General features: G+C 60.0%; 109 protein-coding genes, 3 pseudogenes and 1 riboswitch (2 of these 113 running past the window's edge). Of the genes and pseudogenes, 62 read left to right on the top strand and 50 right to left on the bottom strand.

Features of this window, described 5'->3' with window-relative positions:
• From FHT87_RS00845 to FHT87_RS00860, 4 genes are all read left to right on the top strand, one after another.
• Positions 1–219, top strand: partial view of a glycosyltransferase family 39 protein gene (locus tag FHT87_RS00845; protein ID WP_183798707.1) — the 3' end only. 2,607 nt of this gene lie to the left of the window's left edge; only the last 219 of its 2,826 coding nucleotides appear in the window; the start codon falls outside the window, past its left edge; its stop codon occupies positions 217–219.
• Between the two features lie 31 nt (positions 220–250).
• Positions 251–622 (top strand): hypothetical protein, encoded by a 372-nt coding sequence (locus tag FHT87_RS00850; RefSeq protein WP_183733822.1) that lies wholly within the window; start codon positions 251–253, stop codon positions 620–622.
• Positions 623–972: 350 nt separating this feature from the next.
• Complete coding sequence (locus tag FHT87_RS31480) at positions 973–2,253, top strand: ATP-binding protein (protein ID WP_183798711.1); 1,281 nt, start codon at positions 973–975, stop codon at positions 2,251–2,253.
• 139 nt (positions 2,254–2,392) lie between these two features.
• Positions 2,393–3,523, top strand: coding sequence for a glycosyltransferase (locus FHT87_RS00860; RefSeq protein WP_183798714.1), 1,131 nt, complete (start codon positions 2,393–2,395; stop codon positions 3,521–3,523).
• A gap of 220 nt (positions 3,524–3,743) precedes the next feature.
• Here the strand turns inward: FHT87_RS00860 and FHT87_RS00865 are convergent, their stop codons facing one another.
• Both FHT87_RS00865 and FHT87_RS00870 read right to left on the bottom strand, forming a co-directional pair.
• Entirely contained in the window at positions 3,744–4,325 is a 582-nt protein-coding gene (locus FHT87_RS00865; RefSeq protein WP_183733814.1) for a YigZ family protein, read from the bottom strand.
• 78 nt (positions 4,326–4,403) lie between these two features.
• Positions 4,404–4,895 carry a hypothetical protein gene (locus tag FHT87_RS00870; protein WP_183733811.1) on the bottom strand — a complete coding sequence of 164 codons (492 nt, stop codon included), beginning with the start codon at positions 4,893–4,895 and terminating at the stop codon, positions 4,404–4,406.
• Positions 4,896–5,248: 353 nt separating this feature from the next.
• Here FHT87_RS00870 and FHT87_RS00875 point away from each other — a divergent pair, with 353 nt between their 5' ends.
• Genes FHT87_RS00875 through FHT87_RS00900 form a run of 6 tightly spaced genes read left to right on the top strand, consistent with a single transcriptional unit; the run spans position 5,249 to position 10,934 of the window.
• Positions 5,249–6,310 (top strand): LacI family DNA-binding transcriptional regulator, encoded by a 1,062-nt coding sequence (locus FHT87_RS00875; RefSeq protein ID WP_183798717.1) that lies wholly within the window; start codon positions 5,249–5,251, stop codon positions 6,308–6,310.
• Positions 6,307–7,257, top strand: coding sequence for a substrate-binding domain-containing protein (locus tag FHT87_RS00880; protein ID WP_183733805.1), 951 nt, complete (start codon positions 6,307–6,309; stop codon positions 7,255–7,257). Before FHT87_RS00875 ends, FHT87_RS00880 begins: the two co-directional genes overlap by 4 nt.
• A complete protein-coding gene (locus FHT87_RS00885; protein ID WP_246699582.1) occupies positions 7,257–8,063 on the top strand; it encodes an ATP-binding cassette domain-containing protein in 807 nt (268 codons plus the stop codon). Before FHT87_RS00880 ends, FHT87_RS00885 begins: the two co-directional genes overlap by 1 nt.
• On the top strand, positions 8,060–9,064 hold the full coding sequence (locus tag FHT87_RS00890) for an ABC transporter permease (RefSeq protein ID WP_183733799.1): 1,005 nt from the start codon (positions 8,060–8,062) through the stop codon (positions 9,062–9,064). The genes FHT87_RS00885 and FHT87_RS00890 overlap by 4 nt, the downstream gene beginning before the upstream one ends.
• Positions 9,064–10,134 (top strand): phosphotriesterase, encoded by a 1,071-nt coding sequence (locus tag FHT87_RS00895; RefSeq protein WP_183798722.1) that lies wholly within the window; start codon positions 9,064–9,066, stop codon positions 10,132–10,134. The genes FHT87_RS00890 and FHT87_RS00895 overlap by 1 nt, the downstream gene beginning before the upstream one ends.
• Before the next feature lie 29 nt (positions 10,135–10,163).
• Entirely contained in the window at positions 10,164–10,934 is a 771-nt protein-coding gene (locus tag FHT87_RS00900) for a glutamine amidotransferase (RefSeq protein ID WP_183798725.1), read from the top strand.
• A gap of 3 nt (positions 10,935–10,937) precedes the next feature.
• Here the strand turns inward: FHT87_RS00900 and FHT87_RS00905 are convergent, their stop codons facing one another.
• Positions 10,938–11,840, bottom strand: a complete 903-nt coding sequence (locus FHT87_RS00905; protein WP_183798728.1) for a PfkB family carbohydrate kinase — start codon at positions 11,838–11,840, stop codon at positions 10,938–10,940.
• A gap of 26 nt (positions 11,841–11,866) precedes the next feature.
• Here FHT87_RS00905 and FHT87_RS00910 point away from each other — a divergent pair, with 26 nt between their 5' ends.
• The 3 genes from FHT87_RS00910 to FHT87_RS00920 are packed head-to-tail and all read left to right on the top strand — an operon-like array spanning position 11,867 to position 14,648.
• Positions 11,867–12,709, top strand: a complete 843-nt coding sequence (locus FHT87_RS00910; protein ID WP_183798731.1) for a BtpA/SgcQ family protein — start codon at positions 11,867–11,869, stop codon at positions 12,707–12,709.
• 2 nt (positions 12,710–12,711) lie between these two features.
• Positions 12,712–13,359 (top strand): TenA family protein, encoded by a 648-nt coding sequence (locus FHT87_RS00915; protein WP_183800964.1) that lies wholly within the window; start codon positions 12,712–12,714, stop codon positions 13,357–13,359.
• Between the two features lie 11 nt (positions 13,360–13,370).
• Positions 13,371–14,648: a Zn-dependent hydrolase gene (locus FHT87_RS00920; RefSeq protein WP_183798735.1), complete on the top strand. Its 1,278-nt coding sequence runs from the start codon at positions 13,371–13,373 to the stop codon at positions 14,646–14,648.
• Between the two features lie 81 nt (positions 14,649–14,729).
• Here the strand turns inward: FHT87_RS00920 and FHT87_RS00925 are convergent, their stop codons facing one another.
• From FHT87_RS00925 to FHT87_RS00945, 5 genes are all read right to left on the bottom strand, one after another.
• Complete coding sequence (locus FHT87_RS00925; protein ID WP_183798737.1) at positions 14,730–15,371, bottom strand: CDP-alcohol phosphatidyltransferase family protein; 642 nt, start codon at positions 15,369–15,371, stop codon at positions 14,730–14,732.
• Complete coding sequence (locus FHT87_RS00930; protein WP_183733781.1) at positions 15,368–15,763, bottom strand: hypothetical protein; 396 nt, start codon at positions 15,761–15,763, stop codon at positions 15,368–15,370. The genes FHT87_RS00925 and FHT87_RS00930 overlap by 4 nt, the downstream gene beginning before the upstream one ends.
• On the bottom strand, positions 15,763–16,710 hold the full coding sequence (locus tag FHT87_RS00935; protein ID WP_183733778.1) for a phosphatidate cytidylyltransferase: 948 nt from the start codon (positions 16,708–16,710) through the stop codon (positions 15,763–15,765). Before FHT87_RS00935 ends, FHT87_RS00930 begins: the two co-directional genes overlap by 1 nt.
• Positions 16,707–17,351 carry a lysophospholipid acyltransferase family protein gene (locus FHT87_RS00940; RefSeq protein WP_183798740.1) on the bottom strand — a complete coding sequence of 215 codons (645 nt, stop codon included), beginning with the start codon at positions 17,349–17,351 and terminating at the stop codon, positions 16,707–16,709. Before FHT87_RS00940 ends, FHT87_RS00935 begins: the two co-directional genes overlap by 4 nt.
• A gap of 199 nt (positions 17,352–17,550) precedes the next feature.
• Positions 17,551–17,946: a hypothetical protein gene (locus tag FHT87_RS00945; RefSeq protein WP_183798743.1), complete on the bottom strand. Its 396-nt coding sequence runs from the start codon at positions 17,944–17,946 to the stop codon at positions 17,551–17,553.
• Between the two features lie 146 nt (positions 17,947–18,092).
• On the opposite strand from FHT87_RS00945, the gene FHT87_RS00950 reads away from it, so the two are divergent.
• From FHT87_RS00950 to FHT87_RS00965, 4 genes are read left to right on the top strand one after another with little or no spacing between them, the layout of a single operon-like run.
• Positions 18,093–19,001 carry a metal ABC transporter substrate-binding protein gene (locus tag FHT87_RS00950; RefSeq protein ID WP_183733770.1) on the top strand — a complete coding sequence of 303 codons (909 nt, stop codon included), beginning with the start codon at positions 18,093–18,095 and terminating at the stop codon, positions 18,999–19,001.
• A complete protein-coding gene (locus FHT87_RS00955) occupies positions 18,998–19,903 on the top strand; it encodes a manganese/iron ABC transporter ATP-binding protein (protein ID WP_183798746.1) in 906 nt (301 codons plus the stop codon). The genes FHT87_RS00950 and FHT87_RS00955 overlap by 4 nt, the downstream gene beginning before the upstream one ends.
• Positions 19,900–20,760, top strand: coding sequence for a metal ABC transporter permease (locus tag FHT87_RS00960; protein ID WP_281411194.1), 861 nt, complete (start codon positions 19,900–19,902; stop codon positions 20,758–20,760). Before FHT87_RS00955 ends, FHT87_RS00960 begins: the two co-directional genes overlap by 4 nt.
• Complete coding sequence (locus FHT87_RS00965; protein ID WP_183733765.1) at positions 20,757–21,602, top strand: metal ABC transporter permease; 846 nt, start codon at positions 20,757–20,759, stop codon at positions 21,600–21,602. Before FHT87_RS00960 ends, FHT87_RS00965 begins: the two co-directional genes overlap by 4 nt.
• A 127-nt stretch (positions 21,603–21,729) precedes the next feature.
• Here the strand turns inward: FHT87_RS00965 and FHT87_RS00970 are convergent, their stop codons facing one another.
• The 3 genes from FHT87_RS00970 to FHT87_RS00980 all read right to left on the bottom strand — a co-directional run bounded on the left by FHT87_RS00970 (position 21,730) and on the right by FHT87_RS00980 (position 24,651).
• Complete coding sequence (locus FHT87_RS00970) at positions 21,730–22,194, bottom strand: Fur family transcriptional regulator (protein ID WP_183733762.1); 465 nt, start codon at positions 22,192–22,194, stop codon at positions 21,730–21,732.
• Between the two features lie 222 nt (positions 22,195–22,416).
• On the bottom strand, positions 22,417–23,445 hold the full coding sequence (locus tag FHT87_RS00975; RefSeq protein WP_183733760.1) for a zinc transporter ZntB: 1,029 nt from the start codon (positions 23,443–23,445) through the stop codon (positions 22,417–22,419).
• Between the two features lie 414 nt (positions 23,446–23,859).
• A complete protein-coding gene (locus tag FHT87_RS00980; protein ID WP_183798749.1) occupies positions 23,860–24,651 on the bottom strand; it encodes a phenylalanine 4-monooxygenase in 792 nt (263 codons plus the stop codon).
• A 122-nt stretch (positions 24,652–24,773) separates the two neighbouring features.
• Between FHT87_RS00980 and FHT87_RS00985 the strand changes: the two genes are divergently transcribed.
• Entirely contained in the window at positions 24,774–25,235 is a 462-nt protein-coding gene (locus FHT87_RS00985; RefSeq protein ID WP_183733754.1) for an Lrp/AsnC family transcriptional regulator, read from the top strand.
• 14 nt (positions 25,236–25,249) lie between these two features.
• Here the strand turns inward: FHT87_RS00985 and FHT87_RS00990 are convergent, their stop codons facing one another.
• Entirely contained in the window at positions 25,250–25,750 is a 501-nt protein-coding gene (locus tag FHT87_RS00990) for an Lrp/AsnC family transcriptional regulator (protein WP_183733751.1), read from the bottom strand.
• Between the two features lie 129 nt (positions 25,751–25,879).
• On the opposite strand from FHT87_RS00990, the gene hppD reads away from it, so the two are divergent.
• The 6 genes from hppD to FHT87_RS01020 all read left to right on the top strand — a co-directional run bounded on the left by hppD (position 25,880) and on the right by FHT87_RS01020 (position 33,321).
• Positions 25,880–26,989 carry a 4-hydroxyphenylpyruvate dioxygenase gene (gene hppD, locus FHT87_RS00995; RefSeq protein WP_183798752.1) on the top strand — a complete coding sequence of 370 codons (1,110 nt, stop codon included), beginning with the start codon at positions 25,880–25,882 and terminating at the stop codon, positions 26,987–26,989.
• Positions 26,990–27,060: 71 nt separating this feature from the next.
• Positions 27,061–28,422: a homogentisate 1,2-dioxygenase gene (hmgA, locus tag FHT87_RS01000; RefSeq protein ID WP_183798755.1), complete on the top strand. Its 1,362-nt coding sequence runs from the start codon at positions 27,061–27,063 to the stop codon at positions 28,420–28,422.
• Between the two features lie 49 nt (positions 28,423–28,471).
• Positions 28,472–29,497, top strand: coding sequence for a fumarylacetoacetate hydrolase family protein (locus FHT87_RS01005; RefSeq protein ID WP_183798758.1), 1,026 nt, complete (start codon positions 28,472–28,474; stop codon positions 29,495–29,497).
• Entirely contained in the window at positions 29,494–30,126 is a 633-nt protein-coding gene (gene maiA, locus FHT87_RS01010) for a maleylacetoacetate isomerase (protein ID WP_183798761.1), read from the top strand. The genes FHT87_RS01005 and maiA overlap by 4 nt, the downstream gene beginning before the upstream one ends.
• A gap of 116 nt (positions 30,127–30,242) precedes the next feature.
• Positions 30,243–30,989, top strand: a complete 747-nt coding sequence (locus FHT87_RS01015) for a phosphoglycerate mutase family protein (protein WP_183798764.1) — start codon at positions 30,243–30,245, stop codon at positions 30,987–30,989.
• Positions 30,990–31,203: 214 nt separating this feature from the next.
• Entirely contained in the window at positions 31,204–33,321 is a 2,118-nt protein-coding gene (locus tag FHT87_RS01020) for a carboxy terminal-processing peptidase (protein WP_183800967.1), read from the top strand.
• An 89-nt stretch (positions 33,322–33,410) separates the two neighbouring features.
• Here FHT87_RS01020 and FHT87_RS01025 read toward each other — a convergent pair whose 3' ends face one another.
• From FHT87_RS01025 to FHT87_RS01045, 5 genes are read right to left on the bottom strand one after another with little or no spacing between them, the layout of a single operon-like run.
• Positions 33,411–34,148 carry an ABC transporter ATP-binding protein gene (locus FHT87_RS01025; protein ID WP_183798767.1) on the bottom strand — a complete coding sequence of 246 codons (738 nt, stop codon included), beginning with the start codon at positions 34,146–34,148 and terminating at the stop codon, positions 33,411–33,413.
• Positions 34,148–34,990 (bottom strand): ABC transporter ATP-binding protein, encoded by an 843-nt coding sequence (locus FHT87_RS01030; RefSeq protein ID WP_183733730.1) that lies wholly within the window; start codon positions 34,988–34,990, stop codon positions 34,148–34,150. The genes FHT87_RS01025 and FHT87_RS01030 overlap by 1 nt, the downstream gene beginning before the upstream one ends.
• Positions 34,977–35,879: an ABC transporter permease gene (locus FHT87_RS01035; protein ID WP_183798770.1), complete on the bottom strand. Its 903-nt coding sequence runs from the start codon at positions 35,877–35,879 to the stop codon at positions 34,977–34,979. Before FHT87_RS01035 ends, FHT87_RS01030 begins: the two co-directional genes overlap by 14 nt.
• Entirely contained in the window at positions 35,876–36,904 is a 1,029-nt protein-coding gene (locus FHT87_RS01040) for an ABC transporter permease (RefSeq protein ID WP_183798773.1), read from the bottom strand. Before FHT87_RS01040 ends, FHT87_RS01035 begins: the two co-directional genes overlap by 4 nt.
• Before the next feature lie 15 nt (positions 36,905–36,919).
• Positions 36,920–38,515: an ABC transporter substrate-binding protein gene (locus FHT87_RS01045; protein WP_183798776.1), complete on the bottom strand. Its 1,596-nt coding sequence runs from the start codon at positions 38,513–38,515 to the stop codon at positions 36,920–36,922.
• Positions 38,516–38,637: 122 nt separating this feature from the next.
• On the opposite strand from FHT87_RS01045, the gene FHT87_RS01050 reads away from it, so the two are divergent.
• From FHT87_RS01050 to FHT87_RS01095, 11 genes and pseudogenes are all read left to right on the top strand, one after another.
• Positions 38,638–39,348, top strand: coding sequence for a FadR/GntR family transcriptional regulator (locus tag FHT87_RS01050; protein ID WP_183798779.1), 711 nt, complete (start codon positions 38,638–38,640; stop codon positions 39,346–39,348).
• A gap of 66 nt (positions 39,349–39,414) precedes the next feature.
• Positions 39,415–40,395 (top strand): mannonate dehydratase, encoded by a 981-nt coding sequence (locus FHT87_RS01055; RefSeq protein ID WP_183798782.1) that lies wholly within the window; start codon positions 39,415–39,417, stop codon positions 40,393–40,395.
• Positions 40,396–40,439: 44 nt separating this feature from the next.
• On the top strand, positions 40,440–41,363 hold the full coding sequence (kdgD, locus tag FHT87_RS01060; protein ID WP_183798785.1) for a 5-dehydro-4-deoxyglucarate dehydratase: 924 nt from the start codon (positions 40,440–40,442) through the stop codon (positions 41,361–41,363).
• A gap of 164 nt (positions 41,364–41,527) precedes the next feature.
• A pseudogene (locus FHT87_RS01065) lies at positions 41,528–41,663 on the top strand (cytochrome C oxidase subunit IV); the annotation flags it as partial.
• Between the two features lie 345 nt (positions 41,664–42,008).
• Positions 42,009–42,809, top strand: a complete 801-nt coding sequence (locus FHT87_RS01070) for a GNAT family N-acetyltransferase (RefSeq protein WP_183798788.1) — start codon at positions 42,009–42,011, stop codon at positions 42,807–42,809.
• A 100-nt stretch (positions 42,810–42,909) separates the two neighbouring features.
• A complete protein-coding gene (locus FHT87_RS01075) occupies positions 42,910–43,398 on the top strand; it encodes an MEKHLA domain-containing protein (protein ID WP_183798791.1) in 489 nt (162 codons plus the stop codon).
• A 259-nt stretch (positions 43,399–43,657) separates the two neighbouring features.
• Positions 43,658–44,005: a hypothetical protein gene (locus FHT87_RS01080; protein WP_183733703.1), complete on the top strand. Its 348-nt coding sequence runs from the start codon at positions 43,658–43,660 to the stop codon at positions 44,003–44,005.
• Between the two features lie 171 nt (positions 44,006–44,176).
• Complete coding sequence (locus tag FHT87_RS01085) at positions 44,177–46,051, top strand: adenylate/guanylate cyclase domain-containing protein (protein ID WP_183798793.1); 1,875 nt, start codon at positions 44,177–44,179, stop codon at positions 46,049–46,051.
• Between the two features lie 116 nt (positions 46,052–46,167).
• The gene (locus FHT87_RS01090) at positions 46,168–47,499 is read left to right on the top strand and encodes a hypothetical protein (RefSeq protein WP_183798796.1); all 1,332 of its coding nucleotides are present in this window, start codon (positions 46,168–46,170) and stop codon (positions 47,497–47,499) included.
• Positions 47,500–47,507: 8 nt separating this feature from the next.
• Positions 47,508–48,092 carry a hypothetical protein gene (locus FHT87_RS31070; protein ID WP_246699546.1) on the top strand — a complete coding sequence of 195 codons (585 nt, stop codon included), beginning with the start codon at positions 47,508–47,510 and terminating at the stop codon, positions 48,090–48,092.
• Between the two features lie 28 nt (positions 48,093–48,120).
• A complete protein-coding gene (locus FHT87_RS01095) occupies positions 48,121–48,453 on the top strand; it encodes a hypothetical protein (RefSeq protein WP_183798799.1) in 333 nt (110 codons plus the stop codon).
• Between the two features lie 48 nt (positions 48,454–48,501).
• Here the strand turns inward: FHT87_RS01095 and FHT87_RS01100 are convergent, their stop codons facing one another.
• Positions 48,502–49,377, bottom strand: a complete 876-nt coding sequence (locus FHT87_RS01100) for an AraC family transcriptional regulator (protein WP_183733690.1) — start codon at positions 49,375–49,377, stop codon at positions 48,502–48,504.
• Positions 49,378–49,591: 214 nt separating this feature from the next.
• Between FHT87_RS01100 and FHT87_RS01105 the strand changes: the two genes are divergently transcribed.
• From FHT87_RS01105 to FHT87_RS01130, 6 genes are all read left to right on the top strand, one after another.
• Complete coding sequence (locus FHT87_RS01105; RefSeq protein WP_183798802.1) at positions 49,592–51,058, top strand: alpha-glucosidase/alpha-galactosidase; 1,467 nt, start codon at positions 49,592–49,594, stop codon at positions 51,056–51,058.
• Positions 51,059–51,183: 125 nt separating this feature from the next.
• The gene (locus FHT87_RS01110; protein WP_183733684.1) at positions 51,184–53,271 is read left to right on the top strand and encodes an ABC transporter substrate-binding protein; all 2,088 of its coding nucleotides are present in this window, start codon (positions 51,184–51,186) and stop codon (positions 53,269–53,271) included.
• Positions 53,272–53,389: 118 nt separating this feature from the next.
• Positions 53,390–54,397: an ABC transporter permease gene (locus FHT87_RS01115; protein WP_183798805.1), complete on the top strand. Its 1,008-nt coding sequence runs from the start codon at positions 53,390–53,392 to the stop codon at positions 54,395–54,397.
• A gap of 1 nt (position 54,398) precedes the next feature.
• Entirely contained in the window at positions 54,399–55,532 is a 1,134-nt protein-coding gene (locus tag FHT87_RS01120; protein WP_183733678.1) for an ABC transporter permease, read from the top strand.
• 10 nt (positions 55,533–55,542) lie between these two features.
• Positions 55,543–57,210, top strand: coding sequence for an ABC transporter ATP-binding protein (locus FHT87_RS01125; protein ID WP_183798808.1), 1,668 nt, complete (start codon positions 55,543–55,545; stop codon positions 57,208–57,210).
• A 22-nt stretch (positions 57,211–57,232) separates the two neighbouring features.
• Entirely contained in the window at positions 57,233–58,597 is a 1,365-nt protein-coding gene (locus FHT87_RS01130) for an alpha-glucosidase/alpha-galactosidase (RefSeq protein WP_183798811.1), read from the top strand.
• A gap of 56 nt (positions 58,598–58,653) precedes the next feature.
• On the opposite strand, the gene FHT87_RS01135 is transcribed toward FHT87_RS01130, so the two are convergent.
• From FHT87_RS01135 to FHT87_RS01155, 5 genes and pseudogenes are all read right to left on the bottom strand, one after another.
• A complete protein-coding gene (locus FHT87_RS01135; RefSeq protein WP_183798814.1) occupies positions 58,654–59,148 on the bottom strand; it encodes an RES domain-containing protein in 495 nt (164 codons plus the stop codon).
• Positions 59,149–59,153: 5 nt separating this feature from the next.
• The gene (locus tag FHT87_RS01140; protein ID WP_183798817.1) at positions 59,154–59,504 is read right to left on the bottom strand and encodes an antitoxin Xre/MbcA/ParS toxin-binding domain-containing protein; all 351 of its coding nucleotides are present in this window, start codon (positions 59,502–59,504) and stop codon (positions 59,154–59,156) included.
• Between the two features lie 68 nt (positions 59,505–59,572).
• A pseudogene (locus FHT87_RS01145) lies at positions 59,573–59,743 on the bottom strand (GMC oxidoreductase); the annotation flags it as partial.
• A 76-nt stretch (positions 59,744–59,819) separates the two neighbouring features.
• The gene (locus FHT87_RS01150) at positions 59,820–60,692 is read right to left on the bottom strand and encodes an amidohydrolase family protein (protein ID WP_183798820.1); all 873 of its coding nucleotides are present in this window, start codon (positions 60,690–60,692) and stop codon (positions 59,820–59,822) included.
• A complete protein-coding gene (locus FHT87_RS01155) occupies positions 60,689–62,401 on the bottom strand; it encodes an IlvD/Edd family dehydratase (protein ID WP_183798823.1) in 1,713 nt (570 codons plus the stop codon). Before FHT87_RS01155 ends, FHT87_RS01150 begins: the two co-directional genes overlap by 4 nt.
• A 220-nt stretch (positions 62,402–62,621) precedes the next feature.
• Here FHT87_RS01155 and FHT87_RS01160 point away from each other — a divergent pair, with 220 nt between their 5' ends.
• Together FHT87_RS01160 and FHT87_RS01165 are read left to right on the top strand one after the other, a co-directional pair.
• Positions 62,622–63,647, top strand: a complete 1,026-nt coding sequence (locus FHT87_RS01160; protein ID WP_183798826.1) for a Gfo/Idh/MocA family oxidoreductase — start codon at positions 62,622–62,624, stop codon at positions 63,645–63,647.
• 27 nt (positions 63,648–63,674) lie between these two features.
• Positions 63,675–64,346 carry a GntR family transcriptional regulator gene (locus FHT87_RS01165; RefSeq protein WP_183733644.1) on the top strand — a complete coding sequence of 224 codons (672 nt, stop codon included), beginning with the start codon at positions 63,675–63,677 and terminating at the stop codon, positions 64,344–64,346.
• Positions 64,347–64,350: 4 nt separating this feature from the next.
• On the opposite strand, the gene FHT87_RS01170 is transcribed toward FHT87_RS01165, so the two are convergent.
• The 8 genes from FHT87_RS01170 to FHT87_RS01205 all read right to left on the bottom strand — a co-directional run bounded on the left by FHT87_RS01170 (position 64,351) and on the right by FHT87_RS01205 (position 73,116).
• Complete coding sequence (locus FHT87_RS01170; RefSeq protein WP_183798828.1) at positions 64,351–65,301, bottom strand: sugar kinase; 951 nt, start codon at positions 65,299–65,301, stop codon at positions 64,351–64,353.
• Positions 65,302–65,327: 26 nt separating this feature from the next.
• Positions 65,328–66,383 (bottom strand): sn-glycerol-3-phosphate ABC transporter ATP-binding protein UgpC, encoded by a 1,056-nt coding sequence (ugpC, locus tag FHT87_RS01175; protein WP_183798832.1) that lies wholly within the window; start codon positions 66,381–66,383, stop codon positions 65,328–65,330.
• Between the two features lie 25 nt (positions 66,384–66,408).
• Positions 66,409–67,230 (bottom strand): carbohydrate ABC transporter permease, encoded by an 822-nt coding sequence (locus tag FHT87_RS01180; protein WP_183733634.1) that lies wholly within the window; start codon positions 67,228–67,230, stop codon positions 66,409–66,411.
• Positions 67,230–68,168, bottom strand: a complete 939-nt coding sequence (locus FHT87_RS01185; RefSeq protein ID WP_183798835.1) for a sugar ABC transporter permease — start codon at positions 68,166–68,168, stop codon at positions 67,230–67,232. The genes FHT87_RS01180 and FHT87_RS01185 overlap by 1 nt, the downstream gene beginning before the upstream one ends.
• Positions 68,168–69,499 carry a sugar ABC transporter substrate-binding protein gene (locus FHT87_RS01190; RefSeq protein ID WP_183798838.1) on the bottom strand — a complete coding sequence of 444 codons (1,332 nt, stop codon included), beginning with the start codon at positions 69,497–69,499 and terminating at the stop codon, positions 68,168–68,170. Before FHT87_RS01190 ends, FHT87_RS01185 begins: the two co-directional genes overlap by 1 nt.
• A 52-nt stretch (positions 69,500–69,551) precedes the next feature.
• Positions 69,552–70,211, bottom strand: coding sequence for a GntR family transcriptional regulator (locus FHT87_RS01195; protein ID WP_183733625.1), 660 nt, complete (start codon positions 70,209–70,211; stop codon positions 69,552–69,554).
• A gap of 23 nt (positions 70,212–70,234) precedes the next feature.
• Entirely contained in the window at positions 70,235–71,119 is an 885-nt protein-coding gene (locus FHT87_RS01200) for a dihydrodipicolinate synthase family protein (protein WP_183798841.1), read from the bottom strand.
• A gap of 368 nt (positions 71,120–71,487) precedes the next feature.
• On the bottom strand, positions 71,488–73,116 hold the full coding sequence (locus FHT87_RS01205) for a beta-xylosidase (protein WP_183798844.1): 1,629 nt from the start codon (positions 73,114–73,116) through the stop codon (positions 71,488–71,490).
• A 355-nt stretch (positions 73,117–73,471) separates the two neighbouring features.
• Between FHT87_RS01205 and FHT87_RS01210 the strand changes: the two genes are divergently transcribed.
• The 5 genes from FHT87_RS01210 (at position 73,472) to FHT87_RS01230 (ending at position 79,220) form a co-directional block, all read left to right on the top strand.
• Positions 73,472–75,373, top strand: coding sequence for an ABC transporter substrate-binding protein (locus FHT87_RS01210; protein ID WP_183798848.1), 1,902 nt, complete (start codon positions 73,472–73,474; stop codon positions 75,371–75,373).
• A gap of 65 nt (positions 75,374–75,438) precedes the next feature.
• Positions 75,439–76,443 (top strand): ABC transporter permease, encoded by a 1,005-nt coding sequence (locus tag FHT87_RS01215; protein ID WP_183733613.1) that lies wholly within the window; start codon positions 75,439–75,441, stop codon positions 76,441–76,443.
• A 5-nt stretch (positions 76,444–76,448) separates the two neighbouring features.
• A complete protein-coding gene (locus tag FHT87_RS01220; protein ID WP_183733611.1) occupies positions 76,449–77,306 on the top strand; it encodes an ABC transporter permease in 858 nt (285 codons plus the stop codon).
• A gap of 4 nt (positions 77,307–77,310) precedes the next feature.
• Complete coding sequence (locus FHT87_RS01225) at positions 77,311–78,345, top strand: ABC transporter ATP-binding protein (RefSeq protein WP_183733608.1); 1,035 nt, start codon at positions 77,311–77,313, stop codon at positions 78,343–78,345.
• Positions 78,342–79,220: an ABC transporter ATP-binding protein gene (locus FHT87_RS01230; RefSeq protein ID WP_183733605.1), complete on the top strand. Its 879-nt coding sequence runs from the start codon at positions 78,342–78,344 to the stop codon at positions 79,218–79,220. Before FHT87_RS01225 ends, FHT87_RS01230 begins: the two co-directional genes overlap by 4 nt.
• A 57-nt stretch (positions 79,221–79,277) precedes the next feature.
• On the opposite strand, the gene FHT87_RS01235 is transcribed toward FHT87_RS01230, so the two are convergent.
• The 16 genes from FHT87_RS01235 to FHT87_RS01310 form a co-directional block, all read right to left on the bottom strand.
• Positions 79,278–80,429 carry an alpha-hydroxy acid oxidase gene (locus tag FHT87_RS01235; protein ID WP_183733602.1) on the bottom strand — a complete coding sequence of 384 codons (1,152 nt, stop codon included), beginning with the start codon at positions 80,427–80,429 and terminating at the stop codon, positions 79,278–79,280.
• A 189-nt stretch (positions 80,430–80,618) separates the two neighbouring features.
• The gene (locus FHT87_RS01240; RefSeq protein ID WP_183733599.1) at positions 80,619–81,299 is read right to left on the bottom strand and encodes a hypothetical protein; all 681 of its coding nucleotides are present in this window, start codon (positions 81,297–81,299) and stop codon (positions 80,619–80,621) included.
• Positions 81,300–81,442: 143 nt separating this feature from the next.
• On the bottom strand, positions 81,443–82,255 hold the full coding sequence (thiD, locus tag FHT87_RS01245) for a bifunctional hydroxymethylpyrimidine kinase/phosphomethylpyrimidine kinase (RefSeq protein ID WP_183733596.1): 813 nt from the start codon (positions 82,253–82,255) through the stop codon (positions 81,443–81,445).
• Positions 82,252–82,887, bottom strand: a complete 636-nt coding sequence (gene thiE, locus FHT87_RS01250; RefSeq protein ID WP_183733593.1) for a thiamine phosphate synthase — start codon at positions 82,885–82,887, stop codon at positions 82,252–82,254. The genes thiD and thiE overlap by 4 nt, the downstream gene beginning before the upstream one ends.
• Positions 82,884–83,684, bottom strand: a complete 801-nt coding sequence (gene thiM / locus FHT87_RS01255) for a hydroxyethylthiazole kinase (protein ID WP_183733590.1) — start codon at positions 83,682–83,684, stop codon at positions 82,884–82,886. Before thiM ends, thiE begins: the two co-directional genes overlap by 4 nt.
• Positions 83,685–83,735: 51 nt before the next feature.
• Positions 83,736–83,834, bottom strand: a riboswitch (TPP riboswitch).
• Positions 83,835–83,997: 163 nt separating this feature from the next.
• Positions 83,998–85,521 carry an aldehyde dehydrogenase (NADP(+)) gene (locus FHT87_RS01260; protein ID WP_183733587.1) on the bottom strand — a complete coding sequence of 508 codons (1,524 nt, stop codon included), beginning with the start codon at positions 85,519–85,521 and terminating at the stop codon, positions 83,998–84,000.
• A 266-nt stretch (positions 85,522–85,787) separates the two neighbouring features.
• The gene (locus FHT87_RS01265) at positions 85,788–86,825 is read right to left on the bottom strand and encodes an endonuclease/exonuclease/phosphatase family protein (RefSeq protein ID WP_183798851.1); all 1,038 of its coding nucleotides are present in this window, start codon (positions 86,823–86,825) and stop codon (positions 85,788–85,790) included.
• Positions 86,826–86,836: 11 nt separating this feature from the next.
• Positions 86,837–87,946: a sn-glycerol-3-phosphate ABC transporter ATP-binding protein UgpC gene (gene ugpC / locus FHT87_RS01270; protein ID WP_183733580.1), complete on the bottom strand. Its 1,110-nt coding sequence runs from the start codon at positions 87,944–87,946 to the stop codon at positions 86,837–86,839.
• A gap of 13 nt (positions 87,947–87,959) precedes the next feature.
• Entirely contained in the window at positions 87,960–88,874 is a 915-nt protein-coding gene (locus tag FHT87_RS01275; RefSeq protein ID WP_183733577.1) for an ABC transporter permease subunit, read from the bottom strand.
• Positions 88,875–88,884: 10 nt separating this feature from the next.
• Positions 88,885–89,769: a sugar ABC transporter permease gene (locus FHT87_RS01280; RefSeq protein ID WP_183733574.1), complete on the bottom strand. Its 885-nt coding sequence runs from the start codon at positions 89,767–89,769 to the stop codon at positions 88,885–88,887.
• A gap of 125 nt (positions 89,770–89,894) precedes the next feature.
• Positions 89,895–91,253: an extracellular solute-binding protein gene (locus FHT87_RS01285; RefSeq protein ID WP_183733572.1), complete on the bottom strand. Its 1,359-nt coding sequence runs from the start codon at positions 91,251–91,253 to the stop codon at positions 89,895–89,897.
• A 465-nt stretch (positions 91,254–91,718) separates the two neighbouring features.
• Positions 91,719–92,558: a CoA ester lyase gene (locus FHT87_RS01290; protein ID WP_183733569.1), complete on the bottom strand. Its 840-nt coding sequence runs from the start codon at positions 92,556–92,558 to the stop codon at positions 91,719–91,721.
• Positions 92,555–93,007, bottom strand: a complete 453-nt coding sequence (locus FHT87_RS01295; RefSeq protein WP_183733566.1) for a MaoC family dehydratase — start codon at positions 93,005–93,007, stop codon at positions 92,555–92,557. Before FHT87_RS01295 ends, FHT87_RS01290 begins: the two co-directional genes overlap by 4 nt.
• Complete coding sequence (locus FHT87_RS01300; protein ID WP_183733564.1) at positions 93,007–94,872, bottom strand: biotin carboxylase N-terminal domain-containing protein; 1,866 nt, start codon at positions 94,870–94,872, stop codon at positions 93,007–93,009. Before FHT87_RS01300 ends, FHT87_RS01295 begins: the two co-directional genes overlap by 1 nt.
• A 9-nt stretch (positions 94,873–94,881) precedes the next feature.
• Positions 94,882–96,492 carry a carboxyl transferase domain-containing protein gene (locus FHT87_RS01305; RefSeq protein WP_183733561.1) on the bottom strand — a complete coding sequence of 537 codons (1,611 nt, stop codon included), beginning with the start codon at positions 96,490–96,492 and terminating at the stop codon, positions 94,882–94,884.
• Entirely contained in the window at positions 96,489–97,634 is a 1,146-nt protein-coding gene (locus FHT87_RS01310) for an isovaleryl-CoA dehydrogenase (RefSeq protein WP_183733558.1), read from the bottom strand. The genes FHT87_RS01305 and FHT87_RS01310 overlap by 4 nt, the downstream gene beginning before the upstream one ends.
• A 158-nt stretch (positions 97,635–97,792) precedes the next feature.
• Here FHT87_RS01310 and FHT87_RS01315 point away from each other — a divergent pair, with 158 nt between their 5' ends.
• Positions 97,793–98,053 carry a type II toxin-antitoxin system Phd/YefM family antitoxin gene (locus FHT87_RS01315; RefSeq protein ID WP_183733555.1) on the top strand — a complete coding sequence of 87 codons (261 nt, stop codon included), beginning with the start codon at positions 97,793–97,795 and terminating at the stop codon, positions 98,051–98,053.
• Positions 98,043–98,461 (top strand): annotated as a pseudogene (locus FHT87_RS31075) (hypothetical protein). Before FHT87_RS01315 ends, FHT87_RS31075 begins: the two are co-directional and overlap by 11 nt.
• Here FHT87_RS31075 and FHT87_RS01320 read toward each other — a convergent pair.
• Complete coding sequence (locus FHT87_RS01320) at positions 98,453–99,469, bottom strand: AraC family transcriptional regulator (protein ID WP_183733552.1); 1,017 nt, start codon at positions 99,467–99,469, stop codon at positions 98,453–98,455. The pseudogene FHT87_RS31075 and the gene FHT87_RS01320 overlap by 9 nt on opposite strands.
• Before the next feature lie 146 nt (positions 99,470–99,615).
• Here FHT87_RS01320 and FHT87_RS01325 point away from each other — a divergent pair, with 146 nt between their 5' ends.
• Genes FHT87_RS01325 through lpdA form a run of 7 tightly spaced genes read left to right on the top strand, consistent with a single transcriptional unit; the run spans position 99,616 to position 107,691 of the window.
• On the top strand, positions 99,616–100,383 hold the full coding sequence (locus tag FHT87_RS01325; protein WP_183733549.1) for a 3-hydroxyacyl-CoA dehydrogenase: 768 nt from the start codon (positions 99,616–99,618) through the stop codon (positions 100,381–100,383).
• A 23-nt stretch (positions 100,384–100,406) separates the two neighbouring features.
• Positions 100,407–101,594: an acetyl-CoA C-acyltransferase gene (locus FHT87_RS01330; RefSeq protein WP_183733546.1), complete on the top strand. Its 1,188-nt coding sequence runs from the start codon at positions 100,407–100,409 to the stop codon at positions 101,592–101,594.
• 16 nt (positions 101,595–101,610) lie between these two features.
• Positions 101,611–102,738 carry an acyl-CoA dehydrogenase family protein gene (locus FHT87_RS01335; RefSeq protein WP_183733543.1) on the top strand — a complete coding sequence of 376 codons (1,128 nt, stop codon included), beginning with the start codon at positions 101,611–101,613 and terminating at the stop codon, positions 102,736–102,738.
• Between the two features lie 59 nt (positions 102,739–102,797).
• The gene (locus FHT87_RS01340; protein ID WP_183733541.1) at positions 102,798–104,030 is read left to right on the top strand and encodes a 3-methyl-2-oxobutanoate dehydrogenase (2-methylpropanoyl-transferring) subunit alpha; all 1,233 of its coding nucleotides are present in this window, start codon (positions 102,798–102,800) and stop codon (positions 104,028–104,030) included.
• Position 104,031: 1 nt separating this feature from the next.
• Positions 104,032–105,045: an alpha-ketoacid dehydrogenase subunit beta gene (locus tag FHT87_RS01345; protein ID WP_183733538.1), complete on the top strand. Its 1,014-nt coding sequence runs from the start codon at positions 104,032–104,034 to the stop codon at positions 105,043–105,045.
• 3 nt (positions 105,046–105,048) lie between these two features.
• A complete protein-coding gene (locus FHT87_RS01350) occupies positions 105,049–106,290 on the top strand; it encodes a dihydrolipoamide acetyltransferase family protein (RefSeq protein ID WP_183733535.1) in 1,242 nt (413 codons plus the stop codon).
• 3 nt (positions 106,291–106,293) lie between these two features.
• The gene (lpdA, locus tag FHT87_RS01355) at positions 106,294–107,691 is read left to right on the top strand and encodes a dihydrolipoyl dehydrogenase (protein ID WP_183733532.1); all 1,398 of its coding nucleotides are present in this window, start codon (positions 106,294–106,296) and stop codon (positions 107,689–107,691) included.
• A gap of 18 nt (positions 107,692–107,709) precedes the next feature.
• On the opposite strand, the gene FHT87_RS01360 is transcribed toward lpdA, so the two are convergent.
• Both FHT87_RS01360 and FHT87_RS01365 read right to left on the bottom strand, forming a co-directional pair.
• A complete protein-coding gene (locus FHT87_RS01360; protein WP_183798854.1) occupies positions 107,710–108,777 on the bottom strand; it encodes a LacI family DNA-binding transcriptional regulator in 1,068 nt (355 codons plus the stop codon).
• Positions 108,778–108,802: 25 nt separating this feature from the next.
• Positions 108,803–109,006, bottom strand: coding sequence for a hypothetical protein (locus FHT87_RS01365; RefSeq protein ID WP_183798857.1), 204 nt, complete (start codon positions 109,004–109,006; stop codon positions 108,803–108,805).
• Between the two features lie 116 nt (positions 109,007–109,122).
• On the opposite strand from FHT87_RS01365, the gene FHT87_RS01370 reads away from it, so the two are divergent.
• The 5 genes in view from FHT87_RS01370 to FHT87_RS01390 are tightly spaced (at most 32 nt apart) and all read left to right on the top strand, a layout consistent with a single transcriptional unit that may run on beyond the window.
• The gene (locus tag FHT87_RS01370; RefSeq protein ID WP_183733526.1) at positions 109,123–110,229 is read left to right on the top strand and encodes a mandelate racemase/muconate lactonizing enzyme family protein; all 1,107 of its coding nucleotides are present in this window, start codon (positions 109,123–109,125) and stop codon (positions 110,227–110,229) included.
• Positions 110,230–110,256: 27 nt separating this feature from the next.
• A complete protein-coding gene (locus FHT87_RS01375; RefSeq protein WP_183798860.1) occupies positions 110,257–111,855 on the top strand; it encodes an ABC transporter substrate-binding protein in 1,599 nt (532 codons plus the stop codon).
• 32 nt (positions 111,856–111,887) lie between these two features.
• Positions 111,888–112,823 (top strand): ABC transporter permease, encoded by a 936-nt coding sequence (locus FHT87_RS01380; RefSeq protein WP_183798863.1) that lies wholly within the window; start codon positions 111,888–111,890, stop codon positions 112,821–112,823.
• Entirely contained in the window at positions 112,823–113,731 is a 909-nt protein-coding gene (locus tag FHT87_RS01385) for an ABC transporter permease (protein ID WP_183798866.1), read from the top strand. The genes FHT87_RS01380 and FHT87_RS01385 overlap by 1 nt, the downstream gene beginning before the upstream one ends.
• Positions 113,728–113,855 carry the 5' portion of an ABC transporter ATP-binding protein gene (locus tag FHT87_RS01390; protein WP_183798869.1) on the top strand. The gene runs 865 nt beyond the window's last position, so 128 of the gene's 993 nt are visible here — the first part of the coding sequence; the start codon lies at positions 113,728–113,730; its stop codon lies off the right edge, out of view. The genes FHT87_RS01385 and FHT87_RS01390 overlap by 4 nt, the downstream gene beginning before the upstream one ends.

The raw sequence follows: 113,855 nt of genomic DNA on the forward strand, positions 1-113,855 counted from the left end.
TTTTACAGGGTAGGCTACGGCTTCCGCAGGTCGGGCGATGGCCCGCCTAATGCCTTCGCTAAAGCAAGAGTCGCTTCCTCATCGACACCGGCAATCGCGCGAAGAGATCCGGAAGAGAAAGCGCCCACTCCTCGTCGCGAGATATGGCAACAAAAAGCATTCCTGGACACAAAACTTAATATAACGAAACCCACTTTTGAAAAGAAACCCATAGCTTAAGAAGGGAGGTTCAACCGAAAGGAAACGATTCATGTCCAGCGAAAGCGCCTTCCATCCAGTTCTTGTCTATATTCCGGATCACCGGGGCTTGTACCTTGCCAGCGAAGTTTTGCGCAGCGGCGGCTTCGACGTCAGAAGCGTCGGGAATATAACTGAACTGGAGCTTGCACTGGAACTTCTGGCTTGCTGCGTCGTCGTCACGGTCACATCGAAGATCGGAGAAGTTCGAGGGCTCGCCAATATTCCCGTCGTCAACATCCAGGCCTTCGTTTTGCCGAACCACGACGCGTCGGCAGGTGAACAGTCGGCCCTGTTCGACAGACAGGCTTTTCTCGAACGGGTCCGAGACAACAACAAGTATCCGTCAGGCGCATCCCGCTATGGCGCGCCGTTCGTCAACTAAGTGCCGCCGTCCTGCTGCGCAATCTGATCGAACGCTGCGGACGAGGCAGGATGCAAAAGGCATAGGTACAACTCTCGCCGACGTGCTCGATCGGTGCTCGAACAGCCGCACGGAAAATGGCGTTAACAAATAAAAACATCTTTCCAACTGACATCTCGGCGCAATTGCTACAGATAATTGCATTGGCTCAGTTGCCTGCCCACGGAACGACTCATCCGCGCATGGCGAGATGAAAAAGCCGGTCAGCCGACCGGTGGTTTGCTAAGCGGGTATGAGGACGTGTGATGAGGCTGGCGCGATTTTTCGCAGATTCCATTCAGAGGCAGGTTGCTTTGCTTGCTGTCGGTCCGGTGGCGCTTTTTGCCATCCTGGGCATCATCAGCGAGCATCTAACGATCAAGGAACCAGAAAGCGTGTCGCAAGCGCGTGCCGTCGCCATGCGAATCGAGTTCGTGGTGGACATGACGCGGTCGGCACAGACGCCAGAACAGAAGGCGACAATCCTTGCTGCTGCAGCGAGGGCCGGGCTTCAGGCTGAAGAAGTATCGGCAACGGGATTACGCGGTGCTGAACCGCCGGACGACATAGGAAGCTTTCGCTCGGAGATCGAGAACAATCTCTCGCCGGCCATCGACGTCAAACTTCGCCCGCAATCAGCCACGAGCAACCTGGAGCAGGAGTTGATCGTGGGGATCGATCGCGACTATGCGCTTTCCTTCGCGCTCCCATCCGCGGTGCCCGACTCGCGCATCACCGATCGGGAGATCAGCGATCTGCTCGCAACGATGGCAATGTTCGTACCCGTCATTCTGTTGTCGCTTTACGGAGGCCGGATGATCGCATTGCCCCTCCAACGGTTTTCGCAGGCGGCCCGAGACCTTGATCCAGACAAAGGCCCGGAGCGTCCCTTCGACGAGATCGGCCCTCCGGAAGTCCGCACGCTCGCAAAGTCGTTAAACGACATGCGCAGCCGCGTCCGCGCAATGATCGAAGCGCGCACGCGCATGCTGCGGGCGATCAGTCACGACCTCAGGACGCCGCTCACGCGCCTGCGTCTCAGGGCGGAGCGCTCGGGTGAGCCCCCGCTGCGGGCAGCCTTGCTGGCCGATATCGACGCCCTGACGCTCATGGTCGAGGAGACCCTAGTCTATCTCAGGAAAGACATATCGAAGGAAAATCAGCTCCGAGCGGACCTGCCGAGCCTTATTGTCACGGCTTGCAACGATTTTGCGGACATGGGGCACTCGGTGACATATCGCGGACCCGATCGTTTTGCATATCCCTGCAAACCCCATGCCCTGAAGCGCGCCGTTGCAAATCTCATCGACAACGGAACGAAGTTTGCTCGACATGTGAATGTGGAGCTTCACGTTAAACCTGATCGAGCCGTCAGCATCAGCGTCACGGACGATGGGCCGGGAATTCCTCCTGAATTCCGAGCCGACGTATTGGAGCCCTTCTACAAGCTTGATAGTGCGCGCAACGATGGCGGGTTCGGTTTGGGATTGTCGATCGTTCAAGACATTGTTCAAAGCCATTTCGGGACACTTACGCTCGAGAATGCCGCGCCGCATGGCTTGATCGTCGAGATTAAGCTGCCTTCTCCGGATTTGATCAACGCTGCTTCTTAATTGAGGGGCGCGCCCAACGAGGTTCAAATTTAACGCTTGCTAACTTCTCACGCACGCGACCCGAAACAACTCTAAACAATACTTCACATACTTTCATTCTCATCGGCCGTACTTTTCCTGTGTCATTGGGAACATGGTCATGAGCGGCAAAAACTTGAACTTCGAGGACACCCGGCATCCGCTGCTTTTCAAAGGCGACGATGCTGCGGCTGATCGCACGGGTGTTTCGACGAAACTACGAATATTGCATGTGCTTTTCGCTTCGGAAATCGCAGGGTCGGAAAGATATTGCATCGATCTCGCCAATGGGCAGGCCGCTCTCGGGCACGAAGTTCACCTCGCGGCACGCGGCCCCGACATGGCTGCGCTCGTCTCCGATCGGGTCATTTTCCATCGCTTGAAAACGCCGTTCTTGCGCCGTCTGCGGCTGCGGCGTCTTATAGCGAGCTCGAAAATCGAAGTCGCTCATGCACATCTCAGTTCAGGGTGCAAAGCGCTTGCGACGGTTTCGGATACAGTAACCAGGGTTGCGACCCTGCATGTCGGGTTCAAGGCCAAACAGCATGCGCATCTCGACGGCGTAATCTGCGTCAACCGAGCCCAGACGTCGCGCCTCGGCGTCTATGCCGGGCGGTCGGCCGTCATTTCGAACTGGCTACCGGAGCGCGGCGCGGACCGCCCTCTCGACCTGCGGCGTCAGTTGAACCTGCCACCTGTGACCAGGCTCGTTGGAGCCGTCGGACGTCTTCATCCCAGCAAGGGAAATGACATTCTGATATCGGCCTTTCTGCAGACGGCACCCAAAGACGCGGCTCTTGTCATCGTCGGCAAGGGGCCGCAACATGCTGCCCTGCAGAAACTCGCAAGAGGCGATAAAAGGATTCACCTTCTCGGATATTCTGACAATGTCGCAGGTTTTTTGCGCAATCTGGATCTCTTCGTTTCCCCATCCCGTGAGGAATCGGCAGGGCTTGCCATCCTCGAAGCCATGAACGAGGGGCTGCCCATCATCACCACGGCGACGGAGGGGCCGGCAGAATATCTGCGCGAGCATCCGGTGAGATTCGTCGATCCGGGTTCCGTCCAGAGCCTGTCCGAGGCCTTGGCTGACTGGTTTCGGGCCGACGACGTGACCGCTTCGGTGCGCGTGACCTACGACATGCGTCCCTTCTCTCGATTGGCGGGCGTTGGCAACGTTCTGCATTTCTATTCCGAGGTCGCACAGGAAGCACTGCGCACGCCGCCAGCAATATCGATCCTCCGCGGTTGATCCATGCGTCTGAAGCCAAGAGTGATTTCTGGCAGGTCGGCATCGTGCCGGCGCCGGCCGAGGCGCTTTCTCGCCGATCCCTTCGCCGTGAGAAAGGGCGATGCCCTGCATGTCTTCCGTCGAGGCCTATGACTACCGCACCAAGCATGGCTTCATCGAGCGCCATGAATTCGGGTCGGCCCTCGATGCGATGCCGGCAGGTGAGAACTGCCAATGATCGCTAGGGCTCCAGCTTCGATCGCCCCCGTGTCAGATCGGCGATCAAACGAGAAATTGTCTCCAGGTCATCCTCTGGAATCTGCAGGTTCATTTCGGCACTGATCCCGTCGAAGTGCTGTGCGACGATACGCATACCTTCAAAGGAAGAGAGGCGAGCCTTCACCATCGACAGATCGGAGACCCGCAGATTGAGTTTTCGTTCGACCATCGTGACGATGGGCGCAAGGGTGGCTGTTTTCAGACAGGCTCCGGCAGTTCCGCCATAGGCCCGAACGAGCCCGCCTGTGCCAAGCAGAACGCCTCCGAACCAACGGGTAACGATGACGACAATATTGTCGAGCGATCGGCCGTCGATGGTAGCCAGTATCGGTTTGCCCGCTGTGCCGGTGGGCTCACCGTCATCGCTAAAGCGATAGCCCTGCCCGATACGCCATGCCCAGCAATTGTGGTTTGCCGTCGCCGAGGAATTCTCCGCGATGACCTTTGTCGCCTCGGCTTCATCGACGACAGGAAAAGCGGACGCGATAAATCTGCTTTTCTTGATCGTCGCCTCGAGCGTGACTGGCTCAACGAGACAAAACATGAATAACCGGAATTATCGTAGTTGATAGTCTCATCCCAGCGCTCCGACCGGCTGAACCGTGCGGTGGACGCAGGCTTCCTATTTCCATTCCCAGAGCCTCGTCGAATGGTGCGGCCGCGTCGTGACGACGGCAGCTGGTTCTTTCGTCATCGCAAGGTAACGGCTGGCGTCCTCCGTTCCATTGACCCCGATGAAGATCATCTTCATCGAGCTTTTGAATGGTGCGCCCTTGGCTCTGTGCTCGAAGCTGATGGCGGCGTGCGGATATTCCGCGTTGAGGCTGATCATGGGATCGCCTGTCAATGCAATATGGTCTTGCATCGTCAGGAAGGCCGAGACCCGCTGATAGGCAGTTGCCGGCGAAATCTGCGCGTTGCCTTTGGGCGTTCGGGCGTAGGCGATCGTATCCGTTTGCCCTCTTTGCCGTTTCGTCTGATAAACGAGAAGGGCCTCGCCCATCGCGAGTTCGACATGCAGGTCGAACGTTTGATATCGATCAGACCGCTCAAAGAGGTCGTCCAAGGTCGCCTTCAGATCTTGAACATAATCGGCATAGAGAGAGGCTGTCATAACGGATCCACAATGAGGGCATGAGCCCTAAAATTCTTGCCAACGGTGGGCAGTCTCGCGGCTTACACCCGACAAGACTACCTTCCAGCCGTCAACGATATCTCTGGTCTCTGCCACAACGGCCAAGGACAATGCAATCTTCGATATCGGAGCAAGAGGTTGGCGCACCGGCGTAATGGCCGTGGGCGGTCAGCCCGACTGCATTAGGATGACGACCTGCCTAAACGCGTCGGAATGGTCGCCAGCCTCATCGTGCAGATGGATTATGCGACCTTCTGCCTACGGCTCTTGACAGCTCATCTCTTCTCATGGAGTGTAAGTAAAGCGTTTTACTAAAGCGGTTTACAAGCTCGATGGCGCAGGAACGAACCTCAGGGTTGAAGGATGTTGCGAGAGCCGCCGGCGTCTCGGTGACGACGGTCTCTCGCATGCTGAACGGTTCGCTGGATCTTCCGGCCCTGACCAAGCAGCGCATCGAGAATGCAATCGCCTCCCTCAAATATCAGCCGAACCCGCACGCGCGGCGACTGAGCCGTGGTCGCTCCGACACGATCGGCCTCGTCGTCCCCGATATCGCCAACCCGTTCTTTGCGACCATGGTGGCGGCTGTGGAGGAGGAGGCGAACGACCGCGGGCTTGCCGTTTCGCTCTATGCGACGCTCAACCGCACCGGTCGCGAGGTCGCCTATCTTAGGCTGATTGAGCATAATCACGTCGACGGCCTGGTGTTCGTCACCAACCATCCCGATAACGGAGATCTGGCGGCGCTTATCAACCGGACCGGCAAAGTCATCGTCGTCGACGAAGACGTTCCGCTTGCAGCCGTTCCCAAGCTCTTCTGCGACAATTTTCAGGGTGGTCATCTGGCGGGCCGTCATCTGGCTGAGTTTGGCCATCGCCACGTGCTCTATGTCGGCGGCCCCGATGCGATGATCAGCACGCAGCGGCGTTTCAACGGCTTGCGTGAAGGGCTACGCGAGCGTTTTGGCGACGATATATCGATAAGACGTTACAGCGGCGAATATACCGTGGGCTGCGGGCGCGACATGGCGCGCCGGTTTCTCGACGAAGGCATGCCGGCGACAGCCATCTTTGCCAGTTCCGATGAAATCGCGATCGGCATGATCGAAGTTCTGCGGGAGAGAGGGATTGCAATCCCTGAGGACCTCTCGATCATCGGCTTTGACGACGTCAGCCCGCTGCACCTCTTTGCGCCCCCTTTGACCGCGATCCGGCAGCCGGTGCGCACCATCGGCCGTCGTGCCCTATCCCTTCTTCTCGAGACAAACTGGCAGGAGAGAAAATCGCTCGCCACCGAGGAACTCGTGCCAGTCGAAATCGTCGTGCGGAACTCCGTTGCGCCGCCGTCGACCCATAATAAGCAACGAGAACAGAACCAGAGGATGAGAACATGAAACAGATCAGACGTCGGGCGTTTACCGCCGCTCTTGCCTTTACCGCGCTCGCCGGTGCCACACTCGGAGCCTCGCTTGCCCAGGCGGCCGGCAAGACCTATGCGCTTGTGCAGATCAATCAGCAGGCGCTTTTCTTCAATCAGATCAACGAAGGTGCCCAGAAGGCGGCCGATGCATCCGGCGACAAGCTTGTCATCTTCAACGCCAATAATGACGCTTCCGCCCAGAACAGCGCCATCGAAAATTACATCCAGCAGAAGGTCGATGGCCTGATCGTCGTGGCGATCGACGTCAACGGCATCATGCCGGCCGTCAAGCAGGCCTCGGATGCCGGCATCCCGGTCGTTGCCATCGACGCGGTCCTGCCGGAAGGCCCTCAGAAGTCGCAGATCGGCGTCGACAACGGCAAGGCCGGCGCCGACATGGGCGCCTATTTCCTCGACTATGTGAAGAAGAACATGGGCGGCAAGGCCAAGGTCGGCATTGTCGGCGCGTTGAACTCCTACATTCAGAACCTTCGCCAGAAAGGCTTCGAGGATGCCATCAAGAGCGATGGCATCGAGACGTCAGGGGTCGTCGATGGCCAGAATATCCAGGACAATGCGCTTGCCGCTGCCGAGAACCTGATCACCGGCAATCCGGACATGACGGCGATCTACGCAACGGGCGAGCCGGCTCTCCTTGGCGCGATCGCCGCTGTCCAGAGCCAGGGCAAGCAGGACAGCATCAAGGTCTTTGGCTGGGATCTGACCGCGCAGGCGATCTCCGGCCTTGACGACGGCTATGTCGTTGCCGTCGTCCAGCAGGATCCTGCCGGCGAAGGCAAGGCTGCGGTCGAGGCTCTCGCCAAGCTGACTGCAGGTCAGAGTGTCGAAAAGAGCATCTCCGTTCCGATCACCATCGTGACGAAGGAAAATGTCGAGCCGTACCGGGCCGTCTTCAAATGATGAGTGACAACCGGCCTGTTTATGCCGGAGCCGGGGAGGCGCAAGCCTCCCCGCATTCCTCCGGCTCGTCCGCGCGAACGCCTGCCGTGTCGTTGCGCGGTATCCGCAAGACCTTCGGTTCGCACCAGGCGCTGCGCGGCGTCGACCTGGACCTCTTTCCCGGCGAATGCCTCGGCCTCGTCGGCGACAATGCTGCCGGCAAGTCGACACTGACCAAAATCATCTCCGGAACCTACCTGCCGGATGAGGGAACGATTTCGCTCAACGGCGAAGAGGTTCGCCTTTCCGGGCCTGCAGATGCTCGCGACCGCCATATCGAAATGGTCTTCCAGGATCTGAGCCTTTGCGACCACATCGATGTCGTCGGCAATCTGTTTCTCGGGCGTGAGCTGACCAAAGGTCCGTTTCTCGATCGTCAGAGAATGATGAGGGAGGCACGCCGGATGCTGGACGCGCTTGAAATCCGCATTCCGCGCCTCTCTGCCAAGGTGGAGAAGCTGTCGGGTGGGCAACGGCAGGCGATTGCGATCGCCCGAGCGGCATCATTCAACCCCAAGGTCCTGATCATGGACGAGCCGACCTCGGCCCTTGCGGTCGCCGAAGTCGAAGCCGTGCTCGCTCTGATCAACAGGGTCAAGGCAAAGGGTGTGTCCGTCGTCCTCATCACCCACCGCCTTCAGGACCTGTTCCGGGTCTGCGACCGGATCGCGGTGATGTACGAGGGCACGAAGGTCGCCGAGCGCGATATCGCCAAGACCAATCTCGAGGATCTCGTCAAGCTCATCGTCGGGGGAGAAAGACATTGACCGTCTACACCGAACGCGCCAAGGGCTCGCCGATGGCCGACTTCCTGAGCGAAAACGCCCAGGTCCTGTCGATCGCCTTCTTTTTCCTGGCATGCCTCGTCTTCTTTTCGCTGACGACCACCACCTTCATGACGATGGGCAACATCCTGAACATCGTGCGTCAGGCCGCGCCCATCCTCGCCGTTGCGGTCGCCATGACGCTCGTCATCGTCACCGGCGGCATCGATCTGTCGGTCGGCTCGATGCTGGCTTTGATCAATGCCGTCGCGGCAATTGCGCTCGCCACCGGCATTCCCTGGCCGGTCGTCTGCCTCGGCATGCTCGCTCTCGGCGGCATCGTCGGCCTTCTGCAGGGCTGGTTCATCGCCTACCAGAATATTCCCGCCTTCATCGTTACTCTTGCAGGGCTTTCCATCCTGCGCGGCGTGGCGCTTTACCTGACACAGGGTTATTCCATCCCGATCAACAACGAGCCCGGCTTCTTCTATCTGGGACGCGGCGAACTCGCCGGTTTTCCCGTCCCGGCGCTCATCGCAATCCTGGTCGCGATCGTCGGATATGTCGTCATGGCGGTTACAAAATACGGACGGCAGATCGTGGCGGTCGGATCCAACATGGAGGCCGCGCGCCGGGTCGGCATGCCTGCCAAATGGATCGTCGCCTCGGTCTATCTCGTCTCCGGGGTCGCCTCGGCATTGGCGGGCCTGTTGATCGCGGCCCGTCTCGGCTCCGGCTCCTCGAATGCGGCCGTCGGCTTCGAACTGCAGGTCATCGCGGCCGTCGTGCTCGGCGGCACCTCGCTGATGGGCGGGCGCGGCACCATGATCGGGACCGTCCTCGGCACGATGACCATTGCCGTCATCGGCAACGGCCTGATCCTAATGCATATCTCGCCTTTCTTCACCCAGATCGTCACCGGAGCGATCATCCTGGTTGCCATCTGGCTGAATACCCGCATCTTCACTGCCAACTTCCGCTTGGCAGGCAGGAGGAAGAGCTGATGGCGACAAACGAGCTTTCGCCGGGTCACGTGCGGTCCGGCAATGTGATGGCGGTCCAGGGGCCTGTACCGGTGTCGGACATCGGCGTCACGCTGATGCACGAGCATATCCTCAATGATTGCCGTTGCTGGTGGCATGCCCCGAAAGAACCCGAACGGCAATATCTTGCTGAAGGTTTCGTCTGCATGGAAATCCTCGGTGAGCTCCGGCAGGATCCTTTCGTCAACAAGCACAACATCACGCTCGACGACGAGACGCTTGCGATGACAGAGCTTCAGGATTTTGCCGGTCTCGGCGGCCAGACGGTCGTCGAGCCGACATGCCAGGGCATTGGCCGCGATCCGCTGGCCTTGCGGCGGATCTCCAAGGCGACGGGACTGAACATTATCATGGGGGCCGGCTTCTATCTCGGCTCCTCGCACCCGGAAAAGGTTGCAGGCATGTCGGTCGGGCAGATCGCCGACGAGATCGTGTCTGAGGCGATCATCGGCGCTGACGGCACCGATGTCAGGATCGGTCTGATCGGCGAGATCGGGGTGTCGTCGGATTTCACCGCCGAGGAAGAAAAATCGCTGCGGGGTGCCGCCCAGGCACAGGTGCGCACCGGTCTGCCCTTGATGGTTCACCTTCCCGGCTGGTTCCGCCTGGGGCACAGGGTTCTGGATGTCGTTGCCTCCGAAGGCGGCGATCTCAGGCACACGGTGCTCTGCCACATGAACCCGTCACATGACGATCTCAACTATCAGTCGGAACTCGCCGCCCGCGGCGCATTTCTCGAATATGACATGATCGGCATGGATTTCTTCTATGCGGACCAGCAGGTGCAATGCCCAAGCGACGAGGAGGCGGCGCGGGCACTCGTCAAGCTCGTCGAGATGGGGCACACCGACCGTCTTCTCCTGTCCCACGACGTCTTCTTGAAGATGATGCTCAAGCATTATGGGGGCAATGGCTACGCCTATATCCTGCGTCACTTCCTGCCGCGCCTGAAGCGCCACGGTCTCGATGACGCAACGCTTGACATTTTCATGCGCGCCAACCCGCGATCGGTCTTTCAGGCAACTGCCTGAGTGCAAACATAAAAAGAAATGGAAACATCATGACAAAGAAGGTTCTTCTCGTCGGCGAAAGCTGGGTCAGCTCGGCTACGCATTACAAGGGCTTCGATCAGTTCGGCAGCGTTACCTTCCATCTCGGCGCCGAACCACTCGTCAAGGCGCTCGAGGGCAGCGTATTCGAACTCACCTACATGCCGGCCCACGAGGCGGTCGAACAATTTCCTTTCGATATGGCAGGGCTCGATGCCTATGACGCGATCATCCTGTCTGATATCGGCGCCAATTCCCTGCTTCTTCCGCCTGCGGTCTGGCTGCATTCGAAGACCGTTCCGAACCGCCTGAAACTTATCAAGGCCTGGGTCGAGAAGGGTGGCGGCCTGTTGATGGTCGGCGGCTATTTTTCCTTCCAAGGCATTGATGGCAAGGCGCGCTGGCGCCGCACGCCAGTGGAGGATGTTCTGCCCGTCACCTGCCTGCCCTACGATGACCGGGTCGAAATTCCGGAGGGGACGACGCCCGTTCTCGTCAAGTCCGGTCACGAGACGGTCGCCGGCCTCTCGGGCGAATGGCCACTGCTTCTCGGCGTCAATGAGGTGGACGTGCGCAAGCGTGAGGATGTGGAAGTCGTCGCTCGTCTGCCTGACGAGGAGGGCGGTCACCCGCTCCTGGTGACCGGCCGCTTCGGCAAGGGCAAGACGGCCGCATGGACGTCCGATATCGGTCCGCATTGGCTTTCACCTGCCTTCTGCGAATGGGAAGGCTACGGACGTCTCTGGAAGAACATCCTCGGCTGGCTGACGGAGGCGAAATAACTGTTACTCGCCGGCAAGGATGCCGGCGAGTTCTGCCTTGCTTGGGAAGGCCGAGCGCGTGCCCCGGCGGCTGACGGTGATGGCAGCGGCCGCGGTTGCGTGATGGATGGCTTTGGCGTCGAGTGCGGTGGAGCGAAGCGCGGCCGAGGCAAGGGCAACGGCCATGAACGTGTCGCCGGCGCCGGTCGTGTCGACGACCTCGGTGACCTGGGCGGGAACGGTTGCAAGCACTTCGTGTCCGCTTGCAAGGATAGCGCCGCTGCCGCCGAGCGTCAGGACGGTCTGTGACACTCCGGCTTCGGCCAGGCGACGGATGGCGGCCTCGCCGGAGGATCCGGTCAGGCTTTCAGCCTCGCCCCTGTTGAGAAAGGCAATGTCGATAAGCGGCCAGAGTTCGGCGAAGTAGGGACGAAGCGGGGAGGGATTGAAGGCCGTTTTCAGACCGCGGCGTCGGGCCTCAGTGAGAATGCCGCGGGTGACGTTTTCGCTGAGATTGCCCTGCAGCACGACGAGGTCGCCGCTGATGGCGTCGCCAAGCGGGGCAAGCGCCTCCGACAGGGTCAAGGCTTCGGCCGATTCCGTCGTGGTGACGATGGCGTTTTCGCCGTCCGGCGTGGTGAAGATGATGGAGAAATCGCTGCTGCGGTTCGGACTGCCCAACAGACGGGCATCCAAGGTCTCGCCGGCAAGCTGGTCGCGGATCGTCTGGGCGCGGAAATCCTCGCCGACAGCCGTGACGAGCGTCGTGGGAAGGCCTGTGCGGCCCATCACGACCGCCTGATTGGCGCCCTTACCGCCAAGGTCGCGGGTTTCCTCCCGACCGAGGATCGAGGCGCCCGCTTCGGGCATGGACATTACGGAAATGGTTTCGTCGATGGCGACGTTACCGATGACATAGGCACGCATGGCTGGCTTTCAGAAAGGAAAGAAAAATGCAGCAGATATCGGATAAGGCCACAAGCGCCATACGGGAAATATTCGGCACTGACAAGGCGTTGATCGGGATGATCCATTGCCCGCCTTTCCCGGGTGCTCCACGCTATCGGAGTGCTGCGATGGAGACGATCTACGACACCTGCATGCGCGACGCGGACGCGCTCGTTAAAGGTGGCATCCATGGATTGATCGTGGAAAATCACGGCGATATTCCCTTTTCCAAGCCCGAGGATATCGGCCACGAGACCGCGGCCTTCATGTCGGTCGTGACCGACCGCATCGCGCGCGCCGCTGGTGTGCCGCTCGGTATCAACGTGCTTGCCAATGCACCGATCCCGGCCTTCGCGATTGCGGCGGCAGGCGGCGCGCGCTTCATCCGCGTCAATCAATGGGCGAACGCCTATGTCGCCAATGAAGGCTTCATGGAGGGCCGGGCGGCGGAGGCGATGCGCTATCGTTCTCTGCTACGCGCCGAGCATATCAAGGTGTTTGCCGACAGCCATGTGAAGCACGGCGCGCACGCTATCACCGCCGATCGCACGATCGACGAATTGACTCGCGACCTGGCCTTCTTCGATGCGGACGTGGTGATCGCCACCGGCCAGAGAACGGGCAATAGCGCAACGATGGAAGAGATAGAGGAAATCGGTGCCGCCAGCCATCTGCCGTTGCTCGTAGGCTCCGGCGTGACCAAGGACAATATCGTCGAGATCCTGAAGCGCACCAACGGCGTCATCGTCGCCTCGTCGCTCAAGGAGGGTGGTGTCTGGTGGAACCCCGTCGAGCCGGCCCGCGTGGTAGCCTTCGTCGAAGCCGCAAAACCCGGCCTGGAGGCGTAACGATCATGGGCGATACCCTCTCGCAACAGATGCTCGACGAAAACCGTGACGTCTTCGAAGCCATGGTGAACCATCGTTTCGTCGAGGATATCAAGGCTGACCGCCTTTCGAACGAGACGTTCGAGCGATACCTCGTCTTCGAAGGCGCCTTCGTCGACACGGCGATTGCTATCTTCTCCTACGCCACCGCCAAAGCCGAAACCATCGCCCAGAAGCGTTGGCTGATCGGCGTTCTGGATGCGCTCGCAAACCAGCAGATCGCCTATTTCGAAAAGACATTTGCTGCCCGCGGCATAGACCCCTCCCGCTACGACACCGGCCGGGCCGATGTCGCTTCCTTCCGCGACGGCATGCTGGCAATTGCCCGTGACGGCGGTTTTCTTGACACGATTGCTGCCATGTTCGCCGCCGAATGGATGTACTGGACCTGGTCGACTGCGGTGAACTCGACTGCAATCAGCGATCCCTTGCTCAAGGAATGGGTCAAGCTTCACGCAGAACCGGAGTTCGAAGCGCAGGCGCGCTGGCTGAAGGCCGTTCTGGACGAGGCGGGCGAGACCATGGATACTGCCGAACGCAAGCGGTTGAGCGCCATATTCGGGCATGCGCAACGTCTTGAGATCGACTTTCACGAGGCAGCCTATTCCTGAGAGGTCGTGCAATGACTGCGAATATCGACATCGATAGCGCGCGCTTGCTGGGTCGCCTCGATCAGTTTGCCGAGATCGGCGCGACCGCGCGCGGTGGCGTCAATCGTCAAGCCTTGACTGGACTGGATCGGGAAGCCCGGGCCTTGCTGGCCGGGCTGGCCGCCGCGCGCGGTTTTGGCGTCTTCCAGGATCCCGTCGCAAATCTCTTCATCCGCCGTACCGGCAGGGATGATGGCACGCCGCCGCTCTTGATCGGCAGTCACCTCGATAGCCAGCCAGCCGGCGGTCGTTTCGATGGCGCGCTCGGAACGCTCTCGGCCTTCGAGGTTCTCGAAAGCCTTGAGGATGCGGGTATCGAAACGGAAAGGCCGATCGAGGTCGTCGCCTGGACCAATGAGGAAGGATGCCGCTTCGCACCCGGCTGCATGGGGTCGTCCGCCTTTTCGGCAGGCGTGATCCCAGCCGCATGGTCCGAGCTTGTTTCCACCGACGGCGCATTGTTCGGTGACGAACTGAAGGCAACGCTTGAGGCTCTTCCACAGGCCACGATGCGTGACCTGGGCATGCCGGTCCATGCCTATCTCGAGGTGCATATAGAGCAGGGGCCATCGCTGGAGAGGGAAGGTATCCCTATCGGCATCGTGACGGGTATCCAGGGAACGCGATGGCTGCAGGTGGAGGTATCGGGTCAGACGGCCCATGCCGGCACGACGGCTCTTTCCTATCGCCGGGACCCTCTGCGCGCCATGATCTCGGCGCTGGACACGCTCTATTCGACTGTCATGCCGCAGGACGAAAGCGCCCGATTTACCGTCGGGCGCATCAATGTGGAGCCGGGAGCGATCAACGCCATTCCGGAGATGGCACGCTGTACCATCGATATTCGCCATCCCGATTCATTGGAGATCGATCGACTAAACGCGACGATCGAGCGGTGTTTCGAGGAACGCGCCAAGGCTCAGCGCTGCGAGGTTTTGTTCAAGCGCAGCTTTGACATGTCGCCGGCAAACTTCCCCGAAAAGCTACTGGGGGTAGTGGAGAGCGCCGCTGAAGTCGCCGGGCTGGCGACGAAAAGGATGGTGTCAGGCGCTTTTCACGATGCTCTCTTCGTCAATCGGATCGCGCCTTCGGCGATGATCTTCGTGCCCTGCCGCGAGGGCCTCAGTCATAACGAAGCCGAATATACCGCGCCCGAGCATGTCATTTCAGGAGCGAGAGTGTTGTTGCAGTCGACGGTCGAGCTTGCCAAGGCTGAGAAGGACAGAATCTCTGGCGCCATAGGCGCTTGACGACGTCCCCACACATATGGAAATTGCCCTCGTCCGCTTCCTCCTCATAGAGGACTTGGCGTCGACCCCAAGACCACCTCGTCAGCGAAGCTTGAGACGCGTGACCAATGTCTTCGAACGACGGATCACCGTGAAGGCTGCTCCCGCCGTTATTACGCCGAGACCGATCGTCAGGATCTGGTTCTGCCCGCCCCACAATGGCTCGATAAGGGATGCCAATCCCGCCGCCGTGATCGTCGCCATCCGGTGCTGCTTGGCCATCGGGCCGGAGAAATCGCTGGGATTGCCGGTGGCGCGGCCAAGTTCCCGGACATAGGCTGTCAATACGGCGAAGGCTCCGGCCGCCCAGCCGAGCCCCGGCATGCCGATGCCATATCCGACGCCCGCGAATATCATCAGGTCGGCGATGCGATCCGGAAACTCGTTCCAGAAAGGACCGTCAGCCTCTCCCTTTCCGCCTTCGACGGCGACCATGCCGTCGAACAGATTGCAAAGGAGGCGTGCCTGGCAGAATAGAACAGCCAGCAGCAGGTAGCCGGCGCGCGGCAAGCCTGTTGTCTGTCCCGCCAGATAGAAAGTGACGCCGGCTATTGCTGCCGCCAGCATGCTGGCTTGCGAGATCTGGTTCGGCGTGATGGCTCGCGCGGCCATCCATCGGGCAATTGTGCCCGCCCAGCGGGTGTTGCGGCTCGCCAGGGGTCTCCTGTCTCCTGTCTCCATCATGTGTCGAAACCTCGTCTTGCGGAGATCGAATAATTGTAGATCGCTGCATAAGTCGTCGATACAAGCAGCGGCAGTGCGATGGTCTTGATTATCTCCGGTGTGCCGCTTGCCGCATGGAACACCACGAGAATGCTGGTCGAGCCAAGGCAGGCAATCAGCGGCGGCGCCCAAAATCGTGTTGAACCGCTGAAGCGGCTGGAAAGCCAGTCGATCACCGATTTCAGGAAAAGCGTCAGGCAGGCGGATATCGTCCCCTGCACGAGACCGGCATAGAGCGGCGCCGGCATGACATGAGCGTGATTGGCGAAGATGGCCCAGCTGCCCATCGCCAGAAAAGCGAACAGGACGTGGAACACGCCGCTGCGCAAGAGACGTTGCAGCACAACGGGCATCAAAGCGACCACCAGTAGCGGGTAAGATGGAAGAAGATGGGTGCCGAGAAGACGACGGAATCCAGCCTGTCGATCAGTCCGCCGTGTCCCTCGATGAGATTGCCCCAGTCCTTGACACCGCGGTCGCGTTTGATCGCCGACATGACCAGACCCCCGAAGAAGCCCATCAACGTGATGACAAAGGCGAGAAGCCCTGCCTGAAACGGTGTGAAGGGCGTAATCCACCAGAGGCCCGTTCCAATCAGGGTGGCGCTGATGATGCCGCCGACAAAGCCCTCGACCGTTTTCGATGGTGACAGTCTTGGCGCAATCTTCGTGCGTCCAAAGAGTTTACCCCAGACATATTGCAGGACATCGCTGAGCTGGACGACGATCACCAGAAAGGCAATCAACAGCACATTGCGGCCCTCGTATCCCGCTATCTTCAAGGTCAGCAGAGCAGGGACATGGGAAGCGCAGAAGACGCAGATCATCAGCGCCCACTGCACTTCCGCGATGCGAACGAGAAAGCGCTCCGTGTCGCCTCGCAGTACCGAGATGATCGGCATCAGCAGGAAGGCATAGACCGGGATGAAGATCGAAAAGATGCCATATTGTTCAGCCCAGAGCAGAAAATACTGGATCGGAACGACGACGAAGAAGGCTGCCGCAAGCGCCCAGTGATCCGCCCTTCTTGTATTGATGAGGGTTACGAATTCACGAAGTGCTGCGAATGAACAAAAGCCAAACAGGATCAAAACGCCGATACGGCCCGCTGTGAAAGCAATGCCGATCAGGATGACCATGACCCACCAGGCCTTGATCCGCGCGTTGAGGTTTTCGACCGCAGCGTTCGAACCGTTGGGCGAGAGGCGTTGCTGCAATATGTAACCGATGACCGACGCAACGATGAGCAAGCCGAAGATCCCGGCTACGAGCGTCATAAGATCGGAATTCGCGCCACTCATTCCCCACCGCCTGCAGTGTTCGGAGACAGAGCCAGGAGAGCGGCTTGCATCCGTTCGAGAAAAACATCCTTGTCTTCGCCCGGCGCGATCTGCAAAGCGCTGCCGAAGGTCACTGTGCAGATCAGCGGTATCGGAACGATCTCACCTTTTGGCATGACGCGGTTCAGATTGCTGATCCAGACCGGCACGAGCTCGACATCAGGGCGCGCCGCAGCCAGATGGAAAATGCCGCTTTTGAACGGAAGGAGCCGTGCGTCGGACTGGTTTCGCGTGCCCTCTGGGAAGAGAATGAGGGACGAACCGGCATCGATGGCCGAGGCCATCTGCGTGACGGGATCTTCCGTCCGCTTGTCCCGATCCCTCGCGATCAGCACCGCATTGAAGACATCGCTGCCGATGAAGCGATTGAGCCAGGACTTCAGCCAATATTCGGCGCCAGCAACCGGACGAACCCGATGACGCAGTCTCGGCGGCAATACGGTCCAGACCAGAACGAAATCGCCGTGGCTGGAGTGGTTGGCGTAATAAACGCAGGGGCGGGAAGGCAGGCCTTCCTCGGGCCACACGGCGCGGACCGCCGTGACCGCGCGTGCGAACAGTACGATTACCGTCGCCGCGGCCGTTGTAAGCAAAGCCTTCATTCACCACTCTGTTGATGTTAGCCGGATCACCAATCGAAACTCTAGCATTGTCATTGGCGGAGAAAAGGCGCTTTGCAGGTTTTTACCCCAAAGGCGTAGGCCGATGGTCCGGCTCCGGCGTGGAGGACTTGCGCCACGAGAAGATCATTTCCTTCTCCCATCCGAACCACTCCTGCAGCGAACGCTGTTTTGCCGTCCGTCAGCCCTTGCCGCGATAGGCTTTCAGCAGAGCGGCATTGGAGGCGTGCACATCCTCATAGGCGGGGATATAGATCAGCGCGCCGCTCTTCACATCCTCGCTGACTGCTTGAGCCAAAGGCTTGCGCCAGATCTCCGGCTCGGGCGCTTGGTCATTCATCGCTTCGACATAACGGATCGTCGCGTCGATGAAGGAAGGCTCATAACCGCCGCCAAGAATCCGCTCCGGGTCGCCGTGGCAGGGAAGGATGCGGTTGATGGGAGAGGATCGCAACCGCTTCAGTTCTTCGAGATGCAGCGCCAGGGCGGCGGGTCCGTCATATAGGTGGCAGGCGTCTCGGCTGGTTGCGCGGCGACAAGATCGTTCGAGTTGGCCGCAACCATTTTCGACGTTCATATCGAATCTTTATTGCAATTCACTCGCAATTGCAGAATAAGAGAAGATCTTCTGGCGTAAACCATTATTGCAAATGATTCTGAATTGCATAAAGGGTCAGATCGATGATGAGGTGCAATTAAGTCCTATTCGCAAAAGGAGACATCATGCTCGACGGGGTAAAGCGGTCGGTGCTGACCGGAATGATGGGGGCGGCATTAGCGGCCATGCTGACGGTGGTCCCGGCCGCCGCCCAGGAGAAATTCAAGGCGGTCACGACATTCACAGTCATCGCCGACATCGCCAGGAATGTCGCCGGCGATGCTGCTGTCGTTGAATCGATCACCAAGCCTGGTGCGGAGATTCACAACTATCAGCCGACACCGGGCGACATCCGGCGGGCGCAGGGTGCGCAGCTGATCCTCTGGAACGGCCTCAATCTCGAGCTCTGGTTCGAGAAGTTCTTCCAGAACCTGAAGAGCGTACCCGGAGTTGTCGTATCCGAAGGCGTAGAGCCGATGGGCATCACCGAAGGCCCTTACACCGGCAAGCCGAACCCGCATGCCTGGATGTCGCCGACGGCGGCTCTGATCTACGTCGACAATATCCGCGACGCCTTCGTGAAGTATGATCCTGATAACGCCGATGCCTACAAGGCCAATGCCGAGGCCTACAAGACAAAGATCAGGGCTGTCATCGACCCGATCAAGGCGGAGCTCGCCAAGGTTCCGGAAGACAAGCGCTGGCTGGTCTCGAGCGAAGGGGCCTTCTCCTATCTCGCCCGCGACTTCGGTCTGAAGGAACTCTATCTCTGGCCGATCAACGCGGATCAGCAGGGTACGCCACAGCAGGTCCGCAAGGTGATCGATGCGGTGCGCAAGAACAAGATTGCCGTCGTCTTCTCCGAAAGTACGATCTCGTCCGCGCCTGCCGAGCAGGTGGCACGTGAGACCGGCGCCAGATATGGCGGCGTGCTCTACGTCGACTCGCTGACCGAAGCCGATGGCGAGGTTCCGACCTATATCGATCTGCTCCGTGTCACTTCGGACACGATCGCCAAAGGTCTGATCCAGTGACGGCGCCGGTCACGAACCTCGTCCGCCTCGCATCTTCGGATGCGGGGTCAGGCATCGTGGTGAGGGGCGCCACCGTCACCTACCGCAATGGCCATACAGCTCTTCGGGATGCCAACTTCCAGATCCCGACAGGCACTATCGCAGCACTTGTCGGGGTCAATGGTTCCGGCAAGTCGACCCTGTTCAAGGCGATCATGGGCTTCGTCCGCCTCGCCAAGGGCGAGATCCGGGTGCTCGGCCTGCCGGTCGCTCAAGCGCTCCGCAGGAACCTTGTCGCCTACGTGCCGCAAGCTGAAGAGGTCGACTGGAATTTTCCGGTCCTAGTCGAAGACGTCGTGATGATGGGCCGCTACGGCCATATGGGCATGATGCGCCTACCGAAAGCGGCCGACCACGACGCCGTTTCGAAGGCGCTTGCCCGTGTCAATATGAGCGAGTTTCGCAAGCGTCAGATCGGGGAGCTTTCGGGCGGGCAGAGGAAGCGCGTCTTTCTCGCCAGGGCGCTCGCACAGGACGGCCGCGTCATCCTGCTCGACGAGCCCTTCACCGGCGTGGACGTCAAGACCGAAGATCAGATCATCAAACTGCTTCGGGAGTTGCGCGACGAGGGCCGAGTGATGCTGGTCTCGACGCACAATCTCGGCAGCGTACCGGAATTCTGCGACCGGACAATCCTGATCAAGGGTACGGTGCTTGCCTATGGCCCGACAATGGAGACCTTTACGCAAGCGAATCTCGAGCAGGCGTTCGGAGGCGTGCTGCGTCACTTCGTGCTGAACGAGGCCACTGGCGGCAAGCCTCACGCGATCGGCGTCCTTACCGATGATGAACGTCCGCTGGTGCTTCAGGATGGCAAGGCGACGATACGAAAGCCGGAACAGGGTAACGGAGACCGGGAATGATGACCGGTCTCCTCGAACCCTTTACCTATGATTACATGCTGAACGCCATGTGGGTCTCCGCCCTTGTCGGCGGTGTCTGCGCGTTCCTGTCCTGCTATCTCATGCTCAAGGGCTGGTCGCTGATCGGCGACGCGCTTTCCCACTCGATCGTGCCAGGCGTGGCGGGCGCCTATATGCTTGGCTTGCCCTTCGCCATCGGCGCCTTCTTCTCGGGTACACTGGCTGCGGCCGCGATGCTCTTCCTCAACCAGCGCACCAAGCTGAAAGAAGATGCCATCATCGGTTTGATCTTCTCGGCATTCTTCGGGCTCGGCCTGTTCATGGTCTCGATCTCGCCGACCTCGGTGAACATCCAGACAATCGTGCTCGGCAACATCCTGGCGATTACGCCCGGCGATACGATCCAGCTCGCCATCATCGGCTTCGTCTCGCTTGCGATCCTCCTCGTCAAATGGAAAGACCTGATGGTCACCTTCTTCGATGAGAGTCATGCGCACTCGATCGGCCTCAACCCAACCGCCCTCAAGATCATGTTCTTCACACTGCTGTCGGCTTCGACGGTGGCTGCGCTCCAGACTGTGGGCGCTTTCCTCGTCATCTGCATGGTCGTCACACCAGGCGCAACTGCCTACCTGCTGACCGACCGTTTTCCGCGGTTGCTGGCCATCGCCGTCGCAATTGGTTCAATCACCAGCTTCACCGGTGCCTATGCGAGCTATTTCCTCGACGGCGCGACCGGCGGCATCATCGTTTGCCTCCAGACACTGATCTTCCTGATCGCCTTCCTCTTCGCACCCAAGCACGGAATGCTGGCAGCTCGGCGTCGCGCGACACAAGCGCTGGAGGCTGGACTATGAGCTTCATCGACACGCTTCTGTCGCCCTTCCAGTTCGACTTCATGGTCAACGCGCTTGTTATCTCCGTGCTGGTCGCAATCCCGATGGCGTTGCTCTCCTGCTTCCTCGTCCTCAAGGGCTGGTCGCTGATGGGCGACGCGATCAGCCACGCCGTCTTCCCCGGCGTCGTCATCGCCTACATCGTCGGCTTTCCCTATGCGATCGGCGCCTTCGTCGCCGGGATGTTCTGCGCCGTCGCCACCGGTTTCCTGAAGGACAACAGTCGCATCAAGCAGGATACGGTGATGGGCATCGTGTTCTCCGGCATGTTCGGCCTCGGCCTCGTCCTCTATGTCAAAATCCAGTCGGACGTGCATCTCGACCATATTCTGTTCGGCGACATGCTCGGCGTCTCCTGGCGCGACATCGGCGGTTCAGCCGTCGTCGCCGCGATCACTGCCGGTTTTATCGGCATCAAGTGGAAGGACTTTTTGCTCCATGCCTTCGATCCGGCCCAGGCGAGAGCCGTGGGTCTGCGCGTCAACCTGCTGCACTATGGTCTGCTTTCCCTGATCTCGCTAACCATTGTCGGGGCGCTGCAGGCCGTCGGCATCATCCTGGCTATCGCCATGCTGATCGCGCCCGGAGCCATCGCCTTTCTGCTGACGCGGCGGTTCAGCACGATGCTGGTTCTCTCCGTTGTCATCGCAGCGGTCGGTTCCTTCCTCGGCGTCTATCTGTCGTTCTTCATCGACAGCGCACCGGCACCCACCATCGTTCTCCTGCTCTCGATCGTCTTTGTGCTGGCGTTCATTCACGCCACGCGCAAGGAGGCGCGGGTCGAGACGTCACAGTCGGCCTGAGGCTCGTTCCCGCAGATCCGCCTGACAGGAAAGGCCGCAGGAATCTACGCTTCTTTCGGGCAATGATGCCGGTCTGGCTGAACTGCGGGTCTCATCAACGAAATGGGACGCCCGATCTTGATGCAAGTCATCGAGCCGGTTTGGGTGTAACCACGCGACTTTCCTTGGCTGCCTTCTTCAAAGGCTTGACGTAGATCTCAAGCCGGTGGCTCACGATTTCGAAACCGTACGCCCGTGCGATCTCGTCCTGCAGCCGCTCGATGTCGTCGGACCGGAATTCGACGACATCTCCCGTCTCGACATTGATCAGGTGGTCGTGATGCTCGTGATCGGCTGTCTCGTAGCGGGCGCGGCCATCCGCGAACGTGTGACGCTCAAGGACGCCTTTGTCCTGCAGCATATTGAGCGTCCGGTAGACTGTTGCAATCGCAATCCCAGGATCGATCTTTGTCACGCGTCGATGAAGTTCGACCGCGTCGGGATGGTCGTTGGATTTCAGCAGAACCTGCATGATAATTTTGCGGGGGCCGGTCAGACGCAGCCCATGTTCCCTGCAGACCTGTCTGATATCCGTGCTCGGGGGCTTGTTCATATGGTGCGCCCTCTATCTGTATTCTTCACGGATCCTTTCGGCACCGAGATCTGACCGTCCCATAGGCTAGTTGCGTCGCAATTACAAGAATATTGCCCCCATGTTGCGGAACTACCCTCGTCCTACTTAGCCCGCGGACGCAGCGATGCGGGAAATCGTCGGTGTGTACATTTTGGTGTTTTCGAGCGCCTCCACGATCAGTGAGGCGTTGCGTTCTGTCGCTCAAAGCCACTTGATCCGCCTGAGGACCATCAGCGTTGCGACCGACGTGACCGCGACGAAGGCAACGATGATGATGAAAGCCCAGGTATCGTTGACGCCGGGGATTCCGCCGACATTCATGCCGAAAAGACCAGCCACCACGCTCGGCGGCAGCAGGAGGGCGGCGAGCGCTGCAAGTCGGTTGGAATTGCGGGCAATCCGTTCGCTGATGACAGTGGACAGGTCGTCATGAAGAATGCCGGTGCGGTCGCGGATGGCGTCGAGATATTCGATGAAGCGCATCAGCTTGTCGATTACCTCGCGAAAACGCAGCTTGTCACGCTCCTTCAGCCATGGGGCGTCGTCATGTTCGATACGGTTCAAGGCATCGCGTTGAGGTGCGAGATAGCGCCGAAGCTGCACGGAGCGGCGGCGAAGCTGCTTCAGCCGCTCGCGCACCTCGCTGGCTTCGCCGTGAAAGATCAGCTCGTCCAGCTCATCGACCTCTTCGTCCATCGTGTCGAGCACCGGCTCGAGGTCGCGTACCAGCTTTTCGCTGACGAGGGCGAGCAGTTCCCCCGTCTGTCTAGGGCCTTTGCATTTGTCCAGGGCAAGGCGGATATCGCGCAAGGCGGTTATATAATGGCCACTGTCGCGCAGGGTCACCAGCCTGTGCTCGTCGGCCCATATATGGAGGGGAACGAGATCGATTTCGGCAGGCCCGGCTTTTTCTTCTTCCGGTGGCGCGGCGCAGACGCTGCGAAGAATGATCAGCAGTCCGTCATCGATGCTTTCGACCCGTGGGCGCGACTCCTCCTGCAGCAAGGCGTCGGCAACCAGCGGGTCGAAGCCGCCTTTCGTTGTCACCCACTCTGCAGCGGCCGGGTGATCGCGCTCGAAATGCAACCAGACGACGCCGTCATCCGGCGTCCACCGACGTATTGCTTCCATGTCGAGGGTGCGACAGCCGCCGCGTCCGTCCAGAAGCACGGCGAAACGCAAACCCGGCTCGGCGCCGTAATTTGCAACACTCGTGACCTGCTCGTGCATGAGAAACCTCCACCCGCCAAAGTCCACCTCTCGTAAGCACACATCAATAGCTTAGCGAGTCGCCGCCGGGCGGCAAGACCATCGAATGCAATGGTGCCGTAGGAGCAAAACTGCAGGCATCATAAAATCTTCAATGGTCGGATCGCTGCGATCCTTGGCGATCGGTTATGGCGAAAACATCTGAATTCGAGGCAGCGTTGATCGCGGTGCCGTGCCCATGCTGCTGGTCTGCGGGGAGAGCCATGCGTCTGTTCGGGGGGCAAGATACGAAGCCTGAGGAACAGGGTCGCCGCCGCATGGGCTGCGGGCGAAAAGCGCTGGTTGCTCAGCGCGTTTTCCGCGTCAACCGCATCAAGAGACTCTTCTGCCAGGGTATTCGCGCCTTTGCATCGTGATCGCCGTATTGTCAGCGATTCACGAAGCTTTGGCCTCGAACGTGGGAGCAAAATCACCCAGCGATTTCGCCTTGAGGATCGTGCCCTCGATATCCTGCTCCACGATCGCTTCAAGATCGGCGAAGCTATCGATGACATAGTAGATCGGCTGCAGAATATCGATCCGGTAGGGTGTCCTCAGCACGCTCAACAGATCGAACGGTCGAAATTCGCACGCCTTGCCTTCCGTTGCCGCCTTCGCTTCGCTTGGCGATGAGACGATTCCCGCGCCGAAGCAGCGGCGGCCTTGCGGCGTATTGATCAGGCCGAATTCGACCGTGAACCAGAAAATCCGGAACAGATGCCATGAATAGCCCTTGCCGAGGCGGACGGCCGTTTCGCCAAAATGCCGCACGAAATTGGCGTAGCTCTGGTTGGTCAGCATGGGGCAGTGGCCGAAAACCTCGTGGAACAGGTCCGGTTCCTCGATATAGTCGATATGCTCGCGACGGCGGAGGAACGTTGCGAGCGGGAATTTGCCCTGCGACAGGAGTTCATAAAAGCGCGAGGGCGGAATGAGCGCCGGCACGCCTTCGACGCCGAAGCCGGTGGTCTCGTTCAGGCGTCGGTTTACATCGCGAAGCTGAGGCACCTTGTCCGGTTTCAGCCCCAGCATTTTGACGCCATCAAGGTATTCGCGGCAGGCCGTATCGGCGAGCAGCTTCATCTGACGCCGGTAGAGCTCACCCCATATCGCATCTTCTTCGGGAGTGTAGGAATACAAACCATCCGGGCCGGGCAGTTTGGCGGTGTAGGTGCTTTCCTTGGTCATAGGCTGATCCTCCTAGGCCGGCGCTATTCCCGCCATTATGATCCGGGTTTGGAGGATTTTCTTTTCTTTCCCGGAGGCAATTGCCATAATGGTGGGAAATATTCCCTGATATGATGCAGAAAATGAAAGAACCTGGGAATTTTCGTCGCACGCTTCTGCAACTCATCCAGGCCGACGGCAGTCTTTCGCTGGCGGACCTCGCGGAAAAGGCCGGCATGTCGCAGAGTTCGGCCTGGCGGAAGATCCAGGAGCTGGAAACAGACGGCGTCATCCGCAAGCGCGTGACGCTGCTCGATCCCGGAAAACTCGATCTCAAGCTCTGCGTCATCGCGCATGTGACACTGGAGGATCATCACGAAGAGGCGGTGGCATCCTTCGCTTCGGTGGTGCTGGAGCGGCCGGAGATCATGGAGTGCTACGCTCTGTCAGGCGCCTTCGACTACATGCTGAAGATCCGCGCGAGGGACGTGGAAAGCTACGAAGCCTTCATGACCCGCTACCTCATGCGCAACCCGCATGTGCGCACGGTCGTCTCGAGCTTCGTGCTGCGCGAGCTGAAATTCTCGACCGAACTGCCGATCTGACGTTTGGTGCGAGATCACCGCGTGCTGTCGCCATGCCAGCTACCCGGCATGTGTATCGGAAAGCCTTCGAATGTCTTCAGTGTATCGAGCACGATCGACGTCTTCACGTGCTGCACCGACTCGTGGGGTAATAGAACGTCGTTGACGAATTTTGAGAGGTCGGCGAGCCCGCGGGTCGCCACCTTAAGGTGATAGTCCATTTCACCGGTCAATGCATAGGCTTCGAGAACTTCCGGTAAGCCGTTGATCAGCTGCGAAAATCTGCGGGCATTGTCTCTATTGTGGGTCGCAAGCGTCACGGAAATCACTACCAGCATATCCAGACCCAGCTTCTGTTGATCCAGATAGGCCCGGTAGCTGCGAATATATCCCTCGGACTCCAGTCTCGTCCGCCGGCGCGAGCATTGCGAGGGTGAAAGCGCAATCCGCTCCCCCAACTCGTTGTTCGTCAATCGGCCGTCTTTTTGAAGTTCCTGGAGCAGGCGCAAATCCAATTTATCGAGCTGTTCATCCATTGCGCGAAATCTCCAAAACACTCACGAACCGTGCATAATGTCTTCCCCTGGCATGAAGAATGCAAGAACTTTGCATGCGTTTTGGGCCACACTTTGCACAGTCAAAGTCCAATTCTTCAGGAGGAGAAAATGGGTCCTTTCCCGCATGATGCGCCGCCTTCGGAAATCACCGCCGACAATCCGGCCGGCACCGATGGCTTCGAATTTGTTGAATTCGCTCATCCTGAGCCCGAGAAGCTGCGCGAGCTCTTCATACGCATGGGTTATGTTGCCGTCGCAAAGCACAAGACGAAAGACATCACCGTCTGGCGTCAGGGCGACATCAACTATGTCCTGAACGCCGAACCCGGCAGCCATGCCGCTCGTTTCGTCGCAGAGCATGGTCCCTGTGCCCCGTCGATGGCGTGGCGCGTTGTCGACGCCAGACATGCCTTCGATCACGCGGTGTCAAAAGGCGCTGTCCCCTATGACGGCGATGACAAGGCGCTTGACGTTCCGGCAATCGTCGGCATTGGCGGCTCGCTGCTCTATTTCGTCGAGACCTATGGAGCAAAGGGATCGGCATACGATGCCGAGTTCGATTGGCTTGGTGAGCGCAACCCGTATCCCCAGGGGATCGGTTTCTACTATCTCGACCATCTCACTCACAACGTCTTCCGCGGCAATATGGACAAGTGGTGGGATTTTTACCGCAACCTGTTCAATTTCAAGCAGATCCACTTCTTCGACATCGATGGGCGCATCACCGGTCTGGTGAGCCGCGCCATCACGTCGCCCTGCGGCAAGATCCGCATTCCGTTGAATGAATCGAAGGACGACACGAGCCAGATCGAGGAATATCTGAAGAAATACCGGGGCGAGGGCATCCAGCACATCGCCGTTGGAACGGAAGATATCTATGAGGCGACCGACAGGCTTGCCGACAATGGTCTGCGCTTCATGCCGGGTCCGCCGGAAACCTATTACGACATGTCCTACGAACGCGTGAACGGTCATAGCGAACCTGTCGACCGCATGAAGAAGCACGGCATCCTCATCGACGGCGAAGGCGTGGTGAATGGCGGCATGACGAAAATCCTGCTCCAGATCTTCTCCAAAACCGTCATCGGACCCATCTTCTTCGAGTTCATCCAGCGCAAGGGCGACGAGGGATTCGGCGAAGGCAATTTCCGCGCGCTTTTCGAGTCGATCGAGGCCGATCAGATCAAACGTGGTGTCATCGGTACTGCGGCGGAGTAAACTCGTGGGACCATCTCGCGCGTCTGAAAAGACGCGCTAGCGCCGGAGAGTTTTCGGGGGAGGAGTTGAGCATGGACCAGACATCGATCCAGACGTCAGACGGTGAAGCCGCGACGGCAAACAAGCTGAAATATATGCCGGGGTTCGGCAACGACTTCGAAACGGAGTCGCTTCCCGGCGCCTTACCCCAAGGCCAAAACAGCCCCCAGAAATGCAACTACGGTCTCTATGCCGAGCAGCTTTCCGGCTCGCCGTTCACTGCGCCGCGCGGGACGAACGAAAGGTCCTGGCTTTATCGCATTCGCCCGAGCGTGCGTCACACGAGCCGCTTTTCGAACGCGTCCTATCCGCTCTGGAAGACTGCGCCTTGCCTGGACGAGCATTCGCTTCCCCTGGGCCAGCTTCGCTGGGATCCCATTCCCGCCCCCACCGAGAAGCTGACGTTTCTCCAGAGCGTGCGGACAATGACGACGGCAGGCGATGTCACGACCCAGGTGGGCATGTCGGCACATGCCTACGTCTTCAATGAGGATATGGTCAATGATTATTTCTTCAACGCCGATGGTGAACTGCTGATCGTGCCGCAACTCGGCGCCATCAGGGTGTTCACCGAAATGGGCATCATGGATGTCGAACCCCTGGAAATATGCCTCATACCTCGCGGCATGATGTTCAAGGTGCTGCGCAGCGGCGAGCAGCCGGTCTGGCGCGGATATATCTGCGAGAACTACGGCGCAAAATTCACGCTGCCGGATCGCGGACCCATCGGTGCGAACTGCCTGGCAAATCCGCGCGACTTCAAGACGCCTGTCGCCGCTTTCGAGGACAAGGAAAAGCCTTGCCGCGTCCATGTGAAGTGGTGCGGAAAGTTCTACGTTACCGATATCGGCCACTCGCCCCTCGACGTGGTGGCCTGGCACGGCAACTACGCCCCCTTTAAATACGACTTGCGGACATTTGCGCCGGTCGGTGCGATCCGCTTCGATCATCCCGATCCGTCGATCTTTTCGGTGCTGACCGCCCCAACCGAAGATGCAGGCACGGCGAATGTCGATTTCGTGATCTTTCCGCCGCGCTGGCTGGTCGCCGAACATACTTTCCGTCCGCCGTGGTACCATCGCAACATCATGAGCGAGTTCATGGGCTTGATCCACGGCCAGTACGACGCCAAGGAGGAGGGCTTCGTGCCGGGCGGCATGAGCCTGCACAATATGATGCTTCCCCACGGGCCGGACGCGCTCGCCTTCGAAAAGGCATCCAATGCCGAGCTCAAACCGGTGAAGCTGGATCACACCATGGCCTTCATGTTCGAGACCCGGTACCCGCAGCAATTGACGAAATACGCAGCCGAGCTTGAAACGCTGCAGGACGATTACCTGGAGTGCTGGGACGGCCTGGAACGCAAGTTCGACGGAACCCCGGGTATCAAATGATGGCATCAAGTGATGATCGGCCAAGCATCCTCTGGCGTGGGAACGGAATATGAAGCTTGCGACGTTAAGAGACTCCACGAGAGACGGCCGCCTCGTCATCGTTTCCCGTGATCTTACCCGTTGTTGTGAAGTCGGTCACATTGCCCGGACCCTGCAGGCAGTACTCGATGACTGGGAACACGTGGCTCCGAGACTCGAACTGATTGCCGAAGGCATTGAGACCGGAGCTCAGCCGACGATCAGGTTTCACGAACATGACGCCGCATCGCCCTTGCCGCGGGCCTACCAATGGGCCGACGGTTCGGCCTACGTCAACCATGTCGAACTGGTGCGCAGGGCGCGGGGCGCGGAGATGCCGGCGAGCTTCTGGTCCGATCCGCTAATGTATCAAGGTGGTTCGGACGGCTTCCTCGCGCCGCGCGACCCGATCCTGGTGGCTGACGAGGCTTACGGGATCGACCTGGAGGGCGAGGTTGCCGTCATCACCGGCGATGTTGCTATGGGTTCCAGTCCGGAAGCTGCGCGCGACGCCATCCGGCTGGTAATGCTCGTCAACGACGTGTCGCTGCGTGGTCTCATACCGGATGAACTGGCAAAGGGATTCGGTTTCTTCCAGTCCAAGCCGGCATCGGCATTTTCCCCGGTCGCGGTGACGCCGGACGAACTCGGAAAGGCGTGGGACGGCGGCAAGCTGCATCTTCCACTGCTCGTGAGCTTGAACGGCAGGGTATTCGGCAAGGCGAATGCCGGCATCGACATGACGTTTGATTTTGGCCAGCTGATCGCCCATGCCGCCAAAACGCGCAATCTCGTGGCTGGGACGATCGTCGGCTCGGGAACGGTTTCCAACAAGCTGGACGGCGGCCTGGGTAAGCCGGTGGAAGACGGAGGAGCCGGCTACTCTTGCATTGCCGAACTGCGGATGATCGAGGCCATCGAGACCGGATCGCCGAAGACGCCGTTCATGCGGTTCGGAGACCAGGTTCGCATCGAGATGAAGGATCATGCCGGCCACTCGATCTTTGGGGCGATCGAGCAGACGGTCGAAGAATACAGGGGAACCGGGCTGCGATGAACGAGGTCGTTCTCTACGACTACTGGAGATCGTCCGCGAGTTATCGCGTCCGTATCGCGCTCAATCTCCTGGCTATCGACTATAAGATAGTGTCGATCAACTTGCTGCAAGGAGCGCACAAGATGCCGGAATATTTTGCGCTCAACCCGCAGGGGCTCGTGCCGACGTTGGTGATCGACGGAAGAATACTGACGCAGTCGCTGGCAATCATTGAATATCTGGCCGAGCTTCGGCCGGAATGCGGATTGCTGCCATCGGATATTGCCGACCGCCAGAACGTGCGCGCCCTCGCATATGCCGTCGCCATGGACATCCATCCGATATGCAACATGCACGTCGTGGCGCATCTCATGACCATGACTGACAAGGCCGACGCCCGGGAAGAATGGATGAAACATTTCATCACGGACGGACTTTGCAAGCTGGAAGCCATGATCGGCAAATTCGACGGAGAGTTCAGCCTTGGGGATACGCCGACGATGGCGGATCTCTGTCTTGTTCCGCAAGTTTACAATGCCCGCCGCTGGGGCGTTGATATGACCGATTTCAAGCGTATCGTCGATATCGACGCCAAATGCGCCAACCTGCCGGCCTTCCAGGCGGCGCATCCCGACCGTGTGAGACCGTAACGAAGCCTGAACCGTGACGAGAACCGAGCTGCCGATGTGGATCCAGCCCGCTCTGCCATTGCACACCGCTCTCGCGCCCTTCATGATGCCCTTACCCTCAGCATACACGGTCAGACATGCGCATCTTTCTGGTTCGACACGGCGAATCTCTCGGCAACATCAGCGAGAGCGCCTACCGGCTGTTCGGCGACCACAATGTTCCGCTGACGGAATGGGGCTACCAGCAGGCGCTGGCCGCGGGGCGCAGCATCGCTTCCCATCTGGCAGCGCTGCCTCGCGCCGCGCCGAAGGCGACCATCTGGCATTCGCCATATCTGCGGACGCGCCAGACCAAGGACGCAATCATCGAGGCCTCGCCTGCGGACGCCATCGGCGATGTTCATGAGGATTATCTGCTGCGGGAGCAGGATTTCGGCCTCTTCACCGAGATCTACGACCGGGCCGAGCAGCGGCGCAAATTTCCGGAAGAATTCGAGAAATGGGCCAGGCTTCGCAACAACAGCGGCAAATTCTATGCCCGCCCACCGGACGGCGAGAGCCGGGCGGACGTTGCCCAGCGGGTGCGGCTGTTTCTACAGACCGTGATGCATGACATCGGCGGCGGTAACGACACCGTGATCATCGTCGGTCACGGCGTCACCAACCGTGCTTTCGAGATGAATTTCCTGCATCACAGCGTCGAATGGTTCGAGCGCTCCGACAATCCGGGCAACGCCGATGTGACGCTAATCGAGGGCTCGCATGCGCAAGGCTATCGGTCGATGCTTCTGCACAAGGCTGGCGACCGCGACCCAGCCGAGGCGACAGAAATGCGTGGCGCCCATGGTTCGGAACTGACGATCGCGCCGAAGACCCGCGACTAGTCCCTCGCTGCGCGAGTATAGAAGCTGGGTGGCTGTCTGTTGCGATGGTGGCGACTCATGGCTAGAACGGCCTGAAAGCGGAACACTGGGGTCGCGCCGCATACTTTTCGCGGCTTTGCAAACCATGCCGTTTGCCACCTGCCTGCCAAAAAACCACAATTGCCCACCTAAATCACACATCGACAACAGGCATGAAGAATTGGATCAACGCTGGATGCGCATACACTACGTTTTTCTTGGTGCATTTCTTGCAATCGTACAGACCGCCTATGCTGAAGTGGCGTCACCGCCTGCTTTGGCGCCGCTCAAGCAACAGGCGCAAGCTGCTCAGTTGAGTGCACAAGTTCTCACGCGTTTCAGCTACAAGCCCGTTACACTCGATGACGCCTTGTCGGCCAGGATCATGGATCGCTTCATCAAATCACTTGATCCGGACCGCGTGCTCTTCCTGCAAGCGGATATCGACAGGTTCATGTCTGACCGCAGCGAGATCGATGATGCCATCGAACGGAAGGACTTGAAGATCCCATTTGCGATCTTCAGCGCATATGAACAGCGCGTTGTCGACCGTATGAGCTACGCACGCAACCTGCTTAAGCAGGGCTTCGATTTCGGTGCGCAGGAAGATTATTCAGTGTTGCGCGATAAGGAGCCTTGGCCACAGTCGGAGGCCGAGAGCAATGAGCTTTGGCGCAAGCGTGTCAAAAGCGACTGGTTGCGGTTGAAACTGGGTGGCAAGACCGACGCGGCTATTCGCGAAACGCTCGACAAGCGCTACGCAAACACTCTCGAAGGCGTTTACAAGTTTAAAAGCGACGACGTTTTCCAGTCGTTCATGGACGCCTATGCAACGTCGATCGACCCGCACACGGACTATTTCGGTGCGGCCGCTTCGGCCGACTTCAATATCTCGATGAAGCTCTCGCTGTTTGGCATCGGTGCGGTACTGCAGGACCGCGACGACTACACGACGATCCGTGAGCTCGTGCCTGGCGGGCCGGCTCAGTTGTCCGGCAAGCTCGCAGTCGGAGACCGCATTACCGGTGTTGGTCAAGGCAAGGATGGGGCGATCAAAGAAGTGGTGGGCACGCGCCTTGATGAAGTCGTGCAGATGATACGAGGGAAAAAAGGCTCCGTCGTGCGCCTGGACATCCTGCCGGCGGATGCCGGAGCAGATGGCCAGCATCGCGTTGTCAGCCTTGTGCGTGACAAGATCAGCCTCGAAAAGCAGGCTGCCAGCAAGGCCGTGCTGTCCGTGAACGTGGGCGAAGCCACGCGTAAAATCGGGGTGATTACTCTGCCGGTCTTCTATGAGGATTTTGAAGCCAAGAGCAGAAGAGACAATGACTATAGGAGCGCAAGCCGCGATGTGGCCAAGCTTCTCGGCGAACTGAAGCAGGAAAAGGTCGAAGGCGTTCTCATTGACGTGCGCAACAATGGCGGTGGTTCATTGGACGAGGCGATTGATTTGACCGGTCTCTTCATCGGCAATGGTCCGGTTGTTCAGCAACGCGGCAGCGACAGTAAGGTCGCGGTCAGAAATGCTGATTTTGCAGCACCTGTCTGGACAGGCCCGATGGGTGTCCTGATCAATCGCGGGTCGGCGTCGGCTTCGGAGATTTTTGCCGCGGCAATCCAGGATTACGGTCGAGGCGTCATCGTCGGCGAACCCAGTTTCGGGAAGGGTACCGTTCAAACCGTCCTCAATCTCGACCGGATGGTCCGCAACAGCAAACCCGAATTCGGGGAGCTGAAAGTGACTATCGCCCAGTTTTTCCGGGTCAACGGCGGTACAACGCAGCTGCGCGGCGTGACACCTGATATCAGCTTGCCGGGACTTTCCGATCCGACAAGCTTCGGCGAGACCAGTTACGACAATGCTCTCCCGTGGGCACAGATCAAGCCGGCGAACTACACCCCCTCCGACGCTGTCACGACGCTGCTGCCGACATTGCAAAGCCGCCATGATGCGCGGGTTGAAAGCGATCCGGATTTTCAGCGCCTGCTGAAAGACATTGCCGACCTGAAGGCGCAGCGCGAGAAAGGGATCATCTCCCTCAATGAAGCCGAACGTCGCAAAGAAGCGACTGCTCGCGAAAATCGGCTCAAGTCCCGAGCGCAGGGAAGCGTTGGCGAAGATCCTGGTGGAGATGATGGCCTGCAGTCAGACGAGCGCAGCCTGAGTGCTGATATTGCCATTGAAAATGCCCGCAAGAATGCAAAGGACGTCTTGCTGAACGAGGCCGCCGCCATTCTTGCCGACGAGGCGGATTTGCAGGCAGGCGTGCTAAAGGCAGCCACAAAGCCATCGGCAAACACAGGCGGAAAATAGTCATACATGGTCGGCGCAACAGTATGCGCCGCTTTGCGATCACATCTTTTTCAGCGGCATGATTGCAGAGGTTTCACACGACGACCTGCCTACATGAAGCTGGCGTCGAACAGCTCGCGGGAATACGCCTGGTGGGTCGTGCCGGTTTCGAGGTCGCTTTTCGAAAGTTCATCGATGAAGCGGCCGTCCTTCATGATCAATACGCGATCGCACATATGGGCGATCACGGCGAGATCGTGACTGACGAGCACGTAGGTCAGCCCCCGCTCGTCGCGCTGGTCTGCCAGGAGGTTCAGGATTTCTGCCTGGATCGACACATCGAGCGCCGAGGTCGGCTCGTCGAGAAGCAGGACCGGCGGGGAGAGGATCAGCGCGCGTGCAATGGCAACGCGTTGGCGCTGGCCGCCGGAAAGTTCATGGGGAAAACGGTTCGCAAATGCACTCGGCAGGCCGACCTGGCGAAGGGAGCGTTCCACGGTTTGCCAGATGTCTTGTCTGCCCATTGCCCGCAAGGGCTCGGCAAGTGCCGTGCCGATCCGGTGTCGCGGATGCAGCGAGCCGTAGGGATCCTGGAACACCATCTGGGCGCATTTGAGCTCATCGAGGCTTCTCGACTTGCCGACCGTCCGGCCGGCGAGCGCGATTTCGCCTGACCAGCCTTTTTCCATGCCTGACAGGCATCGCAGGACAGTGGACTTGCCGCAGCCGGATTCCCCGACGATCCCGAGCGTCTCCCCGCGCGCGACGCTGAAGCTGATGTCTTTGACGACATGGTTTTGCTGTTTGCCGGAGGAGAATGTGACGTTGAGGTCGCGCACTTCGATCATCACGCTTTCTCCAGGTCGATTTTCGAGCGGTCGAGGACAGCAAGCCGCCGGACCGGATGCCTGGGATCCGGCATCGCGGCGATCAACCCCTTCGTATAGGGATGGCTGGCATCTTCCAGCCGCGTCAGCGTCTCGACGATGCGGCCGGAATACATGACGATGATCCGCTCGCAGAAGGCGGAGACCATGCGGATATCGTGGCTGATCAGCAGCAATCCGGAATCGTTTTCGCGGACGAGTTCGTCCAGGAGCGTCAGCACGTCCTTGCGCACGCTGACATCAAGCGCCGAGGTCGGCTCGTCGGCGATGACCAGCTTCGGCTTGGCAAGCAGCATCATCGCGATCATGACGCGCTGACCCATGCCGCCGGATATCTGATGCGGATACTGCGCCATCACACGCTCGGCGTCCCGGATGCGGACGCGCTCGAGCATGGCTTTGGCCGCTGCGGTCGCCGCTGCACCACGCAGGTTGAGATGCAAGCGAGCCGCTTCGGCGATCTGCTTGCCGACGGTGAGCACCGGATTGAGCGAATAGCGCGGGTCCTGCATGATCAATGCAATATCCTTGCCGCGGATCTTTCCCATCTGCCGCTCTGACAGCGACAGGAGCGGGCTGCCGTCGAGGTCGAGGCGCTTTGCCGAAACGGTGGCGCCTGCCGACAGGAGGCGCATGATCGCGCGGCCGGTCGTCGATTTTCCCGAGCCGGACTCGCCGACGATGCCGACACGCTCGCGCCCGACGTCGAAGCTGACATGGGAAACGGCAGGCACGGCATTTTTGCCGAAGCTGACATTGAGGTCTTCGATGGACAGGACTGGCTTCATATCAGGATCTGGCATGACGGGGGTCGAGAATGTCGCGAAGCGCGTCGCCTGCGACGTTGAAGGCAAGGCTGGTGATGAGAATGGCGAGACCCGGCATGACAGCAACCCACCAATAGTCGAGCATGAATTTGCGGCCGCTCGATATCATCGCGCCCCATTCAGGCGCCGGCGGTTGCGCGCCCAATCCAAGGAAGCCGAGCGAGGCTGCCGTCAGAATGATGCCGGCCATGTTCAAGGTCAGGCGTACGATCACCGAGGGAATGCACATGGGGGCGATGTAGACGAACAGGATGCGCAATGGCGAGGCGCCATAGAGACGGGCTGCGGCAACATAATCGGCATTCCTGACGACCAGTGCCTCGGCGCGCGCCAGGCGCGCGATGGGCGGCCATGCCGTGAGCGAAATGGCGATGATCGCCGTCGTCAGCCCTGCGCCGAGCGCGGCGGCAAATGCCAGCGCCAGGATCAGTGAGGGGAAGGACAGGACGATATCTGTCGCCCGCATCAAGAGCGCATCGGTGCGACCGCCGAAGAAGCCTGCGACGACACCGATCAAAAGACCGATCGGACCCACGATCAGCGAGATCGAAAGCACCGTCTGGACGGTGATCCGCGTTCCGTGGATAAGCCGGCTCAGGATGTCGCGACCGAACTCGTCGGTGCCCGCCCAATGGGCAGCACTCGGCGGTTGCAGTGCGTCCGTCAGGACCTGAATGTTGGGATCGTAGGGCGCCAGCAAGGGTGCGAGGATCGCGACGATGCAAAGGATCGCCAGGATTATAAACCCCACCATGCCGAGCGGTTCCTGTCCCAGCCTGGAGACGATCCGCATCGTGGAGGCGGCAATCCGGGCAGGAAGGCTCGGTGGACGTACCGTGAGATCGGTTTGGATTGCATCGCTCATTGCGCAGCCTCCCGCGTCCGCGGATCGAATATCGCATAGGCGATGTCCGCCAGGAAATTGAGGAACATGAAGATGAAGCCGATGATGATGGTAGCGGCAACGACGGCGTTCATGTCGCCGATCATCAGCGCGTTCGTCATGTACTGGCCGATTCCCGGCCAGGAAAAGACGATCTCGGTCACGACCGCGCCTTCCAGCAACCCGCCATAGGAAATCGCCAGGATGGTGATCAACTGGACGGCAATGTTCGGCAGGACATGACTGATGACGGTTCGGGCCGGACCGACACCCTTGGCGCGCGCGGCGATCACGTAGTCCTGGCTCAATTGCTCAAGGGTGAAGCTGCGGGTCATGCGGGTGATATAGGCCATGGCGGCATAGGCGAGGATGACGGCCGGCAGGATGATGTGCCCAAGCGCATTCCAGAAGATCTCCGTCTCTCCCTGCAGCAGGCTGTCGATAAGCAGCAGCCCCGTCTGTGGCGTAACCATACCCTCGTAGAACACATCGACACGCCCGGGACCGCCGACCCAGTTCAGTCCGGCATAGAAGATCACCAGGCCGACGATCCCGAACCAGAAAACCGGAATTGAATGACCGACAAGCGCCACGATACGGGCGATCTTGTCGATAAATGTATCTCTAAAAAGCGCCGCCATCAGCCCGAGCGGAACGCCGACGAAGGTTGAGATCAGGATCGCCAGGGTGGCGAGTTCGAAGGTTGCGGGAAATGCCTGGGCAAGATCCGACGAGACGGGATTGCCTGTCAGCACCGCCGTTCCGAAATCGCCATGCGCCAGGCCATTCAAGTAGATCAGGAACTGCTGGTACATCGGCAGGTCCAGACCAAGCTTCTGGCGCATGGCGGCGTAGGCTGTGGGGTCCGCAAGCTCGCCGACGATCGCTCCGACCGGATCGGCGGGAAGAACGCGGCCGATCACGAAGGTGACGCACAGCAGGATGAACAGGCTGACGGCCAGGTGTCCCACCCGGCGCGCCAGTTCCTTGACGGAGAGTTCCTTCATGATCGGCGACCTTGCTTAATCGGTCTCGGCTTTCGTGACAGCCTCAAGGCGCGTCGTCTGGTTCGGATGGCCGACATAGTTCTGAACCTTGCTGCTCAGCACGATGGGCTCGAACCGTTCGAACATCGGCAAGACCGCGGGCTTCTGATCCACGAACATCTTCTGCATCTCGATGTAGAGTTCGCCGCGTTTCTTCGGATCGGGTTCGAGCGATGCCTTCGCCGTCAGAGCCGTGAGTTCGGGAATGTCCCAGGCCGAGCGCCAGACGAAGTTGCCGGCGTTGTTTGCCTCGAGAGAATTATCGGGGTTGGAGGCGAACTGCTCCATCGCCCCAAGCACGTTCGGCATGTAGGAGCCCGTCTGGGGAATGAGGAGGTCGAAATTTCTCGCACGGTGGGCCGCGATGATGTCCGATCCGTTGCCCTGTTGGATGTCGACCTTGATGCCGATCTGAGCAAGCGAAGCCTGGATCGCTGTGGCAAGATCGATGCGGGGCGTCTGCGCGATAGTCTTCAGATTGACGGTGAAACCATCCTTGAAACCGGCCTCGGCGAGAAGTTCCTTCGCCTTGGCGACATCGAGGTGCCAGTCGGGGCTTGGGATCGCGTATTCGAAGTTTTCCGGGACCGGCACAGCACGCGCCCGCCCGTAGGGACCCATGATCGTCTTTTCGATCCCCTTGTAGTCGATACCGTAGGCAATGGCTTCGCGTACTTTCGGGTTCGACAGGTATTTGTTGCCGGCATTCATCGACAGCACGTAGAAACCGCCGGTGGGCACACGCTGGATCTCGAAGCCCTTCTTATTGTCGAAGGTGGCGAGATCCGACGCGGTCAGCGCGCTCGCTATGTCGATGTCGCCGCGTTCCAGCATCAGGCGCTCGACCTGGCTTTCGGGAACATGACGGACAATGACACGGCGCATCTTCGGAGCGCCGGCGACATAGTCCTTGTTGGCGTCGAGAATGACGAGTTCGTTGGGCGTCCAGCGGTTCAGCGTGAAGGGTCCGGAGCCGGCCGAGTGGGTGCGCAGCCAAGCGTTGCCATAGTCGTCATTGGCGACATGTTTCTGGACTTCGACGCTGTCGACGACGCTCGCAACGACCATGGCCAGACGATAAAGCAGAAGCTCCGAAGTCACCTCACCGGAGAGATCGATGCGTACGGTCTTGTCGTCGACGGCTTTGACCAGCTGATCGACATTGTCTTTCGTGTAGCCGACGCGCTTCAGGTTGGCGGCCGCGGCCTGATCGAGCTTCAGCAAACGGCCGAGCGAATAGGCGACGTCCTTGGAGGTTACTGGATTTCCGGATGCGAAGGTCGCATCCCGTAGCTTGAACGTGATCCCCTTGTCATCGACCTGCCAACTCTCGGCAAGCTGCGGCACGATCTTGCCGTCGGGCGTCGATGCGACGAGCCGATCGTAAAGGTTCGACATGATCTCGTTGGCCTTGGCTTCCGTCGCCTGTTGCGGGTCGAGTGAAAGGACTTGCGCGAGCGAGGTGCCGATCACCAGTTGATCGGCGGGCGTGGCCGCCAGAAGTGCCGGCGCTGCCAGGGTCAGCGCGCAGAATGCGACACCGACGAACAGGCTTCTGGAAAAATGCTTCATTGCAACTCCTCCCTGAGTTACTATACTAGACATAATATGTCGTCCGTATGTCGTATTATGATTTTTCGACGCGCTTTGCAAGCGCCATGCGGGCGAGGGCGGATAAAATGGGGAGCCATGGAATGGTAGCGGGCACGCGCGGCAGACAGCGCTTGGCGCAGCAGGTCATCGACCAGCTGCGCATGCAGATCGAAACGGGAAAGTTTCGCGAGGGAGACCAGCTCCCGACCGAACCTCAGCTTGAGGCGGCTTTCGGCGTCAGCCGCACGGTCGTGCGCGAAGCGATCGCCGACCTGCGTGCCGCTGGCTTCGTGCGGCCTGTTCAAGGCAAGGGCGTCTTCGTCTCCGATCCCAAGGCGCATGGCGGACTGATTCTGACGTCCGTCGAGGTCAAAAGCATACCGGAAACCTTGGAATTGCTGGAGTTCCGCATGGCTGTGGAAGGGGAGGCGGCGGCCATTGCGGCCTATCGCAGAACGGCCGAACAGGAGGCGGCAATCAGGCTTGCCCACCGGAAAATGGCCCAGCTTATCGAGAGCGGCGAGCCCACTGTTGATGCTGACTACGAATTCCATACCGCTATCGCCAGTGCCTCGAACAACCGGTTCTATATCGACGCCTTGCGCCATTTCGGGCCACGCGCAATCCCGCGCGGACAATTCCCAACCCTGCCGGAAGCCAATGATCGCGCCTATCTTGAAAAGGTCCATGCGGAGCACGGAGAGATCCTGGCGGCCATTGCCGAGCAGGATCCCGATCGGGCGCGGCAGGCCATGCGGGCGCATATGATTGCGAGTCAACGACGATATCGGATGCTTGCGGAGCAGCAATGAGGCTCGACAACTTCAAAGATTCATATTATGTCATATGACATGATTTGAATGATCGGGAGGTTGGCAGTGTATTTGGGAACCCAGGTCGCCGCGCGGGACGATGATGATTTTCGCGTTTTTGCCCAGCTGGGCGTGAAGCATATTTCGGCCGATCCGCCGGGCGCGCCGTCGAGCTGGACGCTGGAAGATCTCGAGCGTCATCGTGATCATGTGGAGAGCTTCGGTATCGTGCTGGACATGATCCAGCTTCCTTTGCCCTCCAAGCCGATCGAAAATGCCTCCTATCCCGACATCCTTTTGGCGGGACCGGAACGTGACCGTCAGATCGATGCCGTCTGCCGGATGATCGAGAATTGCGCAAAGGCCGGGATCCCTGCCGCGAAATACAATCTCAACCTCATCGGCATTCCGCGCACGGAGCTTGAAGAAGGCCGCGGCGGCTCGCTGAACGAAGCCTTTCGCTGGGACAAGGCCGATCAGCAGGCCGCACCCGGCCTTGCCGGTGTCCTGTCGGAGGACGAGAACTGGGAGCGTATCGATTATTTCCTCGAGCGCGTGGTACCCGTTGCCGAGAGCAACAGGGTGCGCCTCGCCTGCCATCCGCATGATCCCTATACGCCGCCGGGCTATCGGGGCGTCACCCGGGTCCTCGGCACTGTCGATGGGCTGAAGAAATTCGTGCAAATGCGCGAGAGCCCCTATCACGGTCTGAATTTCTGCCAGGGCTCGATCGGCGAGATGCTCGACAATCCGCGTGAGGAGATCGACGACATCATCCGCTGGTTCGGAACACGCGGAAAGATCTTCAACCTGCACTTCCGCAACATCAGCGGCGGCAAGCTCTCCTTCATGGAAACCTTTCCCGACGAAGGCGATATGGACATGGTGCGGTCGCTGAAAGTTTATCGGGAGGTGGGCTACAAATACATGGTCATGCCGGACCATGTGCCGCGCATCAGCGGCCGCGACGCGACGGGCGTCGCCTTCAGCTTCTGCTACGGTTACATCGCCGCGGTGCTCGAGGCGATGGAAGCCGGTCATATGTGAGCAACGCGCTCACCTTCAATCAGCAATTATTCAAGGAATTCAACATGGATCCCAATGCCATCAAGAAAGCCGTGGGCGACGGCCTCCTCTCCTTCCCGGTGACGCATTTCGACAGCGAGAACAAGTTCAACGAAGCCGCATATCGCGACCATGTGAACTGGCTTGCCGGTTTTGATGCCAGCGCACTCTTTGCCGCCGGCGGCACGGGCGAATTTTTCTCCCTCAATCCGGCCGAAATCCCCGCCGTCATCCGCGCCGCCAAGGCTGCCGCAGGCAAAACACCGATCATATCCGGCACAGGCTATGGCACGTCGCTTGCAATCGACATCGCGCGCGCTGCGGAAAAGGCCGGGGCCGATGGTCTGCTGCTGCTTCCGCCCTATCTGATGTTTGCCGAACAGGCCGGACTTGTCGCCCATGTGAAGACCGTCTGCCAATCGGTCGGGATCGGCGTGATCGTTTATAATAGGGACAACGCGATCCTGTCGGCTGACAGCCTTGCCCGGCTCTGCGACGACTGCCCCAATCTCATCGGCTTCAAGGACGGTGTCGGCGATGTCGATCGTGTCATCGAGATTACCACCAAGATCGGCGACCGGCTCGTCTATGTCGGCGGCATGCCGACCCACGAAGTCTATGCGCAGGCCTATTTCGCCGCCGGTGTTACCACCTATTCCTCGGCCGTCTTCAACTTCGTGCCGGCCCTTTCGCAACGCTTCTACAAGGCGCTCAAGGCAGGCGATCAAAAGACAGTCGACCAGATCCTCAAGGATTTCTTCTTCCCCTTCGTCGCACTGCGCAACCGGAAGAAGGGCTATGCCGTTTCCATCATCAAGGCGGGTCTGAAGGTTATCGGCCGCGATCCAGGCACCGTGCGGGCACCTCTTACGGACCTTTCGGACGAGGAGCTTTCCGTTCTGCGGTCGATTGTCGAGGCTAGCGACCAGACAAGACTGGCCGCGGAGTAAGACCGCGGCGGCGTTGGGCTGGCCGGCCGGCGCCCAGTCAGCGCTACCGTTGCGCTGCCGCGACGATTGGCGTCACCGCCGCTCTCATGCTCTCGGGCGTCGAGATCGGTTTCGTCGAGCGGCTTTCCATAGCCGACAAAGGAAGCGACGGAGGCTTCCATCATCGCACCGGCCTGATCGTCGCCGTCTTCATGCACATGGCTTGGGAACGGCTGGTGCTGATTTTTTGTCGCCCTGACGGTATCGGAAGCGGATTACACGATCTTCACCAGGCTTGCCTTCTTGGGTGCCACGCAATAGATACCGATCGTCGGGAGAGAGCTCCGTATGGCTGAGATCTTGTTGTTCCACAACGCGCAGGGGCTTACGACAGAACGACGAAACAATAGAAGCTGTCACTGCGTCAGTCAGTTTGAAGTAAGCGACGGCGCATTCTCAATCAGCGTCGCTGCCAGCCCACTGTGATTAAAGTTCCGGTACTCCTCGCTTCTTGCAAGGATGTCTTGGTGAACGCCCAGTACGACCGCTCCGAAGACAAGCGCTTGAAGAACACCAAAAAAGGCTCTGCCTGAAGGTCGCGCCCAGGCTTTGTCATTGACCTTGAGTTTGCGGTTCAGCGGCCCGTCAGTAAAAAGAGGAAATAAGTTGAGTATTTCAAGCGATAGAATTGCCAGGGAAGAGATGATCGAAGCCAGGGCTTTCGTTGACCTGGCCAGGATAACGCCTCAACCTTTTAAGGGCAGTGTCGAGTTCGACTGCATGCCGTTGGATGATGGCTGCGCCATTTCGCTGCCGTCGGCGCCCGCCATTGGGCTCAATCGTGTTTTTGCTTTGAATAACATAGATAAACTTAATGTCGCAGTCGACTGGATGAAGACCAAAACGGGCAGGCGGCACGTCCAGATCAGCGAAGCGTCTGCGTCCGATGAGCTGCGTGGATGGCTACTGGATAAGGGACTGGTTGAAAACGGTGCCTGGGTAAAACTTACGCGACCTGCCCCATCGGCTCCGCTTGCAATCGAGGGGCCTGTGCGCACGCGCTTGGCCGGTATCGATGACGCCGCGATTTTCGGGAAGCTGATGTGCGCCGGCTTTGGTTTCCCGACCGGGCTTGAGCCGCTGTGGTCATGCCTGGTCGGAAAGAAGGGCTGGGCCTGCTTCATTGCGGAGTTGGAGGGTGCGCCGGTCGGTACAGGGGCGATGTTCATCGAGGACGGATGCGCCTGGCTGGGAGGCGGAACGACACTTGCCGAATACCGGAATCGCGGCGCGCAAAAGGCGCTGATCAATGCTCGGTTGAACGAGGGCCTCGCGCAGGGTGTTTCTCTCTTCGCTGTGGAGACGGCCCAACCTCAGGAGGGGCAGCCGAACATATCGTTTGGAAACCTGACCAAGGCAGGCTTCAAGCTTTGCTATATCCGCAAGAATTACCTCCTGCCGAATTAGGGCCGGCTCCCACCGGTGCGACTTGCCGCACCGGTGCCATATCCCTTGACTAGATGGGAACAAAGGCCTGCACATCGGCCGCATTGGAGAAGGAGACGAGATGCAGTTGAACGGCGAACTGAACCCGAACGATCCCGAATTCTTTGAACTCCTCACAGGCAGCTTCCAGCGCCTTGTCGGCAGAGCTCTCGTGCCCGAGGATCGGGGGCCGGAGTGGCTCTACGGCGATGCCCCTTTTGTGGTTCTTGCCCATAATAGCGCGCCGGATCCCGTCTTCGTCTATGCCAATGGCGCAGCACAGAGGCGGTTCGGGTATAGCTGGAGCGAGTTCGTAAAGCTGCAATCCCGGCTGTCGGCTGGCCCCAGCGAGCGTGGAGCGCGCCAGGCGTTACTCGATGCGGTGACGCAAAACGGGTTCATGACGGGCTATCGTGGCATGCGGGTCACAAAATCGGGGAGCCGCTTCTGGATGGAAGACGGAATAGTTTGGCAGCTCCGCAACGCGGAAGGGCAGGATTTCGGTCAGGCTGCGACATTCTCAAAGTGGGTTGAGGTCCCTCCCTCCGAAATCATCGACGATGCTGGGTAGTTATGCCGGGCTTTCTCGATCGAATTGCTGCCGGAACGCCTCACAGTTCCAACCGCGTATGATCCTGACTCCAGCGGGTCCGGCATCGATCGGGGAGGAGCAATCGAACGGTCGGTTTTGTCGGCTCGTGTGCCTTGTTGCGGTCAGTGAGCGCATCGTCAGCGGTCTCGCCGTGACGGATAAGCTTCTGAACACAGAAGCCTTGCCCATCTCAGTCACTTCTGCCTTTCTTTGTAGAAACACCATCCGGAGAAGCGAGATGCCAGAGCCCGATCCAGAGGAGAAGATCGACGCGACGTTCCGTAACGGCTCTCTAACGGCTGCGGGGATCATTCTCGGCTTTTCGCTGAGCTTCATCGGTCGCTGGGTGTCGAACCCCAACGATTGGAGCACCATCGACATTGCGCCGATGGTGCTGCTCACCATCGGCATCGCGCTCCAGGTGAAAGTATTCGCTGACCTTTTGGCGCGGGATTCCTTGATCGCCGCAAAATACGACCGCTCGCGGCGACTGTTCCTGATTGGCCTCGTCATCGTGGCGATTGGAATGGGGATCGCGTTGCTGAACGATATTCTGGGCTTGGGGTCGATGCAGATGTTGGGATAGGACGTGCCGGCACAGTAAAATTCTAGCCAAACGATCAAATGTGGAAGGTGTTAATTGCCGCTTGGGCGGCAGAGAGAGATTTTAGTTGTCAGTAATACAATCGTCCGGCAACATCGCTGGTTAGCTGCTAGAATTGAGAAGTATTGCCACCAGCGCGTTGAGGAGACGGGCATGTGCGCTGAGCTTGTTGAACGTCGATTGGCGGCTATTCTGGCTGCCGACGTGGTGGGCTACAGCCGTCTCCTCGAGGCGAACGAAGAAGACACGCTCAATGCCCTTCGTCAACATCGCCGGGAGCTCTTCGATCCTGCTGTCGCAACCCATGGCGGGCATATCATCAAGATAATGGGCGATGGTTTCCTGGTCGAGTTCGGCAGCGTGCTGAGCGCTGCACGCTGCGCGGTCGAAATCCAGCGTGGCATGCTGGAGCGCAATACCGGAATTCCGCCGGACAGGCATTTTTCGTTCCGAATAGGCTTGAATCTGGGCGACATCGTCTTCGATGAGGACGACTTTCATGGGGACGGCATTAATGTGGCGGTCCGGCTGCAAGCCCTTGCAGCTCCTGGCGGTATAGCCTGTTCAGCGGCCGTGCGCCACGAAGTCGCAAACAAGCTCGACATCGATTTCGCAGACCAGGGCGCGGTGACAGTCAAGAACATTGCCCGTCCGGTCCACGTCTATTTTGCCGATTGGGGCAATATCGCTTCCGTCGAGGCGTCTCCGCTTGCCGCGGTCAGCCACACACGGGCGCCCGCCAACAGGCCGTCGCTTGCAATCCTGCCATTCGCCAATATCAGCAACGATCCGGAGCAGGAGTTTTTCAGCGACGGCATCACCGAGGATCTCATCACCGACCTGTCGAACGTCTCAGGCCTCTTCGTGCTGAGCCGCCATACCGTCTTTGCCTGGAAAAACCGTAGCGAAAACCTGCAGCGCATCGCCGCCGAACTTGGCGTTGCCTATATCGTGGAAGGCAGCGTCCGCAAGGCAGGCAACCATGTGCGGATCAATGCAGAACTGATCGAAGCGGCCAGCGACGGTCATGTCTGGGCCGAGCGCTACGACCGCGAACTCACCGATATTTTCGAAATGCAGGACGAGATCCTGAAGGCGATCGTCGAGCAACTGAAGGTCAAGCTGCTCCCGGAGGAGAAGAAGGCAATCGAGCAGGCGCCGACAGGAAATGTCGAAGCTTATACGCATTTCCTCAGGGGTCGCGAATACTATCACATCGCCTCGCGCTCCAATCACCTGATGGCCAGGCAGAGTTTCGCCAGAGCCATCGAACTGGATCCGGGCTATGCCCGCGCTTATGCCGGTATTGCGGTTTGCGATGCGCGCCTGCGCTCTCAGTTCGGCGCGGAGATTTCAGTGGAGGATATTCTCGCCAATACCGCAACAGCGCTGACGATCGATCCCAATCTGGCAGAAGCCCATGCGGCCAAGGGGTTTGCTCTGGCGGTGGCCGGCAATCGCGCCGCGGCAATTTCGGCATTCGTACAGGCTTTGTCGCTCGACGCGAATTGTCATGAGGCCAACAGATACTATGCCGAATTCTGCGTCACCGACGGTCAGTTCGAACTCGCGGCGACGTATTTTCAGCGCGCTATGGAAATCAAGCCGACCGACTACGGCGCGCCGATCATGCTTGTGAACGTCTTCCGCTCACTCGGGCAAATGGATAAGGCCAGTACGCATGCCCGGATCGCTCTGAAGAAGGCAGAGGAGGAGCTTCGGCTTCATCCGGAGAACGCTAATGCCGCCTGCCTCGGCGCAACGGCGCTGGCCTTTCTCGGTGAAGGGGGTAAGGCATTGGAATGGTTGGCGCGCGCGCTCGCGACTGATCCCACCGACATCAACATTCAGTACAATGCCGCCTGCACCTATTCGCTGCTCGGCGAGATCGACAGGGCGATAGATCTGCTTGAAGTATGGATGCCCCAGGTTGGTGTCGAGATGCGGCTGTGGTTCAAGAACGATTCCGACCTCGACCCCATCCGCAACCATCCGCGTTATTTGAACCTGCTCGACTTATCTGAATAAAACCTGCGGCGGGGCAGCGGATATTTCTAGCCCTATTTTATTACTTGCTAAATTTTCTGCGCGCAGCGAAGATCAACTTAAACTGGCATTCATGAAAGTCTATTGAGGGGAAGCGGATGGGCACCCGGTTCAGACTTTTTGTGCAGCCTCCATTTGAAGATGCTCGGGCAAGACCTGAGATTGTGGAAGTGTCGTCGCCGTCGGGCAGCCTGACCGCTGGCCCGGCCGACGATCGCATGTTTGTCGTGGAGCCGGTCGGGAAGGTCGGTCCCTACGGTGTGAACCGGGGACCGCTCGGAACGCCTTTTATGTATCTGCCGCCTTGGACCGGAAGGATCATCGAGCCGGCCACGCCTGACGCGCGGGGCAATTTCGACTACCTGCGGCCTTCGATGCCCGGCTTCGAAGCCGCGCATGTTTTCGGTTGCGTGCGTTTCACGCTTGATGTGTGGGAACGCTATCTCGGTCAGCCGATCACCTGGCATTTCCGCGATCATTATGACCGTCTGGAAATCTCGATCCTGCCGCAATGGGACAACGCCCAATATGGCTACGGTTTCCTCGAAGTGGGCAGCCAGTTCGAGAAGGATGGGAGCATCCTCCCCTTCAGCCTGGATTTCGACGTCGTTGCCCATGAAGTAGGGCACGCGATCATCTTCAGCGTCTTGGGCGTGCCGGACCCGAGAGCCGAATATCCGGAGTATCTCGGTTTCCAGGAGGCTTTCTCGGATTGCGTGTCGCTGATCGCAGCCATGCATTTTCCGTCCGTGATCGACAACGTTCTCGAGGAGACGCACGGTAATCTGTACCGAGCCAATCGCCTCTCGCGCTTCTCGGAGTTCTCGCCGCATCGCCAGATACGTTCGGCAAACAACAAACGGACGATGGACGAGTTCGCGCATGGCTGGAAGGATGAGCACGAACTCTCACAGCCGCTGACGGGCGCGATATTCGATATCCTCGTCGATATCTTTCATGAGAGACTGGTCGCGCGCGGCCTGATCTCGCGGGCTGTTGAAGATCTGGCAGATGTTGCCGAATTCGATACCTCAGTCGAAGCATCCGTGCAGGACGCTTTCGACCGCGCTTTTGATCGCAATGCGGATGGATTTGTCGCAGCACTGCTTGAGGCGCGAGATATCGCTGGCGCCTATCTGGCGGAAACCCTGTGGGCTCTCGCGCCCGACTTTCTGGACTATGGCGATGTCGCCGAAACGATGTTGGCAATCGATCGAGACGAAAGCGGCGGCCAATTTGCAAGGATCATGATCAGAAATTTCAGGCAAAGGGCGATCGGCGAACTGCACGCCGGTAGACACCTCAAAGGCGGCGAGCATCGCAGCCACATCCACTCCGGGCGGATCTTGCTGCCGATAGATTATCTAGAATTTCCGAAGATGAGCTATCGCGAGCACGTTCTGCTGTCCAGATCAGGCATCGGTCAATAACCAGATAGATGGAGGCAGACGTGGCAGACGAAGAAACATTACTCGGAGTATCAGCGGTATACTTGTTTGGGCGGGAACTCAGCGATCTGATTATCAGAGGCAGCGTCTACGGGTCCCTCGATATACCCAAGACGGGAAGGAACAGGTTTCTACGGCGTCAGCTAGGTTCGGATGAGGCTACACTTGCGCGAATCTATGCCTTCTCTTTCGAAGGAGTTTTCGTAGAACTGGGGCGTCCAGCAATCTTCGTCGTCCACGGCTCCGGTGCGGATCCCGATGGCCCTCCTCCGAGTTCTCTCAGGTACGACGCCTTGTCTCGTTCTCCGGGCTCAAGTGCACGAACCGGCCTCGGTTCCCAAATTGGAGCTCTTGCAAGGGAAATGAGGGTCTGGATCTATGACAAGTCCGACCTCTCGATGAGACTCGATGCCGAAACAGGAACCTTTGAGCAAATTTTACTCTCGGCTGAGGTCTCGGCTGATCCCAGAGCAAGCGGCGGAATGTCTCGTTCGGGCGGCGCCTTCTCACGTTCCGGGGGCGTGATGTCGAGATCAGGCGGATTCATACCTCGCAGATCAGGTGATAGTGATTGATCCATAGGACCAGACTGGGGAGGCCAACATGTCCGACGGTAAAGCTGCAGTTGACGTTGAAATTCTTATTTTGGACCCGGACCCTGTGGAGGCTCCGCTTTTCGCCAATAAGAGCTTTAAAATCGTAGGTCACGGCTTTAGCAAGAAAAAGATAGATGTATATATATCGACTGATAAAAACGGAAATAATAAAATTTCAGAAATCAATGTAGATATCGTTGATCAGACAACAATAACGGATGATTTTTTGATGGTAGTTGCTAGGCCGCTGCTTGGTGCTCCGATGAATACAAAACTATGGGTTGTTGTTGAACTTAACGGTAAATTTCAAAGTTCCATCGAAGGATTTAAGGTCGTTTAATTTTCTTGACGAAAGTTAGTGACCCGCGAATTCGCCAGAACTTATTTCCTACCGGCTGCGGCCGATACTCGCATACATGCCGGTCGTGCGAAATTCAGTCGGCGTGATGCCGTAGACGCGCCGGAAAACCTTGGCGAAGTAATTGGCGTCTTCGAAGCCGCACATGATCGAGACTTCCTTGACCGGCAGGAAGTCGGCCTTGGTCAAGAGCTTCGCGGCGCGTTGCAGCCGCTGCTGCAGGACATATTCGGCCGGCGGCACGCCCTCGCTTTCGGCAAAGCTGCGGGAGAAATGGGCGCGGCTCAGTCCGACGATCGCTGCAAGCTCGCTGACCGGGAGCGATTTTTCCAGATTGGCGTTGATATGGTCGATCACGAGCTGCATCGCGCTCTGCTCGGCCATGAAGGCGGGCGCACCGAAAATATCGTCGTAAAGTGCCATGGCGGCTTCATAGGCAATCGCCGAGGCTGAGCCGGGGGTGTTCGCACCCTTGACGAGGCGCAGGCTGCAATCGGCCAGATGATCGATGGTCGATTGCTGCAGCTTCAAGACCGGGCCTGCCAGGGCCAGCACCATCTGGTGGATGCGCAGCGTCTCCTCGCCGTTCATCGAGATCCAGAAATATTCCCAGCGTTCGCCCTTTTCGAGCCAGTAGCGATGATTGTGCGGCACGAGCACCATCATCGTATCGCCACTTTGGAGCTTGTAGTTGCGGTTCTGATATCGCAGGTGGCCGGTGCCGCTGATCGTGTGCTGCAGCACCGTGAAAGGCGTCTGGCCACGCTTTCTGCCGTCCCAGTCATAGGTCTCGTTTTCACGCACCTCGTAACCGGCGCTTGTTGGCATCGCATGCAGGCGCTGGCGTCCGCGCGGCAGCGAAACGGTTCTCATCGACTGGCCGTTGGCGATCAAATCCTGCAGCACAAAATTACCCTCGAAAGCATAATCCTTCTCTGGCCGCTCCTGCGAATATGCGCATAATCCCGTCTCACAAGAGGAATAGATCGCGGTCGAAAGAATGGCCGGGAGGAATATAAACACCATTTTCTGGTATTTTTAGACGGTATGCGCTAGCGTGCCGTCCAGTCCTCCCTTGCTGTCTTTCTCCCTAGCACTTGATCGGATCGAGGTGAAGGATATGAGTTTCAAAATCGCTATTATCGGGGCAGGCAGCGTCGGCTTCACCAAGAAGCTGTTCACGGATATTCTCTGCGTGCCGGAATTCAAGGACATTGAATTCGCGCTGACAGACCTCAGCGAACATAACCTTCAGATGATCAAGGCAATTCTTGACAAGATCGTCGAAGCAAACAAGCTGCCGACGAAGGTGACGGCGACAACGGATCGCCGCAAGGCGCTGGAAGGAGCCCGTTATGTCATCAGCTGCGTTCGCGTCGGGGGGCTCGAAGCCTATGCCGACGATATCCGCATTCCACTGAAATACGGCATCGACCAGTGCGTCGGCGATACGATCTGCGCCGGCGGCATCCTCTATGGCCAGCGCAATATTCCCGTCATCCTCGATTTCTGCAAGGACATCCGCGAGGTCGCAGCACCGGACGCGAAGTTCCTGAACTACGCCAACCCGATGGCGATGAATACCTGGGCGGCCATCGAGTACGGCAAGGTCGATACGGTCGGTCTCTGCCACGGCGTCCAACATGGCGCCGAACAGATCGCCGAAGTGCTCGGCGCGAAGTCTCAGAGCGAACTCGACTATATCTGCTCGGGTATCAACCATCAGACCTGGTTCGTCGATCTGCGGCTCAACGGCCGCAAGATCGGCAAGGACGAACTGGTCGCCGCTTTCGGGGCGCATCCCGTCTATTCGCAGCAGGAAAAGCTGCGCATCGACGTGCTGAAGCGTTTCGGCGTCTATTCGACCGAAAGCAACGGTCATCTCTCCGAATATCTGCCCTGGTACCGCAAGCGGCCGGACGAAATCACCCGCTGGATCGACATGTCCGACTGGATCCATGGCGAAACCGGCGGTTATCTGCGCCACTCGACCGAGACCCGCAACTGGTTCGAAACGGAATTCCCGCAATTCCTTGCTTCGGCCGAAAAGCCGATCGATCCGGCCAAGCGCTCCAACGAACATGCAAGCCATATTCTCGAGGCGCTGGAAACCGGTCGAGTCTATCGCGGTCACTTCAATGTCAAGAATACCGGTGTCATCACCAACCTGCCATCCGACGCGATCATCGAGTCGCCCGGCTTCGTCGATCGCTTCGGCATCAATATGGTCTCCGGCGTCACCATTCCGGAAGCCTGTGCTGCGACCTGCATCTCGTCGATCAATGTCCAGCGCATGTCGGTGCATGCGGCAATTTCCGGCGATATCGATCTCCTGAAGCTCGCGGTGCTGCACGATCCGCTGGTCGGTGCCGTCTCGACGCCGGAAGAGGTCTGGCAGATGGTCGATGAAATGGTGGTCGCCCAGGCACGCTGGCTGCCACAATATGCTGATGCCGTTCCGGCTGCCAAGGAGCGGTTGGCAAATTCCAAGGTGAAGACGCGAGAGTGGGAAGGGGCCGCGCGCCGCCATGTCCGCTCCATCGAGGAGCTTCGTGTTGAAAAGGCGGCGCTGAAGCAGGCCGTCTAAAGTCAGGGTGAGGGAGGCTGCGGCGGCTCTTCGGGAGGAAGGTCGCCCGCGCACAAGCTTCCTTCATCGTCGTTTGAGGAGAAGCGGAGACGCGTACAAGCGCTCCGGAACAAGAGGGAGAGACGATGACGAATTTCCGTAAGATCGGCATCCTGGCAGGACTGGCGCTTGGCGTTTCAGTCGCGGCCCTGAATGCCTATGCGTCCGAGCCGACGGTACCGCCGGCACCGCCGGCGTTCCCGGCGGAAGGCAAGATCAAATATGTGTCGCGCGACTCCATCCTGGAGTTCAAGGCGCTACCCGAATATCACGAGCCGGACTGGGTGACGAAGAACTTCGTCGACAGCGGCAAGCTGCCGGCGGTCAAGGATCGCCTGCCCAAGGAACCGATGGTCTTCAAGACCGAGAACATGCCTGACGGTATCGGCGGCTATGGCGACGTGATGCGCCATGTCATCGGTGGCCGGCCGGAAGGCTGGAACTATGGCGCCGGCCAGACACAGGGCTGGGGCGGCATAGACATCGGCCTCTCCGAATGCCTGACACGCACGGCACCGCTCTTCCAGGTGGAAGCCAAAGATACTGAGCCGTTGCCGAACCTTGCTAAGAGCTGGGAGTGGTCGCAGGACGGCCACAAGCTGACCATGCACCTGATCGAAGGTGCCAAGTGGTCCGACGGCGCACCCTTCAATGCCGATGACCTCATGTTCTATTGGGAAGACGAAGTCATCGACCCGAACGTTTCTCCGCTCGGTGGCGGCGCATCGCCGGAAGCCTTCGGCGAGGGAACGACACTCACGAAGATCGATGACTACACGGTCGAATGGACCTTCAAGGAAGCCTTCCCGAAGCAGTATCTCTATACGATGGCTTACCCGAACTTCTGCCCGGGTCCGTCGCATATTCTTAAACCCCAGCATCCGAAATATTCGAAGAACACCTACGATCAGTTCAAGAACGCCTTCCCGCCGGAATTCATGAACATGCCGGTCATGGGCGCCTGGGTACCGGTCGAATACCGGCCGGACGATATCATCGTCATGCGCCGCAACCCCTACTACTGGAAGGTCGACGAGAAGGGCAATCAGCTGCCTTATCTCAACGAGTTGCACTACAAGCTCTCGACCTGGGCCGATCGTGATGTGCAGGCCGTTGCCGGTTCTGCCGACTTCTCGAACCTCGAACAGCCGGAAAACTTCGTGGCCTCGCTGAAGCGTGCCGCCGAAAAGACCGCTCCAGCGCGTCTCGCCTTCGGCCCGCGCCTCATCGGCTACAACCTGCGCATGAATCTCTCGGCCAATGGCTGGGGTGATCCTGATGCCCGTAGCCAGGCGATCCGCGAACTCGACCGCAATGAGGACTTCCGCAAGGCCATAACCATGGCGGTCGACCGCAAGGCGATCGGCGACTCCCTCGTCAAGGGACCGTTCACGGCAATCTATGCAGGCGGCCTCTCCTCCGGCACGAGCTTCTATGATCGCAACTCGACCGTCTACTATCCCTTCGATCTAAAGGGTGCCAAGGCGCTGCTCGCCAAGGTCGGCTTGAAGGATACCGACGGCGATGGCTTCGTGAACTTCCCGGCCGGAACAGCTGATGGCAAGAACGTCGAGATCGTGCTTCTCGTCAACAATGACTACACCACCGACAAGAGCCTTGCCGAAGGTGTCGTCGGGCAGATGGAAAAGCTCGGCATCAAGATCATCATCAATGCTCTTGATGGCCCAAAGCGGGACAATGCGCATTATGCCGGCCAGTTCGACTGGCTGATCCAGCGCAACACAACCGAGCTCGCCTCCGTGGTGCAGAACACCGAACAGCTTGCCGCTGTCGGCCCGCGCACCAGCTGGCACCACCGCGCCGGCAAGGATAATCAGCTCGACCTCCTGCCTTACGAAAAGGAGCTTGCCGACATCGTCAACAAGTTCCGCACAAGTCAGGACAATGACGAACGCGTGGCACTCATGAAGCAGTACCAGAAGATGGCGACAGAACATGTCGATACCGTCGGCCTGACCGAATATCCGGGCGCGCTGATCATCAACAAGCGTTTCTCGAACATTCCCGAGGGTACGCCGATCATGATGTTCAACTGGGCCGAGGATTCCGTCATCCGCGAGCGTGTGTGGGTGGCTGCCGACAAGCAGGGCAAGTACGAACTCTTCCCTCAACAGCTTCCCGGTAAGCCCGGGGACAAGGGTCCGATAAACTAAGAGCTCCCTCCCGAACGACAAGAACTTCCGGTCGCGCGTGCTGCGCGCGGCCGGTCAGAATCAACAAGCCGGCCGCGCTGAGACGAGCGACTGGCGGCAAGGAGAAGCGAACCGTCTGATGTTACGATTCCTGCTCATGCGTATCGCCTCGGCGATCCCCGTCCTCTTCATCCTCAGCGTGGTGACCTTCGCGATTATCCAGGCACCCCCCGGAGATTATGCCGATTACATCCGTTCGCAGTTGATCAATCAGGGCGGAGCTTCCTTCGCGCAAGCCGATGCCCAGGCCCAGGCCTACCGCATCGAACATGGCCTCGATCAGCCGCTGGTCGTCCAGTACGTCAACTGGATCACGGGAATCGTGACCAGAGGCGATTTCGGCTATAGCATGTTCTACAACAAGCCGGTTGCCGACGTGGTCGGCGAGCGCCTGCCGCGCACGTTGGCGCTCGCGCTGGTCTGCCACATTTTTGCATCCATCCTTGGCATCACCTTCGGCATCTGGGCAGCGACCCGCCAGTATAGCTGGATCGACAGCCTGCTCTCCGGCGTCTCTTTCCTCGGCATGACGGTGCCGCGCTTTCTCATGGCGCTGATCATCGTCTACCTTCTCGTCTTCCAGTTCAACGTGACGGAAATCGGCAGCTTCTTCTCACCGCAATATGGCGGAGCGCCGTGGTCCTGGGCGAAATTCATGGATCTCGTGAGCCACGTCTGGCCGGTCGTCGCGATCGCCACCTTCGGTGGGCTCGCCTACAATATGCGCGTCATGCGCGGCAATCTGCTCGATACGCTGAATGCCCAATATGTCGAGACGGCGCGCGCCAAGGGGCTTTCGGGCGGCGCGGTTGTCATGCGCCACGCCGTTCCAAACGCGCTGCATCCACTCGTCATGTATCAGGGCGTCGTGCTTCCCTACATGCTGACCGGCGAGATCGAGACCGCAATCATCTTCGCCCTGCCGACCGTCGGTCCGGCGATCGTCGGCTCCATGGCGATCGGTGATGTCTACGTTACCGCGACTTTCATGCTGGTGCTGTCGGCCACGCTGATCGTCGGCAATATCATCGCCGACATGCTGCTTGCCATGCTCGATCCGCGGGTCCGTCAATATGGAGGAGCCTGATATGTTTGCCTTCGACTCTTCCACACCGCCGCCGCCACACGAGGAAACGGTCAAGAATACCAGCCACGGCAATGAGAGCTATATGGCGCTGGTCTGGCGCCGGCTGCGGCGCTCCTGGACTGGCATGATCGGCCTGATCCTCGTCGGCCTCTTGATCATCATGGCGATCTTTGCGGATTTCTTTGCGCCGATGGATCCGAAGGCGACCGATGTCGGCTTTGCGCCGCCACAGATGATCAGCATCCACGACAAAGAAGGCAACCTCGTCTGGCCGCGCGTCTATGCGCTGGCGGATTCCGAAGAGCTCGATCCGGTTACCTTCCAGCCGGTCGTCGGCCTGGATTATGACAATCCGCGTTCGCTCGGCTTCTTCGTCAAGGGTTCGGACTACAATCTGCTCGGTCTCATCCCGGCCAATCGCCATTTCTTCGGCACGGTCGATGGCCAGCCGGTGCATTTCCTCGGCACCGACAAGTTCGGCCGAGACGTGCTGTCGCGCGCCATCATCGGCTCGCGCATCTCGCTGATGATCGCACTGACGGTGGTCTTCATCGTCACTGTCGTCGGCACGACGGTCGGTATGGTGTCGGGCTATTATGGCGGCGCCTTCGATGTCTGGGTGCAGCGCTTCGTCGAGCTGGTGCTCGCCTTCCCGCAACTGCCGCTTTATCTCGCGCTGACATCGTTGATCCCGATCACGGCACCCACCAACGTTTTTCTCGCCTTCGTAATCTTCGTCATGTCGGCGCTCGGCTGGGCGCAGATGTCGCGCGAGGTGCGCGGCAAAACGCTGGCGCTGGCGCGCATCGAGTATGTGCGCGCGGCGATGGCGGTCGGTGCCACCGACCGGCGCATCATCTTCCAGCATATTTTCCCGAATGTGATGAGCCATGTGATCGTTGCGGTCACCATCCATATTCCAAGCGTCGTGCTGCTGGAATCCTTCCTTGGCTTCCTCGGTTTTGCCGTGAAGCCGCCGCTGATCTCCTGGGGTCTGATGTTGCAGGATACGGCCAACTATTCCGTCATCGGAACCTACCCCTGGATTCTCGCTCCCGTCGCCTTCGTGCTGATCACCGTCTTTGCCTTCAATGCGTTGGGCGACGGTCTGCGCGATGCGGTCGATCCCTATTGAGGTGATGAAGATGGCCCTTGCTCTCGTCAGTTCCTTTGCCCCGCCGGTCCGTCACGATCATGACGGCCGAAAGGAGAGCCCTGTTATCGATGCACGCAATATCGGCGTGAATTTCAAGGTCGAGCATGGCACCGTCGAAGCCGTGAAAGATATATCCTTCCAGCTATACCGCGGCGAAACCATCGCCATCGTCGGTGAATCCGGTTCCGGTAAATCGGTGACGGCACGCACTGTCATGGGGCTTCTTTCCAAGCGTGCGGTGATCTCGCCGCGCTCGAGTGTCGAATATGACGGCAACAATATCCTGAAATTCTCCGAGAAGGCCCGCCGTAGGCTGCGGGGCGATCGCATCTCGATGATCTTCCAGGAGCCGATGAGTTCACTGAACCCGATCTATACGATCGGCAGCCAGATCGTCGAAGCGATCCGCGTCCACCGCAAAATGAGCCGCAGACAGGCAGACGCTAAAGCGCTGGAGCTTTTGAAGCAGGTGCAGATCCCCGATCCCGAAGCGCGCCTGCGGCAATATCCGCATCAACTTTCGGGCGGTCAGCGCCAGCGCGTGATGATCGCCATGGCGCTTGCCAATGATCCCGATGTCCTGATTGCTGACGAGCCGACAACCGCACTCGACGTGACCGTTCAAGCGCAGATCCTGAACCTCATCCGCAACCTGCAGACGGAATTGCGGATGGCGGTGATCCTGATCACCCACGACCTGACGGTCGTGCGCAAATTCTCCGACTATGTCTATGTGATGCAGCATGGCGAGATGCGCGAGCACAATATAACCGAGCAGCTCTTCGCCAATCCGCAACACCCTTACACCAAGCATCTTCTGGCATCCGAGCCGCGCGGCCAGGCCAATCCGCTGCCGGAGGGATCGGACATCATTCTTGATGCCCGCGGCGTGCGCGTCTCCTTCATGCTGCGCCATGGCGGTTTCTTCCGGCCGGAACTGCGCGAACTGGTCGCCGTCGACAGCCTTAATCTGACACTGCGTCGGCATGAAACGTTGGGCCTCGTCGGCGAATCCGGTTCGGGCAAGACAACCTTCGGCCAGGCTATTCTCAGGCTCAACGACACTGATAATGGCGAGATCTATTTCGACCGGCAGCCGATCCACGGCAAGTCGCGGGCGGAAATGCGCCCCTTGCGTTCACGCATGCAGATCGTCTTCCAGGATCCGTTCTCCTCGCTCAACCCGCGCATGACGATCGGCCAGATCATCGAGGAAGGGCTTGTCGTCAACAAGCTCGGTGCCACCAAGAGTGAGCGGCTGGACCGCGTACGCGAAGCGCTGACTGCCGCCGGCATGCCGGGCAATATCCTGTCGCGCTTCCCGCATGAGTTCTCCGGCGGCCAGCGCCAGCGCATAGCCATTGCAAGGGCGATCGCGCTGGAGCCGGAATTCATCCTGCTCGACGAGCCGACCTCGGCGCTCGATCTCTCCGTTCAGGCGCAGATCATCGAACTGCTGCGCAAGCTGCAGGACGAGCGAGGCCTCAGCTATCTCTTCATCTCGCATGATCTGAAGGTCGTGCGTGCCCTCTGCCACCGCGTCATCGTCATGCAGCACGGCAAGATCATGGAAGAGGGTCCCGTCAACGAAGTCCTTTCCAATCCCAAGACACCCTACACCGAACGGCTCGTCAAAGCCGCTTTCGAGGTAGCGTAATTTCAGAATGCCGGAGGTTCATATGGCAAATCCCAGAATAGCTTTCATTGGAGCTGGCTCCACCGTTTTCATGAAGAATATCGTTGGCGATATCCTGCAGCGTCCGGCGCTGTCGGGCGCCACGATCGCCCTGATGGACATCAATCCGCAGCGGCTCGAGGAAAGCGCCATCGTCGTCAACAAGTTGATTTCGACGCTTGGCGTGAAGGCGAAGGCGGAGACCTATGGCGATCAGCGCAAGGCTCTGTCAGGTGCCGATTTCGTCGTCGTCGCCTTCCAGATCGGCGGCTACGAGCCCTGCACGGTGACGGATTTCGAAGTGCCGAAGAAATACGGCCTGCGCCAGACGATTGCCGATACGCTCGGCGTCGGCGGCATCATGCGCGGTCTCCGCACCGTGCCGCATCTCTGGAAGATCTGCGAGGATATGCGCGCCGTCTGCCCCAATGCCATCATGCTGCAATATGTGAACCCGATGGCGATCAATACCTGGGCGATTTCAGAGAAATATCCTGACATCAAACAGGTCGGCCTCTGCCATTCCGTGCAGGGCACGGCGATGGAGCTCGCCCACGATCTCGACATCCCCTATGACGAAATCCGCTACCGCTCGGCCGGCATCAACCACATGGCCTTCTACCTGAAGTTCGAGCATCGTCAGCCTGACGGTTCCTACAAGAACCTCTATCCCGATCTCGTACGCGCCTATCGCGAAGGCCGTGCGCCGAAGCCCGGCTGGAACCCTCGTTGCCCCAACAAGGTGCGTTACGAGATGCTGACGCGTCTCGGCTATTTCGTCACCGAAAGCTCGGAGCATTTTGCCGAATACACGCCTTACTTCATCAAGGAAGGCCGCGAGGACCTGATCGAGAAGTTCGGCATTCCGCTCGACGAATATCCGAAGCGCTGCATCGAGCAGATCGCCCGCTGGAAGGGCCAGGCGGAAGCCTATCGTTCAGCCGATAAGATCGAGGTCAATGAATCGAAGGAATATGCTTCCTCGATCATCAATTCGGTCTGGACCGGCGAACCCTCTGTTATCTACGGCAATGTGCGCAACAATGGCTGCATCACCTCGCTGCCATTAAATTGCGCTGCCGAGGTGCCGTGCCTCGTCGATGCCTCCGGCATCCAGCCGACCTATATCGGCGACCTGCCGCCGCAGCTGACCGCGCTGATCCGCACAAACATCAATGTCCAGGAACTGACGGTTCAGGCGCTGATGACGGAAAATCCCGAGCATATCTATCATGCCGCGATGATGGACCCGCATACGGCTGCTGAGCTCGACCTCGACCAGATCTGGTCGCTGGTGGATGAGCTGCTTGCCGCCCATGGCGACTGGCTGCCGGAATGGGCGCGGCCGAGCAAGGCCCGCGCGGCCTGAGGCGCACCAATATGATCAGCGCCGGCCATCATGCCGGCGCTGATCACGCTTGATGGTTACGACAATCGGCCTTCGTCGTCGATCAGGGTCAAGCGGCAAGGGGCCATATCACTCCACCGCCAAAGCACGAGATTGAGATCGTCGCCTCTGGCTCCTAGAGCAAAACTTCTGACCAGGAGACCGTGATAGCCGTCGGACACGAGCCGGCGGGCGAAATTCTGCGTCCTGGCTTCTCCGGTTGCCTTCATCTCGTCGCGCCAGCGTGCCGCGGCAATCGCTGCCGCATCCATGCCTTCCGCCTCGATGGTGGCCTCATCTCTCGTGTCGAAGACGCGTTCGATGTCAGCTTCGTAGCAGACGAGGGTCGTCGGCTGCAGGCTGCCGACCTGATTGGCTTCCCGAAGTGCGGTCAGCACAGACAGGGACGTGTAGAGAGCCGGCATTCCCTTGGGATTGAACCGACCGCCATAGAGCTCGGCGCCGCGGCCGGAAAGCGGCTCGCGCGCATAGACCGGGTTCAGCGCTCGATAGAGCTTTCCTTCATAGCGCATCGCGACTAGGCATGAATGCCGGCGTCGACCGCATCGATATAATCCATAACCTCGTCGGCCCGTCCGTCGCGGACCAACTGCATGGCCGTCTGGCCCGAAAAGCCGGATAGGGGCTCGGAACGATACCAGGCATAGGCCATCAGCGCCGAACCGAAGCGCTGCTCGACCTTGTTGACGATCTCGATCATTTCGCGCAGGCGCCGTTGCGTCTTGTCGGAGCGCAGGCGATCCTTGCGCTGGATCGCATCCTTGCCGAGACCGGCCGTGCGTGCGATCTCCTCGCTGGTTGTGCGAAAGGCATCGGCGATCTTGCGCGGGGCAAACAGACCGTCATCTGCATATTGTGCGAGGCCCATGATTCATCTCCATGCCAGTTATTCTGACGATATATAGCGTCAAAATCAACGGCATTCAATGGTCGAGGCTATTGCCGGCAATCACTTCCGATCATCTCGGCCGTTTTGGAACCTATCGCTATGGCCGGCGCGTTGGTATTGCCCGAGGGAATGAAGGGAATGATCGAGCAATCGATCACCCGCAGCCCATCGAGCCCGCGAACCTTCAGCGTGCCATTGACCACCGCCATTGGGTCGCTTGCCGGCAACGGCTTCAGCAAAGCGAACGACAACAATGACAAGGATGCTTCTGGCCATCGTCAAGGTACTTCGCGCTCAGCGGCTGAAGAACAGCGTTTCGGCATTCTCGATGAAGATTTTGCGGGCAAGGATAGGGGCACTAACGGCGTCCTGCATCCTGTCGATCAGGTCGGCATCGTCGGGCATATCGCTCCAGAGTTCGGTGTGCGGCCAGTCGCTGCCCCAGAGCAGCTTTTGCGGATGGCTCGCCGCAAGCGCCTGCACCACCTCGGCAAAACCCATATAGCCGCGCTCGCGCGTCAGCCGGTAAGGCGCCGTGAGCTTGATGTAGCCGCCGGGGCTATCGGCCAGCCGCTGGAGTGCTGGAACATGCTCGCGCCAGGCCCCTTCGGCGAGCGGTAGGAAGCCCAGATGATCGATGACGAAACGAACGCCAAGCTGCGGCAGGCGACCGGCGAGATCGCTGATCTGATCGGGGCTGATCTGCAGCTGCAGCGACCAGCCGAAATCGCGAATGGCCGCAGCAAGTTTCTCGGCCGCTGCAAGCGGCAGGCCGCCCTTGTTGCGGGTATTGATGCGCACGCCGCGCACGCCGAGCCGGTCGAGATGAGCAATCTCCTCGGCGACTGTCTCGGGATCGATGACGACGATGCCACGCAGGCGGTCCGGAAAGGCAGTCAGCGCCTCGATCAGAACCTGGTTGTCGAGGCCATAAACGCTCGGCTGTACGAGAATGCCCCTACCGATGCCGAGCCGGTCGGCAAAGGTGATCCAGTCGGCTATCGTTGCAATATCGGGCGTGTAGCTGCGAGGCGTATTCAGCGGTGCCTCGGACCGGAAGACATGGAAATGCGTGTCGATCGTGCCTTGTGGCAACGGGTAAGCCGGAAGACGCGTCAATGGCAATCGCGGCAGGCAGAGCGGGGCTTCGCTATCCACCATGCTCATTTCGTTTCCAATCCCTCGTGCTGTAGGAAATCGAAGTCGACGCCTTCGTCGGCCTGCAGCACGTGCGTGTGATAGAGCTTTGCATAACCGCGCGCCGGCTCGGGCGCCGATTTCGTTTCAAGCTCCGCCATGCGCCGGTCGAATTCATCCTGGTCGATGGCAAGGTCTATGCGCCGTTCTTTGACGTCGAGGCGGATACGGTCTCCTGTCCGGACGATCGCCAGCGGTCCGCTGGCTGCCGCTTCCGGGGCAATATGCAGAACGATGGTGCCGAAGGCGGTGCCGCTCATACGGGCATCGGAAATGCGCACCATGTCCTTGACGCCCTGCCGGGCAAGCTTGCGCGGGATCGGCAGATAGCCGGCTTCCGGCATGCCTGGCGCGCCCTTCGGGCCAGCGTTGCGCAAAACGAGAATATCCTCGGCGATAACATCGAGGTCGTCGCTGTCGATCCGAAAGGTCATGTCCTCGACGGAATCGAAGACGATCGCGCGTCCTTCATGCTGCAGCAGATCCTTGGACGCCGCCGATTGTTTGATGATGGCGCCGCGGGGCGCGAGATTGCCGTAGAGCACGGCAATCGTGCCGATCGGCTTCAGCGGTTTTTCCATGGTGCGGATGATCGTCTGGCCGGGCTCGTCCGCCGCAGCATCAATGACCTCACTGATCGTCTTGCCATAGACCGTCCGCTGGCTCCCGTCGATTTCATGACGCAGGGCTTTCAGCAGCGTCTGCACGCCGCCGGCTTCATGAAACTGTTCCATATAATGCTGGCCGGAAGGCTGGAGATCGACAAGCAGAGGAATGATCCTGCCGAGCCTGTCAAGCTCGGCCATGTCGAGGCGCAGGCCGAGCCGCCCGGCGATGGCAGCAAGGTGGACGACGGCGTTGGTCGAGCCGCCCATCGCCTGCAGTGCGACGAGGCCGTTGCGGATAGCTGCGGGTGTCAGGATATCGCGTACGGTCGGCGCGTCCGGGTTGGTTGCAAGTCCGGCGGCGATGCGGCCGGTCTCTTCGGCGAGCCGCACACGCTCGGATTCGGCTGCCGGTGCCGATCCCGCCCGCGGCACGCAAAGACCCATCACCTCGGTCAGGTTGGCCATGGTGCTTGCCGTTCCCATGACTGTGCAGGTGCCGACCGAACTGGCGAGCTTGTTGTTGACGTCGGTGATTTCTGCTTCATCGATTTCACCGGCGCGGAAGCGTCCCCAGAAGCGGCGGCAATCGGTACAGGCGCCAAGCCGCTCGCCCTTGTGGTGGCCGACGGCCATCGGCCCGGTCGGCAGAAAGATCGCTGGGATCTCGCTGCTGGCGGCCGCCATGATCTGCGCCGGCAAGGTCTTGTCGCAACCGCCGATCAGGATCACGGCATCCATCGGCTGGGCGCGGATCATCTCTTCGGTTTCCATCGCCATCAGATTGCGCAGATACATCGAGGTCGGCGAGGCGAAGCTCTCATGGATGGAGATGGTCGGAAAAACCATGGGCATGGCGCCGGCCAGCATGACGCCGCGCTTGGCCGCCTCGATAAGCTGCGGCACGTTGCCGTGGCAGGGATTGAAGTCGCTGTAGGTATTGGCAATCCCCACGATCGGGCGATCCAGAGCATCGTCCGAATAGCCCATCGCCTTGATGAAGGCCTTTCGCAGGAAAAGGGAGAAACCCTGATCGCCGTAACTCGTCAGCTTGCGACGAAGACCGCTCGACATTGTTCCTCCCTCGTCCTCTAAATCGACGCCAAGCCTAGTTGGATATGCGAGATTGTCAATAAAGAAGATGTGGCCGCAGATTTGCCCATCGCCGTCGCCACAGAATTCTATGGAGGAAACTCAAGATAATTCGCGATAATTTCGATTTTTATTCTGCCTTTCGCATTGGCTTTCGGAGAGATGATAGCTAAATTATCGATAAAACGAGATGGAGCGAAGCATGGCGGAGAGCGAGCGAAGGCGGATAGGGGTCATCGGCGCCGGTTGGGTCAGCGAGTATCACCTGCCGGCTTGGATGAAGCAGTCGGCCCGTGCTGAGGTCGTCGCGATCGCCGACCCTTCAGCGGAAGCCCGCACGGCCAGAAGCAGGACTTTCGGTATCCCTCGCAATTATGAGAGCGCGCAGGATATGTTGACCGAGGAAACACTGGATGCCGTCGATATATGTGCCCCGCGTGAGGCCCATGTGGAGCTTGTGCGGCTAGCGGCTGCGAAGAGCATCGATATTCTCTGCCAGAAGCCCTTGGCGCCCGATTACGATCAGGCGGTCGCCCTCGTTACCGGTCTGCCCTCATCGATCCGGCTGATGGTGCATGAGAACTGGCGGTTTCGCGCCTATTACCGCTGGCTGAAGGCATGGCTGCAGGAGGGGTTTGCCGGCGAGATCAGGCAGGTTCAATTCGAATTTTTCTCGAGCGGCATGATCGCCGATGCCGAGGGGAACAGGCCGGCGCTCATCCGCCAGCCGTTTTTCCGCAGGCAGCAGCGTCTGCTGGTCATGGAGGTGATGATCCATCACCTGGATACGCTTCGCTACCTGTTTGGCGAGATGGAGGTGGTTGCCGCACGGCTCGAGCGCAGCAATGACGATATTATTGCCGAGGATGTCGCTGCTGTCGTTCTGCGCCGTCTGGACGACGGGGTGATCGTCACTGTAAATGCCAATCTCGCAGTGCATGGTGCGCCCCCGGCGCCGCGGGATCATTTGCGGATCTTCGGTACGCAGGCCACGCTGGAACTGAATGGAAACCGTCTTTCGGCAAAGGGTAATGTCCCGCGCGTGGAGGAGTTCGATGCGGATGCTGTCTATCAGGGTGCTTATGATGCAACGATCGCGCACTTTCTCGACGGGCTGGACGGCCGGGCGGCGATGGAGACGGTGCCTGACGATAATCTGAAGACGCTGGCGCTGGTCGAAGAGATCTATAGGCTGAGCCGGTTCGACCCTGAATACAAACCGCGATAAGATGGCCCGCCGCCGGAGGACCTATTCATGCAGACGCTCAATGATATCAGTGAAGACGAGATCGAACACGACGATCTGAGCATTGCGCGTGCGCTCGAAGAAGACATCATCTTCGGGCGGCTGGCGCCCGGCACGCGTCTGACCGAGGACACGCTGCTCGCGCGCTTCCACGTCACGCGGCATTTTGCCCGTCAAGCGATCGTCCAGCTGGAGACGATGGGCATCGTCGTGCGCGAGCGCAACAAGGGCGCCACTGTGCGCTCGCTGACGCCGCGGCAGGTGCAGGAGATTTATGACGTGCGCGAACTGCTCCAAAGGCAAGCCGCACTCTGGATTCCGCTACCGGCGCCCGACGAGCTGATCGCGGAATTGACGGCCCTGCATGAGGAGCATGGACGGCACGTCGAAGCCGGCTATCTTCGCGGTGTGCACGAGACGAACGACAAGTTCCACCTCACACTCTTTAGCGCCTGCGGCAATTCCCATCTCGTCCAGTCGATCGAGCTTTACATGCGCCTCAGCCTGCCGGTGCGCGCCAACTCGATGTCGAGCAAGGAATCCCTGCGGATCTCGCATGAGCATCACCGGCTGATGATCGAGATGCTGAAGGGCAGGGATAACTGGGTTCTGGCCCAGCTCTGCGTCGATCACCTGCAGCCGAGCAAGAAGCGCTATCTCGCGTATGTGAGCGAACACTGAGGCGCTAAACGGATTGGTCAGCGGTCATATCGGCCGCTTTCGTTGGAACGACATCCCCCAGCAAGGCCGCAACCTCGCCGCGATCGGGGGCACCAAGCCGTCCGCCGAAGACGCCGCATTTCAGCGCTGCTGCGGCTGAGGCCATTCGGATGGCGGCGTCGGTCGGCAATCCCTCTGTTATCGCCAGCGCATAGGCGCCATGGAAGATGTCTCCGGCGGCGAGTGTGTCGATCGTTTTGACCCGAAATGCCGGCATATGGACGATATCGCCTGCCTCTTCGTCCCACCAATAGCTGCCGCGCTCTCCAGCCGTGACGACGACCAAAGCCTGCGGATACTGCTTCTTCAGAAACGGTACCATGGCGGCGGGATCGTCGATCAGCGACAGGCTTTGGGCCGCGGGTTCGGAAAAGATGATGTGATCGGCATGTCTCGCCAGCATGTCGATGACGTGAGGCGGTGCGACATCGCCGTCGAGGATTGCGGGCTTGCCGGCTTCTCTTGCGGCCTTCAGCACCTTGAGGGCGAGGGCGGGCCAGCGCACGTCCACCAGCACGGCATCGAATGCGGCGAGATCGTCAGCCGTCACGTCCCTCACATTTTCATGCAGGCGCGGATCATAGAAGGGAACGATCAACCGCTCTCCGTCGTCGTCGACGAGGATTGACGAAACGGCCGAGCGCGTGCTGGTAACCCGGACACTGCCGCTGACATCGATACCGGCCTGTTCCAGCTCCGATAGGATCTGCTGACCGGCCTGATCGTCACCGACGGCACCCCAGAGGCTTGCCATCCCGCCGAGGCGGACAATGGCGTAAGCGGCGCTGGAGGCCATTCCCTCGGCCACCTGCAGCATCTCATAGGGCAGGACCTTACCCGGCGTCTGCGGAATTGCACGGACACGAAACAGCGTATCGAGCACGGCGGCACCGACACACAGGACGTGGTGCGGCATCCTGCTAGTGTGCGGCGAGGGCGGCCTCAAACGCGTCTACCAGTCGACTTGTCGAAAAGGTGGACATTTGCCGGATCGATCGAGATCGTGACGGTGTCGCCGTAAGCAATCGCAAGTCGTTCACGGAAGAGGCAGGAAATCTGTTCGCCGTTGCAGTCCAGCTTGGCAAAGATTTCCGACCCGGTTCCCTCAACGATTTCGGCGCGGCCGGTAATTCCCCCTTGGCTGGCGCGGATATGCTCGGGACGGATGCCATAGACCAGCCGGCCTGCGGGCGGTGCACTCTTGATGTTTTCGGGCAGCGGCAGGGTCAGGCCTTTTTCCGTGCGGAAAACACCCTCTTCGACCCTGCCATCGATGAAGTTCATCGACGGTGAGCCGATAAAGCCGGCAACGAAGAGATTGGCCGGCCGGTCGTAGAGTTCCAGCGGAGCGCCGACCTGCTCGATCACGCCATCATGCAGCACGACGATCTTGTCGGCCATCGTCATCGCTTCGATCTGGTCATGGGTGACATAGATCGTCGTCGTCTTGATGCGCTGGTGCAGCGATTTGATTTCGGCGCGCATCTGCACGCGCAGCTTGGCATCGAGATTGGAAAGTGGTTCGTCAAACAGGAAGACCTGAGGATCGCGCACCAGAGCGCGGCCCATGGCGACGCGCTGGCGCTGCCCGCCCGAGAGCTGCTTCGGGAAGCGGTCGAGCAGCTTTTCGAGGCCGAGGATACCGGCTGCTTTGTTGACCCGTTCTGAAATCTCCGAGGCGTCTGCCTTCTTCAGCTTCAGGGCAAAGCCCATATTGTCGGCGACGCTCATGTGCGGGTAGAGCGCATAGTTCTGGAAAACCATCGCTATATCCCGGTCGCGTGCCCGCAGGTGGCTGACATCGCGAGAGCCGATCCGGATCTCGCCGTCGCTCATCTCCTCGAGACCGGCAATCATGCGAAGCAGGGTGGACTTGCCGCAGCCGGAGGGGCCGACCAGGACGACGAATTCTCCGTCGGCGATATCGACGCTGATATCGCTGATGACGTTGACAGCACCGAAGCGCTTCTGGACGTTTCGAATATTCACATTGGCCATGTTGGTTGTCCTTTGAATGCCTGGGTCAGCCGCCCTTGACGGCGCCAGCCGTCAGGCCTGCTACGATCTGCTTTTGCGCGAACATCGTCAGCACGAGCACGGGCAAGGTGACGATGAGCGCAGCCGCGGCAAGCGGCCCCCAGCTGACCTGCTCGAACGACAGCATGTTATAGACAGCGACGGGCAGGGTTCTCGTTTCGCGACTTGCAAGCACGATGCCGAACACGAAGTTGTTCCAGGAGAAGATGACGGACAGGATGAAGGCGACCACGATGCCGGGTTTTGCGATCGGCAGCGCCACCAGGCGGAAGACCTGCCAGGATGTCGCCCCGTCGATACTGGCAGCTTCCTCAAGCTCCATCGGTGTCGTCTCGAAGTAACCGATCATGATCCAGACGACGATCGGCACGGTCACCACCAGATGGATGATGATCTGCGGCCAGAGCGTTCCGAGAAGATCGAGCCACTGGAACAATAGGAAAAGCGGGATGAGGAATGACAGGCCGGGCGTCATGCGGGCGATCATGATCACCATGGCCGACCGCTCCGCTTTCAGCCGTGCGATGCCGTAGCCGGCAGGCACGCCGATCAGCAGCGCAAGCAGCGTCGCCCCGCCGGTCACCAGGATCGAATTCCAGAAATAGAGGAAGAAATTGTTCTCCTCGAAGACCTTCATGTAGTTCGACCACGCGAAGCGCTCGGGGATGAAGATCGGCGGATAGGCGCCGTTGTCGATTTCGTATTTCAGCGAGAGCGAAATCATCCAGAGGAAAAACAGGATGACCGGCGAGACCATGACGAGGGCGACAAACAACAGCCCGATACGGTCGATCGTTTTGCGCTTCATCAGCGTGTCTCCATGTCGGACCAGTTGGCGCGCTGACGGACCATCATCAGCACGAAGGAAAGCGCGACGATGATGATGAAGAAGACAACCGCCATCGCCGATCCGTAGCCGATGTCGTAATAGGAAAAGGCAGTGTTATAGAGGTAGATGTTGATCGTCTCGGAGGCCGTGCCGGGGCCGCCCTGTGTCATCGCATAGATGATGTCGAAGCTTTTGACTGCATCGATACTCCGGATGATGACACCGATCATCAGGAAGGGCGCGATCATCGGCAGAGTCAGGTAGCGGAATTTCTGCCAGGCGTTTGCCCCGTCGATCTCGGCACTCTCATAGGGTTCGCGGGGAACGGCTGCGAGGCCACCCAGAACGATGAGCATGATCAGCGGTGTCCATTGCCAGGTTTCGACCAGCACGAGCGAGGGAATGACGCTGTTCTGATTATAGATCCATTCTTGCGGCCCGATGCCGATCAAGGAGAGCAGGTAGTTCAGCACGCCGAGCTGCGGGTGGAACATCATGGTCCAGACCAGCGCGATCGCGACGGGCGTCGCCATCATCGGCATGACGAAGACGCCGCGCAGCAACCCGCGGAACGGAAACTGCGCGTCGAAGATCAGGGCTGCGAGCGTGCCCAGAAACAAGGGGGCAACGACCGCAAGCAGCGTATAGAGCGCCGTGTGCCAAAGAGACTCCCAGAAGCGCATGTCCACCAGCAGCCGGGTATAGTTGTCCAGCCCTGCAAAAACGACCGATTGGCCCAGCGTCCAACTGTTCACGCTCATCCAGAGCGTGAACACCCAGGGGAATACGATGACCGCGGCAATGACGACCAGTGCCGGGACGACGAAGGGCCAGTAGTTCGGAGCAAGCCTGCCAGGCTTGCTCCTTCCGTTTGCGGTGCTCTTCGACCGCGTGGTTTCCATGCTCACGGACGCCATTATCCCTCGCTGCGCGCCAATACGGGTTCGAACTGCGCCGTAGCGTTCTTGAGTTCTGCTGCCGGATCGGCGCCGCTGATCATGTTGGTGAGGCCGACGCCATAAATGTCACGGAACTCGGTGACCGGAATGATGACCGGCAGGGCGAGCTGAGAAACCTTCGCCGAACCGGCAACGGCGTCGACCCAGGCGCTCGGCATCGTGACGCCTTCGCGAACCTTCGCATCCTCGAGAACAGAGTTGCGGAACGGAACGCCGGCACCTGCCTGCAGAAGGCGCGCACCCATGTCGTGGGAGACGACCCACTGGCAGAACAGGTAGGCCGCTTCCTTGTTCTTGCTTGCCGCCGTCACGCCGATACCGTCGCCGGTCGTTGCGGCAGCCTGGGCCTTCGGTCCCTTCGGCATGATGCCGTAGCCGACCTTGCCGACAACGCGGGACTTTTCAGGGTTCTCGATCGGCGGAGCAAAGCCGACGCCGTCAAGCCACATGCCGACCTTGCCCTGAAGGAACGCCGACTGCGCTTCGGCCCAGTTGAAGCCGGAAACGCCGACGGGTGCCGCCTTCGTCATCAGGCGCTGATACATCTTGGCCGCCTCGACGGCTTCGTCAGACGTCGTGCGAAGCTTGCCATCCGGGCCAAGCGGTGTCGAACCATAGCCGAGCAGCAAGGTCGTCCAGACCGGAACGTTGGCATTCTTGAGGCCGCGAGCGACGAAGCCGTACGTATTAGAAGATTTATCGGTCAGGGCTTCCGCCGCGTTGACCATTTCGTCGAAGGTCGAAGGATAGGAAAGCCCCTTCTTTTCGAACAGGTCCTTGTTCCAATAGACGATCCAGTAATCCACCGAGAAGGGAAGGGAGCGCAGTACGCCCTTTGAATCCTTGGCGAACTGCATGCCGGCCTCAGCAAAATCGCTCTCGACCAGCGACGGATCGGTCAGCGACGGATCCTTGACGAAGCCGCTGATGTCGGCAAGCCAGCCGCCCTTTTCGAACTGGCGCTTCTGGACGTGGTAGCTGAGGTGGACGACGTCGAAGCTCGGCTTGCCGGAGCTGAGCTCGATCGTCGTCTTCTGACGCTGCTGCTGCTCGGGCGTCGCTTCGGCATTGACCTTGATGCCGGTCAGCGCTTCGAATTCGCTCAGATATTTGAGGATCGTTTCGCTGCGCGGGCTCTTGACGAGATTGACCTCGAGTGTCGTGCCGGCAAAACGCTTCCAGTCGACAGCTGCCGAAGCAGGCTTGATGCCGAGCAGCCCTGCAGCACCGATCGCTGCTGAACCCGCCAGGAAGTTTCGACGCGTGGGACGAATGAATGAAGATGACATGCTGCTCTCCTCCTCTTGTGTGGCCTGCGATCTCCTCACCGCAGGCGTCAATCTAAATTCTCAGCGCGCGACTTCGCGCGTGGTTGATATGTGCGGCAAGGGCATCGACGGCCTCTTGCGCATTTCTTCGTTCAATCGCCTCCAGCACACGAAGATGCTCTCCCATGACGGGGCCGACGCGCCCGTCGATGCGGAAGCGTTCCTGGCTGATCAGGCGCATCTTGATCGAGTTGACGCGGTAGGCATTGGAAATGATCGTGTTGCCCAGCGCGTCGATAAAGGCATCATGCATACCCCAGTCGACAGCCTGGGCGTGGGCTTCCAGTTCATGCGAATGATTGCCACCCTCGATCGCCGCCACGATCTCGCGATGCTCTTTCAGGAGTGCCGCAATCGTCTCGTCGCTTGCCGTCTCCGTGAAGATCCCGACGGCTTCCTTTTCGAGGAAAAGCCGGAGCTGGAAGGCTTCGCGGATGAGATTGAGGTCGATATGGGCAATCTGCAGGCCGCGCTGCGGCACGGTCTTGATAAGGCCCTCGGCTTCAAGCCGCGGAATGAGCTCGCGAATGGCGCCGAGCGTCAGGCCGGTCAGCTCGACAAGCCTGCGCTGGGAGACGAATTGCCCGGGACGGACGTCACGCGCAAGCAGATGCCGGGTAAAGCTCTCATAAGCTTTCTCTCTCAGCGTCGGCTGCTCGTCAGCTCCATCCATCGGGTTCTCCTCGTACATAAGCGCTATGCTGCCTTTGTTCGAAAAAGTGCGTCAAAGGCAAGGGCAAGCTCGCGCCTGCCGTCGGCGGAGATTGACGTCAAGGGCGGGCGAACCGCAAGCCATGTATCATCGCCCGTCATCTTTGACACCATGACTTTCACCGCCGGCGTGACAGGATGTTTGAGAAGCTCTGAGACGAAGCCTTCGACGCGCGGATCGTCATCACCGTCGACGGCCATCGCCCGCACTTCGTGCGGCGCAAAATTGGCCATGCCCGAAATCGCACCCTGGCCGCCCATGCGCACACCCTTGGCGAGATGCCGCTCGTCGCCGATCAGGATGATGAGGTCGCCATGCCGGCGCAGCAGCGCTTCCGTATAGGGCCAGTCGCCGGAGGAGTCCTTGACGCCGGTGACAATGGAGGGGAAGGCGGTTCGCAGGCGGCCAATCAGGTCAATACTCAAGGCAACCATCGTTACCGAAGGAATATTATAGACCAGCACGTCGCGAGCCGTGTCGCCCAGGCGCGCAAACACATCCGCAAACCAGGCAAAGAGGCCGTCGTCGCTGACATTCTTGAAATAGGAGGGCGGTGCGAGCAGGATGTTGCGCACACCCTTCGACAAGGCCTGCGACATCTGCTGGGCCGCATCTTCGGCTGCGTCGACGAGCACGCCGACGACGATCTGGCGGGGCTGAATGCCGGCGGCGATGAAAGTGGTGAGAATCCGCTCCCGCTCCTGGCCGCCGATGGAGGCGCCTTCACCCGTTGTCCCGAACAGGGTGACGCTGGCGCAACCCTCATCCAGGCTCCGCTTTGCCTGAGTGAGCATGACCTCTGCTGCAATCGCGCCGCTGCTCTCGAAAGGCGTCGCCAATGCGACCGACAAACCAAACCCCGTCACCAATTGATCTCCTTCATGTCAGTGCAGGATGACTAACATGTCAGTTATGGAGTGTAAACCTGTTTGTGGTGAACGGTAGCCGGTTAATGTGAATGACCTGTGGATTATTGCAACGGTGCGCACGGGCCTGGCCATCGGCGGGGCATTGCTGCTGGTGTTGCGATAGGTGGGTTTGCAGGTGCGCGGCACTACAACGCGCCGGGAGGCTGGTTCTTTCGGCGCAGAGCGAAATGTCACTGGCAGACGGCTGATGTCTCCATCAGCGGTTCGTTACGGCGGCGCATGATCGAGAAATGAAGGACCGCGAGCCTTATCTTTTGGGGAATCGGGGAGCGCAATTTGGAGGATTGCGCTCGCTCTGACCTGCCGTCTCACCAGTCCAGGCGCAGGAGAGACACGCCTTGACGCGGCAGGGAGAAATGCAGATCGATCTTGCCGTCCTTGACGGAAATCGAGGCCTTTTCGTCGATCTGTACGAGCTTTCCGGAGGCTTCGAGTTTGGCGTAATCGGCGCCTTGCGGATCCTGCGGCTTGCCCATTTCCTTCCAGGCGCGGAAGGAGTTGGAATGTTGCTCATCCATCCGGAAGTGCTCGAGCGAGGCCGGTCGGTTGTCCCAGCCGTCGATGGAGAGGCTGACATTGGCAGCGGGGCCTGTCTCGTCGTCGTCATGATAGTGCCAGACGAGAACCGAGACACCCTTGTCGTCGCGGGTCGCCACGACATTGACGTCGGGTTTGTCGCGAACGCCGTGGCTCATGATGTCCTCGATATCGCGGCGATAGTCGCTTTCTGATTCGAGCCATTCGCCGCCGAGTTTGCCGAGCATGCGGAAGCCGTTCAGCACGGCCTTGTCGATGCCGTTCGTTGCCAGATCCCGGAAGCCGTCGAAATAGGGCTGGTCATCGAAGAGGAAGGCCCAGGTAACTGCGCCCTCGATCTCGATATTGGCGCGACGCGACAGTTCATAGGTGCGGATCATGCTCTCGACGACATAGACGCTGTAGAGCGGGCCGTTGCGATAGCCGTTCTGCGGATGAACACGCGCCGAGCAGGCGGCGCATCCTTCAGGGTCGGATTCGCCGATGACGACGGGCAGATGCCGCAATTCCGGGAACTCGTTGATGATGGCGAGATTGGTCTCGATGTCTCGCAACTGCTTGTGCAGGCCCATGCGCACATGGCCATCGAAGATGACCGGATTTCCCTTGGCATGGAAGGCGATGAAATCGAGCGGCGGCTTGTTTTCGACGACGTGTCGCAGGAAGGCGCGCAGGAAGGTCTGTGCCTTCTCATTGGCAAAGGCGCCGCAGGTGTGTGGTCCGCCGACGCGGGCCTTCGGCAGGGCGCGCTTTACGGCGCGGGCGCTCGCATCATACATGGCGCAGAATTCCGGGATCGTGCCGGTCCAGTAGTGTCCATCCGGCTCGTTCCACACTTCCCAGGGCCAGGAGGAGACGACGTCCTCGCCGTAGCGATCGGCCAGATGCCGCGCCCAGGCCTCGATCAGGTCGCCCCACTTCTTCAAGTCTTTCGGCGGGGCGGTCCAGCCGGTGGTGATCGTTGCGTAACGGTCGGCCGGCTCCCAATGATGCTTGTAGGGGCCATCGAAATCGGAAAGCGCTTCCGGCGTGAAGCCGATCTGGATCAGCGGGATGTTGCCGGCTTCGACATAGGCATCGAAGATCTGGTCGATGATCGTCCAGTCATAGACGGGATTGCCGTTGGCATCCTCTGTATAGGCATTGGTCGAGCCCCATTTCAGCGCCGGCTTACCGTCGCCGCTCGTCAATAGATTATGCGCGCGGATGCGCGGTGCAACGGGGCTGAGCTCCGTCAGCTCCTTCAGAAGCTTCTTGCCATGCGGAGAATAGGTGTAGTTCGGCTCGTCATAACCGAACCAGTTCCACAGCGGCTTGTAAGGCCCTGTCGGCTTGCTGGCGTGAACGTTGATGGTCACGTCATAGGAACTCGTCATCGTCTTTTCCTCTTGAACGGTCACGCCTCAGCCTCCTCCCGAAGGCCAACCGACCAATATGGTGATGAGGTGCGGCTGTCTTGGGAGGGTGCCGCGCTCGTCGCAAAAGCTATGCGAAATGACCATTTTGTCAATAATATAAAAAGTCGCGCTTGTAAGGCGGTGAAAAAAATGCCGGTAATTCCGAGAGTTTTTGGCATTTTAAAAATTACCTGTTGCCGTTTGGTGAAAAATTGTCGATAAATGTTGCGGCGAAGCTGAACGTCTAGAGGAGTCATATGGATCTCTCGATCCCTATGCAGGCGCTGTCGCCGGAACGCGATCGATAACGGATTACAGGAAGCGCCCGCCCGTGCGGGCCGAGGAGGAGGAGCGTCCGATGAAGTTCCCTGGATTTGCAGTGATTGCCCTATTGTCTCTCGCCGCCCTCCCTGCCTATGCGCAGGATTTCATTGCGGGCATTCCGCGCAATGAAACGCTGATCATTCAGGGCACGCCGCAACAGAATGCAGACTGGTTCAACGTGTGGGCGCCGGGTGGCGGCGGTGCTGCCAATGTCAACGGCCTGCAGCAGCTGACGACCGACACGCTGTGGTTCATCAATCCTGAAGGCGGCCCTGATGCATGGCAGAATGCTCTGGCCACCGAGCCTCCAGCCTATAATGCCGATTTCACCCAGATGACGGTGAAGCTGCGCAAGGGCATCTACTGGAGCGATGGTGTCGAATTCACCAGCGACGATGTGGTCTATACGGTAAAGACGCAGATCGACCATCCAGGCATGTCCTGGAGCGCACCTTTCACCGTCAATGTCGCGAGCATGGAAAACCCCGATCCGCAGACGGTCGTCTTCCATCTGAAGAAACCCAATTCGCGCTTCCACACGCTGTTTACCGTGCGCTGGAACGCCGCCTGGATCATGCCGAAACATGTCTTCGAAAAGGCTGGCGATCCGCTGTCATTCAAGAACAACCCGCCGGTCTCGCTCGGCGCCTATGTGCTGCAGAGCCACGACAAGGGTGGCAACTGGACGATCTGGAAACTGCGCGACGACTGGCAGCGCACCTCGATCGGCATGGCCGCCAAAGAGCCGCCGCAGGTGAAATATGTCGTCTATCGTGCCGCCGGAAATCCCGAGGCTCGCGTCATCGAGCAGCGCAATCACAATCTCGATGTGATCAACGACATGGCGCCCGAGGGCATGTTTGCGATGATGCGCGACAGCAAGAGCGCCGCCGCCTGGCTGAAGGGCTTCCCCTTCGCCCATCCCGATCCGACCCTGCCGTCGGTGCTGCTCAATACCAAGAAGGCGCCCTTCGACAACAAGGACGTTCGTTGGGCGCTGGCGCTGATGATCGATATCCGCGCAGTGGCGTTGGGTTCTTACCGTGGCGCTGCCAATCTTGCTGCCCTTGCCACGCCGCCGACGGGTTCAGCGCCCGATGACTATTATGCGCCGATGCAGGACTGGCTCACCAATTTCGAGCTCGATACCGGCAGTCGCAAGATCAAGCCCTATGATCCCAATATCTCCGCCCAGATCGCTACTATGGTCCGCGGCCAGTGGGGTGACCAGATCCCGACCGATCCGAAACAGCTTCAGCGCACCTTCGGCTTCGGCTGGTGGAAGCAGGACGTTCAGGCGGCAAGCGAACTGCTGCAGAAGGCCGGCTTCAAGAAGAGCGGCAATCAATGGCTGAAGCCTGACGGCACGCCGTTTGTGATCCGCCTGCAGGTGGAGGGTGATGCCATCCCGACGCTGGCACGTGCCGGCACGGTCATCGCCCAGCAGTGGAGCCAGAACGGTATCGCCACCAAGGTGGATGTTGCCGGCCCGACCAACGGCCAGCGTCTCAGCACCGGCGATTACGAAGCCGCGATCTACTGGAGCATCGAAACCTGGGGCGGCCATCCGGATCTGTCCTTCTTCCTGGACAGCTATCATTCGGAATTCATCAAGCCGCTCGGCCAGATCCAGCCGCCGCGCAACCTGCAGCGCTGGCAGGATCCGCGCCTCGATCAGATCATCGCGAAGAACCGGTCGATCGCCTTCGATTCTCCCGATGTCACCAAGGTCGGCCAGGACTTCCTGAAGCTCGCCGTCGAGGAGATGCCGATGATCCCGCTGATGGCCTATAACAAGTTCGCGCCGTTCGACACGACCTACTGGACCAACTATCCGAGCGCTGAGAACCCCTATTCGGCTTCGGGGCCGAACTGGTCGAACATTCGTTACATGGTCGTCGGCCTGAAGGCCAACCCGGACGCTCCCAAGAACTGACAGCGTCGACATGGGGAGTGGCCGGGCAGCCGGCCGCCCCTTTCTGCTATTGGAGGGTGGATGCCATGAATGGCTTTCTGATCTATGCGGGCAAGCGTTTCCTGCAGTTCCTTTTCGTTGTCATTACCGGCATTACGCTTGCGTTCCTGATCGCACATTTCTCGCCGGTCGATCCGGTGGAGCAGACCGTGTCGCTGCTGACGAGCTTCGGCTCGACCGATCCGCAGGCGGTCGAAATCCTGCGCCAATCGCTGCGGGAGCTCTATGGAACGGGCGGCCCGCTTCTCGATCAGTATTTCACGTTCTGGGGGCGGGTGTTGACTGGCGATTTCGGTCCCTCGCTGTCCTCCTTCCCGACGCCTGTCATGACCGTCATCGGCCGCGCCTTGCCTTGGACTGTCGGCCTTCTGACGCTCGCGACCATCATCGCCTGGATCATCGGCAACCTGCTCGGCGCGCTTGCCGGCTATTTCCGAAACAGCCGGCTGCTCAAGCTCGCCGGCATTGTCATCATGGCGCTGCAGCCGATCCCGACCTACATTATCGGCCTCAGTCTTGTTATTCTCTTCGGTTTCATCTGGCCGATCCTGCCAATCAGTGACGGCGCCCAGGTCAACCTTGCGCCGGCCTTCAACTGGGCCTTCATCAGCTCGGTGATCGAGCACGGAATCCTGCCGGCGCTGACCCTGGTGCTCGTTGGCATCGGCGGCTGGTTCATTTCCATGCGCTCGCTCGTCTCCAACATCGTCACCGACGACCATGTTGTTTATGCCGAGTTGGGTGGCGTGCGCTCAAGCCGCATCTTTTCGCATTATGTGGCCCGCAATGCGATGCTGCCGCAGGTCACAGGCCTGGCGCTCAGCCTCGGCAATGTCTTCGGCGGCGCCGTCATTGTCGAATTCGTCTTCAATTACCCTGGTATCGGCAAGCTCCTGATCTCGGGCATCTATTCTGGCGATTACAGCCTGGTGCTCGGCGTGACGACCATTGCCATCATTGCCGTCGCGTCCGCCGTCTTCGTGATCGACATCCTCTACCCGCTGATCGATCCGCGCGTGAAACTGGGATAATTGCGATGTTCAAGATCCTCAGAGACCTGCTCCGCTACAACAAGGAATTCCTCTTCGGGACGATCCTGATCCTGATCATTGTCGGGTTGATCGTCTCATCCTTCTTCTCGCCCTATGACGAGACGGCCATCTACGTCGTAATCCCCGACATGCCGCCGTCTGCCGAGTTCTGGTTCGGCACGACGTCGCGCGGACAGGATGTCTTCTGGCAGATCGGCGCGTCGCTGCGCAATACGCTCATCTTCGGCATCATCGTCGCCGTCATCAGCCGCCTCATTGCGCTGGTCGTCGGCCTGGTCTCAGGTTACATCGGTGGGCGCACCGACCAGGTCATCATGGGCATCAACGATACGCTCGGCGCGCTGCCCAATATTCCGATCCTGCTCCTTCTGGTCTTCGTACTGCGTGACCAGATGACATGGTCGATGCTCGCAATCGTCGCGGCCCTGCTCGGCTGGACGCATGACAGCCGCCTCATCCGCTCGGTGGCGCTCTCGCTGCGCCATCGGGAGTTCACCCGGCATGCGGTCTTTTCCGGCATGCGCACGTCGCAGATCCTCATCCGCGAGCATCTTCCCTATGTCATGCCGATCGTCTTCTTCACCACGATGAACAACCTGATCTGGGCGATCGGCCTTGAAGTGACGCTCTCCATTCTCGGCTTTTCCGACATTAACCGGCCGACCGTCGGCGGCATGATCTATTGGGCCAATGCCCATTCCGCCATGGTCGCCGGTGTCTGGTGGTGGATCGCCTTCCCGATGCTCTTCGTAGTGATCCTCTTCCTCGGCCTCTTCATGCTCGCCATGTCGGTCAACGAATATATCGATCCGCGCTCGCGGCTCGCCCGAATGGGAGCCTGAGACGATGCAGAACCTTTTGAGGAAAGCGCCCTTGACCCTCGTCGAAAATTCCCGGGACGCGCTGACGATCGACGGGCTGAAATGCTATTACGTCAACGACTATTTCGGCGTGCGGCGCGAGATCCGCGCAGTCGACGATATCAGCCTGACGGTGCGCAAGAACGAGATCTACGGCATCGCTGGAGAATCCTCGAGCGGCAAGACCTCGCTGATCAAGACGCTCGCCGGCGCCATTCGCCCGCCGATGCGCGTGGTGGGCGGCACGGTCAATTTCAATTTTGATGGCAACCTGATCGACGTCTATGGCGAACCGCAGAAGATGCGGGCCGCACGCTGGCGCCATCTGTCCTATATCATGCAGGGCTCGATGAACGTGCTGAACCCGGTTCGGCGCGTGAAGCATGCCTTCAACGATTTTGCTTCCCGGCATATGGATCTCGATCCAACTGCCTTTCGTCAGCGCGTCGAGGCGCATCTTGCCCGCCTGCATCTCGACCCGCATGTGCTCGAAGCCTTTCCGCATCAGCTTTCCGGCGGTATGCGCCAACGATTGACCATTGCGCTGGCAACGGTCTGCGAACCGGAATTCATCATTGCCGACGAGCCGACGACGGCGCTCGACGTGCTGGTGCAGCAGGATGTTCTTGCGCTGATCAAGGAAGTCCAGACGCGCATGCAGGCCTCGGTCATCTTTGTGACCCACGATATGTCCGTGCATGCTGCGATCACCGATCGCCTGGCCATCATGTATGCCGGGCGGCTTGCCGAAGAAGGACCGACCCAGGCGATCTTCGACAATCCGCAGCATCCCTACACGGTTCATCTGATCGGCAGCCTGCCGCGGATCGGCGATACGAAAATCAGAAAGAGCCTGCAGGGCAAACCGCCGGCGCTTTCCAATCCGCCGTCTGGTTGCCGCTTCCACCCGCGGTGTCCGATCGCGATCGAGAGATGCTCGAAAGAAGTGCCCGTCATGCAGCCAAGCGCGACCGGCGGGCGCGTCGCCTGTTTCAGGGCAGGGGAGTATAAGATCCAATGAGCGGCGAACACCTTCTCGAACTTGAAAACGTCACCAAGCTGTTTCCGATCGGTGGCTTCTTCTCGCGTGCCAAGATGGCGGCGGTCAACGACGTCAGTTTCGCGCTTGAGACCGGCCGGCCCGAGATCTTCACCATTGTCGGCGAATCCGGCTCCGGCAAGTCCACGATTGCGAAGATGATTCTCGGCAGTGAAAAGGCCGACCGCGGCACGATCCACTTCGACGGCGCCAACATCGGCGATATTCGCAGCCGCAGTGCCCGCGAAGCCTTCATGACCAGGGTCCAGCCGGTTTTCCAGAACCCGTTCGAAGCCTTCAATCCTCTGACGCGCATCGACGAATACCTGTTTGCCACCGCTCATCGCTTCAAGGGTGCCAAGAGCCGCGCTGAGAGGGAGGCGCTTGCCGACGCGGCCCTGCAGCGGGTCGGCCTCTCCATTGCGGAGGTCCGCGGACGTTATTCGCATGAATTGTCGGGTGGCCAGCTTCAGCGCATCGCGGTGGCGCGTGCGCTCATTCCGGAGCCGAAGCTGATCGTCGCCGACGAGCCGGTCTCGATGGTGGATGCATCGCTGCGCATGTCGATCGTCAATCTTTTCCGCGAGCTGCGTGATACGCTCAAGGTGTCCATCATCTACATCACCCACGACCTGGCGACTGCCTATTACATCGCCGATCGGGTCATCATCATGCGTAAGGGCGTGGTGGTGGAAAGCGGTGACGCGCGCACCGTGCTCGACAATCCGCAGCATGAATACTCGATCGCGCTGAAGAATGCCGTCCTGCCGCCCGATCCGCATGAGGCGTCGGCGATCATTCGCCAGCGCCAGCAGGATACCGGCGCATCGGTGCCCCGTAAGATTGCGCGCACCTGATCCCCCGATGGTCAGAGCTTGGCCGTACCCGACAGAAGGTGCAGCCAAGCCGTTGTCTCAAGAGGCGCGGAAACGCAGGTTGGCTGCAGAAAGCTCGCTGACGGTGGCGCAGCCCATGAGCTTCATGCCGCGCTCGATTTCCGTTCTCATCTGCAGGAGCGCCCGTTCGACGCCGGCCTGACCGGCGGCGGCAAGCGGGAACAGGTAGTAGCGGCCGACGCCGACCGCCTTAGCGCCGAGCGACAGGGCCTTCAGCACATGGGTGCCGCGCTGAATGCCGCCATCGACCATCACATCGATACGGTCGCCTACGGCATCGACGATTTCCGCGAGCTGGTCGAAGCCGCTGCGCGATCCATCGAGCTGACGTCCACCGTGATTGGACAGCACGATGCCGGTGCAGCCGATATCGATGGCGCGCTTGGCATCCTCGACCGTCATGATGCCTTTGAGGCAGAATTGCCCGCCCCAGGTTTTCACCATGTCGGCGACGTCATCCCAGTTCATTGCGGGATCGAGCATTTCGGTGAAATAGCGGCTGATCGACATGGTGCCGCTGCCCATATCGACATGGCTTTCGAGCTGAGGCAGGCGGAATTTCTCATGCGTGAAATAATTGATGGCCCAGCCGGGCTTGACCGCGAATTGCGCCATGCCAGAGAGATTGAGTTTGAAGGGAATGGCAAAGCCGGTACGCTTGTCGCGCTCGCGGTTGCCGCCGGTGATGCTATCGACTGTCAGCATCATCACCTGGACGCCTGCCTGCTTGGCCCTCGCCATCATTTCGCGATTGAGGCCGCGATCCCTGTGGAAATAGAACTGGTAGACCTGTGGCCCGTTGCTGATCTGCCGCGCTTCTTCCAGGCTGATCGTGCCGAGCGATGAAACACCGAACATCGTGCCGAATTTGCCTGCAGCATGGGCGACGGCCCTTTCACCCTCGTGATGGAAGAGCCGCTGCAGGGCCGTCGGCGAGCAATAGACCGGCATGGCGAGTTTCTGGCCCATGACGGTAACCGACATGTCGACCTCGCTTACGCCACGCAGCACGCTCGGCAGAAGATCGCAGCTCTCGAAAGCAGATGTATTGCGCCTGTAGGTAACCTCGTCATCCGCTGCGCCATCGATATAGTTGAAGATCGGCCCAGGAAGGCGTTGCTTGGCGAGGCGGCGGAAGTCATGGAAATTATGGCAGTCTGAAAGGCGCATACTCGTATCCAATCGAGGGCTGGCATGTCATGCTTCCAGCCGATGAGCGGCCGCGAGACCTCCTCGTCTTCGCGATCCATGACCTATGGGATACGATTATTATTGCACCAATCTCAAGCTCTCTTGAGTGCGCTCCCGTCGCCTCCTCGGATAAATATGCAATTTTTCCGACAGGCCTTCGAGATCTGATCAGCGACCAGCTTTGACCGCGAGCCAAATGACGTGCCGTGCTCCGCCACGCTTGCCGTTGGCACGCGTATTGACGGCATCGACGGCAAAGCCACTATCCTTCAGCCGGCGGGTGAAGGATGGATCCGGTCCGGATGACCAGACCGCGAGTACGCCGCCAGGGCGGAGTGCTTCGCGGGCGGATTTCAGCCCAGCAAAATCATAGAGCCGGTCGTTGGATTTGCGGGTCAGGCCATCGGGGCCATTGTCGACGTCGAGCAGGATAGCGTCATAGCTGGCCTTGCCGGCGCGGATAGCTTCCCCGACATCTCCCTGATGGATTGCGACACGCGGATCGTCGAGGCAGCCCTTGAAGACCTCGGCCATCGGACCGCGCGCCCAGGCGATGACCGCAGGCACCAGTTCGGCAACGACGACGCTTGCATCTTCTGGCAGGACCGCGAGCGCAGCCCGCAGCGTAAAACCCATACCAAGCCCGCCGATCAGGATTTTCGGCTTTGGATGCGACTTGATGCGTTCGTGAGAGAGCGTGGCGAGCGCTTCTTCGGAACCGCTGAGCCGGCTGTTCATCAGCTCGTTAGCGCCGAGCATGATCGAGAATTCGCCGCCGCGCTGCTTCAGCCGCAACTCACTGCCTTCGCCGGGAATGGTCGCGGAATCGAGTTGGATCCAGGGGAGCATGGCGGTTTCGTCTCGCTGAAAGGGACCGTCCACTAGCATAGGCCACCAGCCGATGCCAATAAACCTCTCTCAGACCATACGCATGAAATGGTCGCGGCCTGGTTCGACCGGGCCGTCTGACAATCTTTGAAATGTGATCCGGCTCAGAGCCCGGCGTCTTTCCACAGGGCATGGAAATGATGGACTGGCCCATGGCCGGAACCCACTGTCAATTCGTCCGCAGCAGCGACCGCTTGCGCAAGATAAGCCTTGGCGGTTGCGACCGCCATCTGCGGCGAAACGCCCTTAGCAAGCTCTGCAGCAAGGGCGCTGGACAGGGTGCAGCCTGTGCCATGCGTATTCTTCGTCGGCACACGCTTGGCTTCGAACCAGTGAAGACCGGAAGCGATCGACAACACGTCCGGGCTCTCGTCGCTCTCGAGATGGCCGCCCTTGACCAGCACGACAGCGGGACCAAGTGCCCGGAGGCGCTCGGCCTGCGAGGCCATCTGCTTACGGTTTTCGGCTACCTCTTCGTGCAGCAGCGCGGCAGCTTCCGGCAGATTAGGGGTGAGGAGCGTAGCGAGCGGCAGCAGATGCCGTGTGAGCGCATCGACAGCCTGCGGGTCGAGGAGGGCTGCTCCCCCCTTGGCGATCATGACGGGGTCGACGACGATGGGGATGCCACGATGGGGCGCCAGCGCCTCGGCAACCGCTTCGGCAATGCCGGCATTGGCGATCATGCCGATCTTGACGGCATCGACGCGGACATCGGCAAAGACGGCCTTGATCTGCTGGGCGACGAAATGCGGCGGCACGAGATGCACGCCGGTCACACCCAGCGTGTTCTGCGCCGTCAATGCCGTCAGCGCCGCCATGCCATAAACGCCACGGGCCGAAAAAGCCTTGAGATCGGCCTGGATGCCAGCGCCGCCTGAGGGGTCGGAGCCGGCAATGGACAAAACGTTGCGGATCATCGGCTCACCTTTCTGATTTGATCGGCAATGCGAAGCGTCGCGGCCTTCGGATCAGGCGTGCCGCAGATCGCCGAGACGACGGCAAGCCCATCGGCGCCTGCCGCAAAGACGGAAGCGACATGCTCGCTTTTCAGGCCGCCGATCGCAACCGTTGGAACGGGTGCAGCCTTCACCAGTCTCGCCAGCCCGTCAAAACCGATCGGCTGCTTGTGGTCCGTCTTGGTTTGGGTGGCAAAGACCGGTCCGATACCGGCATAATCGACGATACCAGGGTCGATTGCCGCTGCCAGAGCTTCGGTTTCCACCGACAGGCCAAGGATCATGTCCGGGCCGATCATCGAACGTGCGGCGGCTGGCCCCGTATCGTCCTGTCCGATATGCAGCCCGTCGGCGCCGATTGCAACGGCCGCTTCCACATCGTCATTGACAATCAGCAGCGCGCCTGTGCCTTTCAGTATCTCTTTCAGGACAAGACCGGTTTCCACCATTCTTGCCGTTCCGCCGTGCTTGTCGCGAAGCTGCACCATGGTCGCGCCGCCTGCGACGGCAAGCCGCGTCGTCTCGGCCATGCCGATACCGGCGCAAAGATCGGGATCCAGGACCAGATAGAGGGAGAGGTCAAAGCGTTTCATGCGGCATTGATCCTGGTTCTTGCATCCAGTGTCGAGCCATCAAGCGCGGCGAGCGCATCGAGGAAGCGCCAGGAGAAGGAGCCCGGGCCGGCTGCATCTTTCGCCGCCTCTTCGCCGGCAACCGCGAAGGTGGCGAGTGCCGCAACTGTGCCTGCAAAGGGATCGTCGACAATGGTTGCGGCAAAGGCGCCGGTGAGGCAGGTCAGCGAGCAGCCGAGTGCGGTGACCTGCGGCATTAGCGGCGAACCGCCTTCGATGCGCAGCGCTTGTGCGCCGTCAGTCACGAAATCAACGACCCCGGTGACAGCGACGACTGCGCCATACCGTTCAGCGAGCAACCGGGCAGAAGCCTCGGCCCGCTCAACGGGGTCACGGCTGTCGACGCCCTGGCCACGGCTTTCGCCGCCGGCAAGTGCGATGATTTCCGAGGCATTGCCGCGAATGATCGTCGGGCGAAGCGCCAGCAGATCGGCAACCGCCTTGCGGCGGAAGGAAGTCGCGTAATGGGCGACCGGATCGAGAACCCACGGCCTGCCGCCTGCGTTCGCAGCCGTTGCCGCTGCCTGCATGCCGTCGATCCATTGGGTGGAGAGCGTGCCGATATTGACGGTCAAGGCGCCAGCGATCGCAGCAAATTCTCCGGCCTCCTCGGCGGCGTGAACCATGGCAGGCGACGCCCCGGCCGCAAGCACCACATTGGCGGCGATGTTCATGGCGACATAATTGGTGATGCACTGTACGAGCGGTGGCTTCGCCCGCATCGCCGTCAACAGTGCTCCGGGTGTCTTGTTCTCCATAGTACCCCTTTCAGGCGGGGCAGGCGCGGGAACGATCATGCGATGAAGCAGATGGCGACCCGAGCGACTCCCTCCGCCGGCATTATCCGGTTCAGGTTCGAAGGGTGCTTCTCAGCCCATTCTTGCGAATGGGCGCCCCTGTCTCTCAACGGCACTCTTTCTTGCAGAGAATGGTGCCGCTGTCACTGGCAAAATAACGGTTCTGTGAAGGAGGATCACTCCCGGCACCATCGTTCTGGGTTGGAGCTTGCCAACTTCTCGTATGGTCTCCTTAAAAGACCCCGCGTTTTGAGCTTGGCAAGCCCCGATCCAATCAACGCAGCGGCGCTGGAAGCAGGTTTGCGGTGAAATCCTGATAGGAAACTGGCCGCAGGAACCTGTAGATCGCCAGCGTCCCGACCGATGTCGACCTGCCGTCGGCGGTTGCCGGGTAGGGGCCGCCATGCACCATGGCGGGCGAGACCTCGACACCGGTTCCGAAGCCGTTCACGAGCAGGCGTCCGGCGAGCATTTCCAGCTTGGGAACGAGGCGCTTTGCTTCCGGCTCGTCTTCGCTGGCGATGTGGAGGGCGACGGTCAGCTGCCCTTCGAGGCCATCGAGGACGCGTTCGAGTTCTGTGAGATCGCGGCACCGCACGATAAGGCCGGCCGCACCGAAGACCTCGTCCTGCAGCTCGTGATGCGCGAGGAATGCCGCAGCCGTCGTCTCGAAGAGAGCGGCCGCGCCTTCGAATTCGCTGCCGGGCTTGCCATTGGCAACGAGCCGGACTTCGGGATGCTTCTCCAGCCGGGCAACGCCATCGCAGAATGCCTTGGCGATGGAGCCTGTCAGCATCGTCTGGGCGCTGACATCGGGGAGAAGCTCCCGCGCCTTGGCAATGAAGGTGTCCAGGCCTTCGCTGTCGACGGCGAGAATGAGGCCGGGATTGGTGCAGAACTGTCCGGCACCGAGGACAAGCGAGTTTACGAAAGTCGTTGCAATCTCCGCCGCGCGGCTTTTCAGCGCGTTGGGGAAGAAGATGACCGGGTTGATGCTGCTCATTTCGGCATAGACCGGGATCGGCTGCTTGCGCTCGGAAGCGATCTTCATCAGCGCCGTGCCGCCGCGGCGCGAACCGGTGAAGCCAACTGCCCGAATTCTTGCATCGGCGACGAGCTTCTGTCCAACTTCGAAGCCGGTATCGAAGAGAAGCGCGAAGGTGCCAACATGCAGGCCGGCCTTGGCGACGGCACGCTGTACGGCCCGGCCTACCAGTTCCGACGTGCCCGGATGAGCGGAGTGGGCCTTGACGACAACAGGGCATCCGGCAGCCAGAGCAGACGCTGTGTCGCCGCCGGCCACCGAGAAGGCGAGCGGGAAGTTCGATGCACCGAAAACCGCAACGGGGCCGAGGGGAATGTTGCGCAGGCGCAGATCGGGCTTCGGAACCGGCTTACGGGAGGGATCCGCGCCGTCGAAACGAAGCTCCTGGAACCGGCCTTCGCGAACCTCCCTTGCAAACAGCCGAAGCTGTCCCATCGTGCGAGCGCGCTCCCCCTCGAGACGTCCGCGCGGAAGTCCAGTTTCCGCCATCGCCCGCACGATCAGCTCATCGCCGATCGCTTCGATCTCACTGGCAATCGTTTCAAGAAAGGCGGCCCGCGTTTCCAGGTCGGTTTCCCGGTAGGAGGCGAAGGCCTCCCATGCGAGCTTAGTCGCCTCTTCGACGTCTTCTGCGGAGGCGCCACCGAACGAAACGGGCAAAGCCGTGCCGGTGGCTGCCTCGACGCCATAAAGCTCGCCGCGCGTGCCGCGCTTTTCCGATCCCGCAACGAGCAGGCTTCCATTGATAGTCATAATGGGGTTCCTTTCAAAAAGATTCGGCATCTATATAGGCGTTCGCTTTCTCACTTTCACGACATCTTTACCCAATGGTCTGGGAAGATAGATAGCCTCGACACCAACCTTGTTGCCCGGGCGGCTGCTTTGCCATTGTCGTCTCATCAGCCAAGTCCTGAGGCTCAAAGGGCTCGTGGCGGCGAGGACGTAGAAGTGGACCAAAGGGCCGCGGGCGTGAAGGGACGAAGCGCTGAATCGGCTCGAGACGCTTCGCAAGCGCCTGATCACGGTGCGGAGAACCGCGCCTTGATCAGTTCGTGGTCCGAGATCGCGGCGCCATCGGCATCGACAGCCGGAACGGTCACGGCATCGCTCACCGCAAGGCCGCGCGTGAACAGCCAGTCGAGCCGGGCGAAAGGCGGCTGTGGCACGCCGTCCGGGCCGGCGCGTCGCGTATGCGCGAAATCATTGCCCGTTTCCCAATGGTAACCGGCTTCAGCAAGCAGGCCGAAAAGAGGCTCAAGTGCTCGCGGCTCGCGTGGGCCACTGGGAAGCATATTGGTATTGAAATCGCCGCCGATCACGACGGGCAGGTCGCCGGCGAGCTTTTCGACGGCCTCAATCAACCGCTTCGTCTGCTTGGCGCGATCCTCGACATCGGTCTTGCTTTCCAGATGGACGCTGACGGCAAGGATCGGTCCGAATGCGGTTTCGACCTTCGCGGCAATCGCCATGCGTCCGCCGATGCGGCCTTGGCCGTCTTTCGCATCCGTCCACCATGTGCCGCCGTCATCGAGACGGATCAGTGCCGCATCCTGCAAGGGCAGGCGGGAAAGCAGCCCATTGCCATGGAAGCCGACCGAATTCGTCTGCCCCTTATGCCGTTCGCGCTCATGGGAATTTCCAAGACCGAGTTCCACGAATTCCACGCCGAAAACATAGGACATGCCGAGATCACGAGCGAGATCGGCAACCGTATGACGATTGCCAGCGCGCGCCGTGCCGAGATCGGCCTCGGTCAGAAGCAGGATATCGGCGGCGCTCTGGCGCACGAGTTCAACGGAGGAGGCATGATACTTCAGCCGCTCGGCATTCCACGCCGCGACGACGAAACTGTTGCCAATAACGCTGCCGCCGGAGATCTTCGCCACTTCGATGGTCGCAAGCGACGGCAGGATTGCTGCGAGCCTGTCATGTTCAGCCTGCGTCATGTCCGCGGATCGCGCCTCATCGAAAAAGGCGGCCGAGGGAACGGCAAGCACCTCCACGGCGACCGCAACGAGATTGCGATCGCCGGTGGCGAGATCAGAAAAGCTCGTCATCTCTGCCAGGCTCAGGCGTCGACGGTGGCAGCGCCCGTGCGAGCCGGGGCAACGAGGACTGCGCCGGTGTCGGCCGAATAGAGATGGATCGAATCCTGGTCGATCGCGATGCCGATGCGGTCGCCCGTCTTCAGTGAGACCGAACCGGTCATGGCAACGGCGAAAGGCAGGCCATCGAAATCAGCATGCACGACGCGGCTAGCGCCGAGCTCTTCGATGAAGTCGGCGGTCGCAACGAGAGCGCCCGGCGCATCCGGAGAGACGAGGCGGGCGGCTTCGGCGCGCACGCCGAGAACGACGCGCTGGCCGGCAAGCTGTTTGCCGCGTTCGGTGGGAAGGGCGACCATACGGCCTTCATCATAGATGAAGACACCGTTTTCGTTGACGCGGCCTTCCAGCAGGTTCAGTGCCGGCGTCCCGACGAAGCCGGCAACGAAACGGCTTGCCGGATAGTGATAGACTTCTTCCGGCGTGCCAACCTGTTCGACATAACCGGAGTTCATGACGATGATACGGTCGGCGAGCGTCATGGCCTCGTTCTGGTCATGGGTCACGAAGATCGAGGTAGCGCCGAGGCGGCGATGCAGGCGGCGGATTTCCGCACGCATGGCGATGCGCAGCTTGGCGTCGAGGTTGGAGAGCGGCTCGTCGAAGAGGAAAACCTTCGGCTCACGGATCATGGCGCGGCCCATGGCAACGCGCTGGCGCTGACCGCCCGAGAGCGCTGCCGGACGACGCTCGAGGAAGGGTTCGAGGCTGAGTGCCTTGGCGACTTCGACGATGCGACGGTCACGCTCGGCCTTCGGCACACCGGAAACTTTCAGCGCATAGCCGATGTTTTCGGCGACACTCATGTGCGGATAGAGCGCGTAGTTCTGGAAGACCATGGCGCAGCCGCGTTCGCGCGGCTCGAGCTGGTTGACCACGCGACCGTCGATGGCGATTTCGCCGCCGGAGATTTCTTCCAGGCCGGCAATCATGCGCAAGAGCGTAGACTTGCCGCAGCCGGACGGACCGAGGATGACGATGAATTCGCCCGACTGGATTTCGAGATCGACGCCGTGAACGACGGCGTTCTTGCCATAGCTTTTCTTCACGCCACGGATGGAGATCGGTGCCAAGGGTCTGTTCCTTTCACTTCTCGGTGGAGATAAGGCCGCGCACGAACCAACGCTGCATCAGGATGACGAGGATCAGCGGCGGCGACATGATGATCAATGTTCCGGCCATCGCGACGTTCCAGTCGGGCAGGCCGAATTCGGAGGGAATGAGTGTCTTGAGCTGCGTGACGGCAATGCCGAACTTCGGATCGGTGGTGATCAGCAGCGGCCATAGATACTGGTTCCAGGCCCAGACGAACATGATGGTGAAAAGTGCAATCATGTTCGGGCGCGACAGCGGCAACAGCACGTCCCAGAAAAAGCGGACCGCACCTGAGCCGTCCATCTTCGATGCTTCGGCAAGCTCATCGGGAACCGTCAGGTAGAATTGGCGGTAGAGGAAGGTACCGGTCGCGGTGGCGACCATCGGCAGCACGAGACCCGGATAGGAATTCAGAAGACCCCATTCGAGCTTGACCTGGATGCCGGTAACCTGCGCGATCACCCAGCTGATGCCGGTGACATCGAGGATCGTTTGGAAGGGCTGAAGCGCATTGGCAGCGATCGAATAGGTCGGCACGATGCGCACTTCCAGCGGCAGCATCAGCGTGATGAAGATAATCCAGAAGATCAGATAGCGGCCGCGGAAGCGGAAATAGACGATCGAAAAGGCGGCCATGGCCGAGAGCAAGACCTTGCCGGCGCCGACCGTGGCAGCGAAGATGACGCTGTGAAACAGCTTGTTGCCGAGATCGGCGCGGACCCAGGCGGTCTGCACGTTCTCCCAGAAATGGCTGCTCGGAGTGAGCGGCAGCGGCACGCGGTTGACGGTCTCGAGATCGAGCGTCGATGCGACGACGACGATCAGGAAAGGCAGGAGTGCGATCACCAGGCCGAGTGCGAGCAGGGTGTAGCAGACGAAATTGAATATTGGCGTGCGTTCGATCATGTTTGCGACCTCACTTGTAGTGCACGCGCCGCTCGATGAAGCGGAACTGGAAAATGGTGAGCAGGATGACGAGCCCCATCAGGATCATGGATTGGGCTGCGGCACCCGAATAATCGAGGCCCCTGAAGCCGTCGAAATAGATCTTGTAGACCATGAGATCCGTAGCGCGCGCCGGACCGCCCTGGGTCATGACGTCGACGATACCGAAGGAATCCTGGAAGCTTTCGGTGATATTGATGACGAGCAGGAAGAACAGGGTCGGGGTCAGCAGCGGCAATTGGATATCCCGCATCCGGCGCAGCGGCCCCGAGCCGTCCATGGCGGCCGCCTCGATAAGCGAGCGTGGAATGCCCTGCAGTGCCGAAAGGAAGAAAATAAAATTATAGCCGATATATTTCCAGGAAAAGGCGATAACGACGGCGATCATGGCATCCTTGCCGTCAAGCGCCGGGTTCCAGAGCCCGGGCCAGACCTGGTTGATGACCGACAGAAGACCAGCCTCCGGCGCCAGGATGAAGCGGAAGGCAAGGCCGAGGGCGGGAGCGGCAATCGCATAGGGCCAGATGAAGACCGACCGGTAGATTTTGTGGCCGCGCAGTTCACGATCCGTCAGAAGCGCCAGGATGAGCGCCAGCCCCATGGCGATAACAGTCGAACTGAAGCCGAAGATCATGCTGCGGGTGACGGAGTCCCAATAGATCGGATCACTGAGCAGCAGTTTGAAATTGTCGAAACCGACCCAGGCATTGCCGCCGCCCCATGGCTGCTCGAGCGTGAACGCCCAATACAGCGCCTGCGCGCTTGGCCAGTAGAAGAAGACGAAGATCAGCAGCAGCATCGGAAATGCGAAGAGAAGGCCGATCGTCGTCGAGGAGAAAGTGACGCGCTTTTCCATGAGTGGTCGTTTTCGTCCTGGTTTGGTTCTGGCGCGGGCGGCGATGTCGCTCCCGCAGCCTGTGGGGAACGTGCAAAGACGCACCCGGCACGCCAAAGCGGCCGGGTGCGGCTCATATCAGTCGATCAGGGGAGCTGAACGCCCTTGTAGGTCTGCTGGAAGCGACGCAGGAGCTGGTTGCCGCGATCGGCAGCAGAGTCGAGCGAAGCCTGGACATCGGCATTGTTGACGAAGATTGCCTGCAGGCCGTTAGCGATTTCGGTGCGGACCTGGAGCAGGCCACCGAGGCGGATGCCCTTGGCAGCCGTGTCGCCAGCCGGGGAAGCGGTCAGGCTCTGAATGGCAAGTTCGCGACCGGCATAGGGTGCCTTGTCGTAGAAGCCCTGCTTCTTCAGGTATTCGAAGCCGGAGTTACGAACCGGGATATAGCCGGTAACCGTCGACCAGGTGAGAGCTTCTTCCGGCTTTGCGATGAAGTTGAAGAAAGCAGCAGCAGCCTTGTATTCGGCATCCGAATGACCCTTCAGAACCCAGAGCGAAGCGCCGCCAACGTAGGAGCTGTGACGGGTTGCATCGCCATAGGTCGGGAGCATCGAAACGCCCCAGTTCATGCCCTGCTTGGCAGTACGGCCGATGTTGCCATGGTCGCCAACGGAGGTCAGGATGACCTGGCAATCGCCAGCAGCGAAGGCTTCAACGAAGGTCTGGCCGACGGCCTTGTTCTTGATGACGGCGAGCTTGTTGTCGTACCAGGACTTCAGATCCTTGACGTAGCTGACGAGGAGCGGATTCTTGTTGAACACCAGCTCGGCATCGAGGCCTTCAAAGCCGTTCTTCTTCGTAGCGATCGCTTCGCCGTTGACGGCTTCGAACTGCTCAATGTACTGCCAGACTTCGTTGTTGGAGATGTCGAAGCCGAGCGGGCAAGCGTAGCCAGCGTCCTTCAGAGCCTTGAAGTCTTCGCCTGCTTCCTTCCAGGTCGCCGGAGCATGGTCCTTGCCGATCTTGGCGAAGGCGTCCTTGTTCCAGTACAGCAGCGCCGTCGAGGAGTTGAAGGGGAACGAATACATCTCGCCCTTCGACGTTGCGTAGTAGCCGGCGATACCGGAGAAGTAGTCGTTCCAGTCAACATTGTAGCCCATGTCCTTCATGAGCTTGTTGGCCGGGTAGTAAGCGCCCGAAAGCATGATGTCGAGCGTACCGGCATCCGAAACCTGAGCGATGGTCGGCTGCTTGCCGGCGCGGAAGGCAGCGATCGTGTTCTGCAGCGAGGCGTCGTAGGAACCCTGGCTGGTGCAGACGACTTCATAATCGCCCTGGGACTGGTTGAAACGGTCGCACTGTTCCTGAACGCGCTTTGCGATGTCGCCTGAGTTACCGAACCAGAAGTCGATCTTGGTCTTTTCGGCGGCGGCGGCAGGACCAGCAGCAAGGAAGGCTGAAGCGAGAAGGGCGCCTACGGCGCCGAGAAGCTTGGCTTGCATGAGAACCCTCGAAAAATAGGACGCGCCCCCTCTTGAGCGCACGCCGTATTAACTGGTTCAATTTGCGGTAACCAATGAAGTTTCTATGACATGAATAGAGTAGAAAGCTTCTGTCACAAAATATTCATGTCGTAATTTCCTGAACCGTCTGTGAGTGGCTGATAAATTGATTTCTCGCGCTTCGTCGTGGGTGTCGGCTATATTTCATATATATAAGAAATATAGCTGAGTTTACGAAAGCAACTGCTGCTATTCAATTCTATTAATAGATTTTATTATTAGGTTGATTTCGAAAATCTCACGGAGGCTCAATCAAGAACAACCTGTCGCCAGAAGATTTCGACCTCAAAAATAGCTTTGCACAGCTGTGCGTTGAGGTATCGAAATGCGACACGTGATATTCATTTTGCGACATTGCGGTTATTTTGCTTGTTTATTGGGCGCTTCCGGCGTCCCTGAACCGGGCTATTCAAGGCCTTGCGACGCCAGAATGCGTTTCGCCAGTTTCAGATGCGGCAGGTCGAGCATGCGCCCGTCGATCTGGATAACGCCGATATCGGGTGAGATGGCAAAGGCGGCCACAACTTTTTCCGCCCAGGCGATTTCCGCCGCATCCGGCGTGAAGGCGTGGTTGATCGCTTCGACCTGGTTCGGATGGATCGCCATCATGGCCGAGAAACCGTCGCGCCGCGCGCGGGCCGCGTAGGCCGTGAGGCCGTCGAGATCACGGAAATCGGGGTAGACGGTTTCGATGGCAGGAATGGCGGCGGCGTGAGCGCCAAAGAGAATGAGGGAACGGGCGAGCTCGTAGGGCGCGGTATAACGCCCATCGACCTCGCGGGCGGTTGCGGCACCGATCGCGGCAGGCAGATCTTCCGCGCCCCAGGTCAGTCCGCAAAGATGAGACGCGACATCCCGGTAGCTGCCGATCTCGAAGATGGCCGCCGGCGTTTCAGTCGCGATCGGCAGGATGGGAGCGGAGGATGAGAGGCAGCTTGCGAGCTGGTGCACGGATGCCGAACCTTCCGCCTTCGGTAGCATGATCGCGAAGGGGTTAAGATCGCTGAGTGCAGCAATATCGTCCTCGAAGGAAGGCGAGGCGAGGGGATTGATCCGAATGACAAGAGCCGTGTCGGCCGCGCGGCGCATGGTGAAATCGTGCACGGCGTCCCGCGCCTTCGGTTTGTTCTGTATGGAAACGGAATCTTCGAGATCGAGGATGACAGCATCGGCACCCGAGGCGACCGCTTTGTCGAAACGCTCCGGTCGATCGCCGGGCACGAAGAGCAGCGAGCGCAGCCTCATGACGGTTTCACCTGCAGCATGGCGGTGCGCAGACACTGGCAGACTGTCTCGTTTTTCTGGTTCAGCGTGACATGCCGGAAGGTGATGATCCCGGCATCGGGCCGGGAGTTGGAGCGGCGCAGTTCCATCACCTCGGTTTCCACCCGCAGCGTATCGCCGATGAAGACCGGTTTCGGCATCGTCACCTTGTCATAGCCGAGATTGGCGATCAGCGTTCCAAGCGTCGTATCGCCGACCGAGATGCCGACAGTGAGCGCGAAGGTGAACGTGCCATTGACGACGATGCGGCCAAATTCCGTGCCCGCCGCATAATCGGCATCAAGATGCAGCGGCTGCGGGTTATGAGAAAGTGTCGTGAAGAGCAGGTTGTCGGTTTCCGTGACCGTGCGGCGGATCTCGTGGGCAATGCGATCGCCGACCGTCCATTCCTCGAAATAACGGCCGGCCATCACTCCTCTCCCTTCAAGATGCTGGCGACTAGCTGGTTTTCCGAAACTCTTACGCCTGCGGAGACAGGCAATTTGCCGACGATGCCGTCGAAGGGCGCACGCAGCGTATGTTCCATCTTCATCGCTTCCACTGTCAGCAGCCGATCGCCCTTGGCGACATGGTCGCCTTCCGCAACATCGACCGAGATGACAAGGCCCGGCATGGGCGAGAGGATCGCACCATCGCCGGCGCCCTGGTGCGCTTCGACTTCGCTTGCGACAGGCAGGCCGATCGGCCAGGCATTGCCGGCATCGAAAAGGACGATGGTCTCACCGAACCTGACGGCATTGGTTTCGAGGCCGGGCCGGACACGGCCCCAATAGAGATGGCCGCCAACGCGGACGCGCGTGCGGTTATCGCTTGTGCCCGATATGCGTAGGCCGGCAAGCGCAGACCAGGGATCGGTCTCGCCCTTTACGGCCAGCGCCGTAGCGGCCTTATCGATCGTCACCTCGTCGGGCTCTTTTGGAAGCAGGGTCTCGCCGTGACGATCGAGGAAACCGGTGTCGACCTTTGCCGCACGGAAATCTGCGTCGGCGGCGACGCGGGCCAGAAGTCCGGCATTGGATTTGACGGGCCAGACTTCGATATTTTCGCAGGCTTTGGCGAGTTTGGAGAGGGCGATTTCACGGTCCGGACCATGAGCGATGATCTTGGCGATCATCGGATCGTAGAAGGCGGTGATCTCGTTGCCTTCCTCGACGCCGCTGTCGACCCGGACGTAGTCCGGCAAACGCAAATGATCGAGCCGGCCGATCGAGGGCAGATAGCCGGAGGCAGGGTTTTCGGCATAAAGGCGAGCCTCGAAGGCCCAGCCCTTCATCGTGATATCTTCTTGCTGCTTCGGCAGCGGCTCACCTGCGGCGACCTTCAATTGCCATAATACCAAGTCTTCGCCGGTAATGGCCTCGGTTACAGGATGTTCAACCTGCAACCGGGTGTTCATCTCCATGAACCAGATGCGATCCTGACGCAGGCCCTGCGAGGCATCGGCAATGAATTCGATGGTGCCGGCCCCAACATAATCCACCGCCTTAGCGGCCTTGACGGCCGCCTCGCAGATTGCCGAACGAGTGGCGGCGTCGAGGCCGGGGGCAGGCGCTTCCTCGATCACCTTCTGGTGCCGGCGCTGCAGGGAGCAGTCGCGCTCGAAGAGGTGGACGCAGTTGCCGAAGCGGTCGGCGAAGACCTGTACCTCGATATGGCGTGGATTGGTGATGTAGCGCTCGATCAGCACACGATCGTCGCCGAAGGAGGAGGCTGCCTCGCGGCGGCAGGCGGCGAGCAATTCAGGAAGGTCTTCTCGACGGTCCACCCGTCGCATGCCCTTGCCGCCGCCACCGGCAACGGCCTTGACGAGTATGGGATAACCTGTCGCATCCGCCTCGGCAGCGAGCCTTTCGTCGCTCTGATCCTCTCCCATATAACCCGGCGTGACCGGCACGCCGGCTGCCTGCATCAATTGCTTGGCGGCATCCTTGAGACCCATTGCGCGGATTGCGGAAGGTGGTGCACCAATCCAGATGATGCCGGCATTCTCGACCGCTTCCGCAAAATCGGCATTCTCCGAGAGGAAGCCGTAACCAGGGTGGATTGCGGCAGCCCCGGTCCTGTGGGCAGCCTTCAGAATGCGCTCCTGCGAAAGATAGCTTTCGTGCGCCGGCGGCGGAGCGATGGCGACCGCCTCATCTGCTTCCCTCACGAAGGGCAGGCCGGCATCCGCTTCGGAATAGACGGCGATGGTGCGGATGCCGAAGGTTTTCGCCGTGCGGATGATGCGGCGGGCGATCTCGCCCCTATTGGCAATGAGCAGGCTTTCCATCATTGCACCACCTCACATCCGGAAGAGACCGAAGCGCGACCCTTTCGGGATCGGCGCATTCAGGCAGGCGGAAAAGGCAAGGCCCAGCACATCGCGTGTCTGGCGCGGATCGATGATGCCGTCGTCCCACAGGCGGGCGGTGGCATAATAGGGATTGCCCTCTGCCTCATAACCAGCCCGGATCGGCACCTTGAAGGCTTCCTCTTCTGCCGCGGGCCAGCTTTCGCCGCGTGCTTCCATCGCGTCACGGCGGATGGTCGCGAGCACGGAGGCCGCCTGTTCGCCGCCCATGACGCTGATGCGGCTGTTCGGCCAAGTGAAGAGGAAGCGCGGCCGATAGGCGCGGCCGCACATGCCGTAATTGCCGGCACCGAAACTGCCGCCAATGATGACGGTGACCTTGGGTACGGTGGCAGTCGCAACCGCAGTGACCAGCTTCGCCCCGTCCTTGGCGATGCCGCCGGCCTCATAACGGCCGCCGACCATGAAGCCGGAGATGTTTTGCAGGAACAGCAACGGCACGCGGCGCTGGCAGGCGAGCTCGATGAAATGCGCGCCCTTCAGCGCGCTCTCGGAAAAGAGCACGCCATTGTTGGCGATGATGGCGACCGGCATGCCCCAGATGCGGGCGAAGCCGCAGACCAGCGTCGTGCCATAGAGCGGCTTGAACTCATGCAGTTCCGAACCGTCGATGATGCGGCCGATGACCTCGCGCACATCATAGGGTGAACGAACGTCCTCTGGGATGATACCACCAAGATCTTCCGGATCGAGTTTCGGCGGGCGCGGCGCCTGAATGTCGATATCGACTGATTTCACGCTGTTGAGGCTGGCGACGATATCGCGCACGAGAAGCAGCGCATGCTCGTCGTTTTCGGCAACGTGATCGACGACGCCGGAGCGGCGGCCATGGGTTTCGGCGCCGCCGAGTTCTTCGGCGGAAATGATCTCGCCGGTCGCAGCCTTCACCAGAGGCGGACCGGCAAGAAAGATCGTGCCCTGATTGCGCACGATGACCGTCTCGTCGGACATGGCAGGCACATAGGCGCCGCCGGCCGTGCAGCTCCCCATGACGCAGGCGATCTGCGGAATGCCTTCGGCCGACATCTGCGCCTGATTGTAGAAGATCGCTCCGAAATGATCGCGGTCGGGAAAGACCTCGGCCTGATGCGGAAGATTGGCGCCGCCACTGTCAACCAGATAGATGCAGGGCAAGCGGTTCTGCATGGCGATCTCTTGCGCCCGCAGATGCTTTTTCACAGTGAGAGGAAAATAGGCGCCGCCTTTCACCGTGGCGTCATTGGCAACGATCATCACCTCGCGGCCGCAAACGCGGCCGATGCCGGTGATGATGCCGGCCCCCGGCGCCTCGTCGCCATACATGCCGTTCGCCGCCAGCGTGCCGATTTCCAGAAACGGGCTACCGGCGTCGAGCAGCAGCTGAATGCGGTCGCGCGGCAGGAGCTTGCCCTTGCCGGTGTGGCGATCGCGCGCCGTCTTCGGCCCGCCCTCGCGGGTCTTCGCCGAACGCTCATAGAGTTCGTCGATCAGGCTTCCGTTCTTGCTTGCATTGGCCTTGAAGGTTTCGCTGTCGCGATCGATGGCAGAGGAAATCACCGTCATGATGCGATGAGCTCCCGGCCGATCAGGTAGCGGCGGATCTCGTTGGTGCCGGCGCCGATATCGTAGAGCTTGGCGTCGCGCAGGAAGCGCTCGACTGGCCATTCCCTGGTATATCCCGCGCCGCCAAGCGCCTGGATCGCCTCCAGAGACACTTTCACGGCATTCTCGCTGGCAAAGAGAATGGCGGCTGCCGCATCCGAGCGCGTCGTGCGGCCGGCGTCGCAGGCCCGCGCCACGGAATAGACATAGGCACGCGCCGAATTCAGGGCGACATACATGTCGGCGATCTTGCCTTGCATCAGCTGGAAGTCGCCGATCGCCTTGCCGAACTGTTTGCGCTCCCGCACATAGGGCAGCACCACGTCGAGACAGGCCTGCATGATGCCGAGCGGGCCGGCGGCAAGCACTGCGCGCTCATAGTCGAGGCCCGACATCAGGATTTTCACGCCCTGGCCTTCCCGGCCCATCAGCGCTTCGGCCGGCACCTCGCAATCTTGAAAAACCAGCTCGGCCGTGTCGCTGCCGCGCATGCCGAGCTTGGAGAGCTTCTTCGAAACGCTGAAGCCGGGCATGCCTTTTTCGATGATGAAGGCCGAAATGCCTTTCGGCCCGGCCGTTGGATCGGTCTTGGCATAGACGACGAGCACATCGGCATGCGGCGCATTGGTGATCCAGAATTTCGTGCCGTTGAGGACGTAACGATCTCCCTTGCGCTCGGCCTTGAGCCGCATGGAGACGACATCCGAGCCGGAGCCGGCTTCGGACATGGCAAGCGAGCCGACATGCTCGCCGGAAATCAGCTTCGGCAGATAGCGGTGCTTCTGCTCAGGCGTTGCCCAGCGGCGGATCTGGTTGACACAGAGATTGGAATGGGCGCCATAGCTCAGGCCAACTGAGGCCGACGCACGCGAGATTTCCTCCATGGCGACGACATGTTCGAGATAGCCGAGACCTGTACCGCCGAACTCCTCCTCCACGGTAATGCCGTGCAGGCCAAGCGCGCCCATTTGCGGCCAGAGCTGGCGTGGAAATGTGTTGCTTTCGTCGATCTCCGCGGCCAGCGGAGCAATGGTGTCGGCGGCAAATCGTGCCGTCGTTTCGCGGATCGCGTCCGCGGTTTCGCCGAGCGAAAAATCAAACATGGCACTCCTCCCGCTAAAATATGTAGCGCGGGTTGCGGCCGGTTCAAAGCTCTCTTGATGATGAGAGTTCCGGTCTTTCAGCGAGCGTTACCAGCGTCGATTTCTTGAAAATATGGAAAATATGGAATATAGGGAAATAAAGTCAGGAGGTTATTTACATGCGACAGTTCACGACGGGTGATCTCAACAAGCAGGTTGGCGATGTCACCGATGCTGCGAGCCGCGAACCGGTCATCCTAACGCGCCACAATAAGCCTCGTTTCGTACTAATGAGTTATGAGTACTATGAGCGAATGCGCACCGGTCGCGATCCACGCCAAGTCCATCTTGTCTCGAAGATGCCGGATGAACATGTCGAGTTATTCGGCGAGGCCATCGAGCAGCTGGCGCGCGGCGAAGGTTATGACGATGGGCCGTGAGTTTCGTCCTGGGGAAGTGATAAGTTATCCCTATCTTTGGGCATGGCAGCAAGAGCGCGGCGAGACCGAGGGACGGAAACAGCGGCCAGTCTGTGTCGTTATCGCGATCCGCAATGCGGCAGATGGAAACACACACATCCTCCTTCTGGCGATTACGACGCAGCCGCCGCAGGCAGGCCGGATCGCATTGGAAATTCCCGATATCGAGCGGCGGCGGGCCGGTCTCGATGACCTCAGCAGAGCTGGATCGTCGTTGACGAATATAATTACGATATTGCTGAGCGCTCCTGGTATCTTGAACCTGATCAGGAGTTCCTTGGCCGTTTCAGCAAATCCTTTGTGATGCAGATTGCTGCCCTGTTCGTCAAAACTCGAAGTGTATCGGTCCGCGTCAGCCGACTAGATTGATAGGTCCTGATTGCCTGTTTCTTCCTTGCGAAATGCCTCGGGACTCTTGCCCATCCATTTCCGGAAGGCCCGGAAGAAGGCGCTGGGTTCGGAGTAGCCAAGCTGTACGGCAATCTCGCCGATGGTCTTCGACGTGTTCATCAACATGTCGACGGCGAGATCACGGCGGATGTCGTCCTTGATGCCGGCATAGCTCTGGCCCTCGTCATGCAGGCGGTGCCGCAGCGTCGAGGACGGCATGCGCATGTCGGCTGCGAGTATGTGAAAGCTCGACCAAGCGGCTGGCGAGGTCTGGGAGAGGCGGCGGCGGACAGCGGCGGCGATGCCGGCATCGTAGCGATAGCGCACGAGAATATTGGCTGGAGCGCCCCGCAGGAATTGCTTCAAGGCCTGTTCGCTGCGCGAAATCGGCAGATCGAGCAGAGAGCTGTCGAAGCCGAGCCGACTGATCGGTTGCGAGAAGCGCACCGGCGCGCCAAAGAAAAGCCGGTAATCAGCGCCCTGGCTTGGTTCCGGGCAACGGAAATCGACGAGGCGGATCGGGATGCGACGTCCGACCAGCCAGCAGATAATGCCATGCAGGATGATCCAATAGGTGCGATAGGCAAAGGCCGAACGCGGCTCGCCGGCGTCCCGAAGTTCGATCTGTGCGAGCCCGTCACTGATGACGAGCGTACCGCGCGGATCGTCCAGAACGACATCGAGGAAGCGCAAGGCCCGCCGCAAGGCGTGGCCGAGAGTCGGTGCATGCAGCACACAATGGCAGAGCAGCGTGAAGCTGCCGCTGCGCATCGGCCGGGCGCCCATGCCGAAGAATTCGTCGTCGAGTTCTGCGGCAATAGCCAGCCACAACGCGCCATAGGTCTCGGCCGACACCGGCTGATCGATTACCGGTGGGAGCCCGAGCTTGGCCAGAAGAGGCGCCACCGGTTTGCCAAGCCGGCGCAGGCTGTCGAGAGCTTCCTCGACAAACCCTGATGCGATCATACGTCGCTCGATTTCAGCCATAGCCGCTCCATCATGACAAATTGAAAATGGCAAAACTGGCCGAAATAATGGAGCAGTTGCGTCATCGCTTGCAATAGGCCGAAGGAATAGAATCGGGTTTCGGCGGGCTCTGGAGGAGATATCTGCCGGGCAGGGAGGAACGATCCGTGCAGATCAGCGGCGCAAGTTTCATCGTCACCGGCGGCGGCTCCGGGCTCGGAGCAGCAACAGCACGCATGCTCATCGAAGCCGGTGGGCGTGTGACGATCGCCGATCTCAACGTGGATACAGGCGAGGCGACCGCCCGCAGGCTCGGGCAGGATGCGCGCTTCGTCCGGGCTGACGTGACCGATGATCAGGATGGTGCTGCGGTAATCGCCGCTGCAATGGATGCATTCGGCATGCTTCGCGGGCTTATCAATTGTGCCGGTGTGGCGCCCGCCGAAAAGGTGATCGGCCGTGACGGCCCGCATCGGCTGGAAAGTTTTGCCCGCACCATTACCATCAATCTCATCGGCACCTTCAACATGATCCGGCTTGCCGCCGCTGCCATCCAGAATGCTGAGCCGGATGCGGAAGGTGAGCGCGGCGTGATCATCAATACGGCTTCGGCCGCTGCTTTCGACGGGCAGATCGGTCAGGCTGCCTATGCGGCCTCCAAGGGCGGTGTTGCGGCAATGACGCTGCCGATCGCCCGCGAGCTTGCGCGTCACGGCATTCGTACCGTGTCGATTGCGCCCGGCATTTTCGAAACACCGATGATGGCAGGCATGCCGGCGGAGGTGCGGGAAGCGCTTGGAAAGAGCGTGCCTTTCCCGCCGCGTCTCGGGCATCCGGCGGAGTTTGCCGCGCTGGTGCGCCATATCCTGGAAAACAGCATGCTGAACGGCGAGGTCATCCGCCTCGATGGGGCATTGCGCATGGGCGCGCGCTGAGCGTCTGGCCCGAAGGAGGACAAATGGCCTTGCAGGATCCCATCGTCATCGTAGGCGTGGCTCGTACACCGATCGGCAGTTTCCAGGGCGAACTTAGAGATGCCTCGGCCCCTGAGCTTGGCGCGACGGCAATCCGTGCAGCACTTCAGCGCAGCGGCGTTGCGGCCGATGCAGTCGAGGAAGTGGTCTTCGGTTGTGTATTGCCGGCCGGCCAGGGGCAGGCGCCGGCCCGCCAGGCTGCGATCCATGCCGGACTGCCCTTTGCGACAGGCGCCAGCACCGTCAACAAGATGTGCGGTTCCGGCATGAAGGCGGTCATGATGGCGCATGATCTGATCGCTGCCGGCAGCGCTTCAGTGGCGATCGCAGGCGGTATGGAAAGCATGACGAATGCGCCCTATCTCCTTGATCGTGCCCGTGCCGGTTACAGGCTCGGCCACGGGCGGGTCGTGGATCATATGTTCCTCGACGGGCTGGAGGATGCTTATGACAAGGGGCGCTTGATGGGCAGCTTCGCAGAGGATTGCGCCGAAGCCTATCAGTTTACGCGCGAGGCGCAGGACGCCTATGCGGTGACCTCGCTGACGCGGGCGCAGAAGGCGATTGCCGAAGGCTATTTTGACAGAGAAATCGTGCCCGTGACGATGAAATCCGGCAAGGGCGAGCAGGTGGCAAGTCGCGACGAACAGCCGGGCAAGGCGAGGCCTGATAAGATCCCGACCCTGAAGCCGGCGTTCCGCGACGGCGGTACGGTCACGGCCGCCAATTCGAGTTCGATCTCTGATGGAGCAGCCGCGCTCGTGCTGATGCGTCGTTCGGAGGCGGATCGTCGCGGGCTGAAGCCGCTCGCCACCATTCTCGGTCACGCCACGCATTCGCAGGAACCCAGTCTCTTCGCCACCGCGCCGATCGGCGCCCTGCAGAAACTCTCTGACCGCACTGGCCTGCCGCTTTCCGAGGTCGATCTCTTCGAGATCAACGAGGCATTCGCCGTCGTTGCCATGGCGGCGATGCGCGACCTCGACCTACCGCATGACAAGGTCAATGTGCATGGCGGCGCCTGTGCGCTCGGCCATCCGATCGGGGCTTCCGGCGCCCGCATTCTGGTGACGTTATTGGCGGCGCTGGAGCGTTATGACCTGAAGCGGGGCATGGCGGCGCTTTGCATCGGCGGTGGCGAGGCGACCGCCGTTGCGATCGAGCGGCATTAGGGAAAGGGGAGGACAGATGATCCTTTCCGAACTTCAGCAGCAAATCTGCGATCTGGCTCGTGATTTCGCTCGGGAACGCCTGGCGCCCGGAGCGGCAAAACGCGACCGGGAATCTCTCTTCCCCCGCGAAGAACTGAAGGAAATGGGTGAGCTCGGGCTTCTCGGCATGCTGGTGCCCGAGGCTTATGGCGGATCTGATACCGGTGTCATTGCCTATGCCGCGGCACTCGAGGAAATAGCAGCCGGCGACGGTCCCTGCTCCACCATCATGAGTGTGCACAGTTCGGTCGGCTGCGTGCCCATCCTGAAATTCGGCAATGAGGAGCAGCGCCAACGTTTCCTGCCGAAGCTTGCCAGCGGCGAGTGGATTGGCGGTTTTGCGCTGACCGAGGCACAGGCGGGCTCCGATGCCTCGAACCTCAAGACGCGGGCGCGACGCGACGGCGATCACTACGTGCTCGACGGCGCCAAGCAGTTCATCACTTCGGGCAAGAACGGACATGTTATCATCGTCTTTGCCGTCACCGATCCCGATGCCGGCAAGAAGGGCATCACTGCCTTCATCGTGCCGACCGATACGCCAGGTTACGAGGTGATACGGGTCGAGGAAAAGCTTGGCCTGCATTCCTCCGATACCTGCCAGATCGCCTTCAATGGCATGCGTATTCCAGCCGAGCTTCGGCTCGGCGAGGAGGGGGAAGGCTACCGGATCGCACTTGCCAATCTTGAGGGCGGGCGGATCGGCATTGCGGCGCAGGCCGTCGGCATGGCGAAGGCGGCCTTCGAGGCGGCACGCGATTATGCCCGCGAACGCAGCGCCTTCGGCAAACCGATCGCCGACCATCAAGCGGTTGCCTTTCGGCTTGCCGATATGGCAACGCGCATCGAGGCGGCCCGGCAACTCGTCTTCCATGCTGCCTGGCTCCGGGAGGCCGGATTGCCATGTCTGTCGGAGGCTTCGATGGCCAAGCTCTTTGCCTCCGAAATGGCCGAACGTGTCTGCTCCGATGCGATCCAGATCCATGGCGGTTATGGCTATATGGCCGACTATCCGGTGGAGCGCATCTATCGCGACGTCCGTATCTGCCAGATCTACGAGGGAACAAGCGACGTGCAGCGCATGGTGATTGCCCGCAACTTATAAGAACGAGGCCTGCTTCTGGAGGAGAGAGGCGGAGCCGATAAAGGGAGGAAGGAGACCATATGGTGGAATCTGCTCGTTTGAGCCTGCATGTCCCCGAACCTGCCGTCCGTCCGGGCGGCCAACCCGATTTTTCCAACGTCAAGATTGCAAAGGCCGGTGCCGTGCCCCGACCGGAGGTCGATGTCGCATCCGAGGATATCCGCGACCTTGCCTATTCGATCATCCGTGTGCTCAATCGCGACGGCGAGGCCGTTGGCCCCTGGGCAGGGTCGCTCTCCGACGAGGAACTGCTGACCGGGCTTCGCAACATGATGAAGCTGCGCGCCTTCGATGCCCGCATGCTGATGGCGCAACGCCAGGGCAAGACCTCCTTCTACATGCAGCATCTCGGCGAAGAGGCCGTCAGCTGCGGCTTCCGCAAGGCACTGCGGAAGGGCGACATGAACTTCCCGACCTACCGGCAGGCTGGCCTGCTCATCGCTGACGACTATCCGATGGTCGAGATGATGAACCAGATCTATTCGAACGAGAGCGATCCGCTGCGCGGCCGGCAGCTGCCCATCATGTATTCCTCCAAGGAACACGGCTTCTTCACGATCTCGGGCAATCTCGCCACGCAATATGTGCAGGCGGTCGGCTGGGCCATGGCCTCGGCGATCAAGAACGACAGCCGCATAGCAGCCGGCTGGATCGGTGACGGTTCGACGGCGGAATCGGACTTCCATTCGGCGCTGGTCTTCGCCTCTACCTACAAGGCACCGGTCATTCTCAACATCGTCAACAATCAGTGGGCGATCTCCACCTTCCAGGGCATTGCCCGCGGCGGGTCCGGCACCTTTGCTGCCCGTGGTCTCGGTTTCGGCATTCCGGCGCTGCGCGTCGATGGCAACGACTATCTCGCTGTTCACGCTGTCGCCCGCTGGGCGGCGGAGCGGGCACGCCGCAATCTCGGTTCGACGCTGATCGAATATGTCACCTATCGCGTCGGCGCCCATTCGACGTCCGACGATCCGAGCGCCTATCGCCCGAAGACGGAATCCGAAGCCTGGCCGCTCGGCGATCCCGTCCTGCGGCTGAAGAAACACCTGATCGTCAGGGGCGTCTGGTCGGAGGAGCGCCATACTCAGGCCGAAGCGGAAATTCTGGATGAGGTGATCGAGGCCCAACGTCAGGCCGAAGGGCACGGCACGCTGCATGACGGCGGCAAGCCATCGGTGCGCGATATCTTCGAGGGGGTCTATGCCGAGATGCCGCCGCACATTCGTCGTCAGCGGCAGAAGGCGGGGTACTGATATGGCCCGGATGACGATGATCGAGGCCGTGCGCAGCGCCATGGACGTCTCGATGGCGCGCGACGACAATGTCGTGGTGTTCGGTGAGGATGTCGGCTATTTCGGCGGCGTTTTCCGCTGCACGCAGGGCCTGCAGGCAAAATACGGCAAGACGCGCTGTTTCGACACGCCGATCAGCGAATCCGGTATCGTCGGCACGGCAATCGGCATGGCCGCCTATGGGCTGAAGCCCTGCGTCGAGATCCAGTTCGCCGACTATATGTATCCGGCTTACGATCAGCTGACCCAGGAAGCGGCGCGTATCCGCTATCGCTCCAACGGCGATTTCACCTGCCCGATCGTCGTGCGCATGCCGACCGGCGGCGGCATTTTTGGCGGCCAGACGCACAGCCAGAGCCCGGAAGCGCTTTTCACCCATGTCTGCGGCCTGAAAGTGGTCGTGCCCTCCAATCCTTACGACGCCAAGGGCCTGCTGATATCAGCCATCGAGGATCCCGATCCCGTCATGTTCCTGGAGCCGAAGCGGCTCTATAACGGACCCTTCGACGGTCACCACGAAAGACCGGTGACACCATGGTCGAAGCATGATCTCGGCGAAGTGCCGGAGGGGCACTATACGATCCCGATCGGCAAGGCCGAGGTGCGGCGCACGGGCTCGGCCGTGACTGTCGTCGCTTACGGCACGATGGTGCATGTGGCGCTTGCCGCTGCCGAGGATGTCGGCATCGACGCCGAGGTGATCGATCTCAGAAGCCTCCTTCCGCTTGATCTCGATACGATCGTCAAATCCGTCACCAAGACCGGGCGCTGCGTCGTGGTTCACGAAGCCACGCTGACCTCCGGTTTCGGCGCGGAGGTCGTTTCGTTGGTGCAGGAACATTGCTTCTATCAGCTCGAAGCCCCGGTCGTGCGCGTCGCCGGCTGGGACACGCCCTATCCGCACGCGCAGGAATGGGATTATTTCCCTGGACCCGGCCGCGTCGGGCGGGCGCTCGCCGAAGTCATGGAGGCCTGAGCCATGGGCGAATTCACCATCAAGATGCCCGATGTCGGCGAAGGCGTCGCCGAGGCTGAGCTCGTGGAATGGCATGTGAAGACGGGCGATCCGGTGCGCGAGGACATGGTGATCGCAGCTGTCATGACCGACAAGGCCACGGTGGAAATCCCGTCGCCTGTCAGCGGTAGGGTGACCTGGCTTGCCGGAGAGATCGGCGACCGCATTGCCGTCAAGGCGCCGCTGGTGCGCATCGAGACATCGGGGGAGATCGGCGCAACGAAGCTTGAAGCACCCTCGCAGCCGCAGCTTGCCGAGCCGGTGAAAGTGGAGGCGTCCAAACCCGCTCCGAAGCCGCCCGCACCCGCAACCCCATCTCCATCCTCACCTGCCGAAAAACCGCTTGCCGCGCCGTCCGTACGGCTCTTTGCGCGCGAGAGCGGCGTGGATCTGCGGCAGGTACAGGGCACCGGGCCGGCTGGCCGCATCCTGCGTGAGGATGTCGAACAGTTCCTGAACCAGGGTGCAGCGCCTGTCTCGGCACGAACTGGTCTGGCGAAGAAGACGACGACCGAAGAGATCAAGCTGACCGGCCTTCGCCGCCGTATCGCAGAGAAGATGGTGCTCTCGACGTCGCGCATTCCCCACATCACCTATGTGGAGGAGGTGGATATGACGGCGCTCGAGGAACTGCGCGCAACCATGAATGCCGACCGCAAGGCCGGTCATCCCAAGCTGACGGTCCTGCCCTTCTTGATGCGGGCTCTGGTCAAGGCGATCTCCGAACAGCCCGATGTCAACGCCACCTTCGACGACGATGCCGGCATTATCACGCGTTACAGCGCCGTGCATATCGGCATCGCGACGCAGACCCCGGCGGGCCTGACCGTGCCCGTCGTGCACCATGCCGAAGCGCGTGGCATCTTCGATTGTGCTATCGAAATGAACCGGCTGGCAGAGGCTGCGCGCTCCGGCACAGCGACACGCGACGAACTGTCAGGCTCGACGATCACCATCAGCTCGCTCGGCGCGCTCGGCGGCATCGTCTCGACACCCGTCATCAATCATCCGGAAGTGGCGATTATCGGCGTCAACAAGATTGCCACGCGGCCGGTCTGGGACGGCACGCAATTCGTGCCGCGCAAGATGATGAACCTTTCCTCCAGCTTCGATCACCGCATCATCGACGGCTGGGATGCGGCAACCTTCGTGCAGCGTATTCGCACGCTGCTCGAAACGCCGGCGCTCATTTTCATCGAAGGCTGAGCCATGAAAGAGATTGTCTGCAAGCTCCTCGTCATCGGCGCCGGCCCCGGTGGTTATGTCTGCGCCATCCGTGCCGGCCAGCTTGGTATCGATACCGTCATCGTCGAGGCCGGCAAGCCCGGCGGCACCTGCCTGACGGTCGGCTGCATTCCCTCCAAGGCGCTTATTCATGCGGCAGAGGAATTCGATGCTGCGCAAAGCATGCTGGCGGGCAAGAACCCGATGGGTATCCGTGTCGAGGGCGCCTCCATCGACCTCGCCCGGACAGTCGCCTGGAAGGATGGCATTGTCGGCCGGCTGACCAGTGGTGTCTCCGGTCTCTTACAGAGGGCACGGGTCAAGATCGTGCACGGTCGCGCGCACTTCCGGGACGGCAAGACGGTGGAGGTCGAAACAGAAACCGGCCAGCAGATCATCCGCGCCGAGACCGTGGTGATTGCGACAGGCTCCGATCCGGTGGAACTCCCGAACCTGCCTTTCGGCGGCCGCGTCATCTCCTCGACAGAGGCGCTGTCATTGGGGGAATTGCCGAGAAATCTCGTCGTCGTCGGCGGCGGCTATATCGGGCTGGAGCTCGGGACAGCCTTTGCGAAGATGGGATCTCAGGTAACGGTGGTCGAAGCCACGCAGCAGGTGCTGCCGTTATATGACGCGGACTTGGTGCGGCCTGTCATGCGCAAATTGACCGAGCGGGGCATTCGCGTGCTGACCGGTGCCAAGGCAATCGGCCTGTCCGATACCGGCGAAGGACTTGTCATAGAAACGCCCGACGGTCGGCAGCAGGCACTTGCCGCGGACCGTATTCTCGTGACGGTCGGCCGCCGTCCGAGAACGGCGGGCTCGGGCCTCGAAGAGCTCGACCTCGATCGCGCCGGCCCCTATCTCAGGATCGACGATCGTTGCCGCACCTCCATGCGCGGCATCTATGCCATCGGCGATGTCACCGGCGAGCCGATGCTGGCGCATCGGGCCATGGCCCAAGGGGAGATGGTCGCGGAAATCGTTGCGGGCAGGAAACGCGCCTGGGACAAGCACTGCATCCCGGCGATTTGTTTCACAGATCCGGAGATCGTCAGCGCCGGCCTGTCACCGGCGGAAGCGCGCGCCCAGGGCTATGATATCAGGACTGGCCAGTTTCCCTTCAGCGCCAATGGGCGGGCGATGACCATGCTTTCGGAGGAGGGGTTCGTGCGGGTGGTGGCAAGGGCAGATACCAATCTCGTGCTCGGCCTGCAGGCGGTGGGCGCTGGTGTCTCGGAACTTTCGGCCGCCTTTGCGCTCGCCATCGAAATGGGTGCCCGGCTGGAAGATATCGCCGGCACGATCCATGCTCATCCAACCCGCAGCGAGGCGGTGATGGAAGCCGCACTCAAAGCCTTGGGGAACGCGCTGCATATGTGAGCTTGGGTGCAATCTGTCTTACTGCGCCTTTGGCTCTGCGCCGGTCGAGCGTCTTGCGACGAGTTCTCCCGACAAGCGGATGATCGTCGCTGCCCGCAGCAGCGCCGACGTATCTCCCTCGATCATTTCAACGACGACCCGGACAATTTCGTCGACCGGCTGGCGAAAGGTGGTGAGGTTGTAATGCGGCCAGCCGGCCATCGGAATGTCATCGAAACCCGCAACGAAGATGTCGTCAGGAACGCGGCAGCCGACTTCTTCCCGCAGCGCATCGATGCCGCCGATTGCCAGGATGTCGTTGGCAAAGAAAATCGCGTCGGTGCTCTTCTTGGCCGCGATTTCGAGTGCGGCCTTGCGGCCGGCATAATAGCTGTATTCCTGTCCTTCGATCTGGGCGCTCAGCGTCATGCCAAGCTCCGCAATCCGCGTGACGAAACCGTTCTGGCGTTCGCGGTTGGTGGTCGTGTGGCTGAGGCCGGCGACGTAGGCGACCCTGCGAGCGCCCTGCTGATAGAAATGATCGGCCAGCGCCCGGGCGCCCTCGGCATTGTTGCAGGCGACACAGCTGAGGTTGGTATCTTCGATGACGCGGTTGATCAGGATGGCGGGACGGCCTTCCGTTGCCCAGCTCAATGTAGAACCCGAGAGGATGGTAGCAGAAATGACGATGACGGCGTCCACGTTATAGCGGCGTAGCGCCGAGAGCTGCTCCTCGAGGTTGGAGCCCTTGGTGATGTTGAAGAGAAGGCTCTGCAGGCCGATGCGCTGCAGCGACCGGGAGAGTTTCTCGATGAGACCCGGATAGAAGGGGTTCTGCATATCGGAGACGACGATGCCGATGATGTTCGTCCGGCTCTTCGACAGCATGCTGGCGATCGCGTTCGGCTGATAGTCAACTTCAGCCGCATATTTCAGGATCCGCTCACGCAGATCCGCCGCGATGCTCGCGCCCGGGGTAAATGCGCGCGAGACGGCCGACTGGCTTACGCCGAGCATACGCGCCAATTCACGAGCCGTCATCGGCTTGCGGCTCAGCGCTTCACCGGACGGCTCCCCCTGCAAGGACGGTAATCCCTGTTTGCGCATGATCCATTTCCCCGGTTGCCAGTCCTTATCTTCCCATCCTTTTTGCATTCGGATGCAATAATTTCAACCGCTTCCTGCGCATGGCTGCCGATTCTTCCTTTGATAGCTTTTCGCTTTCGAAAAGAGATGAATGCGTGCGTTGCAGCGTCAAAACATCCCATGAAATAAGGAATACTCTGGCTTTCTTATGTTGGATATCCGGAACCGGTATTTTTGCAGATTCTGACATAAAACCTGTTCCGATTTCAAGCCAATCGCCATGTTGCATACGGATGCAAATTAGTTGATGCTCCCATCAACGACAATATCGGCGCTGAAAAAGGCGCGTTCTCCGAGGGAATGCCAGTGGGTACGATCATCAAGTCCGTCGAAGCTTTTCAGGTGAAGTGGGAGCCCAACGAGCCGCCGGGTCGCCGCACAGCCTTCGTGCGCGTGACGACCGAAGACGGTATCGTCGGCCATGGCGAAGCCTCGCCGATGATGGGCGGCGAGCACTCGCTCGGCGTCGTCCGAGATTTCGCAGCCTCGCTCATCGGCGCCGATGCGCTCGACCAGGCGGTCCTCTACGACCGTTTGCTGCATAAATATGTGAAGCTCGGTCCGGAAGGCGCCGTTACCGGCGCGCTTGCCGCCCTCGATATCGCTCTTTGGGATATCAAGGGCAAGTATTTCAATCAGCCCGTCTACAAGCTGCTCGGCGGCGCCTGGTGCACGGAACTGCCTTTCTATGCCTCGATCGGCAACAATGCCGGCCGCACCGTCGATGAAACTGTTCGCCTGGTCGAGCAGCGCTGGAAGACCGAAAAGCCGGCCGCTATCAAAATCCGCTGGGACGGCGACCGTACGCGTCAGGACTATGACATTCCGGGCGACATCGCCAAGGCCAAGGCCGTGCGCAAGCTGGTGGGCGACGATTTCCCGCTCGCTTTCGACGCCAACAACCAATATTCCGTCGGCGGCGCCATCCGCGTCGGCCGCGCGCTCGAAGAGCTCGGTTATGTCTGGTTCGAAGAGCCGGTCCAGCACTATAACGTGCGCGCCATGGGCGAGGTCGCCCAGCGCCTCGACATCACCGTGTCGGCCGCCGAACAGTCCTATACGACCCAGGCCGTCGTCGACATGATCAATGCGGGCGTGCGCATGGTACAGCCTGACATCGTCAAGATGGGCGGCATTACCGGTCTCATGCAGTGCGCGTCGATCTGCTTTGCCCACGGCGTCGAGCTCGTTCCGCACCAGACGCAGCCGACCATCGCCCACGTGGCGAACCTGCATGTGCTGGCAACGCTGATGCACAACACCAAGCCCGCCGAATTCTCCGATCCGTCGACACGCATGCATGTCGGCTTCGCCAATCCGCCGATTCCGGAAGACGGCAAGTTCAAGGTGCCGTCCGGCCCGGGCCTCGGCCTAATCGTCAACGATGCCGAGCTCGACAAGCGGCGAAGCTGAATATTCTGTCACATGGGAGGAAATGACATGAACTTGAGAAGACGCCAATTTCTGGAATTGAGCGCAGCCACAGCTGCGATGGGCATGCTCGGACCCGCTCTCGCCCGTGCGGCGAGCGATCCCGACACTATTCGCATCGGCATTGCCGCTAACGGCCCGCGCACCAGCGATCCGAACTACACGACGCAGGGCGGCGACAACTGGGCGACCGAGCAGATGTACGAACAGCTCGTTCGCCCGGATGACGGCACGTTCGCGACGACGCCGGACCAGTACCGGCCCACGCTTGCAATCGAATGGTCTGCCTCGTCGGATGCTAAGACCTGGACCTTCAAACTCCGTCAGGGCGTGCAGTTCCACAAGGGTTTTGGTGAAATGACGTCCGAAGACGTCGTCTTCTCTTTCAAGCGTGCCATGGCCGACGGCACGAACAAGCCGATCCTGTCGAATATCGCCGATGTCGTCGCTACCGGTCCCTATGAGGTCGTCATCACGCTGAAGAATTCCGACGTGAACCTGCTGGGTACGTCGATCTTCCTCAACAATACCGCGGTCGTGTCCAAGAAAGCTGTCGATCAGATGGGTGCGGAGAAGTTCAAGACCGATGCGGTCGGCACCGGTCCCTACGAACTTACGCGTTTCGAAAGCAAGTGGGGCACGGCGCTTAAGCGTCATGAAACTTATTGGGGCGAGAAAGCGAAGGTCGCCAAGGTCGAATCCGTCTACATCGCCGACACGACGGCGCGCACGCTGGCGCTGCTGGCAGGTGATGTCGATATGATCGAAGCCGTCCGCGCACCGGGCTGGGTCGACTCCATGTTGCAGCGCGACTCGACCCTGCAGTTCGACATGACGTCGCCGGGTTCGTTCAACACGCTGCATATCAACCTCAAACGCAAGCCCTTCGACAATATCAAGGTGCGTCAGGCGATCATGTATGCTGTCGATCGCCATGCGGTTGCCGAGGCCATGAAGCCGATGGGGGGCTTTACCGCCGACCTGCAACCCGAGTCTTTCCCGGGTGCCTTCAAGACCGAAGATTTGCCGCCGGATCTTCAGTACAATTACGATCCTGACAAGGCCAAGGCTCTGCTCGTCGAAGCCGGCTTCCCCGATGGTTTCGACTTCGACAGCAATGTCAGCCAGCGCGAGGACTATGCGTCGATCATGCTGATCGTGCAGGAGCAACTGCGTGCTGTCGGCATGCGCATGAACCTGCACATCGGCGACCACACCGCCTATCATGCCGACAATCAGCACGACAAAAACACGCTGGCACTGCATTCGTCGAGCTATCCGCCGATCCCGACGCAGCTCTATACGCAGCAGCTTTCGACCAAGGCGGAAGTCAAGCCGGACGGAACGGGTGGCATCAATTACAGCCACTACGGCGTGGCCATGCCCGGTATCGACGACCTGCTTGCCAAGGCGCTGCAGGCGACCGACTATAAGACCTATGTCGACTATTGCAGGCAGATCGAACTTCAGGTCCTGCGTGATCTGCCGCTGATCGGCATGTCGACGCTCTCCTTCACGGTCGCCCGCAACGCACGCCTTGACCTCGGCTACAAGGTACAGAGCGGCTATGCGCGCTGGCGCTTCCACCACGCGACCAAGACGGCCTGATCACAAGTCGCGATGAATACGAGTGAATGACCATGGCTAGATATTTTCTCCTCCGGCTGGCGGATGCCATTCCGACAATCTGGCTGGTGCTCACGCTCGTGTTCATCGCGATGCGTATCCTGCCTGGCGATCCGGCGATTGCGGCTCTGGGAGATATGGCTCTCCCGGAGCAACTGGCAGCCTTCCGCCACAAGATGGGGCTCGATGTGCCGCTCTGGCAGCAATACATCAACTTCCTCATCGGCGTGCTCAGCCTCGATTTCGGCCAGTCCTATATGAACGGCGAGCCGGTGCTGAACCTGATCGCCGCCAATCTGCCCTACACGATCGAACTCACCGTTGCGGCGATGATCATCGGCGTTGGTGCGGGTGTGCCCCTCGGCGTGCTGGCCGCAACCCACCGCGACCGGCTGCCGGATTCCGGCATGCGCGTCTTTGCCCTGCTCGGTTATGCCATTCCGGATTTCTATCTCGGCGCACTGCTGCTGATCGGCTTTGCGCTGAACCTCGGCTGGTTCCCGATCAATGGTGGTGGCGATGGTTTCATGGACCGCATGTACCATATCGTCCTTCCGGCGTTGACGCTCGCACTGGTGAAGGCCGCTTTCATCGGCCGGCTGTCGCGAACCGCACTTCTGGAAACGCTCGGCAAGGATTATGTCCGCACCGCTCGCGCCAAAGGCGCCCGCGAGCCACGCGTCATCTATCGCCACGGTCTGCGCAATGCGCTGCTGCCGCTCTCGACCGGCATGGGTCTCAGTCTGCTTGCCACGCTGTCTGGCTCGGTTGCCGTTGAGCTGGTCTTCAACAGGCCTGGTCTCGGACGCCTCCTCATACAGGCGATCAATGAGCGTGATTACGGCATCATCCAGGGCGGCGTCGTTGTCTTCGCGCTTCTCGTCCTCCTCATCAATCTGGTGATGGATCTTCTCTATATCGTCATCGATCCTCGCATCCGGGTGAAATAATGAGCACCATCACTCAAACGTCGGGATCACCTTTGCAGGTTGCAGAACAGCCCTTGCTGGCACCTGCGCCAGGCCTGTTGTCGCTTCTGTCCCGAACCCTGCTGCGACGACCATCGACCCTCTTTGCGCTGGCGATCGCGCTCGTCTTCTTCGTGATTGCGGTCTTTGCGCCGATGCTTGCGTCTTATGATCCGCTGGCCCAAAGCGTCCTCTCAATCAACAAGGCTCCATCGGCCGCGCACTGGTTGGGTACGGACCAGTTCGGGCGCGATGTCCTCTCGCGCATGATCCACGGTTCGCGCAATTCGCTGCTCTTCGGCCTGATCTCGCCTGCGCTGGCCGCGCTGCTCGGCACCGCGCTCGGCGTGACCGCCGGCTATTTCGGCGGGCTGGTTGATCGTATCATCAGCCGCCTCATCGATCTGTTGCTTGCTTTTCCTGAGCTCCTGCTCGCGATCATCATCGCAGCCGTGCTCGGTGGCGCCTTCTGGAACATCATTGCCGTCATCACCGTCGCCTTCATTCCCGGTTTTGCCCGTGTGGCCCGCGCCTCGACCCTGTCGGTTAAGCAGGAACCCTATGTGGAGGCGGCCATTGCCGTAGGCGTGCGCACGCCCGTCATCATCTTCCGGCACGTCATTCCGAACATTGCGGCACCAATCGTCGTGTTGATGACGCTCTGGGTCGCCTCCGCCATTCGTCTGGAAGCCTCGCTGAGCTTTCTCGGCATCGGCACCCGCGCTCCCAATCCGAGCTGGGGCAATATCATCCGCGATGGTCTCAACAATCTCTTCGGATCGCCCTGGCCAATCATTGCCGCCGGTTTCGCCATCACCTGCGTGGTGCTGTCCTTCAACCTGATCGGCGATGCGGTGCGCGACATGCTGGACCCGGAGACGAACCAATGACGTCAAAAACGCAGTCTCCATTGCTCAAGGTCGATAATATCGCCGTCGAGTTCGGCCCGAAGGATTCGCCGATCCGTGTGGTGAACGGCGTATCCTTCGAGATCGAAGCCGGTGGTTCGGTCGG

The sequence above is a fragment of the Rhizobium sp. BK316 genome, assembly GCF_014193695.1.
GTDB lineage: Bacteria > Pseudomonadota > Alphaproteobacteria > Rhizobiales > Rhizobiaceae > Rhizobium.

Excerpts from the sequence above, each read along its gene's own strand:
- FHT87_RS01110 (WP_183733684.1), top strand. The coding sequence starts at position 51,184 with ATGACGAATTTCCGTAAGATCGGCATCCTGGCAGGACTGGCGCTTGGC.
- FHT87_RS01225 (WP_183733608.1), top strand. The coding sequence starts at position 77,311 with ATGCAGAACCTTTTGAGGAAAGCGCCCTTGACCCTCGTCGAAAATTCC.
- FHT87_RS00950 (WP_183733770.1), top strand. The coding sequence starts at position 18,093 with ATGCTCGACGGGGTAAAGCGGTCGGTGCTGACCGGAATGATGGGGGCG.
- FHT87_RS01260 (WP_183733587.1), bottom strand. The coding sequence starts at position 85,521 with ATGACTATCAATGGAAGCCTGCTCGTTGCGGGATCGGAAAAGCGCGGC.
- FHT87_RS00965 (WP_183733765.1), top strand. The coding sequence starts at position 20,757 with ATGAGCTTCATCGACACGCTTCTGTCGCCCTTCCAGTTCGACTTCATG.
- FHT87_RS01080 (WP_183733703.1), top strand. The coding sequence starts at position 43,658 with ATGCCAGAGCCCGATCCAGAGGAGAAGATCGACGCGACGTTCCGTAAC.
- FHT87_RS01310 (WP_183733558.1), bottom strand. The coding sequence starts at position 97,634 with ATGTTTGATTTTTCGCTCGGCGAAACCGCGGACGCGATCCGCGAAACG.
- FHT87_RS01025 (WP_183798767.1), bottom strand. The coding sequence starts at position 34,148 with ATGATCGAAGTGCGCGACCTCAACGTCACATTCTCCTCCGGCAAACAG.
- FHT87_RS00990 (WP_183733751.1), bottom strand. The coding sequence starts at position 25,750 with ATGGATGAACAGCTCGATAAATTGGATTTGCGCCTGCTCCAGGAACTT.
- FHT87_RS01345 (WP_183733538.1), top strand. The coding sequence starts at position 104,032 with ATGGCCCGGATGACGATGATCGAGGCCGTGCGCAGCGCCATGGACGTC.
- thiM (WP_183733590.1), bottom strand. The coding sequence starts at position 83,684 with ATGGAGAACAAGACACCCGGAGCACTGTTGACGGCGATGCGGGCGAAG.
- FHT87_RS01215 (WP_183733613.1), top strand. The coding sequence starts at position 75,439 with ATGAATGGCTTTCTGATCTATGCGGGCAAGCGTTTCCTGCAGTTCCTT.
- FHT87_RS01385 (WP_183798866.1), top strand. The coding sequence starts at position 112,823 with ATGAGCACCATCACTCAAACGTCGGGATCACCTTTGCAGGTTGCAGAA.
- FHT87_RS01125 (WP_183798808.1), top strand. The coding sequence starts at position 55,543 with ATGGCCCTTGCTCTCGTCAGTTCCTTTGCCCCGCCGGTCCGTCACGAT.
- FHT87_RS01210 (WP_183798848.1), top strand. The coding sequence starts at position 73,472 with ATGAAGTTCCCTGGATTTGCAGTGATTGCCCTATTGTCTCTCGCCGCC.
- FHT87_RS01305 (WP_183733561.1), bottom strand. The coding sequence starts at position 96,492 with ATGACGGTGATTTCCTCTGCCATCGATCGCGACAGCGAAACCTTCAAG.
- FHT87_RS01140 (WP_183798817.1), bottom strand. The coding sequence starts at position 59,504 with ATGGGCCTCGCACAATATGCAGATGACGGTCTGTTTGCCCCGCGCAAG.
- FHT87_RS01190 (WP_183798838.1), bottom strand. The coding sequence starts at position 69,499 with ATGTCATCTTCATTCATTCGTCCCACGCGTCGAAACTTCCTGGCGGGT.
- FHT87_RS01195 (WP_183733625.1), bottom strand. The coding sequence starts at position 70,211 with ATGGATGGAGCTGACGAGCAGCCGACGCTGAGAGAGAAAGCTTATGAG.
- FHT87_RS01015 (WP_183798764.1), top strand. The coding sequence starts at position 30,243 with ATGCGCATCTTTCTGGTTCGACACGGCGAATCTCTCGGCAACATCAGC.
- FHT87_RS01105 (WP_183798802.1), top strand. The coding sequence starts at position 49,592 with ATGAGTTTCAAAATCGCTATTATCGGGGCAGGCAGCGTCGGCTTCACC.
- FHT87_RS01185 (WP_183798835.1), bottom strand. The coding sequence starts at position 68,168 with ATGGCGTCCGTGAGCATGGAAACCACGCGGTCGAAGAGCACCGCAAAC.
- FHT87_RS01285 (WP_183733572.1), bottom strand. The coding sequence starts at position 91,253 with ATGCAAGCCAAGCTTCTCGGCGCCGTAGGCGCCCTTCTCGCTTCAGCC.
- hmgA (WP_183798755.1), top strand. The coding sequence starts at position 27,061 with ATGGACCAGACATCGATCCAGACGTCAGACGGTGAAGCCGCGACGGCA.
- FHT87_RS00910 (WP_183798731.1), top strand. The coding sequence starts at position 11,867 with ATGCAGCAGATATCGGATAAGGCCACAAGCGCCATACGGGAAATATTC.
- FHT87_RS01035 (WP_183798770.1), bottom strand. The coding sequence starts at position 35,879 with ATGAGCGATGCAATCCAAACCGATCTCACGGTACGTCCACCGAGCCTT.
- FHT87_RS01120 (WP_183733678.1), top strand. The coding sequence starts at position 54,399 with ATGTTTGCCTTCGACTCTTCCACACCGCCGCCGCCACACGAGGAAACG.
- FHT87_RS01130 (WP_183798811.1), top strand. The coding sequence starts at position 57,233 with ATGGCAAATCCCAGAATAGCTTTCATTGGAGCTGGCTCCACCGTTTTC.
- FHT87_RS01315 (WP_183733555.1), top strand. The coding sequence starts at position 97,793 with ATGCGACAGTTCACGACGGGTGATCTCAACAAGCAGGTTGGCGATGTC.
- FHT87_RS01165 (WP_183733644.1), top strand. The coding sequence starts at position 63,675 with ATGCAGACGCTCAATGATATCAGTGAAGACGAGATCGAACACGACGAT.
- FHT87_RS01050 (WP_183798779.1), top strand. The coding sequence starts at position 38,638 with ATGGTAGCGGGCACGCGCGGCAGACAGCGCTTGGCGCAGCAGGTCATC.
- FHT87_RS00975 (WP_183733760.1), bottom strand. The coding sequence starts at position 23,445 with ATGCACGAGCAGGTCACGAGTGTTGCAAATTACGGCGCCGAGCCGGGT.
- FHT87_RS00850 (WP_183733822.1), top strand. The coding sequence starts at position 251 with ATGTCCAGCGAAAGCGCCTTCCATCCAGTTCTTGTCTATATTCCGGAT.
- FHT87_RS01300 (WP_183733564.1), bottom strand. The coding sequence starts at position 94,872 with ATGATGGAAAGCCTGCTCATTGCCAATAGGGGCGAGATCGCCCGCCGC.
- FHT87_RS01090 (WP_183798796.1), top strand. The coding sequence starts at position 46,168 with ATGGGCACCCGGTTCAGACTTTTTGTGCAGCCTCCATTTGAAGATGCT.
- FHT87_RS01220 (WP_183733611.1), top strand. The coding sequence starts at position 76,449 with ATGTTCAAGATCCTCAGAGACCTGCTCCGCTACAACAAGGAATTCCTC.
- FHT87_RS01275 (WP_183733577.1), bottom strand. The coding sequence starts at position 88,874 with ATGATCGAACGCACGCCAATATTCAATTTCGTCTGCTACACCCTGCTC.
- FHT87_RS00860 (WP_183798714.1), top strand. The coding sequence starts at position 2,393 with ATGAGCGGCAAAAACTTGAACTTCGAGGACACCCGGCATCCGCTGCTT.
- FHT87_RS00945 (WP_183798743.1), bottom strand. The coding sequence starts at position 17,946 with ATGAACGTCGAAAATGGTTGCGGCCAACTCGAACGATCTTGTCGCCGC.
- FHT87_RS01240 (WP_183733599.1), bottom strand. The coding sequence starts at position 81,299 with ATGCTCCCCTGGATCCAACTCGATTCCGCGACCATTCCCGGCGAAGGC.
- FHT87_RS01265 (WP_183798851.1), bottom strand. The coding sequence starts at position 86,825 with ATGACGAGCTTTTCTGATCTCGCCACCGGCGATCGCAATCTCGTTGCG.
- FHT87_RS01040 (WP_183798773.1), bottom strand. The coding sequence starts at position 36,904 with ATGAAGGAACTCTCCGTCAAGGAACTGGCGCGCCGGGTGGGACACCTG.
- FHT87_RS01150 (WP_183798820.1), bottom strand. The coding sequence starts at position 60,692 with ATGAGCATGGTGGATAGCGAAGCCCCGCTCTGCCTGCCGCGATTGCCA.
- FHT87_RS01045 (WP_183798776.1), bottom strand. The coding sequence starts at position 38,515 with ATGAAGCATTTTTCCAGAAGCCTGTTCGTCGGTGTCGCATTCTGCGCG.
- FHT87_RS01170 (WP_183798828.1), bottom strand. The coding sequence starts at position 65,301 with ATGCCGCACCACGTCCTGTGTGTCGGTGCCGCCGTGCTCGATACGCTG.
- FHT87_RS00865 (WP_183733814.1), bottom strand. The coding sequence starts at position 4,325 with ATGTTTTGTCTCGTTGAGCCAGTCACGCTCGAGGCGACGATCAAGAAA.
- FHT87_RS00870 (WP_183733811.1), bottom strand. The coding sequence starts at position 4,895 with ATGACAGCCTCTCTCTATGCCGATTATGTTCAAGATCTGAAGGCGACC.
- FHT87_RS01295 (WP_183733566.1), bottom strand. The coding sequence starts at position 93,007 with ATGGCCGGCCGTTATTTCGAGGAATGGACGGTCGGCGATCGCATTGCC.
- FHT87_RS01020 (WP_183800967.1), top strand. The coding sequence starts at position 31,204 with ATGCGCATACACTACGTTTTTCTTGGTGCATTTCTTGCAATCGTACAG.
- FHT87_RS01095 (WP_183798799.1), top strand. The coding sequence starts at position 48,121 with ATGTCCGACGGTAAAGCTGCAGTTGACGTTGAAATTCTTATTTTGGAC.
- FHT87_RS01350 (WP_183733535.1), top strand. The coding sequence starts at position 105,049 with ATGGGCGAATTCACCATCAAGATGCCCGATGTCGGCGAAGGCGTCGCC.
- FHT87_RS01320 (WP_183733552.1), bottom strand. The coding sequence starts at position 99,469 with ATGGCTGAAATCGAGCGACGTATGATCGCATCAGGGTTTGTCGAGGAA.
- FHT87_RS01115 (WP_183798805.1), top strand. The coding sequence starts at position 53,390 with ATGTTACGATTCCTGCTCATGCGTATCGCCTCGGCGATCCCCGTCCTC.
- FHT87_RS01235 (WP_183733602.1), bottom strand. The coding sequence starts at position 80,429 with ATGCGCCTTTCAGACTGCCATAATTTCCATGACTTCCGCCGCCTCGCC.
- FHT87_RS01005 (WP_183798758.1), top strand. The coding sequence starts at position 28,472 with ATGAAGCTTGCGACGTTAAGAGACTCCACGAGAGACGGCCGCCTCGTC.
- hppD (WP_183798752.1), top strand. The coding sequence starts at position 25,880 with ATGGGTCCTTTCCCGCATGATGCGCCGCCTTCGGAAATCACCGCCGAC.
- FHT87_RS31070 (WP_246699546.1), top strand. The coding sequence starts at position 47,508 with ATGGAGGCAGACGTGGCAGACGAAGAAACATTACTCGGAGTATCAGCG.
- FHT87_RS01230 (WP_183733605.1), top strand. The coding sequence starts at position 78,342 with ATGAGCGGCGAACACCTTCTCGAACTTGAAAACGTCACCAAGCTGTTT.
- FHT87_RS00940 (WP_183798740.1), bottom strand. The coding sequence starts at position 17,351 with ATGAAGGCTTTGCTTACAACGGCCGCGGCGACGGTAATCGTACTGTTC.
- FHT87_RS01135 (WP_183798814.1), bottom strand. The coding sequence starts at position 59,148 with ATGCGCTATGAAGGAAAGCTCTATCGAGCGCTGAACCCGGTCTATGCG.
- ugpC (WP_183798832.1), bottom strand. The coding sequence starts at position 66,383 with ATGGCCAATGTGAATATTCGAAACGTCCAGAAGCGCTTCGGTGCTGTC.
- FHT87_RS00900 (WP_183798725.1), top strand. The coding sequence starts at position 10,164 with ATGACAAAGAAGGTTCTTCTCGTCGGCGAAAGCTGGGTCAGCTCGGCT.
- FHT87_RS01085 (WP_183798793.1), top strand. The coding sequence starts at position 44,177 with ATGTGCGCTGAGCTTGTTGAACGTCGATTGGCGGCTATTCTGGCTGCC.
- FHT87_RS00935 (WP_183733778.1), bottom strand. The coding sequence starts at position 16,710 with ATGAGTGGCGCGAATTCCGATCTTATGACGCTCGTAGCCGGGATCTTC.
- FHT87_RS00880 (WP_183733805.1), top strand. The coding sequence starts at position 6,307 with ATGAAACAGATCAGACGTCGGGCGTTTACCGCCGCTCTTGCCTTTACC.
- FHT87_RS00960 (WP_281411194.1), top strand. The coding sequence starts at position 19,900 with ATGATGACCGGTCTCCTCGAACCCTTTACCTATGATTACATGCTGAAC.
- FHT87_RS00970 (WP_183733762.1), bottom strand. The coding sequence starts at position 22,194 with ATGAACAAGCCCCCGAGCACGGATATCAGACAGGTCTGCAGGGAACAT.
- FHT87_RS01155 (WP_183798823.1), bottom strand. The coding sequence starts at position 62,401 with ATGTCGAGCGGTCTTCGTCGCAAGCTGACGAGTTACGGCGATCAGGGT.
- thiD (WP_183733596.1), bottom strand. The coding sequence starts at position 82,255 with ATGATCCGCAACGTTTTGTCCATTGCCGGCTCCGACCCCTCAGGCGGC.
- FHT87_RS01365 (WP_183798857.1), bottom strand. The coding sequence starts at position 109,006 with ATGTCAGAATCTGCAAAAATACCGGTTCCGGATATCCAACATAAGAAA.
- FHT87_RS00920 (WP_183798735.1), top strand. The coding sequence starts at position 13,371 with ATGACTGCGAATATCGACATCGATAGCGCGCGCTTGCTGGGTCGCCTC.
- FHT87_RS00930 (WP_183733781.1), bottom strand. The coding sequence starts at position 15,763 with ATGCCCGTTGTGCTGCAACGTCTCTTGCGCAGCGGCGTGTTCCACGTC.
- FHT87_RS01030 (WP_183733730.1), bottom strand. The coding sequence starts at position 34,990 with ATGCCAGATCCTGATATGAAGCCAGTCCTGTCCATCGAAGACCTCAAT.
- FHT87_RS01075 (WP_183798791.1), top strand. The coding sequence starts at position 42,910 with ATGCAGTTGAACGGCGAACTGAACCCGAACGATCCCGAATTCTTTGAA.
- FHT87_RS00925 (WP_183798737.1), bottom strand. The coding sequence starts at position 15,371 with ATGATGGAGACAGGAGACAGGAGACCCCTGGCGAGCCGCAACACCCGC.
- FHT87_RS00895 (WP_183798722.1), top strand. The coding sequence starts at position 9,064 with ATGGCGACAAACGAGCTTTCGCCGGGTCACGTGCGGTCCGGCAATGTG.
- FHT87_RS00885 (WP_246699582.1), top strand. The coding sequence starts at position 7,257 with ATGAGTGACAACCGGCCTGTTTATGCCGGAGCCGGGGAGGCGCAAGCC.
- FHT87_RS00875 (WP_183798717.1), top strand. The coding sequence starts at position 5,249 with ATGGCGCAGGAACGAACCTCAGGGTTGAAGGATGTTGCGAGAGCCGCC.
- FHT87_RS01280 (WP_183733574.1), bottom strand. The coding sequence starts at position 89,769 with ATGGAAAAGCGCGTCACTTTCTCCTCGACGACGATCGGCCTTCTCTTC.
- FHT87_RS01160 (WP_183798826.1), top strand. The coding sequence starts at position 62,622 with ATGGCGGAGAGCGAGCGAAGGCGGATAGGGGTCATCGGCGCCGGTTGG.
- FHT87_RS00985 (WP_183733754.1), top strand. The coding sequence starts at position 24,774 with ATGAAAGAACCTGGGAATTTTCGTCGCACGCTTCTGCAACTCATCCAG.
- FHT87_RS01360 (WP_183798854.1), bottom strand. The coding sequence starts at position 108,777 with ATGCGCAAACAGGGATTACCGTCCTTGCAGGGGGAGCCGTCCGGTGAA.
- maiA (WP_183798761.1), top strand. The coding sequence starts at position 29,494 with ATGAACGAGGTCGTTCTCTACGACTACTGGAGATCGTCCGCGAGTTAT.
- FHT87_RS00980 (WP_183798749.1), bottom strand. The coding sequence starts at position 24,651 with ATGACCAAGGAAAGCACCTACACCGCCAAACTGCCCGGCCCGGATGGT.
- FHT87_RS01290 (WP_183733569.1), bottom strand. The coding sequence starts at position 92,558 with ATGAGGCTGCGCTCGCTGCTCTTCGTGCCCGGCGATCGACCGGAGCGT.
- FHT87_RS01180 (WP_183733634.1), bottom strand. The coding sequence starts at position 67,230 with ATGAAGCGCAAAACGATCGACCGTATCGGGCTGTTGTTTGTCGCCCTC.
- FHT87_RS01375 (WP_183798860.1), top strand. The coding sequence starts at position 110,257 with ATGAACTTGAGAAGACGCCAATTTCTGGAATTGAGCGCAGCCACAGCT.
- FHT87_RS01340 (WP_183733541.1), top strand. The coding sequence starts at position 102,798 with ATGGTGGAATCTGCTCGTTTGAGCCTGCATGTCCCCGAACCTGCCGTC.
- FHT87_RS01380 (WP_183798863.1), top strand. The coding sequence starts at position 111,888 with ATGGCTAGATATTTTCTCCTCCGGCTGGCGGATGCCATTCCGACAATC.
- kdgD (WP_183798785.1), top strand. The coding sequence starts at position 40,440 with ATGGATCCCAATGCCATCAAGAAAGCCGTGGGCGACGGCCTCCTCTCC.
- FHT87_RS01330 (WP_183733546.1), top strand. The coding sequence starts at position 100,407 with ATGGCCTTGCAGGATCCCATCGTCATCGTAGGCGTGGCTCGTACACCG.
- FHT87_RS00905 (WP_183798728.1), bottom strand. The coding sequence starts at position 11,840 with ATGCGTGCCTATGTCATCGGTAACGTCGCCATCGACGAAACCATTTCC.
- lpdA (WP_183733532.1), top strand. The coding sequence starts at position 106,294 with ATGAAAGAGATTGTCTGCAAGCTCCTCGTCATCGGCGCCGGCCCCGGT.
- thiE (WP_183733593.1), bottom strand. The coding sequence starts at position 82,887 with ATGAAACGCTTTGACCTCTCCCTCTATCTGGTCCTGGATCCCGATCTT.
- FHT87_RS01335 (WP_183733543.1), top strand. The coding sequence starts at position 101,611 with ATGATCCTTTCCGAACTTCAGCAGCAAATCTGCGATCTGGCTCGTGAT.